At 71.4% G+C, this 104,381-nt stretch carries 90 protein-coding genes (1 of these 90 running past the window's edge); 52 read left to right on the top strand and 38 right to left on the bottom strand.

The annotated features are described in order from the left end of the window. Positions 1-146: 146 nt before the first annotated feature. Positions 147-446 (top strand): hypothetical protein, encoded by a 300-nt coding sequence (locus H537_RS52440; RefSeq protein WP_156901505.1) that lies wholly within the window; start codon positions 147-149, stop codon positions 444-446. Between the two features lie 26 nt (positions 447-472). On the opposite strand, the gene H537_RS0107370 is transcribed toward H537_RS52440, so the two are convergent. The 6 genes from H537_RS0107370 to H537_RS41695 all read right to left on the bottom strand — a co-directional run bounded on the left by H537_RS0107370 (position 473) and on the right by H537_RS41695 (position 6,582). Then, positions 473-1,327 (bottom strand): LytR/AlgR family response regulator transcription factor, encoded by an 855-nt coding sequence (locus H537_RS0107370; RefSeq protein WP_043458352.1) that lies wholly within the window; start codon positions 1,325-1,327, stop codon positions 473-475. After that, positions 1,317-2,468 carry a sensor histidine kinase gene (locus H537_RS41700; protein WP_156901503.1) on the bottom strand — a complete coding sequence of 384 codons (1,152 nt, stop codon included), beginning with the start codon at positions 2,466-2,468 and terminating at the stop codon, positions 1,317-1,319. Before H537_RS41700 ends, H537_RS0107370 begins: the two co-directional genes overlap by 11 nt. A gap of 80 nt (positions 2,469-2,548) precedes the next feature. After that, positions 2,549-3,835: a hypothetical protein gene (locus tag H537_RS0107360; RefSeq protein ID WP_156901501.1), complete on the bottom strand. Its 1,287-nt coding sequence runs from the start codon at positions 3,833-3,835 to the stop codon at positions 2,549-2,551. A 2-nt stretch (positions 3,836-3,837) separates the two neighbouring features. Further along, positions 3,838-4,605 (bottom strand): outer membrane lipoprotein-sorting protein, encoded by a 768-nt coding sequence (locus H537_RS0107355; protein ID WP_211234975.1) that lies wholly within the window; start codon positions 4,603-4,605, stop codon positions 3,838-3,840. Further along, entirely contained in the window at positions 4,598-5,815 is a 1,218-nt protein-coding gene (locus H537_RS0107350) for an ABC transporter permease (RefSeq protein ID WP_051242094.1), read from the bottom strand. Before H537_RS0107350 ends, H537_RS0107355 begins: the two co-directional genes overlap by 8 nt. Beyond that, the gene (locus tag H537_RS41695) at positions 5,812-6,582 is read right to left on the bottom strand and encodes an ABC transporter ATP-binding protein (RefSeq protein ID WP_084150502.1); all 771 of its coding nucleotides are present in this window, start codon (positions 6,580-6,582) and stop codon (positions 5,812-5,814) included. The genes H537_RS0107350 and H537_RS41695 overlap by 4 nt, the downstream gene beginning before the upstream one ends. Positions 6,583-6,953: 371 nt before the next feature. Between H537_RS41695 and H537_RS0107340 the strand changes: the two genes are divergently transcribed. Then, positions 6,954-7,484: a nucleoside 2-deoxyribosyltransferase gene (locus H537_RS0107340; protein WP_028997386.1), complete on the top strand. Its 531-nt coding sequence runs from the start codon at positions 6,954-6,956 to the stop codon at positions 7,482-7,484. 6 nt (positions 7,485-7,490) lie between these two features. Beyond that, positions 7,491-8,369: a CPBP family glutamic-type intramembrane protease gene (locus tag H537_RS41690; RefSeq protein WP_043458349.1), complete on the top strand. Its 879-nt coding sequence runs from the start codon at positions 7,491-7,493 to the stop codon at positions 8,367-8,369. Here H537_RS41690 and H537_RS48975 read toward each other — a convergent pair. From H537_RS48975 to H537_RS0107320, 3 genes are all read right to left on the bottom strand, one after another. After that, positions 8,359-9,027, bottom strand: a complete 669-nt coding sequence (locus tag H537_RS48975) for a hypothetical protein (protein ID WP_051242092.1) — start codon at positions 9,025-9,027, stop codon at positions 8,359-8,361. The two genes, H537_RS41690 and H537_RS48975, sit on opposite strands and share 11 nt — an antisense overlap. A 140-nt stretch (positions 9,028-9,167) precedes the next feature. Next, positions 9,168-10,658 carry a glycerol kinase GlpK gene (gene glpK, locus H537_RS0107325; protein WP_028997385.1) on the bottom strand — a complete coding sequence of 497 codons (1,491 nt, stop codon included), beginning with the start codon at positions 10,656-10,658 and terminating at the stop codon, positions 9,168-9,170. Positions 10,659-10,834: 176 nt separating this feature from the next. Then, on the bottom strand, positions 10,835-11,503 hold the full coding sequence (locus tag H537_RS0107320) for a hypothetical protein (protein WP_028997384.1): 669 nt from the start codon (positions 11,501-11,503) through the stop codon (positions 10,835-10,837). Positions 11,504-11,571: 68 nt separating this feature from the next. On the opposite strand from H537_RS0107320, the gene H537_RS0107315 reads away from it, so the two are divergent. The 3 genes from H537_RS0107315 to H537_RS0107305 all read left to right on the top strand — a co-directional run bounded on the left by H537_RS0107315 (position 11,572) and on the right by H537_RS0107305 (position 13,734). Further along, positions 11,572-12,201, top strand: a complete 630-nt coding sequence (locus tag H537_RS0107315) for a CDP-alcohol phosphatidyltransferase family protein (RefSeq protein ID WP_028997383.1) — start codon at positions 11,572-11,574, stop codon at positions 12,199-12,201. 76 nt (positions 12,202-12,277) lie between these two features. Continuing rightward, positions 12,278-13,231, top strand: coding sequence for a DMT family transporter (locus H537_RS0107310; protein WP_028997382.1), 954 nt, complete (start codon positions 12,278-12,280; stop codon positions 13,229-13,231). An 86-nt stretch (positions 13,232-13,317) separates the two neighbouring features. Further along, entirely contained in the window at positions 13,318-13,734 is a 417-nt protein-coding gene (locus H537_RS0107305; protein ID WP_028997381.1) for a nuclear transport factor 2 family protein, read from the top strand. Positions 13,735-13,782: 48 nt separating this feature from the next. Here the strand turns inward: H537_RS0107305 and glcF are convergent, their stop codons facing one another. The 9 genes from glcF to H537_RS0107260 form a co-directional block, all read right to left on the bottom strand. Beyond that, a complete protein-coding gene (glcF, locus tag H537_RS0107300; protein WP_028997380.1) occupies positions 13,783-15,045 on the bottom strand; it encodes a glycolate oxidase subunit GlcF in 1,263 nt (420 codons plus the stop codon). Between the two features lie 109 nt (positions 15,046-15,154). Continuing rightward, positions 15,155-16,276, bottom strand: a complete 1,122-nt coding sequence (gene glcE, locus H537_RS0107295) for a glycolate oxidase subunit GlcE (protein WP_043458375.1) — start codon at positions 16,274-16,276, stop codon at positions 15,155-15,157. Between the two features lie 10 nt (positions 16,277-16,286). Beyond that, on the bottom strand, positions 16,287-17,783 hold the full coding sequence (locus H537_RS0107290; RefSeq protein WP_028997378.1) for an FAD-linked oxidase C-terminal domain-containing protein: 1,497 nt from the start codon (positions 17,781-17,783) through the stop codon (positions 16,287-16,289). A gap of 86 nt (positions 17,784-17,869) precedes the next feature. Then, complete coding sequence (locus H537_RS0107285) at positions 17,870-19,531, bottom strand: L-lactate permease (protein ID WP_028997377.1); 1,662 nt, start codon at positions 19,529-19,531, stop codon at positions 17,870-17,872. A 190-nt stretch (positions 19,532-19,721) separates the two neighbouring features. After that, positions 19,722-20,609, bottom strand: coding sequence for a LysR substrate-binding domain-containing protein (locus H537_RS0107280; RefSeq protein ID WP_028997376.1), 888 nt, complete (start codon positions 20,607-20,609; stop codon positions 19,722-19,724). A gap of 95 nt (positions 20,610-20,704) precedes the next feature. Continuing rightward, positions 20,705-21,901: an FIST signal transduction protein gene (locus H537_RS0107275; protein WP_028997375.1), complete on the bottom strand. Its 1,197-nt coding sequence runs from the start codon at positions 21,899-21,901 to the stop codon at positions 20,705-20,707. Between the two features lie 160 nt (positions 21,902-22,061). Next, entirely contained in the window at positions 22,062-22,718 is a 657-nt protein-coding gene (locus H537_RS0107270) for a PhaM family polyhydroxyalkanoate granule multifunctional regulatory protein (RefSeq protein ID WP_028997374.1), read from the bottom strand. 94 nt (positions 22,719-22,812) lie between these two features. Continuing rightward, positions 22,813-23,298 carry a retropepsin-like aspartic protease family protein gene (locus H537_RS41680; RefSeq protein ID WP_051242090.1) on the bottom strand — a complete coding sequence of 162 codons (486 nt, stop codon included), beginning with the start codon at positions 23,296-23,298 and terminating at the stop codon, positions 22,813-22,815. Positions 23,299-23,308: 10 nt separating this feature from the next. Continuing rightward, a complete protein-coding gene (locus H537_RS0107260; protein WP_028997373.1) occupies positions 23,309-24,253 on the bottom strand; it encodes a fumarylacetoacetate hydrolase family protein in 945 nt (314 codons plus the stop codon). Positions 24,254-24,282: 29 nt separating this feature from the next. On the opposite strand from H537_RS0107260, the gene H537_RS0107255 reads away from it, so the two are divergent. The 7 genes from H537_RS0107255 to H537_RS56475 all read left to right on the top strand — a co-directional run bounded on the left by H537_RS0107255 (position 24,283) and on the right by H537_RS56475 (position 34,657). Further along, on the top strand, positions 24,283-25,440 hold the full coding sequence (locus H537_RS0107255) for a DUF3108 domain-containing protein (RefSeq protein WP_028997372.1): 1,158 nt from the start codon (positions 24,283-24,285) through the stop codon (positions 25,438-25,440). 75 nt (positions 25,441-25,515) lie between these two features. Continuing rightward, entirely contained in the window at positions 25,516-25,782 is a 267-nt protein-coding gene (locus H537_RS0107250; RefSeq protein ID WP_028997371.1) for a BTH_I0359 family protein, read from the top strand. A gap of 178 nt (positions 25,783-25,960) precedes the next feature. Further along, positions 25,961-28,276 carry an ATP-binding protein gene (locus H537_RS0107245; protein ID WP_028997370.1) on the top strand — a complete coding sequence of 772 codons (2,316 nt, stop codon included), beginning with the start codon at positions 25,961-25,963 and terminating at the stop codon, positions 28,274-28,276. 163 nt (positions 28,277-28,439) lie between these two features. Then, entirely contained in the window at positions 28,440-29,573 is a 1,134-nt protein-coding gene (locus H537_RS52435) for a hypothetical protein (RefSeq protein ID WP_028997369.1), read from the top strand. A gap of 267 nt (positions 29,574-29,840) precedes the next feature. Continuing rightward, positions 29,841-30,893 carry a homocysteine S-methyltransferase family protein gene (locus tag H537_RS0107235; protein ID WP_028997368.1) on the top strand — a complete coding sequence of 351 codons (1,053 nt, stop codon included), beginning with the start codon at positions 29,841-29,843 and terminating at the stop codon, positions 30,891-30,893. A gap of 108 nt (positions 30,894-31,001) precedes the next feature. Continuing rightward, a complete protein-coding gene (gene metH, locus H537_RS0107230; RefSeq protein WP_028997367.1) occupies positions 31,002-33,725 on the top strand; it encodes a methionine synthase in 2,724 nt (907 codons plus the stop codon). A 176-nt stretch (positions 33,726-33,901) separates the two neighbouring features. Further along, positions 33,902-34,657 carry an outer membrane lipoprotein gene (locus tag H537_RS56475; RefSeq protein WP_051242088.1) on the top strand — a complete coding sequence of 252 codons (756 nt, stop codon included), beginning with the start codon at positions 33,902-33,904 and terminating at the stop codon, positions 34,655-34,657. A 77-nt stretch (positions 34,658-34,734) separates the two neighbouring features. On the opposite strand, the gene H537_RS0107220 is transcribed toward H537_RS56475, so the two are convergent. Beyond that, positions 34,735-36,258, bottom strand: a complete 1,524-nt coding sequence (locus H537_RS0107220) for a YifB family Mg chelatase-like AAA ATPase (protein ID WP_028997366.1) — start codon at positions 36,256-36,258, stop codon at positions 34,735-34,737. A gap of 222 nt (positions 36,259-36,480) precedes the next feature. Between H537_RS0107220 and H537_RS0107215 the strand changes: the two genes are divergently transcribed. The 8 genes from H537_RS0107215 (at position 36,481) to H537_RS0107180 (ending at position 46,682) form a co-directional block, all read left to right on the top strand. After that, positions 36,481-37,230, top strand: coding sequence for a TorF family putative porin (locus H537_RS0107215; RefSeq protein ID WP_043458347.1), 750 nt, complete (start codon positions 36,481-36,483; stop codon positions 37,228-37,230). A gap of 12 nt (positions 37,231-37,242) precedes the next feature. Then, entirely contained in the window at positions 37,243-37,581 is a 339-nt protein-coding gene (locus tag H537_RS0107210; protein ID WP_028997364.1) for a P-II family nitrogen regulator, read from the top strand. 34 nt (positions 37,582-37,615) lie between these two features. After that, the gene (locus H537_RS0107205; RefSeq protein ID WP_028997363.1) at positions 37,616-39,082 is read left to right on the top strand and encodes an ammonium transporter; all 1,467 of its coding nucleotides are present in this window, start codon (positions 37,616-37,618) and stop codon (positions 39,080-39,082) included. A 275-nt stretch (positions 39,083-39,357) separates the two neighbouring features. Next, on the top strand, positions 39,358-40,653 hold the full coding sequence (gshA, locus tag H537_RS0107200) for a glutamate--cysteine ligase (RefSeq protein WP_028997362.1): 1,296 nt from the start codon (positions 39,358-39,360) through the stop codon (positions 40,651-40,653). A gap of 88 nt (positions 40,654-40,741) precedes the next feature. Then, positions 40,742-42,622, top strand: a complete 1,881-nt coding sequence (locus H537_RS0107195) for a potassium transporter Kup (protein WP_028997361.1) — start codon at positions 40,742-40,744, stop codon at positions 42,620-42,622. A 10-nt stretch (positions 42,623-42,632) separates the two neighbouring features. Then, on the top strand, positions 42,633-43,799 hold the full coding sequence (locus H537_RS0107190) for a benzoate/H(+) symporter BenE family transporter (RefSeq protein ID WP_028997360.1): 1,167 nt from the start codon (positions 42,633-42,635) through the stop codon (positions 43,797-43,799). A gap of 11 nt (positions 43,800-43,810) precedes the next feature. Further along, positions 43,811-44,764 (top strand): glutathione synthase, encoded by a 954-nt coding sequence (gene gshB, locus H537_RS0107185; RefSeq protein WP_028997359.1) that lies wholly within the window; start codon positions 43,811-43,813, stop codon positions 44,762-44,764. A gap of 37 nt (positions 44,765-44,801) precedes the next feature. Continuing rightward, the gene (locus tag H537_RS0107180; RefSeq protein WP_028997358.1) at positions 44,802-46,682 is read left to right on the top strand and encodes an ATP-binding cassette domain-containing protein; all 1,881 of its coding nucleotides are present in this window, start codon (positions 44,802-44,804) and stop codon (positions 46,680-46,682) included. Between the two features lie 10 nt (positions 46,683-46,692). Here H537_RS0107180 and H537_RS0107175 read toward each other — a convergent pair whose 3' ends face one another. Beyond that, positions 46,693-47,415 carry a hypothetical protein gene (locus H537_RS0107175; RefSeq protein ID WP_043458346.1) on the bottom strand — a complete coding sequence of 241 codons (723 nt, stop codon included), beginning with the start codon at positions 47,413-47,415 and terminating at the stop codon, positions 46,693-46,695. A gap of 73 nt (positions 47,416-47,488) precedes the next feature. Here H537_RS0107175 and H537_RS0107170 point away from each other — a divergent pair, with 73 nt between their 5' ends. From H537_RS0107170 to H537_RS0107150, 5 genes are all read left to right on the top strand, one after another. Then, positions 47,489-47,641, top strand: a complete 153-nt coding sequence (locus tag H537_RS0107170) for a hypothetical protein (RefSeq protein ID WP_156901499.1) — start codon at positions 47,489-47,491, stop codon at positions 47,639-47,641. Positions 47,642-47,659: 18 nt separating this feature from the next. Continuing rightward, positions 47,660-48,151: a GNAT family N-acetyltransferase gene (locus H537_RS0107165; RefSeq protein WP_028997355.1), complete on the top strand. Its 492-nt coding sequence runs from the start codon at positions 47,660-47,662 to the stop codon at positions 48,149-48,151. Between the two features lie 106 nt (positions 48,152-48,257). Continuing rightward, positions 48,258-49,064: an HpcH/HpaI aldolase family protein gene (locus H537_RS0107160; protein ID WP_028997354.1), complete on the top strand. Its 807-nt coding sequence runs from the start codon at positions 48,258-48,260 to the stop codon at positions 49,062-49,064. Between the two features lie 65 nt (positions 49,065-49,129). After that, a complete protein-coding gene (locus H537_RS0107155; RefSeq protein WP_028997353.1) occupies positions 49,130-49,975 on the top strand; it encodes an aldose 1-epimerase in 846 nt (281 codons plus the stop codon). A gap of 61 nt (positions 49,976-50,036) precedes the next feature. Next, positions 50,037-50,936 (top strand): SMP-30/gluconolactonase/LRE family protein, encoded by a 900-nt coding sequence (locus H537_RS0107150; RefSeq protein WP_028997352.1) that lies wholly within the window; start codon positions 50,037-50,039, stop codon positions 50,934-50,936. Positions 50,937-50,990: 54 nt separating this feature from the next. Here the strand turns inward: H537_RS0107150 and H537_RS56470 are convergent, their stop codons facing one another. Further along, positions 50,991-53,138 carry a protein-disulfide reductase DsbD family protein gene (locus H537_RS56470; RefSeq protein WP_028997351.1) on the bottom strand — a complete coding sequence of 716 codons (2,148 nt, stop codon included), beginning with the start codon at positions 53,136-53,138 and terminating at the stop codon, positions 50,991-50,993. Positions 53,139-53,377: 239 nt separating this feature from the next. Here H537_RS56470 and H537_RS0107140 point away from each other — a divergent pair, with 239 nt between their 5' ends. The 11 genes from H537_RS0107140 (at position 53,378) to H537_RS0107090 (ending at position 63,741) form a co-directional block, all read left to right on the top strand. Beyond that, positions 53,378-53,884: an ATP synthase subunit I gene (locus H537_RS0107140; protein ID WP_028997350.1), complete on the top strand. Its 507-nt coding sequence runs from the start codon at positions 53,378-53,380 to the stop codon at positions 53,882-53,884. Between the two features lies 1 nt (position 53,885). Next, entirely contained in the window at positions 53,886-54,770 is an 885-nt protein-coding gene (gene atpB / locus H537_RS0107135; RefSeq protein WP_028997349.1) for a F0F1 ATP synthase subunit A, read from the top strand. 58 nt (positions 54,771-54,828) lie between these two features. Then, a complete protein-coding gene (atpE, locus tag H537_RS0107130; RefSeq protein ID WP_028997348.1) occupies positions 54,829-55,077 on the top strand; it encodes a F0F1 ATP synthase subunit C in 249 nt (82 codons plus the stop codon). A 55-nt stretch (positions 55,078-55,132) separates the two neighbouring features. Then, positions 55,133-55,603: a F0F1 ATP synthase subunit B gene (locus H537_RS0107125; RefSeq protein WP_028997347.1), complete on the top strand. Its 471-nt coding sequence runs from the start codon at positions 55,133-55,135 to the stop codon at positions 55,601-55,603. Positions 55,604-55,605: 2 nt separating this feature from the next. Then, positions 55,606-56,139: a F0F1 ATP synthase subunit delta gene (locus H537_RS0107120; protein WP_028997346.1), complete on the top strand. Its 534-nt coding sequence runs from the start codon at positions 55,606-55,608 to the stop codon at positions 56,137-56,139. A 100-nt stretch (positions 56,140-56,239) separates the two neighbouring features. Further along, complete coding sequence (gene atpA, locus H537_RS0107115) at positions 56,240-57,793, top strand: F0F1 ATP synthase subunit alpha (protein WP_028997345.1); 1,554 nt, start codon at positions 56,240-56,242, stop codon at positions 57,791-57,793. 37 nt (positions 57,794-57,830) lie between these two features. After that, a complete protein-coding gene (gene atpG / locus H537_RS0107110; RefSeq protein ID WP_028997344.1) occupies positions 57,831-58,709 on the top strand; it encodes a F0F1 ATP synthase subunit gamma in 879 nt (292 codons plus the stop codon). A 28-nt stretch (positions 58,710-58,737) separates the two neighbouring features. After that, complete coding sequence (gene atpD, locus H537_RS0107105; protein ID WP_028997343.1) at positions 58,738-60,141, top strand: F0F1 ATP synthase subunit beta; 1,404 nt, start codon at positions 58,738-58,740, stop codon at positions 60,139-60,141. An 83-nt stretch (positions 60,142-60,224) separates the two neighbouring features. After that, positions 60,225-60,641 carry a F0F1 ATP synthase subunit epsilon gene (locus H537_RS0107100; RefSeq protein WP_028997342.1) on the top strand — a complete coding sequence of 139 codons (417 nt, stop codon included), beginning with the start codon at positions 60,225-60,227 and terminating at the stop codon, positions 60,639-60,641. Positions 60,642-61,101: 460 nt separating this feature from the next. Then, positions 61,102-61,668 carry a PEP-CTERM sorting domain-containing protein gene (locus tag H537_RS0107095; protein ID WP_028997341.1) on the top strand — a complete coding sequence of 189 codons (567 nt, stop codon included), beginning with the start codon at positions 61,102-61,104 and terminating at the stop codon, positions 61,666-61,668. 153 nt (positions 61,669-61,821) lie between these two features. After that, on the top strand, positions 61,822-63,741 hold the full coding sequence (locus tag H537_RS0107090) for a B12-binding domain-containing radical SAM protein (protein ID WP_028997340.1): 1,920 nt from the start codon (positions 61,822-61,824) through the stop codon (positions 63,739-63,741). Between the two features lie 20 nt (positions 63,742-63,761). Here H537_RS0107090 and H537_RS0107085 read toward each other — a convergent pair whose 3' ends face one another. The 4 genes from H537_RS0107085 to H537_RS41670 all read right to left on the bottom strand — a co-directional run bounded on the left by H537_RS0107085 (position 63,762) and on the right by H537_RS41670 (position 66,943). Then, positions 63,762-64,565 carry a hypothetical protein gene (locus H537_RS0107085; protein ID WP_028997339.1) on the bottom strand — a complete coding sequence of 268 codons (804 nt, stop codon included), beginning with the start codon at positions 64,563-64,565 and terminating at the stop codon, positions 63,762-63,764. Positions 64,566-64,762: 197 nt separating this feature from the next. Next, positions 64,763-65,269, bottom strand: coding sequence for a TPM domain-containing protein (locus H537_RS0107080; protein WP_043458345.1), 507 nt, complete (start codon positions 65,267-65,269; stop codon positions 64,763-64,765). Continuing rightward, complete coding sequence (locus H537_RS0107075; RefSeq protein WP_084150496.1) at positions 65,269-66,273, bottom strand: TPM domain-containing protein; 1,005 nt, start codon at positions 66,271-66,273, stop codon at positions 65,269-65,271. The genes H537_RS0107080 and H537_RS0107075 overlap by 1 nt, the downstream gene beginning before the upstream one ends. A 7-nt stretch (positions 66,274-66,280) precedes the next feature. Further along, positions 66,281-66,943 carry a LemA family protein gene (locus tag H537_RS41670; RefSeq protein WP_084150503.1) on the bottom strand — a complete coding sequence of 221 codons (663 nt, stop codon included), beginning with the start codon at positions 66,941-66,943 and terminating at the stop codon, positions 66,281-66,283. Between the two features lie 96 nt (positions 66,944-67,039). Between H537_RS41670 and hemE the strand changes: the two genes are divergently transcribed. The 3 genes from hemE to H537_RS41665 all read left to right on the top strand — a co-directional run bounded on the left by hemE (position 67,040) and on the right by H537_RS41665 (position 71,964). Next, positions 67,040-68,137, top strand: a complete 1,098-nt coding sequence (hemE, locus tag H537_RS0107065; RefSeq protein WP_028997336.1) for a uroporphyrinogen decarboxylase — start codon at positions 67,040-67,042, stop codon at positions 68,135-68,137. A gap of 250 nt (positions 68,138-68,387) precedes the next feature. After that, a complete protein-coding gene (locus tag H537_RS0107060; protein ID WP_028997335.1) occupies positions 68,388-70,547 on the top strand; it encodes a primosomal protein N' in 2,160 nt (719 codons plus the stop codon). 220 nt (positions 70,548-70,767) lie between these two features. Further along, positions 70,768-71,964, top strand: coding sequence for an IS4 family transposase (locus tag H537_RS41665; protein WP_051242086.1), 1,197 nt, complete (start codon positions 70,768-70,770; stop codon positions 71,962-71,964). Positions 71,965-72,211: 247 nt separating this feature from the next. Here H537_RS41665 and H537_RS56465 read toward each other — a convergent pair whose 3' ends face one another. From H537_RS56465 to H537_RS0107045, 3 genes are all read right to left on the bottom strand, one after another. Next, on the bottom strand, positions 72,212-74,812 hold the full coding sequence (locus H537_RS56465; RefSeq protein WP_028997334.1) for a tetratricopeptide repeat protein: 2,601 nt from the start codon (positions 74,810-74,812) through the stop codon (positions 72,212-72,214). 1,081 nt (positions 74,813-75,893) lie between these two features. Next, positions 75,894-76,118 (bottom strand): hypothetical protein, encoded by a 225-nt coding sequence (locus tag H537_RS52430; RefSeq protein ID WP_156901495.1) that lies wholly within the window; start codon positions 76,116-76,118, stop codon positions 75,894-75,896. A gap of 302 nt (positions 76,119-76,420) precedes the next feature. Further along, complete coding sequence (locus tag H537_RS0107045) at positions 76,421-77,362, bottom strand: AEC family transporter (RefSeq protein WP_028997333.1); 942 nt, start codon at positions 77,360-77,362, stop codon at positions 76,421-76,423. Positions 77,363-77,595: 233 nt separating this feature from the next. On the opposite strand from H537_RS0107045, the gene H537_RS0107040 reads away from it, so the two are divergent. The 4 genes from H537_RS0107040 to H537_RS41660 all read left to right on the top strand — a co-directional run bounded on the left by H537_RS0107040 (position 77,596) and on the right by H537_RS41660 (position 84,246). Then, on the top strand, positions 77,596-79,644 hold the full coding sequence (locus tag H537_RS0107040) for an ATP-dependent helicase (protein WP_028997332.1): 2,049 nt from the start codon (positions 77,596-77,598) through the stop codon (positions 79,642-79,644). Positions 79,645-79,769: 125 nt separating this feature from the next. After that, positions 79,770-81,737: a TonB-dependent receptor plug domain-containing protein gene (locus tag H537_RS0107035; RefSeq protein WP_169516961.1), complete on the top strand. Its 1,968-nt coding sequence runs from the start codon at positions 79,770-79,772 to the stop codon at positions 81,735-81,737. A gap of 17 nt (positions 81,738-81,754) precedes the next feature. Beyond that, entirely contained in the window at positions 81,755-82,378 is a 624-nt protein-coding gene (locus H537_RS0107030) for a YfiR family protein (RefSeq protein ID WP_028997330.1), read from the top strand. Positions 82,379-82,383: 5 nt separating this feature from the next. Beyond that, the gene (locus H537_RS41660) at positions 82,384-84,246 is read left to right on the top strand and encodes a putative bifunctional diguanylate cyclase/phosphodiesterase (protein WP_238446623.1); all 1,863 of its coding nucleotides are present in this window, start codon (positions 82,384-82,386) and stop codon (positions 84,244-84,246) included. Between the two features lie 442 nt (positions 84,247-84,688). Here the strand turns inward: H537_RS41660 and H537_RS0107020 are convergent, their stop codons facing one another. The 3 genes from H537_RS0107020 to H537_RS0107010 form a co-directional block, all read right to left on the bottom strand. Beyond that, the gene (locus H537_RS0107020; RefSeq protein WP_028997329.1) at positions 84,689-85,264 is read right to left on the bottom strand and encodes a YceI family protein; all 576 of its coding nucleotides are present in this window, start codon (positions 85,262-85,264) and stop codon (positions 84,689-84,691) included. Positions 85,265-85,389: 125 nt separating this feature from the next. Next, positions 85,390-86,016, bottom strand: coding sequence for a YceI family protein (locus H537_RS0107015; protein ID WP_211234974.1), 627 nt, complete (start codon positions 86,014-86,016; stop codon positions 85,390-85,392). Between the two features lie 63 nt (positions 86,017-86,079). After that, the gene (locus tag H537_RS0107010; RefSeq protein ID WP_028997327.1) at positions 86,080-86,622 is read right to left on the bottom strand and encodes a cytochrome b; all 543 of its coding nucleotides are present in this window, start codon (positions 86,620-86,622) and stop codon (positions 86,080-86,082) included. Between the two features lie 305 nt (positions 86,623-86,927). On the opposite strand from H537_RS0107010, the gene H537_RS0107005 reads away from it, so the two are divergent. Continuing rightward, positions 86,928-87,596 carry a lipocalin family protein gene (locus H537_RS0107005; protein ID WP_028997326.1) on the top strand — a complete coding sequence of 223 codons (669 nt, stop codon included), beginning with the start codon at positions 86,928-86,930 and terminating at the stop codon, positions 87,594-87,596. Positions 87,597-87,652: 56 nt separating this feature from the next. Then, complete coding sequence (locus H537_RS41655; protein ID WP_051242082.1) at positions 87,653-88,261, top strand: BON domain-containing protein; 609 nt, start codon at positions 87,653-87,655, stop codon at positions 88,259-88,261. Positions 88,262-88,327: 66 nt separating this feature from the next. Here H537_RS41655 and H537_RS0106995 read toward each other — a convergent pair whose 3' ends face one another. Next, positions 88,328-91,891 carry an indolepyruvate ferredoxin oxidoreductase family protein gene (locus tag H537_RS0106995; protein ID WP_028997325.1) on the bottom strand — a complete coding sequence of 1,188 codons (3,564 nt, stop codon included), beginning with the start codon at positions 91,889-91,891 and terminating at the stop codon, positions 88,328-88,330. 259 nt (positions 91,892-92,150) lie between these two features. Between H537_RS0106995 and H537_RS0106990 the strand changes: the two genes are divergently transcribed. The 5 genes from H537_RS0106990 (at position 92,151) to H537_RS0106975 (ending at position 95,402) form a co-directional block, all read left to right on the top strand. Continuing rightward, positions 92,151-92,666, top strand: a complete 516-nt coding sequence (locus H537_RS0106990; RefSeq protein ID WP_028997324.1) for an Lrp/AsnC family transcriptional regulator — start codon at positions 92,151-92,153, stop codon at positions 92,664-92,666. Between the two features lie 51 nt (positions 92,667-92,717). Then, complete coding sequence (locus tag H537_RS52425) at positions 92,718-92,867, top strand: hypothetical protein (RefSeq protein ID WP_156901491.1); 150 nt, start codon at positions 92,718-92,720, stop codon at positions 92,865-92,867. Beyond that, on the top strand, positions 92,864-93,571 hold the full coding sequence (locus tag H537_RS41650) for a sensor histidine kinase (protein ID WP_051242080.1): 708 nt from the start codon (positions 92,864-92,866) through the stop codon (positions 93,569-93,571). Before H537_RS52425 ends, H537_RS41650 begins: the two co-directional genes overlap by 4 nt. After that, entirely contained in the window at positions 93,568-94,203 is a 636-nt protein-coding gene (locus tag H537_RS0106980) for a response regulator transcription factor (RefSeq protein ID WP_028997323.1), read from the top strand. Before H537_RS41650 ends, H537_RS0106980 begins: the two co-directional genes overlap by 4 nt. Positions 94,204-94,355: 152 nt before the next feature. After that, positions 94,356-95,402, top strand: a complete 1,047-nt coding sequence (locus tag H537_RS0106975) for a Fe(3+) ABC transporter substrate-binding protein (protein ID WP_028997322.1) — start codon at positions 94,356-94,358, stop codon at positions 95,400-95,402. Between the two features lie 42 nt (positions 95,403-95,444). Here H537_RS0106975 and H537_RS41645 read toward each other — a convergent pair whose 3' ends face one another. Beyond that, positions 95,445-97,073: an ABC transporter permease gene (locus H537_RS41645; protein WP_043458344.1), complete on the bottom strand. Its 1,629-nt coding sequence runs from the start codon at positions 97,071-97,073 to the stop codon at positions 95,445-95,447. A gap of 140 nt (positions 97,074-97,213) precedes the next feature. Between H537_RS41645 and H537_RS0106965 the strand changes: the two genes are divergently transcribed. Further along, positions 97,214-98,284, top strand: a complete 1,071-nt coding sequence (locus H537_RS0106965) for an ABC transporter ATP-binding protein (protein ID WP_028997321.1) — start codon at positions 97,214-97,216, stop codon at positions 98,282-98,284. 15 nt (positions 98,285-98,299) lie between these two features. Here the strand turns inward: H537_RS0106965 and H537_RS0106960 are convergent, their stop codons facing one another. The 5 genes from H537_RS0106960 to H537_RS41635 all read right to left on the bottom strand — a co-directional run. After that, entirely contained in the window at positions 98,300-100,297 is a 1,998-nt protein-coding gene (locus H537_RS0106960; protein ID WP_028997320.1) for a sensor histidine kinase, YfiR-like protein-associated, read from the bottom strand. A gap of 3 nt (positions 100,298-100,300) precedes the next feature. Next, complete coding sequence (locus H537_RS0106955; RefSeq protein WP_028997319.1) at positions 100,301-100,912, bottom strand: TOL_0243 family YfiR-like periplasmic protein; 612 nt, start codon at positions 100,910-100,912, stop codon at positions 100,301-100,303. Between the two features lie 3 nt (positions 100,913-100,915). Continuing rightward, on the bottom strand, positions 100,916-102,871 hold the full coding sequence (locus H537_RS41640; protein ID WP_051242079.1) for a TOL_0244 family TonB-dependent receptor: 1,956 nt from the start codon (positions 102,869-102,871) through the stop codon (positions 100,916-100,918). Positions 102,872-103,003: 132 nt separating this feature from the next. Continuing rightward, a complete protein-coding gene (gene mltA, locus H537_RS0106945) occupies positions 103,004-104,194 on the bottom strand; it encodes a murein transglycosylase A (RefSeq protein ID WP_028997318.1) in 1,191 nt (396 codons plus the stop codon). A gap of 37 nt (positions 104,195-104,231) precedes the next feature. Then, a protein-coding gene (locus H537_RS41635; protein WP_051242076.1) for a PEP-CTERM/exosortase system-associated acyltransferase crosses the window boundary here: on the bottom strand, positions 104,232-104,381 show its 3' end. It continues 564 nt past the right edge of the window; the window shows 150 of its 714 coding nt (coding positions 565-714); the start codon falls outside the window, past its right edge; it ends in the stop codon at positions 104,232-104,234.

Below are 104,381 nucleotides of genomic sequence, written 5' to 3'. Positions count from 1 at the left end.
GGTCGGGAAAACACTCTATCAGCTCAAACGCGAGATGCTGTCCAACTATCTAAGAGCCGAGCTGCGCAGCCCGGCGGTGCGGATGGTGCTCGTTGCGTAAGTCCTAAAAAGTTAAGGCGGGAGATATGGAGGTAGAGGGGTTTGATATGGACAGATGGGATGAGTTGTTGGAGGCTATCAATATTGAGCACAATTGTTTTGCAAAAGGCTGGCCTAGAAAAGATGCTGTTATCAAGGTCGGCGAGGAGTTGCCTCTCCTTTATATTACGAAGGCGGATGGTGCTGAAGCATGTCACCTTGAAATGATAAAATTAATGGGTGGGACTGGATTTGAAGTATTCGTAGAATACCATTCGCTCTATGGTGACGTCAGTAGTGTTTTGGAGAGTACAAGGGTTAAATCAAAAACCGTCGAAGAATTGTACAGAGCGCTATCTGGTAAATAAAGTCGCGTGGTTGGTAATTTGAGTTCTCAGAACGCCCTGAACAAATGCGCATACAGACGGCTGGCCGTCAATTTCTCGGGCCGCCCGCGCAGCGTCAGGTGCACCTTTCCTGATTCGTCGCGCACGGCGGTGCGGATGCAGCGCGCCTGCACGATGGTGCCGCGGTGGATCTGCCAGAAGCGATCCGGGTCCAGCTGCGGCAACAGCTCCTTGAGCGGCATGCGGATCAAATGCTCGGCCTCGGCCGTGATCACGCGCACGTACTTGTCCGCCGCCTCGAAATACAGCACGTCCTCCACCGGCACGAAATGCACCGCGCTGCCGGCGCCGGCCTGGATCACCTGCAGCCGCGGCGGTGGCGGGGCGGACGCCGCCGGGCCCCCGGACTGCGCCAGCAGGCCGCGCAGCTGCGCCAGCGTGTCGTCCAGCGCCGGCGCCTGCGCGGCCGGGGCGGCCTGGCGCGCCGCCAGCGTCTGCCGCAAGCGCTGCACGCAGCGCGCCAGCCGCGCCGGCTCCACGGGCTTGAGCAGGTAGTCCACCGCCGCGTGCTCGAAGGCCTGCAGCGCGTAGTGGTCGTGCGCGGTGATGAACACCAGCAGCGGGAACGGCGCCTCCTGCGCCGGCCAGTCCTCGGCCAGCGCCTGCGCCACCTCCAGGCCCGTGAGCCCGGGCATGCGGATGTCCAGGAAGCACAGCGCCGGCCGCAGCGCCAGCGTCTTGCTCAGCGCCTGCACGCCGTCGCCCACGTTGGCCAGCACCTGCAGCTCGGGCCACTCGCGCCGCAGCGCCGCCTGCAGCGCCTGCGCCAGCAGCGGCTCGTCCTCGGCGATCAATGCGGTCGCCGCCGCCGTACTGCCCCTGTTGTTCGCGTCAGCAGCCATGGCTGCGCCTCCCGGTGTCGTCGTTCGCGGTCGCTGCCGGCTGCGGCCAGGGCAGGCGGATCAGCGCCAGCGTGCCGCCTTCTTCGTCACCAGCCGGCTCGACCTTGAGCGACGCGCGCTCGCCGAAGAGCGTCTGCAGCCGCTCGCGCACCTGCTGCAGGCCGAAGCCCGTGCCGGTGCGGGCTTCGGCAGGAGAGGGCGCCCGCAGCCCGATGCCGGTGTCGCGCACGCCCAGCAGCAGCGCTTCGCCCTCGCGGCGCGCCCGCACCTCCAGCCGCCCGGCGCCCACCTGCGGCTCCAGGCCGTGGCGGATGGCGTTCTCCACCAGCGGCTGCAGCAGCAGCGGCGGCACGGGGAGCGCGCGCAGCTCCTCCGGCAGCTCCAGCTCCACCGTCAGGCGCTCGCCCATGCGCATGCCCATGAGCGCCAGGTAGTCCGCCAGGCGCTCGAACTCGGCCGACAGCGGATGCGAAGGCGCGCGCGAGGCCGTGAGCGTGGAGCGCAGGAAGGCGATGAGCCGGTCCAGCATCGCCTGCGCGCGCGGCGGGTCCAGCTCGATGAGCACGCGTAGGTTGGCCAGGGTGTTGAACAGCATGTGCGGCTCCAGCTGCGACTGCAGCATCGCGAGCCGCGCCAGCGTGGCATCGCGCTCCAGCGCGGCCTGCTGCGCGCGGTGGAAGTCCAGCCGCCCGCGGCCGTAGAAGAACAGGCTGCCCAGGGTGCCGAACACCACGCCGATCGCCACGTAGCCCGCCAGCCGCCGCGGGTCGGCCTGCCACAGCGACCAGGTGGACTGGTTCACGATCCAGTCGCCGATGGTGGTGCCCAGCACGTAACCGGCCAGCACGCCGAGCACCGACAGCGCCACGCCGCGGCGCCCGTGCGGCCAGCCGGTGCGCGGATCGGGCCGCAGGAACAGCCGGCCGATGTCGATGAACAGCCAGATCGACAGCCCGATGGCCTGGGCATAGACCATCTGCACCCACAGCGGCTTGCCCGCGGGCAGCGCCAGCACCACCGCGATGGCGCTGTTGAACAGCAGCAGCAGCGCCAGGTGCCGCAGGAACATCGCCGGGGTGATGGTGGCGCGCACGGCGGACGGGCTGGGCGGGGGCGGGCCGAAGTGGTCGAAGACGGGCATGGCGGGGAACGGAAGGGAAAGCCGGTGGGCGGATTGTGTGGAGGCTGGGGGCGGGCTCGTTGGCCGGTTCACACGTCTCGCTAGAACGCCACCGTCGCCGCCAGGAACCCCGTGCGCCGCGCCGGCAGCTGTGCCAGCAGCGCGTCCGACGGGCCGCCGTACTGCCGCAGGCCGCCCTCCAGGCGCCAGCGGTCGCCCTGCCAGGCCAGCGACGCGGCGAGGGCGCGCCCGCGGTCGGCCGGGTTGACCAGCAGCTCCGCCACCGGCTCGCAGCCCTCGTGCTTCCAGGACACGCGCAGCAACGCGGCATCGCGGCGCAGGTTCTGCACGTTCCACGGCGTGGCCTGCCAGGCCAGGTTGCCCGCCAGCGCCGGGTGCAGCGCCGACGGCAGCCCGGGCTGCGTTCCCAGCGCCGACAGCGCCGCGTTGCGCGCGTTCCAGGTGTCCCAGGCCGCGTCCGGCAGCGTGGTGCCGTCGTGCCAGACCTCGGCCAGCACGCTGACTTGGTCCGCGGTGGTCCAGGTCGCGCCCAGCAGCCACTGCGAGGCCGCGCCCAGCGTGGCCTCGCGCCAGGGGTTGGCGCCCGCCACCGGCAGGCCGCCGGCGCCGGGCACGGCGTCCGGCGCGAAGCCGTCGTGGCGCCGCATCCAGCGCGCCGACGCGTGCAGCTCCACCGACTCCGACGCCACCCAGGCCAGCGCCGCGCCCACGCTGCCCTGCGTGCGCTCGCCCCAGCGCAGGAAACCGTGCCAGTCGGCCGCGCCCGCGCGCCGGTAGGCGCGCAGCGCCAGCGCGCTCTCCTCGCCGCGGCGGGCCTCCCCGGCGGGGGTGTTCAGGTGATGCGGATTGGCCCACACCAGCGTCCAGGCGCTGTCGATGTTGAACCCTTCGAGCTGCAGCAGCGGCCGGCCTTCGGGCCGGGGCGCCAGGAGCAGGCGCCGCGGCTCGACCTGCACCACGTCGTTGGGCCGGAAGGCGTAGCCCACGTCCCAGGCCACGACCTTCTTGCCCGCGCTCCACTGCACGCCCTCGCCCGGCAGGGCCGACGGCGCCTCGCCGCTGGCGTAGAGCTCGTTGAAGCGCGCGTCCTGCGCGTGCGTGCCGCCTTCGCGGCGTTCCTGGCGCAGGTAGAGGTCGGCCGAGACGAAGCGCAGCTGGCCCCGCAGCCCGGCCTCCAGCACCGCGGCGTCGCGCGGCGTCGCGGCGGTGCCCGGCGCGATGCGGTTCGCCTCGGCCAGCGGGCCGTGGCCGTTGGCGCGCTGCAGCTCCACGTGCGCGCGCAGCTCGCCGTTCCAGGCGGGGGGCGCCTCGGCGTGGGTGCCGGCGTGCAGGGCCAGCGCCAGGAGGATCGGCAGCAGGGTGCGCACGCTCACTCCAGCGGCGGGTTGCGCGCCAGGAACATCGGGTTCATCCACGCCTCGGGCACGCGCTTCGGCGTTCGCGACAGGTAGCGCACGCGCGTCTCCTTGTGCGTGCCGAGCTCGTCGCGCAGCACCATCTCCGCCACCGTGGTGGGCGCCTCGGGGCGGTCCAGGACGAAGCGCGCCTGCTTGGCCAGCTTGTCGGACTGCACGTACAGCTCCGCGCGCAGCGGCTCGCGCCGGGCCTTGCCCAGCCACAGCTCGATGCGCTGGTAGCTCACGCCCGCGCGCGTGGCGCGCAGCTGCAGGTGCCAGCAGGGCTGGCCCTCGCAGGACTCCTCGCCCACCAGCGTGCCGGCGTAGTCCTCGGCCCAGCTCAGCGTGGCGATGTCGCCGGTGGAGGCATCGCCCAGCAGCTTCTGCAGCGGCGTGATGCGCAGCGGGCGCTGGCTGCCGGGCATCAGCAGCCAGAAGTCGTCGCCCAGCATCAGCACCCGCTGCCCGGCCTCGGCCGGCGAGCGCATCAGCACCAGCGAGCGGTGCCCGGACTGCACGAACACGGTGTACAGGCGCTCCTTCTCCACCGCGCCGTCGCGGCCCAGCACCTGCACCCGGGTCTCGACCTGCAGGCTGTCGTCGCTGACGCGCCAGCGGTCGGCGGCGCGCAGCAGCGCGGCGGGGTCCTCGGCGGCGGTGGCCGGGTGCAGGAACAGGCCGCAGATGGCGACCAGCAGCGTGGCCAGGAAGCACTTCATGGGGTGGTTGCGTTCACACATGGGCCAGCGCCTCCACGATGGGCTTGCGCACCGTGCGCCGCGCCACCAGGGCCGCGGCCAGCGTCGAGAGCTTGAGCATCAGGAAGAGCACGCCCAGGACCATCGCGGGCTCGATGGCGATCAGCAGCGGGTAGCCCTCGCTGCGCCCGGGCGGCGGCGGCATCTGCACCGGGAACACCAGCAGCGCCACCGACACCGCCAGCGCCAGCAGCACGCCCGCCACGGCGCCGGCGCCGCCCAGCAGCAGCCCCTCCAGGGCCAGCGTGCGCAGCAGCTGCCGCGGCAGGGTGCCCAGCGCGCGCAGGGTGCCGATCTCGCGGGTGCGCTCGATCACGGCCATGGCCATGGCGCTGGCGACCACGAACACCACGATCACGCCGATCACCAGCCCCATCACGCCGAAGATGCGGTTGTAGAGGGCGCGCACGCTGCGGTAGAAGACCGCGCGCTCCAGCCAGGTCTGCACCTTGAGCTGCGGATGCATCGCCTGCAGCCGCGCCTGCGCCGGCGCGGTGGCCTCCATGCCGCGCAGGAACACGCCCAGCGTGGAGACGCGCTGCGTGTCCAGCAGCTTCTGCGCGGTGGCGACGTCGGTGAACAGCAGGCGCTGGTCCATCTCCGGGATGCCGGTGGAGAACACGCCCTTGACCTGCACGTCCATGGCGTTGAGTACGCCCTGCGTGGTGGTGGACAGCAGCGTCAGCCCGGTGCCGGGCCCGGCCTTGAGGCTGCGCGCCAGGCCGGCGCCCAGCATCACGGCGCCCTGGTCGCGGTTGGTGAGCACCTGGCCGGCCGTGACCGACAGGAACGGCCCCTTCACGGCGAACTCGCTGTCGGGCTCGATGCCCACGGCCATCATCACGGTGGACTTCTCGCCGTTGCTGACCAGCCCGTTGAACTCCACGCGCGGCAGCACGTGGCGCACGTCGGGGTCGGCCAGCAGCAGCCGGCGCAGTTCCGCCGCGCCTTCGAGGCCGTGCTGCAGCGGCACGTCCTCGTTGCCGTCGAACTGCGCCGGCGTGCCGATCACGAGGTGGCCGCTGTCGCGCGCCGCGGCCTGCTCCAGCGACTGGTAGGTGGCCAGCGCGAAGCCCCCGGCCAGCAGCAGCGCGGCCGTGCCCAGGGCGGTGATGCACACCGTCACCAGCGAGCGGCGGCGGTTGCGCAGCGTGTTGAGCGCCGCGAGGCGCATCCAGGCGAGCAGGCTCATGCGGCGCTCCGTTCCAGGCATTGGCTGTTGCCAGCGGCGCCGGCTTCCGGCTCGATGCGCCCGTCGAGCAGGCGCACGACGCGGTCGCAGCGGCGGGTGAGGCGGTCGTCGTGGGTGGCGATGACGAAGGCGGCACCCTGGGCGTGGCACAGCGCGCGCATGAGCTCCAGCACGGTGTCGGCGCTGTGCGAGTCCAGGCTGGCGGTGGGCTCGTCGGCGATCACCAGGGCCGGGCGCTTCACGAGGGCGCGGGCGATGGCCACGCGCTGGCGCTGGCCGCCGGAGAGCGCGTCGGGCCGGTGCGCGGCGTGCTCGGCCAGGCCCACCTGGGCCAGCACCTCGGCCACGCGCTGCCGGCGCTGGGCGGCGGGCATGCCGGCCAGGAACAGCGGGAAGTCCACGTTCTCCGCCGCCGTCATGACGGGCACGAGGTTGAAGCCCTGGAAGACGAAGCCCAGGGCGTCGCGGCGCAGCAGGGTGGCGCGCGTCTCGTCGAGCGCGTGCACCGGCGTGCCGCGCAGCGCGACGGTGCCGGCGTCGGGGCGGTCGATGAGGCCGCAGAGGTTGAGCAGCGTGCTCTTGCCGCTGCCCGAGGGACCGACGAGGGCCAGCATCTCGCCGGCGAACACGTCCAGGTCCACGCCGCGCAGCGCGTGCACCACGTGCTGGCCCAGGCGGTGGGTCTTGTGGATGCCGCGCAGGGACATCACGGGCGCGGCGGTCGGGGCGGGAGAAGCGCCGGATGGGCGCGGGGGCAGAGGGCTCATGGGGCAGTCCGGGCAGGGTGGCTCACGGACCGCAGGCTAGGGAGGCACTGCGCACAGTGCAGCAGGGGTGCGACGAAGTGCGCGGTGGGGGCGCGAAGTGGAGAAAAGCGCGGGTCGGTGGAGGCCGGTCTTGCGTCCCGGGTGTTCAAGCCGCATCAGCCCGCTCTCACGGGACGCACCCTTCCAGCGCGCCGTCAGCCCCAGCCAAAGGCCCAGTAGGACAATCCCCCGTTGTGCAGGCCTCGCGAGACCTGCCGGGCAAGACGGCTGCTCGATGTGCCGGGCCACGGCCGCGCCGGGCTTCTGCCCGGCTGAAGGCGGCCAGAGCGTCCATGCCGTCTTGCCCCGACGACCAGGACAGGGAGTGACCAATGAAAAAAATCTACCTCGCCGGCCCCGATGTGTTCTTCCGGGACGCCACCGCCCGCTACGACCGGCTGCGCGCGCTGTGTTCGCAATACGGCATGCGCGCCGTCGCGCCCGTGGATGGCAACGAGCCGCCCGCCGGGCTGGACAAGACGGCCCAGGCCGAGTGGATCTACCAGGGCAACATGGCCCACCTGCGCGGCTGCGACGCGGTGCTGGCCAACGTGATGGCCTTCCGCAACCCCGTGGAGCCGGACTCCGGCACGGTGTTCGAGATCGGCGCGGCCGTGGCCCTGGGCAAGCCGGTGGCGGTGTACGACCCCGAGCTGCGCCGCGGCAGCGCCGAGCGCGTGCAGGCCGCCTTCGGCCGCGTGCAGGGGCCGCCGGGCCAGCTTTTCGACGCCGTGCACGGCTTCCTCATCGAGGACTTCGACCAGCCGCTGAACCTCATGCTCGCGCGCTCGTGCTCGATGCACACGCGCGTGGAAGAGGCGGTGTCCACCCTGGCCCAGATGCTGGGCGTGCTCCGGCGCTGAGCCGGCGTGCCGCCGCTTTCCGTTCTTCTGCTGGCCCTGGCCATCGCCGCGGTCTGGCTGCCCACGCTGCGGCTGGGACGCACGCGCGCCCTGCCGCCGGCGCTGCCGCTGGCCGCCGCGGCGGTCGCGGCCGGCTGGTTCACCGGCGTGCTGGATGCGCGCGGCGCGCTGGCCGCCGCGGGGCTGGCGGCGCTGGCCGGCGCCTCCCGGCTTCTCACGGCGCCTGGGCCGCGCCGGCTGCTGGGCGGCGCCGCGCTGGCGCTGGCTTTCGCTCTGGCGATGCACCTCGTGCCCGGCTTCAGCCCCGTGGTGGTGCTGGACGGGTTGCGCCTGGGTGCCGACACGGCGCCGCTGCGCCTGGCCTTCCACTTCGACGCCGGCCTGGCCAGCCTCGTGATCGCGCTGTGCTTCTGCCGCCGCGTGGGCGGCCCGGCCGAGGCCGGCGCGGTGCTGCGCCGCGCGGCGCCGGTGGCGCTGGCCACGGCGGCGCTGGTGCTGGCCTTGGCCTGGGGCGCGGGCCTGGTGCGGCCCGACCTGAAGTGGCCTGCCTTCACCGCGGCCTGGCTGCTGAAGATGCTGCTGTGGACCTGCGTGCTGGAGGAGGCCTTCTTCCGCGGCGTGGTCCAGGAGCGCCTGGCGGCCTGGGGGCCGATCGCCGCGCGCCCGGCGCTGCGCGCGCTGCCGGTGCTGGCGGCGGCGCTGCTGTTCGGCCTGGCGCACCTGCCCGGCGGCGCCGCCTACGCCGCGCTGGCGACGCTGGCCGGCGCGGGCTACGGCTGGGCCTACGCGCGCACGCGGCGCATCGAGGCGGCGATCGCGGCGCACTTCCTGCTGAACACCGCGCACTTCCTGGGCTTCAGCTACCCGCTGCTGCTCAGGAGCTGAGCCCCTGCAGCGCCTGACGCGCCGTGGCGGCCTGCGGCGCGTTGCGCGCCAGCACCGCCTCGAAATGGCGCCGCGCCTCCGCCGGCTTGCCGGCCTTGACCGCCTGGCGCCCGGCGTACATCAGCACCGCGCCCTGGAAGCCGGCTGGCGAGGCGGCCAGCAGCGGGCTGCCCAGCACGTCGGCCAGCAGCTGCTCGCCGCGCGGGCCGCGCTTGAACATCGGGGGCAGGCCCAGGAACACGCTGGCGGCGACGTAGCGCGTCTCCAGGCTGGCCGGCGTACCGCGGTAGAGCGGGCGGTCGTGCGCGGGCTGCAGCAGCGCCAGCGCCTTGTCGATGCGCGCCAGCCCCTCCTCGGTGAGGCTGAGCTTGCGCCAGGGCGCCCAGGCGTCGCGGCCCTTGAGCGCCTGCGCTGCGCCGGCATAGGCCAGCAGCACCGGGTTGGCCGGATCGGCCTGGGACAGCGCCGCGAACTTCTCGGCCGCGGCGTCGGAGGCGGCGCTGTCGCCACCGTCCATGGCGCGGTCCAGCGACTGCCACGCGGCGTCGAAGGCGGCGTCGCCGCTGGGCGGGGCGGCGAGGGCGAAGGCGGCCTGCAGCGCCAGCGCGGCGGCGGCCAGGCCCAGGGCGAAACGGCGGCGGGTGGGGGAGGGGTTCATGTGTCGGTCCGTGGCGAAGTGGAGCAATCGGACCGAAGGCTAGGCAGCGCCGCCCCGCGCCGCAGCCGCGCTGCGACGGCCGGCCGCCGGCGTTCGCGAAATGCCGCTGCCGCGGCGGGAGCCGCGACGGCTCGGCGGCGTTACGCCACCGTCTGCCGCACCGCGCGCTCCCAGCGCGCCATCAGCTCCTGGGCACGCTCGCGCTCCATGCCGGGCGTGAACACGCGCTCGGGCTGCCACTGCGCCGCCAGCTCGTCGAGCACCTGCCACACCCCGGCGGCGAGCCCCGCCAGGTAGGCCGCGCCCAGGGCGGTGGTTTCCGTCACGCGCGGGCGCAGCACCGGGATGCCCAGCAGGTCGGCCTGGAACTGCATCAACAGGTCGTTGACGCTGGCGCCGCCGTCCACGCGCAGCTCGCTCACCGGCGCGCCGCCGCCGTCCTGCGCGTCGCGGCTCATGGCCAGCAGCAGCGCCGCGCTCTGGTAGGCGATGCTCTCCACGGCCGCGCGCGCCACGTGCGCCGCGGTGCTGCCGCGCGTCAGCCCCAGGATCGCCCCGCGCGCGTCGCCGTTCCAGTACGGCGCGCCCAGCCCGGTGAAGGCCGGCACGAAGACCACGCCGCCGCTGTCGGGCACGCTGCGGGCGAGCGCTTCCACCTCGGAGCTGGAGCGGATCGCGTGCAGCCCGTCGCGCAGCCACTGCACCACCGCGCCGGCCACGAACACGCTGCCCTCCAGCGCGTACTGCGCCGCCGCGCCGGGCTGCGCCGCGGCGGTGCTGATGAGCCCGTTGCGCGAGCGCTGCAGCCGGTTGCCGGTGTGCATGAGCAGGAAGCAGCCGGTGCCGTAGGTGTTCTTGGCCATGCCCGGGGTGAAGCAGCCCTGGCCGAAGAGCGCGGCCTGCTGGTCGCCGGCCACGCCGCACACGGAGATGGGCGCGCCGAAGAGGTCGGCCTCGGTGTGGCCGTAGTGGTGGCTGGAAGGCAGCACCTCCGGCAGCACCGCGGCCGGGATGTCGAAGGCCGCCAGCAGTTCCTCGTCCCAGCGCTGGCGCGCGATGTCGTAGAGCATGGTGCGCGACGCGTTGCTCACGTCGGTGGCGTGCAGGCGCGAGCCCGTGAGCTGCCACAGCAGCCAGCTGTCCACGGTGCCGAAGGCCAGCTCGCCGCGCTCGGCGGCCGGCCGCGCGCCGGGCACGTTGTCCAGCAGCCAGCGCAGCTTGGTGGCGCAGAAGTAGCTGTCCACCACCAGCCCGGTGCGCTCGCGCACCAGCGTTTCCAGGGGCGTGCCGCGCAGCTGCGCGCACATCGGCTCGCCGCGCCTGTCCTGCCACACGATGGCGCGGTGCAGCGGCCGGCCCGTGGCGCGTTCCCACAGCAGCGTGGTCTCGCGCTGGTTGGCGATGCCGATGGTCAGCACGTCGCGCGCCGTGATGCCGGCCTGCGCCAGCGCCTGGCGCGCGGTGTCGAGCTGCGTGCGCCAGATCTCCTGCGGGTCGTGCTCGACCCAGCCCGGCTGCGGGTAGTGCTGCTCAAGCTCGCGCTGCGCCAGCGCCACCACGCGGCCCGCGGTGTCGAAAACGATGCTGCGCGAGCTGGTGGTGCCCTGGTCCAGGGCGAGGAGGAAGCTCATGGCGGGTGTCTCCTGCTGTTGTCTTGTCCGCCCAGCTTAGGCCGGCTGCCGGCCCGCGGAAAAACGACCGCCATGCTCCACGCCCGCCCGACCAGGCGTGTAACCAGCCTTCTCCACCGCCCGCCGTCGGTGGTAGCGCGCGGCGCCGGAGCGCCGCGCCGGCCGATTCAGTCAGCTCAGAACACGCCCGCCTTCTCGGCCGCCTCCATCAGCGTGCGCGCCATGGTGCCCATGCCGGCGTTGAAGTCGCTGGTGGTGGTGCTGGTGCGCGCCGACCACAGCAGCCGGCCGCTGCCGGCCTCGGTGAAGCTGCTGTTGGCGGCAAAGCCGGGGTTCGAGGCGTAGCCGCCACCGCCGATGGGCACCGACACGCCCACGCCGGCGCCCACGTGCCCGCCGCCGAAACCGAAACCGCCGATGCCGATGGAGAAGGGCGAGGGCCTGGACACCTGCCCGCTGTCCGGCGTGACCGAGGTCAGCAGCAGCGCCGTGGCACCGGCCGTGCGCGCCGCGCCCACGTAGGCCTCCGCGCCGCGGCCCACGCCGCCAGCCGCGGCCGGCGGCTGCGCCGGGCGCACCGGCGTGAGCCCGCGCGCCGTGGCTTCCTCGCTCATGCGGTCCAGGCACAGCTGCTGCAGCGTGGTTTCGGCCGCCTCGCACACCACCAGTACGCGCGCGCCCTGCAGCGGCTTGGCGCCGAGCTGCGGATCGGACCAGGTGGCCTCGGGCCCGCTGGCGCAGCCGGCCAGGAAGGCGGCGGCCGCGGCGGCCAACAGGGCCGTCAGCGCAGTGGTACGCGGGGCGCCCGTGGGCGCCGGCAGGGCATGTCTCGTGCTCGAACTCATGGCGGTCTCCTGCACCGGAAGCAGGCAAGCGACATGCCCTGCAGCGGGCAGACCCACGGAGGATCCTCATGGCCCTTTCCCCGACCACGCGCCATTTCTCCATGCTCCGCGGCTTCGCGCTGGCGGATTTCTTCACCCTGGGCAACGCCGCCTGCGGCATGGCTGGCGTGCTGCTGGCCATGGGCTTCATGGCCGAGCCGGAGATCCGGCAGTTCCTGCTGGCCGCGGCCATGGCGCCGCTGGCGCTGGCCTTCGACGTGCTCGACGGGCGCGTGGCGCGCTGGCGGCGCCAGTCCTCGCCGCTGGGGCGCGAGCTGGACTCGCTGGCCGACATCGTCTCCTTCGGCGTCGCACCGGCAGTGCTGGCGCATGCCGCGGGCATGGACGGCGGCTGGGACGTGGCGGCGCTGATCTACTTCGTCTGCTGCGGCGTCAGCCGCCTGGCGCGCTACAACGTCACGGCCGAGACGCTGTCCGAGGGCGGCGACAAGGTGAAGTACTTCGAAGGCACGCCCATTCCCAGCAGCGTGCTGCTCACCGCCGTGCTGGCGCTGGCCGCCTGGCAGGGCCGCATCGGCGAGGACCTGTGGCTGGGCGCCTGGGAGCTGGGCCCCTGGGTGCTGCACCCGCTGTCGCTGCTGTTCGTACTCTCGGGCTCGCTGATGATCAGCAAGACGCTGCACATCCCCAAGCTCTGAGCCGCCGCCCGGCACGAGGCAGCGCGCCCGGGCGGGCCGCCCGGGCCGCCCGGGCCGCCCGGGGACAATCCGCTTGATGTGGATTGGAACCTTCTTCGCCCTGGCCGCCGGACTGATGTGGGGCCTGGTATTCGTCTCCCCGCTGCTGCTGCCCGAGTACCCCGCGGCGCTGCAGTCCTTCGGCCGCTACCTGGCGTTCGGGCTGATCGCGCTGCCGCTGGCCTGGCTGGACCGCGCACGGCTGCGCGAGCTCACGCGCGCGGACTGGCGCGAGGCGCTGCGGCTCGCGCTGGTGGGCAACCTGCTCTATTACCTGTGCCTGGCCGCGGCGATCCAGCGCGCGGGCGGGCCGCTGCCGACCATGATCATCGGCACGCTGCCGGTGGTGATCGCGGTGGTCTCCAACCGCCGCAACGCCTGGCGCGACGGCCGGCTGCCCTGGGCGCGGATGCTGCCCTCGCTGGGGCTGATCGCCGCCGGCATCGCGTTGGTGAACCGTGCCGAGTTCGAGCAGATGCGCGCCGACCCGCAGGCCGACCCGGCGCGCTACGCCCTGGGCGCGCTGCTGGCCTTCGTCGCGGTGGCGTGCTGGACCTGGTACCCGATCCGCAATGCCGACTGGCTGCGTGCGCACCCGGACCGCAGCCCGCGCACCTGGGCCACGGCGCAGGGCGTGGCCACGCTGGTGCCGGCGCTGCTGGGCTACGCGGGCTTCTGGCTGTGGTCGGGCGTGGGGGGCGGCGCCTTCGAGTTGCCTTTCGGGCCGAGGCCGCTGCAGTTCGTGGGGCTGATGTTCACGATCGGCCTCTTCGCCTCGTGGCTGGGCACGCTGTGCTGGAACGAGGCCAGCCAGCGCCTGCCCACGACCATCGCGGGGCAGCTGATCGTGTTCGAGACGCTGTCGGCGCTGGCCTACGCCTTCATCCTGCGCGGCACGCCCCCGCCGCCGGCGACGCTGGCGGGTGTTGCGCTGCTGGTGGCGGGCGTGATGTGGGCGTTGAGAGTGCGGCCGGAGCGGGTGGCGGTGTGAGAAACCGAGTCAAAGCGGGTTCATGACCCTGCGGGGCACCCCGCTTGCACGCCCCGGCGATCGTTGTCCCACCGGAGCAGTCCCTCATGAACACCCCTCAGCAAACTCAAGAACTGGCCCAGCGCTTCATCCACGCCCTGAACCACCTGGAGGACCAGGGCGACGCGGCGCTGGACGAGTTGCTGGACCTTTTCGCCAACGACGCGCGGCTGCGCAACCCGATGCTGCAGCGCGAGCAGCGGGAGCTGCAGGGCCGTGAGGACATCGCCGATTTCTGGCGCCAGTACTGCGGCGCCTTTGCCGACATCCACTCCGACTTCTCCGAAATCACAGCCAACGACCATGCCGCGGGGCTGTTCTGGCGCTCGCACGGCACCGACCCCAGCGGAAAGCCCGTGGCCTACGACGGCGTCACGCTGCTGCGCCTGGACGACAGCGGGCGCATCGCGGACTTCCAGGGGTATTTCGACAGCCGCGAGGTGGTGGTGGACACCAGGGGCTGAAGCCCGGGACAAGGCGCGCGGACCTCCCGGCCCGCGCTGGAGGCTTGGTCAGCCTTTGGCCAACGCCTCGTCCACGACCTCCACCCAGTGCCGCACCGGCGTGCCGGTGCCGCTTTGCAGGTGCTGGATGCAGCCCACGTTGGCCGAGACGATGCAGTCGGGCTGCGTGGGCAGCAGCTGCGCCAGCTTGCGGTCGCGCAGCCGGTGCGACAGCTCGGGCTGCAGCACCGAGTACGTGCCCGCCGAGCCGCAGCACAGGTGCGCCTCGCCCACGGCCAGGTTGACCTCGAAGCCCAGCGCCCGCAGCCCCGACTCCACGCCCCCGCGCAGCTGCTGCCCGTGCTGCAGCGTGCACGGCGGGTGGAACGTCAGGCGATGCGGCGCGGCGCCGGCCGGCACGTTCGGCTGCGGCGCCTTCGCCGCCAGCTTCGGCTGCAGCAGCGGCACCAGGTCGGGCAGCAGCTCCGACAAGTCCTTGGTGAGCGCCGAGATGCGCTCGGCGCGGCCGGCATAGGCCGGGTCGTGCTTGAGCGCCTTGCCGTAGTCCTTGACCATCACGCCGCAGCCCGAGGCGTTCATGACGATGGCCTCGACCTGGTCCAGCAGCGGGGTCCAGGCGTCCACGTTGCGGCGCATGTCGTTGAGCCCGCCCTCCACGTCCGACAGGTGCGAGCGGATCGCGCCGCAGCAGCCGGCCTCCGGCGCCACCAGCGCCTGGATGCCTGCGGCGTCCAGCACCCGCGCCGTGGCGGCGTTGATGTTGGGCGCCATCGAGGGCTGCACGCAGCCGGCGAGCATCAGCACCTTGCGCGCGTGCTCGCGCCGGGGCCACTCGTGTGCGCGCGGCGGCGTCTTCTCGGGCACCTTCTCGCGCAGGCTGGCCGGCACCAGCGGCCGCAGCGCCTGGCCCAGCTTGAGCGCCGGGGCGAACAGCGGCGAGGTCAGGCCTTCCTTGAGCAGCCAGCGCTTGGCGCGCTCGCCCGCCGGGCGCTGCACCTTCTTCTCGACGATGTTGCGGCCGATGTCGGCCAGCGCGCCGTAGTTGACGCCCGAGGGGCAGGTGCTCTCGCAGTTGCGGCAGGTCAGGCAGCGGTCCAGGTGCAGCTGCGTGGCGCGCGTGGGCTCGCCGCCCTCGAGCACCTGCTTCATCAGGTAGATGCGCCCGCGCGGACCGTCGAGCTCGTCACCCAGCAGCTGGTAGGTCGGGCAGGTCGCGGTGCAGAAGCCGCAGTGCACGCACTTGCGCAGGATCGCCTCGGCCTCCTGGCCCTCCGGCGTATCGCGGAATTCGGGAGCGAGATTGGTTTGCATCGTTCACTTTCACCGCCCGGGCCGATGCCACGCCACAGCCCGCCGCCCGATGGGCGGCAGGACCTTCGCGGGCTTGGCCCGGACGTCAAAACTTTCGACTCGAAAAGATTCAGAGATCCGGATAGAGCCGCCCGGGGTTGAACACCCGGTCGGGATCGAAAGCCGCCTTGAGCTGGCGATGGATGCGCGCCAGCGGCGGCGACAGCGGGGCGAACACGCCCACGCGCTTGTCCTTGGCGGCATACAGCACGGCATGGCCGCCGGCACGCTGCGCCGCCTGGCGCACCTGCACCGGGTCCCGGTCCGTCAGCACCCAGCGCTGCGCGCCGCCCCACTCGACCAGCTGGTGGCCGCCCAGGTCCGCCAGCGGCGCGGCCGTCTGCGGTACCGACAGCCGCCACAGCGTGCGCTCGCCCTGCGCCACCGACGTGGCCGCGAGCTGGAAGAAGTCGTCGCGCTGGTCGCGCAGGCCCAGCCAGAAGGCTGCGGCGGACTCCTCGTCCACCACCTCGCCGCCCAGCCGCGCGCAGGCCGAGTCCACCGCGGCGCGGGCGCCCGAGAGGCGCAGCACCAGCGTGCCGTTCCACCAGGCGCTGGCGTTGAGCGGCAGCGGCTGCCCGCCCCACATGTTGAGATGGCGCAGCGCCGTCTCCTGGTCGAGCTGGAAGCGCAGCGTGCGCGTGGCCACCGGCACCGGCAGCACCTTCAGGCTCACCTCGCAGATCAGCCCCAGGATGCCCAGCGAGCCCGCGAGCATGCGCGCCACGTCGTAGCCGGCCACGTTCTTCATCACCTGGCCGCCGAAGCTCACCACCTCGGCCTTGCCGCTGAGCAGCGTGGCGCCCAGCACGTAGTCGCGCACGGCGCCCGCGGTGGCGCGCGCCGGGCCCGCCAGGCCCGCGGCCACCATGCCGCCCACGGTGCCGCGGCCGCCGTCGACCTGGAAGCGAGGCGGCTCGAAGGGCAGGTACTGGCCCTTCTCGGCCAGCGCCGCCTCCAGCTCTTCCAGCGGCGTGCCGGCGCGCACCGTCACCACCAGCTCGGTGGGCTCGTAGCTGCTGATGCCCGCAAGCACGCGCGTGTCCAGCGCCTCGCCGCGCGGCGCCTCGCCATAGAAGCGCTTGCTGCCGTGGCCGCGGATCTCGAAGGTGCCCTTGGCGGCGCGGGCGGTCTGCACCTGGTCGATCAGGCGCGCCAGCACGGGGTCCTGCGCCCCGGGCGTGTCGGTCATGGTGCTCATGTCAGAAGCGCTCCAGCTCGGGGAAGGGCAGCAGGCCCTTCTTCACATGCATCTTTCCGTACTCGGCACAGCGGTGCTTGCTGGGCACGACCTTGCCCGGGTTGAGCGTGCCGGCCGGGTCGAAGGCGGCCTTGAGCGCCAGCATCTGCTCGCGCTCGGCGGGGCTGAACTGCACGCACATCGAGTTGAGCTTCTCGATGCCCACGCCGTGCTCGCCCGTCACCGTGCCGCCCATGGCGACGCTGGTTTCCAGGATGTCGGCGCCGAACAGCTCGCAGCGGTGCAGCTGGTCGGGGTCGTTGGCATCGAACAGGATCAGCGGGTGCAGGTTGCCATCGCCGGCGTGGAACACGTTGGCGCAGCGCAGCTGGTACTTCTTCTCCATCTCCTGGATCGCCAGCAGGATGTCCGCCAGGCGCTTGCGCGGGATGGTCGAGTCCATGCACATGTAGTCGGGGCTGATGCGACCCGAGGCCGGGAAGGCGTTCTTGCGCCCGCTCCAGAAGCGCAGCCGCTGGCCCTCGTCGCGGCTCACGGTGATGCCGATGGCGCCGCTGGCTTCGAGCACCGCCACCATGCGGCCGATTTCCTCCTCGACCTCCTCCGGCGTGCCGTCGCTCTCGCACAGCAGGATCGCCTCGGCGGTCAGGTCATAGCCGGCATGGACGAAGTCCTCGACCGCCGCCGTCATGGGCTTGTCCATCATCTCCAGCCCGGCCGGGATGATGCCCGCGGCGATGATGTTGGCCACCGCGTCGCCGGCCTTTCGCACGTCGTCGAAGCTGGCCATGATGCAGCGCGCCAGCTGGGGCTTCGGGACCAGCTTCACGGTCACCTCGGTGACCACGGCCAGCATGCCCTCGCTGCCCACCATCACCGTGAGCAGGTCCAAGCCGGCGGCGTCCAGCGCCTCCGAGCCGAACTCCACGGCCTCGCCCTCGACGGTGAAGCCGCGCACCTTGAGCACGTTGTGCACGGTCAGGCCGTACTTCAGGCAGTGCACGCCGCCGGAGTTCTCCGCAACGTTGCCGCCGATGGTGCAGGCGATCTGGCTGCTCGGGTCGGGCGCGTAGTAGAGGTTGTGCGGCGCGGCGGCCTCGCTGATGGCGAGGTTGCGCACGCCGCACTGCACGACCGCGGTGCGGCTGACCGGGTCGACCTTCAGGATCTTGTTGAACTTGGCCAGCGACAGCGTCACGCCCAGCGCGTGCGGCATGGCGCCGCCCGACAGGCCCGTGCCGGCGCCGCGCGCCACCACCGGCACGCCGAGCTGGTGACAGGCGCGCAGCACCGCGGCCACCTGGGCCTCGGTCTCGGGCAGCGCCACCACCAGCGGCGACTGCCGGTAGGCCGTGAGGCCGTCGCACTCGTAGGGCGTGGTCTCCTCGTCGCGCCACAGCAGCGCGTGCGCGGGCAGCGCGGCCTGCAGCGCCGCGACCACCTGCGACCGGCGCTGGGAGCGCTCGGCGGCGGAGGGCAGGTCTTGGGAAGCGTTCATGGACGGCCTCCTGTTGTGTGAAGAGTTGAAAGCGAGGGGCTGAAACGAAAACCGGCCCCTCGGGGCCGGTCTGAAGCGTCAGGCGATCAGTGGATCACCATCAGCGTGAAGGGCCAGACGTAGGCCTGCATCGTCACGAAGATGCCCACCAGGCAGGCCAGGGCCACCGAGTGGAAGAAGACGTAGCGCAGGATGTCGCCCTCGTGGTTGAACCAGCGCGTGGCGGTGGAGGCAACGACGATGGATTGTGCGTCGATCATCTTGCCCATGACGCCGCCCGAGGAGTTGGCCGCGCCCATGAGGTTGGCCGACAGCCCCAGCTGCTCCGCCGCCACCTTCTGCATGCCGCCGAAGAGCACGTTGGACGCCGTGTCCGAGCCCGTGAGCGCCACGCCCAGCCAGCCCATGAGCGTGCCGAAGAAGGGGTACATCCAGCCGGTGTTGGCGAAGGCCAGGCCCAGCGTGGTGTCGGTGCCGGAGAAGCGCGTGAGCGTGCCCAGCGCCAGCATCAGCACGATGGTCAGCAGCGAGTAGCGCACCAGCCACAGCGTGCGGAAGAAGGTCTTCACCAGCGCCACCGGGTTGTACTTCATCGCCAGGCCGCCCACGATGGCCGCCAGCAGGATGCCCGTGCCCGTGGCGGACAGCAGGTTGAAGGTGTAGATCGCGGCTTCCTTGTGCGGCGTCGGCACCACCGGCGGCACCTTCTCGATCAGGTTGTGCAGGCCGGCGATCGGGAACTTGGGCGCGTAGATGCCGTTCCAGAACTTCTTGACCTCGGGCAGGCCCCAGATGAAGACGAACAGCGTCAGGATGGCCCAGGGCAGCCAGGCGCGGATCACGTCGGCCGTCGGGTGCTTGACCACCGGGGCCGGCGCCTTGGCCTCGCCGCCGTCCTTGTCATGCCCCTTGAGCGAGACCGAGGTCCAGATCGTCTTGGGCTTCCACACGCGCAGGAAGCTCACCAGCGACACCATCGAGACGATGGCGGCGATCACGTCCACCAGCTCCGGGCCGATGTAGTTGGAGACGAAGAACTGCGACAAGGCGAAGCTCGCGCCCGTCACCAGGATCGCGGGCCAGATCTCCATCATGGCCTTGCGGCCGGCGAAGGCCCAGATCAGCCAGAAGGGCACCAGCAGCGAGAAGAAGGGCAGCTGGCGGCCGATCATGGCCGAGACTTCCTGCAGGTCGTAGCCGTGCACCTGCGCCAGCGTGATCACCGGCGTGCCCAGCGCGCCGTAGGCCACCGGGGCGGTGTTGGCGATCAGCGACAGGCCCGAGGCGGCCAGCGGCGAGAAGCCCAGGCCGATCAGGATCGCCGCCGTCACCGCCACCGGCGTGCCGAAGCCCGCCGCGCCCTCGAAGAAGGCGCCGAAGGCGAAGGCGATCAGCAGCAGCTGCAGCCGGCGGTCCTGCGTGATGCCGGCGATCGAGTCCTGCAGGATCTTGAAGCTGCCGTTCTGCTCGGTGAGCTGGTGCAGGAAGATGATGTTGAGAACGATCCAGCCGATGGGCAGCAGGCCGGTGAGGCCGCCCAGGAAGGCGGCGTTGCCGGCCATCGAGGCCGGCATGCCGTAGGCGAACACCGCGATGAGGAAGGCCGCCAGCAGGCCCAGGCCTGCGGCGATGTGCGCCTTGATGTGAAGGAAGCCCAGCGCCACCAGCATCACCACCACCGGGATCGCGCCCAGCAAGGTGGAGATGAACATGTTGCCGAAGGGGTCGTAGACCTGTTGCCAAACCATGGCTTGTCTCCCGAGATTCTTGAACCGCTTGATGGGCGACAACCACGGCACCCACTGGGGGCGCGACTGTAGAGATCAAGGCCCGGCCTGAAATGAAGATTCTTCATACCGGGCATGAGCCTTTTTCAAGCGCAGTCAGGAAACCGTCAGCTTTGCCACCTTTGTCACGCCCGGCTCGGCAGGGTCAGGGTCAAGCCAGGATCAGCTTGAGCCACTCGGCGAAGGCGGCGCACTCCCAGCGCTCCAGCGTGCCGGGCTTCCAGCACAGGAAATGGTGGTGCGGCGAGGACACGGTGCGGGCGGACAGGCGCACCAGGCGGCCGTTGTCGAGCCAGGTCTGCGCCAGGCGCAGCCGCGCCAGCGCCACGCCGAAGCCCGCGGCGGCGGCATCGAGCATCAGCCCCACGTCGTTGAACTGCGCGCCGCCGCTGCGCGGCTCGGGCAGGGCGATGCCGCAGGCGCGGAACCACGTGCCCCAGGGCTCCAGCGGGCTGCGGATGAGCCGCGCGCGCGACACCACCTCGGCGGTGTCAAAGCCGTCGAAGGGGCCGGCCTCGTTGAGGTACTCGGGGCTGCACACGGGGCAGGCCACGTCGCGCAGCACGCACACCTGCTCCACGTCGGCCCAGGGGCCGGTGCCGTAGCGGATCTCGAAGTCCGCCTCCTCGGCCTTCACGTTCAGCAGCGGGATGGCCACCTGCATGATCAGCTCCACCTCGGGGTAGGCATGGCGGAACAGCGCCAGCTTGGGCAGCAGGATCTCGCGCGAGAAGGTGGGCGTGACCGCCAGGCGCAGCCGCACCGGCGCGCCGGTGCGCGCGGCGCTGCCGGGCAGCTGCTGCAGCGCCAGCAGCCCCTGGCGCACGTGCGCGAGGTAGGCCGCACCGTCGGCGCTGAGGGTGAAGTCGTTGCGGGCGAAGAGCTTCACGCCCAGCTGCGATTCGAGCTGGCGCATGCGGTGGCTCACCGCGCTGGGCGTGACGCTGAGCTCCTCGGCCGCCAGCGTCACGCTGCGCAGCCGCGCCAGCGCCTCGAAGCTCAGCAGGCAGTGGATGGGCGGGATGCGCGGGGGCGTCATGGGTCGTTATCTCCGTTCGTCCTGAGCGGGTCGAAGCGCCTGCAGCCCGGTCGCACGACCGGGCTTCGACAGGCTCGGACCGAACGGCAAACCCATCAGGGTTCTGCCGTGAACACGGTCAGCACCCCCGTGTAGCCGTAGAGGTGGTGGTGGCCGATCTCGCCGCTGGCGAAGAAGCCCGCCAGGGGCACGTCGCCCAGGGCGTGCTGCACGATCTGCAGCTCGGCCGAGGGCGCGCCGAAGTGCGCCCCGCCGCGCCCGGCGCAGCTGATGTAGATGGCCCCGGCGATGCGCGAGGCGGCGGCCAGCTCCGCGCCGCCGGCGCCCGGCGCCGCGGGCGCCTCGATGCCGGCCTCGATCTCCTCGCGGATCTCGGCGCAGATGCGCACCAGGTCGCGCCGCGCGGCCACGGCGTCGCGGTGGCAGAAGGCGATCTGCTGCCCCACCTCCACCGCCTCGGCCAGCGCCACGCCGCGGCGCCCGGGCTCCAGGCCGATGAGGTGGCGCACGCGCGTGTTCTCGCCGAACTGGCCGCCGCGGGTGAGCGTGTCCTCGCGCGCGTCGCTCACGCCCGCGAGCGTGGAGCGCAGCCGCGGCAGCGCCACCGTGGGCTGCGACAGGTCCACGCCGGTGTCGGCCAGCAGTGCGTCCAGCGCCGGCTCGCCGTCGAGCTCCAGCACCAGGTGCTCGTTGGCCGCGGTCACGCGCCGCACCGGGCCCACCGGCGTGCAGCCCTGCGTCACGCGCGAGATCAGCCCCACCTGCTGCGTGAAGGCCACGCCCGAGAGCCCGCCGCGGAACACGCCCTCGGCCACCTGCAGCGCCTGCGAGCGCGCCGAGGCCAGGCCGCCGAAGAGGTAGCCCGAGTCCGTGCGCTCGCTCATCTCGGCCACGAGCTCGGGCAGCTCCGGCGTGGCGGGGTCGGCGTGTACCAGCGCGGTGTGCGCGGCCAGGGACAGCGGGTTCGTGCCGGAGAAGACCTGGAAGCTGCCCGCGGGCAGCCGCGCCAGCATCAGCACCAGCGCGGGCTCGTCGAAGTACTCCACGCCGTTGCCGCAGATGCCCACGCCCGTGCCGCCGACCCAGGCCACGCCGGGCCAGTCGTGGTGCAAGGCCTGCAGCAGTTCCTCCGCCTGCGCGGCGTAGAGGTCGCTGAAGTAGACGAAGCCGAGGTCGGCGCCCCCGCTGCGCTGGCGCTGCGAGGCCCGCTGCGCGCGCAGCTGCGCGTTGGCGAGCTCCAGGGCGTAGCGCCAGTCGGGATGCGTGGCGTGGGCGTGCAGGAAAGTGTCCATGGTTCAGTGTGTGGGCGCGTGCCCAGCGCTGTCATGCGGCGACACGGCCGCCGCGCTGCCACGGCGGCCATGCATGCCCGCCGCGCGGGCAAACCGGGCGCCAGGGGCGCGGCGCCATGCCGTACTCGCGGGCCGTGCAAGCCGCGGGCCGCGCCGGCGCTTACTTGGTGCTGCGCTTGCGCGCCGCGGTCTTGGCCGCGGGCGCCTCGGAGGTTTCGGGGGTGTCGGCGGGCGCTTCGGCGCCCTGGCCTTCGGGCGCCTTCTTGGCGGCGGTGGCCTGCGCCATCGAGCTCGCCAGCGTGGCGCGCGCGGCCTCGGCGGCGGCGGCGCCGTCCTGCATCGCCTGCGCGGCGAGCTGGCCGAACTGCTGCGTCAGCGCGCTCCACCACTGCATCGGGTCCACGGCACCGGCGGCCGGCTTGTCACCGGACGCGCTGGGCGCCGGGGCCGCTGCCGGCGGCTTGGCTGCGGCGGCGGGGGCCGGCGCGGGAGCGGGCGCCGCCGCGGGCGGGTCGGGCAGGCGGATCTTGAGCGCGTCGCGCAGGTCGCCCATCTTCACGTTCATGGTCTTGAGCGTGGTCAGCGTCATGCGCTGCACCTCCAGCGCCTGGATGGTGGCGCCGAGCATGCGGGCGTTCTGCTCCAGCCAGAACTGCACCGTGCGCAGCTCGTTGATGCGCTTCTCCAGCTCCTCCGGGTTGAGCGTGGGCGCCACCCACTGCCCCATGGGCGGCATGGCGGCGTTGGCGCCGCCCATGAGCTTTTGCAGGAAGTCGAATCCGGGAACGAGCTTGGCGAAATCGGGCTGGTCGGCCATTTGTCTGTCTCCAACGACGTGCGGCCGATTGTGCCTGCGGCCCATGCGGCGCCCGGGCGGATCAGGTTGCCGCTGCAACCGGCGCGCCGGCCGCTCAGCGCCCGTCCAGCTCGATGCGCAGCACGCCCTGGCGCTGCTGCCAGTGCAGCCGGCCCAGCACGTCCATGCCCAGCAGCGGGCGGTCGCCCAGGCCGGGCAGCGCGGCCACGCGCAGGCGCTGCACGCGCACGCCGCCGTCCAGCGTCACGTCGGCCAGCACCAGCGTGCCCATGACCTCGCCGCCGGCGGTCTGGGTGCGGATCTGCCCGACCTCGGGCAGGCCCAGCCGGCGCGCCAGTGCCAGCGGCATCGCGCTGCCGGTGGCGCCGGTGTCCACCAGGAAGTCCACCGCCTCGCCGTCGATGCGCCCGGGCCAGTGGTAGTGGCCGTCCGCCCCGCGCTGCAGCTCCACCACGCCGGACTGCACGCTGAAGCGCGTGCGCCGCTCCTGCGACTGCCACCACTGCACGCCCAGGAACAGCGCGGCGCCGATCAGCAACCAGACGGTGGCGAACTTCAGCGTGCGGGGAAAGTCGTTCATGCGTTGCCCATCATCCTCGCCCAATGGCCACCGACTGTTCGATGGCGCCCAAGGGCAAGAGTCCGCGCTCGTCCAGCAGTTCCAGCCGCAGCTGGTCGCCGTGGCGCAGGAAGCCCTCGCGCAGGGCCTGGACGCCTTCACTCGCCTCGTGCGCGCGCAGCGCCTGCAGGCTGAAGGCCACTTCGGGCAGGGCCGACTGCGCCGCGCAGCCCACGACGCTGCCGGCCTGCAGCATGCGCGTGTGCGCCAGCCGCGCCAGGGGCTGGCCGAAGTGCCAGGGCAGCGCCGCGGCGGCGTCGCAGCGCGCCAGGCGGCGCTGGTTCCAGGTCCACTGCAGCTCGGCGCGCACGCGGCCGCCCTCCCAGGCCAGGTTCAGCTCGTCGGGCGTGACCGCCACCGGGCCGAAGGCAGGCGCGGGGCTGAAGCCGGCGTCGGCGCCGTCCAGGGCGCGCAGCCGCCAGCGGCACATCAGTGTCAGCAGCCGCACGCCTTCGAGCGCCTGGGGCGCAGGCGTGCCCGCGGCGATGTCGCCGCTGATGACAGCCAGGCCCGGTTCGGCGTCGATGTCCCAGCCGTCGCTGGCGAACTCGGCCACGTCGCGCGAACCCAGCAGCGCGTCGCCGGCGGCCACTTCCAGGCGCAGCGGCAGCGGCGCGTCCGGATCGTCCGCGGCGTCGCCGGCCTCGTGGCGCGCCGCCGTGGCCCAGGCCACCTGGAAGGCGCGCGGCAGGGGCGCGGCGCACAGGCGCGGGTCGAAGTCGAAGGCGTGGCGCACCTGGCCACGGTTGAGGGCCTCGTAGAGCTGCTGCAGCTGCGGCGCGAGGAAATTCCAGTCATCGAGCACCTGCTGCAGGCGCGTGGCGATGCCGGTCGCAAAATGGGCGCGCGCGAGGTCGCGCGAGACCACGACGAGCTGGCCGTCGCGCGAACCGTCCTTGTAGGTCGCCAGTTTCATAACCCTTGTCACCGTTGCAGAACTCGCCATTGTCGGGGCCGCGCCGTCGGCGCCTGCGCCGCCGGGTGGCCGGTCTGCTCACGGTGGCAGCGGTCACGGCGCTGCATGCCTGGCTGCTGCTGGGCCGCGGCGAAGACGCCGAACCCCCGCCCGATCCCGCCGCCAGCGTGGCGGTGCAGCTGCAGGCGCTGCCGCCGCGGCCGGCCGCACCCCCGCCGGCGCCCGCGCCGGTGAAGCCCGTCGCGCGGCCCGCGCCCAAGGCGGCGCGCGAGGCCGCGGCCGAGAAGCCGGCCGCGCCGGTTGTTGCCGAGGCGGCGTCGGCCGTGGCCCAGGCCGAGGCGTCTTCGGCGCCCGACGTGGCGGCCTCGGAGCCTCACGAAGTGGCCCTGGCGCTGCCGGCCGCTGCGTCGGAGGCGCAGAGTGCCGCCGCGGCTTCCGAGCCGCTGCCCGGTGCGACGGCCGAGGCGGCGCCGGAAGCGGCTTCCGCCGTCGCGGGCGCGGCCTCGGCGGTGCAGGGCGCGCTGCCGCCGCTGCCGGTGTACGCCACGGCGCTGCCGCCGCCGCTGCTGCGCCGCTACCGGTTGGAGCGCGGCTTGCTGTGGGGCACCGGCGAGCTGCGTTGGCGGCCCGGGGCCGGGCAGTACGAGGCCTCGCTCACCGGCGAGGTGGCGGGCATCAACGTGCTGGACTGGCGCAGCACCGGCGCGCTGGACGGCGCGGGCATCGCGCCCGAGCGCTACCTGGTGCGCCGGCGCGGTCGCGAGGCGCAGGCGGCGAACTTCCAGCGCGAGGACGGCAAGATCACCTATTCCGGCCCGACCACCGAGTTCCCGCTGCCCGCGGGCGCACAGGACCGGCTGAGCGTGCTGCTGCAGATCCCGGCCATCGTCGCGGCCGATCCGCAGCGCTTCGGCGCCGGTGAGCGCATCCAGCTCTTCGTCACCGGCGCGCGCGGCGATGCCGACGCGTGGACCTTCGTCGTCGAGGGCGAGCAGACGGTGGCCGGCCCGGCGGGCGAGGTGCGCTCGCTCAAGCTCTCGCGCCAGCCGCGCAAGAAGTACGACACCCGGGTCGAAATCTGGCTCGATCCGGCCCGGCACCACCTGCCGGTACGGGCCCGGCTGTCGGCCGCGGGCGGGGGCGATGCGTTGGAAATGGTGCTGGAGTCCGAGGAGCGAGAGCCCTGAGCGCGAGAGAAACACGCATCGACGGGCTTGAAACTTGCCGGATACCTCCCAACTGCCGCCTCAGGAGGATTGAAGATGCTCATGCTCTACAACTCGGACAGCTTCGCGGTGCTGCAGTTCGACCTGCCGGCCGCTGAAGACAGTGCTCCGGCGGTGCACCGCGGCGGCTACGAGATCGTCGACAAGTTCGCCCGCAAGGAGATTTTCCTGGAGGGTGCGCTGGCCCAGCGCTTTCGCGAGGGCGTGGACCACCTGGTGGAGACCGAACCCACCGAGGAAGCGCTCGACGAGTTCATTGCCGGCTACACGCAGCTGGCGCAGCAGCCGGTGTCGCTGCATTGAGATTGCGGGCGGTTCCTTTTCCCGCCACGTCCTCCGGGCCCGCCGCGTGCGGGCCCGGTTCTTTTTCATGGGCCGCGCGGCGCGTGGCTTTGGCCTTCAAGTCCGCAGGGCTTGCTGGTGTGCAGGGGCTGCGACAAGATCGCGCGCACTTTGGACCACAACAGCACGAGGATCGCCGGTGAGAAGTCGAACCGATGCGCGCCTGCTGCCCTCGCCGGGGCTGACCGAGGCCCCGGTGCTCGATCTGATGTGCTCGCAATTCGTGCTGGCCTTGACGATGAAGCAGGCCGGGCGCTTCAACCTGCGGCGCGACTGGAGCAGCCTGCTGTCGCTCGTGGGCCGCCACCTGGTGTGGCCGGTGCCGGTGCTGGGGCGCTTGCGCCAGTTCCTGGAGCGGCGCTGCCGCGACAACGAACTCTGGCGCGGGCACGAGGCGCTGGCCGATGTCGCGTTCCTGCAACGCCACGGCTGCTGGCGCGGCCCGTACGAGGAAGGCACGCTCTTCTTCTACATCGACGAGTACATCAAGGACGCCCCGAAGGACCTGCTGGCCGTGATCGGCGCCACCGCCGAGTGGCTGGAGCGCAGCCTGAAGAAGCAGCAGACGCGGGTGCAGCAGAACATCGACGCCCTGGCCGGGCTGCTGCAGCTCAACCCCGCCGAGCGCGCGCTGCTGCTGTACGGGACGCTCGCGCGCTACCAGCGCGACCTGCGCGGGCTGCTGGTGGAGTTCAAGGTCTCCAGCGCCCAGGAGGCGCACGCGGCCATCGCGGCGGTGGCCGGCGTCAACGAGCAGGAGGTGGCCGAGGCACTGCGCGCGGGCTCGCGCCTGGAGCGCATCGGCATGGTCGAGAACCTCATCTCCGAGCACAACATCACCGACCTGGCCGACCTCATGAAGGTCAGCGAGCAGCTGCCGCCGGTGCTCATGCGCGAGTACCGCGAGCCCAGCGAGCTGATGGCCGTGTTCACGCGCCCGGCGCGGCGCACCGAGCTCACGGCCGCGGACTTCGCCTTCGTGGGCGACGACGTGGCCATGCTCACCGCGCTGCTGAAGAACGCGGTGGCGCAGCGCGAGCCCGGCGTGAACGTGCTGATGTACGGGCCGCCGGGCACCGGCAAGACCGAGCTGGCCAAGGTGGTGGCGCAGGCCGCGGGGCTGGAGCTCTACGAGGTCGAGTACGCCGACCGCGACGGCAACTCGCTCTCGGGCCGTGACCGCTACCGCTCGCTGCAGATCAGCCAGGTCTTCCTCAAGGGCAGCGGCCACGTGGCGCTGCTCTTCGACGAGGTGGAGGACGTCTTCCCGCCCATCTCCACCGACACCGCGCAGCTCATGGCGCGGCTGGACAGCGGCGACGCGCCGCTGTCGGGCAGCGTCAGCGGCAAGGCCTGGGTCAACCAGATCCTGGAGACCAACCCGGTGCCGGTGCTGTGGGTGACGAACCGCATCGAGCAGATCGACCCGGCCTTCCGCCGCCGCTTCCAGTACCACCTGGAGCTGAAGTCGCCGCCGCCCGGAGCGCGCGAAGGGCTGGTGGCGCGGGCGCTGGAAGGGGCCACCGTCAGCCCCGGCTTCGTGGCGCGGCTGGCCGAGCGGCGCAGCCTGACACCGGCGCAGATCCGCACTGCGGTGCGCTTCGCGCGGCTGGCCGCCAGCGAGGCGGCGGGCATCGAGGCGCTGATCGAGCGCCAGCTGGTCAACGCCGACCGGGCGCTGGGCCAGAGCGCGGGCAGCCGCGCGCGCGTGAGCGTCACGCGCTACGCGCTGGAGCTGCTGAACGTGGAGTGCCGCTTCGAGCTGCCGCGCATCGTGGAGGCGCTGCGCCGGCGCGGCCACGGCACGCTGTGCCTGCACGGCGTGCCCGGCAGCGGCAAGACCGCGCTGGCCGAGCACCTGGCGCAGGAGCTGGGCCGCCCGCTGATGATCCGCCAGGCCAGCGACCTCATGAGCAAGTTCGTGGGCGAGACCGAGGCCAACATGGCGCGCATGTTCGAGGAAGCGCAGTCCGAGGGCGCGGTGCTGCTGCTGGACGAGGCCGACAGCTTCCTGCGCAGCCGCCGCATGGCCGAGCGCACCTACGAGGTCAGCGAGGTCAACCAGATGCTGCAGGGCATGGAGCGCTTCGCCGGCATCTTCATCTGCACCACGAACCTGTTCGACGACCTCGACGAGGCGGCCCTGCGGCGCTTCACCTTCAAGATCCGCTTCCACCCGCTGCGCCCCGAGCAGCGCGTGCGCATGTTCGTGAACGAGGCGCTGGACGGTGACGCCGAGCGCCTGACCGGGGAGCAGCGCCAGCGCCTGGCGCAGCTGGACCTGCTCACGCCGGGCGACTTCGCGGCGGTGCGGCGCCAGGTGGAGCTGCTGGGCCAGGCCTTCGAGCCCGACGAGTTCCTGAGCCAGCTCGAAAGCGAGCACCGCGTGAAGCCCGAGGCGCGCCAGCGCCGGGGCATCGGCTTCACGCCCACCGGCTTGCCGGGCAAGCACTAGCGCCAGCCGGCGTTGCTTTTGTCACGACTGGCGGCCCGGCCCGCAGGCCGGGCCGGGCCTGGGCTCGCCTAGCATCGCGGCCCAGCGCACGTATCAAAATGAAACAAGGTGGCCGGTGCGCGCCTTGGGCCGCCTTCCCATTCCAAGAAAAACGGGAGGACGAATGAAGCTCTTCGTGCAGCGAAGCGGCTGGGTGGCCGGCGCCGTGGCCTGGATGCTGGCGTGCATGGGTGCCGGCGGGAGCTTGCCGGAGCCGGCGGCGCAGGGCACGGCAGGTGCCGCGGCCCAGCCCGCTCACGCCGGCTGTCCCGGCCTGCGCTCGGGCCGCTACCGCGTGGTGGATCCGAACGTGGACGACGCGGGCAGCACGGTGCTGCAGGTGGACGCCGCTGCGCTGCGCGCCACGTTGCCGGGCGGCACGGAGCCGCTGCCACTGACCGACACCGGCGCCTGCAGCTTCAGCTTCCCGCACGCCCAAGGCAGCAGCCGGATGCTGGTGTCGTCGGCGGGCCTGGGCCTGTTGCTGCGCCACCGCGCCGGCAGTGCGGCGAAGCCCCACGCCGACATCAGCATGCTGGTGCCCGAGCAGGCGCTGCCCTTGTCCGAGCTGGCCGGCACCTGGAACCGGCTGTCGTACGCGCGCGAGGGAAAGAACGCGCCGCTGCAGGCCGCGCTGGACAGCTTCAGCGTGGGCAGCGACGGCGCGGTGAGCATCACCCGGGAGTGCAAGGGCCTGGTCTGCGCGGTGCCCTCCGCCGCGGCGCCGCTCAGGTTCGCCAGCCACCCCGACGGGGGCTTCACGCTTGGCGGCGGCGGCGGCGGCGGCGGCGGCGGCGGCGGCGGCGGCGTGCCGGCCCGGGTCTTCGCCTTCAAGACGGCGAGCGGCCAGGTGCTGATGGTGGAACGCCTGCCGGGCCACCGGGGCCTGGCGGTGGCGGCGCGGCAGCAGGCGCTGGCGATCCCGAAGGTCGGTGCCGGCAGCCGGTTCTGGGAGCTGTTCGTGAATCCCCAGGGCGTTTCCAGCGAGATCGAAAGCCCCGAGATCACCGTCACGGCCACCGACCCGGCCGCCGGCACCGTCACCCGGCGCCGCACGGCCGACGGCCGCCTGGACACCCAGGTCTACAACCAGCCGCTGCCCGGCATGCGTTACCGGACGGCCGACAACTGCAGCGTCAACGGCGCACCGAGTCCCTGCGACGGCAGCCTGAGCATGACGCTGCCCGGCGCCGGGATGACGGTCTACGTCGGGCTGGAGTCGAAGCCGTTCCTGGCGGTGGCGATCGTCCAGCCCTGAGGGCGGGCGTGGCCGGGCGTGCCGTTTTGTGGTGGCCGGTTGCGGTGGCGAGGAGGCCGCCAAGGGGAGCGCGGTGGTGCGCGAAACCGGGATGGCCCTGGAGGCCGAAGGAGCGGCCGCGGGCCTGACGATCCCCGGCACGGCGTGTCCATCGCCAAGCCCTGAAGCCGAGTGAAGCCCTGAGTCAGCGCAGGACTTGACAGCCGCCCCCGGCCGGCGCATGCCGCCGCGCCTGGGATGCCATCGCTCGCTTCCTACAATGCCAGGATGAACGCACCGAAATACACCCGGGGCGCCGCGCTGGCGGCGCTTCTGCCGCAGCGCATCGTCATCATCGACGGCGCCATGGGCACGATGATCCAGCGCTTCAAGCTCACGGAAGCCGATTACCGGGGCGAGCGCTTCAAGGACCATCCCAAGGACCTCAAGGGCAACAACGAGCTGCTGCAGTTCACGCGGCCCGACGTCATTCGCAACATCCACGAGCAGTATCTGGCCGCAGGCGCGGACATCATCGAGACCAACACCTTCGGGGCCACCTCGATCGCCCAGGAGGACTACGACCTGGCCCCGCTGGCGCGCGAGATGAACGTGGCCGCCGCGCGCATCGCCCGCGAAGCCGCCGACAAGTTCTCCACGCCGGAGAAGCCGCGCTTCGTGGCCGGCGCCGTCGGCCCCACGCCGCGCACGGCCAGCATCAGCCCCGACGTCAACGACCCCGGCGCACGCAACGTCAGCTTCGACCAGCTGCGCGCCGCGTACCGCGAGCAGGCCGAGGGGCTGCTCGAAGGCGGCGCGGACCTGTTCCTGGTCGAGACCATCTTCGACACGCTCAACGCCAAGGCGGCGCTGTTCGCGCTGGACGAGCTGATGGAGGACACGGGCGAGCGGCTGCCGGTGGTGATCTCCGGCACCGTCACCGACGCCTCAGGGCGCATCCTCTCCGGCCAGACCGTGGAGGCCTTCTGGCACTCGGTGCGGCATGCCAAGCCCATCGCCATCGGGCTGAACTGCGCGCTGGGCGCCACGCTGATGCGGCCCTACATCGAGGAGCTGGCCAAGATCGCGGGCGACACGGCCATCAGCTGCTATCCCAACGCCGGGCTGCCCAACCCGATGAGCGACACCGGCTTCGACGAGACGCCCGAGGTCACGGCCGGGCTGATGGAGGACTTCGCCAAGAGCGGCTTCCTCAACATCGTGGGCGGCTGCTGCGGCACCACGCCCGACCACATCGCCGCCATCGCGCGCAAGGTCAGCGCCTACCGCCCGCGCAGCAAGGCCGACCCGCTGTTCACCTCCCTGGTCGAAACCGCCTGATTCATTCCCCGTTCGGGCTGGGCTTGTCGAAGCCCTCTGTGGCACAGCCGGGCTGCAGACCGCATCGACCAAGCTCAGGGCGAACGGGCAACTTGTGAGCACCTCGCCATGAGCGAAACCAACTTCAACGTGCCGCCGATGCGGCTGTCGGGCCTGGAGCCCGTGACCATCGGCCAGGGGCACCTCTTCGTCAACATCGGCGAGCGCACCAACGTCACCGGCTCCAAGGCCTTCGCCCGCATGATCTTGGCCGGCCAGTTCGAGCAGGCGCTGGCCGTGGCGCGCCAGCAGGTGGAGAACGGGGCGCAGATCATCGACGTGAACATGGACGAGGCGATGCTGGACAGCCAGGCCGCCATGGTCCGCTTCCTCAACCTCATCGCCTCCGACCCCGAGATCGCGCGCGTGCCGATCATGATCGACAGCTCCAAGTGGAGCGTGATCGAGGCGGGGCTGCAGTGCATCCAGGGCAAGGGCATCGTCAACTCGATCTCGATGAAAGAGGGCGAGGCCGAGTTCAAGCGCCAGGCGCGGCTGATCAAGCGCTACGGCGCCGCCGCGGTGGTGATGGCCTTCGACGAGAAGGGCCAGGCCGATACCTACCAGCGCAAGATCGAGATCTGCGAGCGGGCCTACCGCGTCCTGGTCGATGAAGTTGGGTTCCCGCCCGAGGACATCGTCTTCGACCCCAACATCTTCGCCATCGCCACGGGCATCGAGGAACACGACAACTACGCCGTGGACTTCATCGAGGCCACGCGCTGGATCAAGCGCAACCTGCCCGGCGCCAAGGTCTCGGGCGGCGTCTCCAACGTCTCCTTCAGCTTCCGCGGCAACGAGCCGGTGCGCGAGGCGATCCACACCGTGTTCCTCTACCACGCCATCCAGGCGGGCATGGACATGGGCATCGTCAACGCCGGCATGGTCGGCGTGTACGACCAGCTTGACGCCGAGCTGCGCGAGCGCGTGGAGGACGTGGTGCTCAACCGCCGCCCGGACGCGACAGAGCGGCTGCTGGCCATCGCCGACCAGGTGCGCGGCCTGGCCAAGGACGATAGCGCCCGCCTGGCCTGGCGCGCGCTGCCGGTGCGCGAGCGCCTGGCGCACGCGCTGGTACAGGGCATCAACGAGTTCATCGACGCCGACACCGAGGAGGTCTGGCAGCTCATCCGCGCCGAGGGCGGGCGCCCGCTGCACGTGATCGAAGGCCCGCTGATGGCCGGCATGAACGTGGTGGGCGACCTGTTCGGGCAGGGCAAGATGTTCCTGCCGCAGGTGGTGAAGTCCGCCCGCGTCATGAAGCAGGCCGTGGCGCACCTGCTGCCCTACATCGAGGCGGAGAAGCAGGCGCTGATCGACGCCGGCGGCGAGGTGAAGTCCAAGGGCCGCATCGTTATCGCCACCGTCAAGGGCGACGTGCACGACATCGGCAAGAACATCGTCAGCGTCGTGCTGCAGTGCAACAACTTCGAGGTCGTGAACATGGGCGTGATGGTCCCGTGCCAGGACATCCTCGCCAAGGCGAAGGAAGAGGGCGCGGACATCATCGGCCTGTCGGGGCTGATCACGCCCAGCCTGGAGGAGATGCAGCACGTGGCCGCCGAGATGCAGCGCGACGCGCATTTCCGCGACAAGAAGACGCCGCTGCTCATCGGCGGCGCCACCACCAGCCGCGTGCACACGGCGGTGAAGATCTCGCCGCACTACGAGGGCCCGGTGGTGTACGTGCCCGATGCCTCGCGCAGCGTGGGCGTGTGCTCGGAGCTGCTGAGCGACGAGCGCGCGGCGAAGTACATCGCCGAGCTGGAGGCCGACTACGTCAAGGTGCGCGAGCAGCACGCCAACAAGAAGGCCACGCCGCTGGTGAGCCTGGAGGCGGCGCGCGCCAACCCCACGCCCATCGACTGGGCCGCCTACGAGCCGGCGGTGCCGAAGTTCATCGGCAAGCGCGTGTTCCGCAACCAGGACCTGTCGGAGCTGGTGGCCTGCATCGACTGGACGCCCTTCTTCCAGACCTGGGACCTGGCCGGGCGCTATCCGGCGATCCTGCAGGACCCGGTGGTGGGCGAGGCCGCCACGCGCGTGTTCGAGGACGCGCAGCGCATGCTGCAGCGCCTGGTGGAAGGGCGCTGGCTGCAGGCGCACGGCGTCATCGGCCTGTACCCGGCCAACGCCGTGGGCGACGACATCGCCTTCTATGCCGACGAGGGGCGCGGCGAGCCGGTGATGACTTGGCACGGGCTGCGCATGCAGTCGGAGCGGCCGGTGATCGACGGCGTGAAGCGCCCGAACCGCTGCCTGTCGGACTTCGTGGCGCCGCGCGGCGCGAAGGCCGACTACGCCGGCATGTTCGCCGTGAGCGTGCAGGGCGTGGAGAAGAAGGAGGCGGAGTTCCTGGCCGCACACGACGACTACTCCGCAATCATGCTCAAGGCCCTGGCGGACCGGCTGGCCGAGGCCTTCGCCGAGCGGCTGCACCAGCGCGTGCGCACCGAGCTCTGGGGCTACGCCTCGGACGAGGCGCTCTCCAACGAAGATCTGATCGCCGAGAAGTACCGCGGCATCCGCCCGGCGCCGGGCTACCCGGCCTGCCCGGACCACCTCCCGAAGCGCGACCTGTTCCGCGTGCTGGACGCGCCGGCCATCGGCATGGGGCTTACCGAGAGCCTGGCCATGACGCCGGCTTCCAGCGTCAGCGGCTTCTACATTGGCCACCCGCAGGCGGCGTACTTCAACGTCGGCAAGATCGGGGACGATCAGCTCGCCGACTGGGCCGCGCGCAACGGCCTGGACGAGACCGCCGCGCGCCGCGCGCTGGCACCGCTGCTCTGATCCCGGGGCGCGGCCTGCGAGCCGCCCTCCGGTCCTGACACGACGCCCGGCACCGCCCGGGCGTTTGTATTTGGTTGCAGTTCCGCCGCTGCCGCTGTCTGCCGAGGGGCGTTCCCGATCGTTGCCTAGGCAGGGATCGCCCTTCGGCGGTCTGGATTCCAAGAGCAATGCAAGGCATGAACGACATGACGACGGCGCGCCCGGCTTCGGCGCTGCGCTCCCCCGTGGCCCTGGTGGGTGGTGCCGCGCTGGTGGCGGCGCTGGGCCTGGGCGGCGGCTGGATGCTGCGCGGCCAGGCCTCCGCGCCGGCCGCGGCGCCCGTGGCCGCGGCGACGCAGGCCCCGGCGGGCGGCGAGTCGTCAGCCGGCGCTCCGGTGCTGGCCGCGCAGGCTCCGGCCGCGAACGTGAATCGCCTGGCGCCCCCCGACACGCCGGCCGACGAGGTACAGAGCCCGCCCCCCCGGCCGGCGCCCGTGCAGCACGCACCGGCCCCGGCGCCGCAGCCCGCGCACCGCAGCGTCGCGCGCGCGCCGGCGCCCGCTCCCGCTCCAGCACCCGTGGCGCAGCCGCAACCGGTGGCCCAGCCGGTGGCGCAGGCGCCGGTGTGCCGCAGCTGCGGCGTGGTGGAGTCGGTGCAGACCATCCGCCAGGAAGGGCCGGCGCAGGGCATCGGCGCGGTGGCGGGCGGCGTGCTCGGCGGCGTGCTGGGCAACCAGGTGGGCGGCGGCAACGGCCGCAAGGTGGCGACGGTGCTGGGCGCGGTAGGTGGCGGCTTCGCCGGCCACGAGATCGAGAAGCGCGTGCGCTCGGAGACGGTGTACGAGGTGCGCGTGCGCATGGACGACGGCAGCGTGCGCCGGGTCACGCAATCCCACCCTGTCGCCGCGGGCACGCGCGTGGTGGAGGAGGGCGGCACGCTGCGCGCGCAGTGAGGCTTCTGCGGGCCCGGTGATGGGCTCCTGAACGGCCGGCGCTCCAGGACCTGGAGCGGCCGGCCGTTTTCGTTGGCTCAGCCGGGCAGGGCGCGGCGGTACTGCAGCGCCTCGGCCACGTGGGCCACGCCGGGCTGGTCCTCGCCGGCGAGGTCGGCGATGGTGCGCGCCACCTTCAGCGCCCGGTGCAGGCTGCGGCCGGACCAGCCCAGCCGCGTGGCGGCCTGCTCGATGAGGCGCAGCGCGGCGGCCTCCGGGCGCACGTGCTGGTCCAGCCCGGCGGCGTCGAGGTTGGCGTTGGGCTGGCCCTGGCGCGCCAGGGCGCGCTCGCGTGCCGCGGCCACGCGCTGCGCCACCACGGCGCTGGGCTCGCCCTCGGCCGCGGCCAGCATCTCGGCGGGCTTGACGGCGGGCACTTCGAGCTGGAGGTCGATGCGGTCCAGCAGCGGGCCGGAGAGCCGTCCCTGGTAGCGCTGGATGGCCTGCGCCGTGCAGCGGCAGGGCCGGCCGGTGGCGGCGAAGGCGCCCAGCCAGCCGCAGGGGCAGGGGTTCATGGCGGCCACGAGCTGGAAGCGCGCCGGGTAGCTGGCCTGGCGCCCAGCGCGCGAGAGCGTGATGCGCCCGCTCTCCAGCGGCTCGCGCAGCGCCTCCAGCGCCATGCGCGGGAACTCCGGCAACTCGTCGAGGAACAGCACGCCGCCATGGGCGAGCGAGATCTCGCCCGGCTTGGGCGGCGAGCCCCCGCCCACCAGCGCCACCGCGCTGGCCGAGTGGTGCGGCGTGCGCACCGGTCGCAGTCCCCAGTGCGCGACGTTGAAGCCGCTGCTGGAGAGTCCCTGCAGCGCGGCGCTGGCCAGCGCCTCGTCCTCGGCCATGGGCGGCAGCAGCGCCGCGAGCCGGTGTGCCAGCATCGACTTGCCGCTGCCCGGGCTGCCCACCATCAGCAGCGAATGGCCGCCGGCGGCCGTGATCTCCAACACGCGCTTGGCGGCGCTTTGGCCGCGCACCTCGCGCAGGTCGGGCAGCGCGGCCGGGGCCGGCTGCGGCAGGGCCTGCGCGCGCGGCAGCGGCACAGCGGCGTCGCCCGGCCGCAGCGCGGCCACCACCTGCAGCAGGTGCGTGGCGCGGCGCACGTCCACGCCCTGCACCAGCGCGGCCTGCTCGGCGCTCTCGGCGGGCAGCACCAGCGTGCGCGTGCTGCCCGCGCGGCGCAGCGCCAGGGCCAGCGCGACGGCGCCGCGCACCGGGCGCAGCTCGCCGGCCAACGACAGCTCGCCCGCGAACTCGAAGCGGCCGAGCGCCGCCATGTCGAGCTCGCCCGCGGCGGCCAGGATGCCCAGCGCGATGGGCAGGTCGAAGCGCCCGGACTCCTTGGGCAGGTCCGCCGGTGCCAAGTTCACCGTGATGCGCTTGTTGTGCGGAAAGGGCAGGCCGCTGTGTCCCAGCGCCGCGCGCACCCGCTCGCGCGCCTCCTTGACCTCGGTGTCGGCCAGGCCCACCAGCGTGAAGCTGGGCAGCCCGTTGGCCAGATGCACTTCCACGCGCACTTCAGGCGCTTCCAGGGCGTCCAGCGCCCGACTGCACAGCACGGCCAGCGACATCCGCGTCCTCCCGTGGGGTCCCGTCGTCAGGCCATTGTGGAGAACTGTGACTTACTTGTAACGCCCCGTGTGAAGGCGCACCAAAGCAGGGATTGGACGCCGTTTTCACCAGCCTGGTGCACCGCAGCTTGATGCCGCGGAGGAATGCACCCGGGAAAGTCCAGATTCGTGCTGGCACGGAAGGTGCAGTTTTAGGTAGGCACCTATCAATCCGGAGCGTTCATGATCAAAAAAGCCTTCCTTGCCGTCGCGACCCTTGCTTCGCTGAGCAGCCTGCCGGCCCAAGCCGACGTGAGCTTCAACGTGGGCGCAGTGACCGACTACCGCTATCGCGGCATCTCGCAGAGCCGCCTGGATCCGGCGCTGCAGGGCGGGGCGGATTGGGTGCAGAGCGCCGATGGCGGCTTCTATGTCGGTACCTGGGCCTCGACCATCAAGTGGATTAAGGACGCCGGTGCGGAGAAGGGCAGCGTCGAGGTCGACGTCTACGGCGGCTACAAAGGCTCGATCATGGAAGGCCTGGGCTACGACGTGGGCCTGCTGCAGTACTGGTATCCGCGCAACAAGCTGGGCAACGTCACCGGCCTCAAGAACGCCAACACGACCGAGCTCTACGGCGCGATGACCTACGGTCCCGTGACGGCCAAGTACTCGCACGCGCTGACGAACACCTTCGGCAACCCGGACAGCAAGAACAGCTTCTATTTCGACCTGTCGGGCAGCTTCGAGATCACCGACGGCTACATGCTGGTGCCGCACGTGGGCTACCAGAAGATCAAGGGTCCCAATGACGACCTGGGCTCCTACACCGACTACTCGCTGGGCGTTTCCAAGGACTTCAGCGGCTTCGTGGTGAGCGCCACTTTCGTGGGTACGAATGCCGATAAGGCCTTCTACGTCACCCCGGCGTCCGACGGCTCCAAGTTCACGGGTAAGAATGCGCTCGTGGTCGGAGTCAAGTACACCTTTTGAAAGGAATCAGCCATGAAGATGGTCACAGCAATCGTCAAGCCCTTCAAGCTCGACGAGGTGCGTGAAGCGCTGAGCGCCATTGGCGTGCAGGGCATCACGGTTACAGAAGTCAAGGGCTTCGGCCGCCAGAAGGGCCACACCGAGCTCTACCGCGGCGCGGAGTACGTGGTGGACTTCCTGCCCAAGGTCAAGATCGAAGCCGCGGTGGACGACGAGGTCGTCGAGCGCGTGATCGAAGCCATCGAAGGCTCGGCCCGGACCGGAAAGATCGGCGACGGGAAGATCTTCGTGTGTCCGCTGGAGCAGGTGGTGCGCATCCGCACCGGCGAAACCGGCCCCGACGCGCTCTGACGCGGCAGTCCGACCACACCACACAGACAAAATCATGAGAAAGCTTCTTCTCCCCCTGGCGGCCGGTCTGGCCGGCCTGGGTGTGGCCAGCGGCGTGCTGGCGCAGGACGCCGTGGCGGTCGCCGCCAGCGGCGTAGCGCAAGCCGCCAGCGCCGTGGCCGACGTGGCCTCGGCCGCTGCGGCCGCGCCGGTGCCCAACAAGGGCGACACGGCCTTCCTGATGATCTCCACCGCGCTGGTCATCCTGATGATCGTCCCGGGCCTGGCGCTCTTCTACGGCGGCCTGGTGCGCAGCAAGAACATGCTGTCGGTGCTGATGCAGGTCTTCGTGGTCTTCGCGTTGATCTCGGTGCTGTGGGTGGTCTACGGCTACTCGGCAGCCTTCACGGCCGGCAACCCGTTCATCGGCACGCTGGACAAGCTGTTCCTCAAGGGCGTCACGCCCGAATCCGTGGCCGCGACCTTCAGCAAGGGCGTGGTGCTGCCGGAGCTCAGCTTCATGAGCTTCCAGGGCGCCTTCGCCGCCATCACCGTGGCGCTGATCGTGGGGGCCTTCGCCGAGCGCATCAAGTTCTCGGCGGTGCTGGCCTTCTCGGTGCTGTGGTTCACCTTCAGCTACCTGCCCGTGGCGCACATGGTCTGGTACTGGGACGGCCCGGACGCCATCACCAGCGAGGAGACCCTGGCTGCCGTCACCGCCAACGCGGGCTGGCTGTGGGCCAAGGGCGCGCTGGACTTCGCCGGCGGCACCGTGGTGCACATCAACGCCGCCGTGGCGGGCCTGGTGGGCGCCTTCATGGTGGGCAAGCGCGTGGGCTACGGCCGCGAGTCCATGGCTCCGCACAGCCTGACGCTGACCATGGTCGGTGCCTCGCTGCTGTGGGTGGGCTGGTTCGGCTTCAACGCCGGCTCCAACCTGGAAGCCAACGGCACGGCCGCGCTGGCCTTCGCCAACACCGTGGTGGCCACGGCTGCGGCGACGCTGAGCTGGATCGCCGGTGAAGCGCTGATGAAGGGCAAGGCCTCGATGCTGGGCGCTGCCTCCGGTGCGGTGGCCGGCCTAGTGGCCATCACCCCGGCCTGCGGCTTCGTGGGCGTGGGCGGCGCGCTGGTGATCGGCCTGCTGGCGGGCTTCATCTGCCTGTGGGGCGTCAACGGCCTCAAGCGCATGCTCGGTGCCGACGATTCGCTGGACGTCTTCGGCGTGCACGGCGTGGGCGGCATCCTGGGCGCGCTGCTGACCGGCGTGTTCGCCTCGCCCGACCTGGGCGGCACGGGCATCTGCAACTACGTCACCGACAAGTGCGGCGAGTGGGGTGGCATCGGTGCCCAGGTGTGGGTGCAGGCGCAAGGCGTGATCACCACCATCGTGTGGTCGGCCGTGGTTGCCGTGGTCGCCTACAAGCTGGTGGACATGGTGATCGGCCTGCGCGTGTCCGAAGAGGAAGAGCGCGAGGGCCTGGACATCAGCTCGCACGGCGAGACGGCGTACAACCGCTGATCCCCCCGGCGCCCGCCCCGGTGGGCGCCTCCGGAACCCGCGGGTGGCGCCGCCCCAAGCAGGCGCCCCCGCTCCAGAGCAGTCTCTTCGCTGCGGTTGCGGTAGCGAACTTCGGCCACCCCTCGGGGTGGCCTTTTTTCTTCTGAAACCGCGAGGCGCCGTCCTCGGCGCCGGGCCAGTTGTGGCGGGCGTGCCGGTTTCCTGGGCAAGACTCGCACCGACAGGTATGCCACCTGCCTAGAATCCCTCAGTCGAAGTCCAAGAAATCCCGAACCATGGTCCCGCATCTCATCACCGCGTTGAACGGCCCGATCAACGAGCTGGAGCAGCGCATCCTGGAGTCGATGCCGGCCATCGAACGCTGGTTCCGCCTGGAGTGGATGGAGCACACGCCGCCCTTCTACAGCTCGGTGGACGTGCGCAACGCCGGCTTCAAGCTCGCGCCGGTGGACACCAACCTCTACCCCGGCGGCTGGAACAACCTCACCGACCAGATGCTGCCGCTGGCGGTGCAGGCCGCGATGGCTGCCATCGAGAAGATCTGTCCCGAGGCCAAGAACCTGCTGCTCATCCCCGAGAAGCACACGCGCAACAGCTTCTACCTCAGCAATGTCCAGCGCCTGACGCAGATCTTCAACCAGGCCGGCTTGAACGTGCGCCTGGGCACGCTGGACGAAACCATCACCAAGCCCACCACGCTGACGCTGCCCGACGGCGGCTCGCTGACGCTGGAGCCGCTGGTGCGCACGCCGCGCCGGCTCGGCCTCAAGGATTTCGATCCCTGCACCATCCTGCTCAACAACGACCTCTCCGGCGGCATCCCGGCGGTGCTGGAGAACCTGCACGAGCAGTACCTGCTGCCGCCGCTGCACGCGGGCTGGGCGGTGCGGCGCAAGAGCAACCACTTCCAGAGCTACGAGGAGGTGGCCAAGAAGTTCGCCAAGCTGCTGGGCATGGACCCGTGGCTGATCAACCCGATGTACTCCCAGTGCGGGCAGGTCAACTTCGCCGACGGCACGGGCCTGGAGTGCGTGCAGTCCAACGCCGAGGCCCTGCTGGCCAAGGTGCGGCGCAAGTACAAGGAGTACGGCATCAACGAGAAGCCCTTCGTGGTCGTGAAGGCCGACGCCGGCACCTACGGCATGGGCATCATGACCGTGCGCGATCCGAAGGACCTGGAGGACCTCAACCGCCGCACGCGCAACAAGATGAGCGTGATCAAGGAGGGGCAGGAGGTCAGCGAGGTGATCATCCAGGAGGGCGTGCCCACCTACGAGCGCATGAACGACGCGGTGGCCGAGCCGGTGGTGTACATGCTCGACCGCTACGTGGTGGGCGGCTTCTACCGCGTGCACGCCGAGCGCGGCATCGACGAAAACCTCAACGCCCCCGGCGCGGCCTTCGTGCCGCTGGCCTTCGCCGAGGCCAGCCACATGCCGCGCCCCGGCGAGAAGCCCGGCGTCAGCGCGCCCAACCGCTTCTACATGTACGGCGTGATCGGCCGCCTGGCGATGCTGGCGGCCAGCTACGAGCTTGAGGCCACCGACCCCGACGCCGAGATCTACGAGTGACCCGGCGTTCCCGCGCGTTGTGCGGTGCACAACGCGCGGGAGCCACAATAGAAGCTTTGCGTAACGGGCCCCGGGTGGGTCCAGCCCTGTGAGTTCCTCCTCTTCCCAATCGCCGTCCGCCCTGGCGGCCCTCACGCTGGCCGCCCTGGGCGTGGTCTATGGCGACATCGGCACCAGCCCGCTGTACGCCCTCAAGGAAGTCTTCCACGCGGGCCACGTCGAGCCCACGCCCGACAACGTGCTGGGCGTGCTGTCGCTGATCTTCTGGACGATGACGGTCATCGTCTCGCTGAAGTACGTGCTGCTGATCCTGCGTGCGGACAACAACGGCGAAGGCGGCCTGATCGCGATGCTGGCGCTGGCCACGCACGCGGTGCGCGAGCGCCCGCGGCTGCGCCAGGCGCTGCTGGCCGTGGGCATGTTCGGCACGGCCATCTTCTACGGCGACGGCGTGATCACGCCGGCGATCTCGGTGCTGTCGGCGGTGGAGGGCCTGGAGGTGGCCTCCGAGCACCTGCATCCCTTCGTGGTGCCGATCACGCTGGTGGTGCTCACGGGGCTGTTCGCGGTGCAGCGCTTCGGCACCGCCGACATCGGCCGCTTCTTCGGCCCGGTGACGCTGGTGTGGTTCATCACGCTGGTGGCGCTGGGGCTGCCGCACGTGGTCGGCAACCCCGGGGTGCTGGTCGCGCTCAACCCGGCCTATGCCGTCGACTTCTGGCTGCACCACAAGCTGGTGGCCTTCCTGGCGCTGGGCGCGGTGGTGCTGTGCGTCACCGGCGGCGAGGCGCTCTATGCCGACCTGGGGCACTTCGGCAAGCGGCCCATCCGCATCGCCTGGTACGGGCTGGTGATGCCGTCGCTGGTGGTCAACTACTTCGGCCAGGGCGCGCTGCTGCTGGCCGACCCGGCGGCGGTCGAGAACCCCTTCTACCTGCTGGCGCCGCAGTGGGCGCGGCTGCCGCTGGTGTTCCTGGCCACCGCCGCCACCGTGATCGCCTCGCAGGCGCTGATCACGGCGGCCTTCTCGGTGACCAAGCAGGCGATCCAGATGGGCCTGCTGCCGCGCATGCACATCAAGCACACCTCGGTGAAGGACACGGGCCAGATCTACGTGCCCTTCGTGAACTGGGGGCTGTACGTGTTCATCGTGCTGGCGGTGGCGCTGTTCGGCACGTCCTCGCGCCTGGCCTCGGCCTACGGCATCGCCGTGACGCTGGACATGACCATCACCACGGTCATGACCTTCTTCGTCATCCGCTACGGCTGGCGCTACCCGCTGTGGCTGTGCCTGGCGGCCACGGGCTTCTTCTTCGTCATCGACGTGGCCTTCTTCGCATCCAACATGCTCAAGCTCGTGGCCGGGGGCTGGTTCCCGCTGGCCATCGGCTTCGGCATGTTCACGCTCATGACCACCTGGCGGCGCGGGCGCGCGCTGGTGGCCGAGCGGCTGCGCGACGACGCCATCGACCTCGAAGGATTCCTGGAGGCGGTGTTCATGAGCCCGCCCAAGCGCGTGCCGGGCACGGCGGTGTTCCTCGCGGCCGAGCAGGGCCTCACGCCCAGCGCGCTGATGCACAACCTCAAGCACAACAAGGTGCTGCACGAATACAACCTGTTCGTCACGGTGCAGCACCACGACGTGCCCTGGATCGGCTTCGACAAGCGCGTGAGCGTGCACTCGCTGGGCCACGACTGCTGGCAGGTGGTGCTGCACTTCGGCTTCAAGAACGACCCGGACGTGCCCGAGGCGCTGCAGGCGCTCAAGGGCCGCGGCGTGCCGCTGGACGACATGGACACCAGCTACTTCCTGAGTCGAGACGTGGTGATCCCGACCATCGGCGAGGGCATGGTGATGTGGCGCGAGAAGCTCTTCGCCAGCATGCACCGCAACGCCTCGGCGGCGGCAGACTTCCTGAACCTGCCGGCCAACCGCATCGTGGAGCTGGGCTCCAAGGTCGAGATCTGAGTCGGCTGCCGTGCGGTTGAAGGATCTGTCGCTGTCCGCCGTGGTGGCGGGCTTCGTGGCCGTGCTGGTGGGCTTCACCAGCTCGGTCGTCATCGTTTTCCACGCCGCCGAGGCGCTGGGCGCCACGCCGGCGCAGACCACCTCTTGGATGTGGGCGCTGGGCCTGGGCATGGGGCTGACCAGCGCGGGCCTGAGCCTGTGGTATCGCCAGCCCGTGCTCACGGCCTGGAGCACGCCCGGTGCGGCGCTGATCGCGGGCACCAGCGGCCTCAGCATGGCCGAGGGCATCGGTGCCTTCGTGGTGTGCGCGCTGCTGATCACCGTGGCCGGCGCCAGCGGCTTCTTCGCCCGGGTGATGGACCGCATCCCGCGCGCGCTGGCCGCGGCGCTGCTGGCCGGCGTGCTGGCGCGCTTCGGCTTCGACGCCTGCCTGGCGCTCAAGGCCAGCCCGGCGCTGGTGCTGGCGATGCTGGCGGCCTACCTGCTGGGCAAGCGGCTGTGGCCGCGCTATGCGGTGCCGGGCGTGCTGCTGGCGGGCATCGCGGTGGCGGCGGCGCAGGGCACGCTGAACCTGGGCGCGGTGCAGTGGCAGCTGGCGCGGCCGGTGTGGACCATGCCGGCGTTCTCGCTGCAGGCGCTGGTCGGGCTGGCGCTGCCGCTGTTCGTGGTCACCATGGCCTCGCAGAACCTGCCCGGCGTGGCCGCGCAGCGCGCCGCGGGCTACGACACCCCGGTGTCGCCGCCGGTGACCGTCACCGGGCTGGCCTCGCTGCTGCTGGCGCCCTTCGGCGGCTACGCGCTGAACCTGGCAGCCATCACGGCAGCAATCTGCATGGGGCGCGAGGCCCACGCCGATCCGGCGCGGCGCTACATGGCGGCGGTGATGGCGGGGCTCTTCTACGTCACGCTGGGCCTGGCCGGCGGCGCGGTGGTGGGGCTCATCGGCGCGTTCCCGAAGGCGCTGGTGCTGGCGGTGGCGGGGCTGGCGCTGCTGTCCACCATCGGCGGCGCGCTGGCGATGGGGCTGCACGAGGAGAAGACGCGCGAGGCGGCGCTGCTGACCTTCCTCGTTACCGCCAGCGGGCTGTCGCTGTTCGGTATCGCCTCCGCCTTCTGGGGCCTCGTCGCCGGGGTGCTGGCGCTGGCTGTGCAACACTGGCGCCCCTCTTTCCGCTGAGCCCGCGCGCCATGGACCTGCTGTTCGTCGCCGACCCGCTGGTGACCTTCAAGACCTACAAGGACACCACCTTTTCCATGATGCGCGAGGCCCTCGCGCGCGGCCACAAGGTCTGGGCCTGCGAGCAGTCCGCGCTGGTGTGGCGCCGCGGCTCGCGCGTGGTGGCGCGCAGCGCGCAGGCCATCACGCTGACGGGCAGCAGCGGCAAGGACTGGTTCGAGGTCGTGGCCGAACAGGAGCTGGCGCTGGCCGACGCGGACGCGGTGCTCATGCGCAAGGACCCGCCTTTCGACAGCGAGTACTTCTACGCCACGCACCTGCTGCAGCAGGCCGAGCGCGAGGGCGCGCGGGTGTTCAACAAGCCCGCCTCGCTGCGCGACCACCCGGAAAAGCTCTCCATCCTGGAGTTTCCCGAGCTGATCGGCCCGACCCTGGTGACGCGCGACGCGCAGGCCGTGCGCGCCTTCCACGACGAGCACCGCGACGTCATCCTGAAGCCGCTGGACGGCATGGGCGGGATGGGCATCTTCCGCGTCGGCGCCGACGGGCTGAACCTGGGCTCGATCATCGAGACGCTCAACGCGCACGGCACGCGCACGGTGATGGTCCAGCGCTACCTGCCCGAGATCGTCAAGGGCGACAAGCGCATCCTGCTCATCGGCGGCAAGCCGGTGCCGTACTGCCTGGCGCGCATTCCGCAGGGCAGCGAGATCCGCGGCAACTTGGCCGCCGGCGGCAAGGGCGTGGCGCAGGAGCTTTCCGCGCGCGACCGCGAGATCGCCGAGACCCTGGCGCCGGTGCTGGCCGCGCGCGGGCTGCTGCTGGTGGGGCTGGACGTGATCGGCGACTGCCTCACCGAGATCAACGTCACCAGCCCCACGGGCTTCCAGGAAATCACGAACCAGACCGGCTGCAACGTGCCGGCGCTGTTCATCGACGCGCTAGAGGCGGCCGCCGGCGCTTGAGGCGGGAGGGCCTTCGGGGCAGGGGACAATCCGCCCCATGGCCCTGCTCACCCTCACCAACGCCCATCTCGCCTTCGGCCACGTGCCGCTGCTCGACGGCGCCTCCTTCGCGCTGGAAGCCGGCGAGCGCGTGGCGCTCATCGGCCGCAACGGCGCCGGCAAATCCTCGCTCCTGAAAATCCTGGCCGGGCTGGACAAGCCCGACGACGGCCTGCTGCAGCTGCAGCAGGGGCTGCGCCGCTTCTACGTGGCGCAGGAACCCGTCTTCGAGCCCGGCGCCACGGTCTTCGACGCCGTGAGCGTGGGCGTGGCCGAGGCACGCAGCCTGCGCGAGCGCTACGAGCGCCACGAGAGCGGCGACGACCTGGACGCGCTGCAGACGCGCATCGAGCAGCTCGGCGGCTGGACCTGGGAACAGCGCGTGGAGCAGACGCTGCAGCACCTGAACCTGGACGCCGAGGCCCAGGTGGCCGCGCTCTCCGGCGGCACCAAGAAGCGCGTGGCGCTGGCGCAGGCGCTGGTGGCCGCGCCCGACGTGCTGCTGCTGGACGAGCCCACGAACCACCTGGACCTGGACGCCATCGAGTGGCTGCAGGAGCTGCTCAACGCCTGGAAGGGCGCGCTGGTGCTGATCTCGCACGACCGCGCCTTCATCGACGCCGTGGCTACGCGCATCGTCGAACTCGACCGCGGCGTGCTGCGCAGCTATCCCGGCAACTTCTCCGCCTTCGAAAGCACCAAGGCCCGCGAGCTGGAGTCCGAGGCCCTGGCCAACGCGCGCGCCGACAAGCTGCTGGCGCAGGAGGAGGTGTGGATCCGCAAGGGCGTGGAGGCGCGGCGCACCCGCAGCGTCAGCCGCGTCAACCGGCTGCACGTGCTGCGCGAGCAGCGCGTGCAGCGGCGCGAGTCGCTGGGCCAGGTGCGGCTGGAGCTGGACGCCGGCGTGCCCACGGGCAAGATCGTCGCGGAGCTGCAGCACGTGGGCATGCGCTTCGGCGACAAGGAGCTGATCAAGGACTTCTCGGCCACCATCCTGCGCGGCGACAAGGTGGGCCTCATCGGCCCCAACGGCGTGGGCAAGACGACGCTGCTGAAGCTGATCCTGGGCGAGCTGGAGCCCTCGTCCGGCAGCATCCGCCGCGGCAGCAACCTGCAGGTGGCGTACTTCGACCAGATGCGCGGCGTGCTGAACCTGGACGCGACGCTGGCCGACACCATCAGCCCGGGCAGCGAGTGGGTGGAGATCGGCGGGCAGCGCAAGCACGTGATGAGCTACCTGGGCGACTTCCTGTTCGCTCCGGCGCGCGCCAACTCGCCCGTGCGCACGCTCTCCGGCGGCGAGCGCAACCGGCTGCTGCTGGCGCGGCTGTTCGCGCTGCCGGCCAACGTGCTGGTGCTGGACGAGCCCACCAACGACCTCGACATCGACACGCTGGAGCTGCTGGAGGATCTGCTGCAGTCCTACCCCGGCACGGTGTTCCTGGTCAGCCACGACCGGCGCTTCCTGGACAACGTGGTCACCAGCACCATCGCCTGGGAGGGCGACGTGTCCCCGGGCCGCTGGCGCGAGTACGAGGGCGGCTACGAGGACTGGAAGATCCAGAAGGCCCGCTCGCTGGCGGCCGTCGAGGCCGCTGCGCCCAAGCCGGCCGCCGCACCGGCGCCAGCCCCGGCACCCGCGGCGGCTCCCAAGCCGGCCCGCAAGCTGGGCTACAAGGAGCAGCGCGAGCTCGACGCGCTGCCGGCGCGCATCGACGCGCTGGAGGCGGAGCAGAAGACGCTGGCCGAGCAGCTCAGCGACCCCGACCTCTACGTGCGCGATCCCCAGAGCGCGACGCAGATGCACGAGCGCGTGGCGCAGATCGAGGAGGCGCTGATGGAGGCGCTGGAGCGCTGGGAAGCGCTGAGCTCGCGCTGAAGCCGGCTGCTCAGAACCAGCGGTCGGTGTCGGCCGCCGGGTGCGAGCGGCTGACGATCAGGCCGGCCTGCAGGTACAGCGCGTTGAGCAGCCGCGAGGCCAGGGCGCGGTCCATGCCCGGCCACTCGGCCAGGTCGCGCAGGCTGGTGGTCTCGCGCTGCAGGCGGCGCACGCAGTGGCGCAGGGTCTGCGGCACAGGCAGCGGGCGCAGGTCCAGCACGGCCGAGGCGCGGTAGGCGGCGTAGCCTGCGATCTCGGGCAGCAATTGCTCGCGCGCGCCGCGCAGCGCGAATTCCCAGCTCAGCACGGGCAGCGGGTGGTACAGGTGCAGCGCCTTGACCAGCCCGCGCTGCGGATCGCCGGGCGGGCGCAGCACCGCGGGCTCCACGTGCAGCACCTGCAGCGACTGCAGCGGCAGCCGCAGCAGCTCGGGCAGCGGCAGCGGGCAGTGCGCTAGGCGCTGGCGCGGGAAGAGGGTGAGCGGCAGCACGCGCTGGCTCTCCTGCAGGTGCACCACCACGTTGCACAGGTGGCGCACCGAGGCGGCCAGCACTTCCAGCGGTTCGGTCTGGCGCCCATGCTCCGCAAAGCGGCGCAGGTCCTGCGCCAGCGAGGGCGGCAACTGCTGCGGGTCGGACTCCTCGATCGGCGTCAGTTCGTCCAGGTAGCGCTTGAACACGCTGACACGCATCAGCTCCGGCGCACCCAGTGGAAGGGTCGATTCGAAGCTCACCGGTTCTGCTCCAGATCACTGGAAAGTTTGACGCAGGATGTTACGGCAGAAGTGTCCGCTCACGGTTGGCGCCATGGTGACGGCGGCCCGGGAGCTGCCCGCAGTACGCAGCGAACTGCTGCGGCTTTGCTGGAAGCGCAGCGCCAAGCGCGCTATCTTTGCACCCCTTGCATGGATGCCGACCGACTTCGATGAGATGCTGTATTCCGGTGCCGCCCGGTCGTGACGCATGAACGCCCGCACCATGGCACCGCCGCAGATCGAGCTGCTGGCGCCCGACTCCCCGGAGCTGCTGCAGGCCACCCGCGAGATCTTCCTTGAGTACGCCCAGGGCCTGGGCATCGACCTCGCCTTCCAGAACTTCGAGCAGGAGCTCGCCGAGCTGCCCGGCGAGTACGCCCCGCCGCAAGGCGTGCTGCTGCTGGCCTTCGTCGATGGCGCGCTGGCCGGCTGCGGGGCGTTGCGACCGCTGCCCGAGGCCGACGCGCCCAATGCCTGCGAGATGAAGCGGCTGTACGTGCGCCGGCCCTTCCGCCGCTTCGGGCTGGGCCGGCTGCTCGCGCAGGCGCTGATGGACCGCGCCACCGAGGCCGGCTACTCCAGCATGCTGCTGGACACGCTCGACGAGATGGAGGCCGCGCGCGGCCTCTACGCCAGCCTCGGCTTCGAGGACGTGCCGCCGTACTACTACAACCCCATCCCCGGCGCGCACTACCTTTGCGCATCGCTGGGCTGACGGCAGGGATGCGGGCGCGTCCGGATCGGACATCGCTCTGCGGCCGGCGCACACTGGACTGCCCTTCGTTTACAACGCCGCCCGTCACGGGCACAAGGAGCCGTCGATGAACACCTTCCGCCATCTGCTCAAGGCCGCCGGCAGCCATCCGCCGATCGGTACCTGGATCACCTCCGCCAGCCCGATCGTGGCCGAGGCCGTGGGCCATGCCGGTTTCGACTGGGGACTGGTGGACATGGAGCATGCGCCGCTGGACTACATGGACTTGGTGCACCTGCTGCAGGCCATCGGCAACACCAAGATGACGCCCGTGGTGCGCGTGCCCGCCAACGAGACCGTGGCCGTCAAGCGCGTGCTCGATGCCGGCGCGCCGACGCTGATGTTCCCGCTGGTGGAGTCCGCCGAGGACGCCCGGCGCGCCGTCGCTTCCACGCGCCATGCGCCGCACGGCGTGCGCAGCATGGCCACGCTCAGCCGCGCCACGCGCTACGGCGCCACTTCCAGTGCGCCGGCGGTGGGCGTGATCGTGGAGCTGGAGACGCCGCAGGCGCTGGCGCAGCTGGAGGACATCGCGCAGGTGCAGGGCGTGGACGCCGTCTTCGTCGGCCCGGCCGACCTCTCCGCGCAGCTCGGCCACGCCGGCCAGCCCATGCACCCGGAGGTGATGCGGCTCATGGGCGATGCGGCGCAGCGCTGCCGGCGGCTGGGCATCCCGGTGGGCACGGTGGGCGCCTCGCCGGATGTGGTGACGCAGTTCCGCGCCATGGGATTCAACTTCATCGCCGTGGCCTCCGACCTGGGCCTGCTCATGCGTGGCGCCCAGGCCGTGGTGCAATCGCTGCGCACGCCCGACGGCGAGCTGCACGTGCACTCGCTGAGCTCGGGCACCCGCACCGAAGCGACGGCGGCCTGATCCCGGCCGCTCCCGCGGCACCCGGCCGCGGCGTCTTCGACGGCGACAACGCGAGGCACCAGTTGATGAATCCCGTGACCGAACTCCAGGCCGGCGCGCTGCGCCTGGCCCTGCGCCCCGACCTGGGTGGCTGCATTGCCGGGCTGTGGCTCGGCGATCGGCCGGTGCTCCACAGCTTCGACCCGGCACAGCTGGCCGGCCCGCGCCCCTCGGCCTGCTTCCCGCTGGTGCCGTACTCCAACCGCATCGGCCGGCGGCGCTTCCGCTGGCAGGGGCAGGAGATCGAGCTCGCCGCCAACGTGGACGAGCCCAACACGCTGCACGGCGTGGGCTGGCAGCGGCCGTGGGAAGTGGTGTCGGCCGAGGCCACGCGCGCCGAGCTGCGCTACGCGCACCGGGCCGATGCCTTCTGGCCCTTCGACTTCGAGGCGCGCCAGCACTTCGAGCTGGAGCCGCAGGCGCTGCGGCTGCGCATGTCGGTGCGCAACACCGACACCCGCGTGCAGCCCCTGGGCTTCGGCTGGCATCCCTACTTCAGCAAGCGGCCGGGCTGCTGGCTGCGGGCGAAGGTGTCGCAGCGCTGGGAGCCCGACGAGACGCTGCTGCCCGTGCGGCGCGTGGCGCAGGACGGCATCGACGGCGACGTCCTGCAGATGGACTACGACAACGTCTTCGAGGGCTGGGACGGCGAGGCGCTCACGGGCGACGGGCACTTCAGCGTGCGCATCAGCTCCGACCAGCCCTACCTCGTGGTCTTCGCCAAGGCGGTGCGCGACCACTACTGCGTCGAGCCGGTGAGCCACCTCAACAACGCCATCCAGCAGGCGGACCCCGAGGCGCACGGGCTGCGCGCCGTGGCGCCGGGGCAAAGCCTCGAAGGCTGGATGAACCTCGACATCACGACCCCATGACCCTCGTGCCGCTGCCGCGTGCCGCCTGCGCACGGCAGCGCGGCCCGGCCCTGGAGTTTTCATGAGCACTGAGCGCCTGTTCGACCCCCGTCCGCTGCCGCTGCCGCCTTCGCGGCTGGGCGAGTCGCCCTTCTGGCATCCGCACGAGGGCGCGCTGTGGTGGGTGGACATTCCCGGGCGGCGCCTCAACCGCTGGGAGCCCGGGCGAGGCCGCCACGACCACTGGAGCTTCGAGGCCGAGCCCGGCTGCGCCGCGCCGGCGCAGGGCGGGCGCGTGCTGCTGGCCATGCGCGACGGCCTGTGGTGCTTCGACCCCCGCCACGGCCAGCGCCAGCGCGTGTGCCAGCCGCCCTACGACCCGGCGCAGCAGCGCTTCAACGACGGCAAGGCCGACCCGCAGGGGCGGCTGTGGGCCGGGACCATCGACGAGCAGCGCCAGCCGCGCGCGGCGCTCTACCGTTTCCACGACGGCGAGCTCGAACGCATGGCCGACGGCATCACTACCAGCAACGGCCTGGCCTGGAGCCCGGACGGCCACACGATGTACTGGAGCGACACGCGCGCGCACGAGATCCGGGCGCTGGATTTCGATCTCGACCTCGGGACGCTCTCGCGCCAGCGCGTGTTCGCGCGCTTCGCGCCGCGGCAGGAAGGCGTGCGCTACGGCGGCCGTCCCGATGGCGCCGCCGTGGACAGCGAGGGCGCGTACTGGGTGGCGATGTACGAGGGCTGCCGGCTGCTGCGCCTGTCGCCCCAGGGGCAGCTGCTGCAGGAGGTGGCGCTGCCGGTGCACTGCCCGACCATGCCCTGCTTCGGCGGGCCGGACCTGCGCACCCTCTACCTCACCACCGCACGCGACCACCGCCCCGCCGACGAGCTCGCGCGCGAGCCCTGGGCCGGCTGCGTGCTGGAGATGCGCGTGGCGGTGCCGGGGCTGCCGGTCAACTTCGCGAAGCTGTAGGGACGGCACCGCCGCCTCGCCCGGGGCGGGAGCGGCGATCCGGAGGGCGTCGCGTCAGGGCTTGGCCGGCAGCGCCGCCAGCGCGCCGCGCACCTCGGCCACCGACAGCACTTCCGTCAGCAGCTGCGGCGCGCCGCCGCCGGCCGGGTACAGCGCATAGACCGGCACGCCGCTGCGCCCCAGGCGCGCCAGCTCGGTGCCGATGGCCGCGTCGCGCCGCGTCCAGTCCGCGCGCAGCAGCGCCACGTCGTGCAGCTCGAAATCGGCACGCACCGTGGCGTCGGCGAGCGTGCCGCGCTTGTTGATCTGGCAGGTCACGCACCAGGCGGCCGTGAAGTCCACGAACACCGGCCGGCCCTGAGACTGCAGCGTGCGCACGCGATCGGCGCTCCAGGCTTCCCAGCCGCCGGCCGCAGCGGCGGCGCTCCCGCTCTCGGCCGGCGCCTCGCGCCAGGACGGCAGGGCCCAGTGCAGCGTCGCGCCCAGCACTGCCACGGCCAGCACCGCCACGCCCGCGCGCGCGCCGCGGCGCGTGGCCTGGAAGGCCGGGCTGGCCAGCGCCCACAGCGCAAAGGCCAGCGCCACCAGCAGGCCCAGCAGCGCCACGGCGCCATCGAGCCCGGTCTGCTGGCCCAGCACCCACAGCAGCCACACCACGGTGGCGAAGATGGGGAAGGACAGCAGCGTGCGCAGTTGCGCCATCCACGGTCCCGGCCGCGGCAGCGCGCGCGCCACGCCCGGCCAGGCCGCCGCGGCCAGGTAGGGCAGGGCCATGCCCAGCCCCAGTGCCGCGAACACCGACAGCGCCTGCGCCGTCGGCAGCGTGGCCGCCGCGCCCAGCGAGGCGCCCATGAAGGGCGCGGTGCAGGGCGAAGCCACCGCCACGGCCAGCACGCCGGTGAGCGCGTGGTCCAGCAGCGGGTGGCGCAGCTGCAGCCCGGCCAGGCTGGAGGGCAGCACGCTGCGGAACTCGAACTGCCCGCTCAGGTTGAGTCCGATCACCGTGAACAGCGCCGCAAGCGCCGCCACGAAGGCCGGCGACTGCAATTGAAACCCCCAGCCCAGCTGCTGGCCGCCGGCGCGCAGCGCCAGCATCAGCGCCGCCAGTGCCACGAAGGACACCAGCACGCCTGCGGTGTAGGCCAGCGCCGCGGCCACGCGCTCGCGCCGGTGGTGGTGCGTCACGAAGCTCAGCAGCTTCAGCGACAGCACCGGGAACACGCAGGGCATCAGGTTCAGCAGCATCCCGCCGCCCAGCGCCAGCAGCAGCGCCAGCCCGAAGGCAGGTGAGGACGCGCCCGTTGCCGCGGCGGCCGGCGCCGCGGGCGATTCAGCCTCGGCCACGGGCTCGCGCCGCGGCGTGGTGCCCGGCGCGGGCCAGGGGCCGGCGACGTCGAAGCCCAGCTGCACGCCGCCGCCCTGCGCGTCGCCCAGCACCGCGTCCAGGCGCGGCGGGCTCTGGTCGCGCTCGGGCGACAGTGGTGCCCGCAGCTGCCAGGCGGTACCGTCCCAGCGCGCTTGCATCGGCGCGGCGTTGTCCAGGATGCCGGGCTGTTCGGGGAAGAAAGCCAGCGGCTGGCCCTGCAGCGCCGCCGGCAGGCCCTGGACGTCGAGCACCAGCTCATGGCCCTCGATGCGCGCCGCCGTCTGCACTGCAGCCATGGCCTTGGGCTGCCGCCGCTGGGCCTCGTCGAACAGCGCCGCGTTCACGGACGTGGCTGCCTGGCTGGGCAGCTGCAGGCTGAAGCGGCCGGTCTGGGGCAGGCAGACCTCCTTGCACACCAGCCAGTCCGCCTGAAGTTGCACGCTCAACGACGGGGCGTCGAAGCCCGCGGGCACCTGCACCTTCACCGGCAGCAGCACGCGGCCCTCGTAGCCGAAGTTCATCAGCGGGCCCACGGGCAGCCGCTGCGGCACGGGCCATTCGATCTCGCCCAGGTCCACGCCCGGGGGAACACTCCATTGCAGCTTGGTGGGCAGCCCGGAGTCCCCCGGGTTCTTCCAGTAGGTGTGCCAGTGCGGCGCGTGCTCCAGCAGCAGGCCCAGCCACAGCGGCTTGCCCGGCACCACGCCCTCGGGAGCGTGGGCCAGTAGTTCGGCGCGCAACTGTTCGGTGCGGACCTCGGTCTGGGCCACGGCGCCCAGCAGCGGCGCCAGCAGCAACGAAAAAGCCACGAAGCGGCGGGGGAAAAGGCGGGACACGGTCGGCTCGGGAGCGGATGGTGGGGCGATTGTGGTGCGCGGCGGCGGCATCGCGTGACATCGTGGACACTGCGCCGCCGCGGCGGGTCGCCACAGGCTCACGGATTGAGCTGGCTCAATGTGCGCGCCATTGCAAGCCATGCCGGAGCGTGTCGACAGGGCATGAGTTGTAAGTGGAGGCTAAGGGTTTTCCACCTATAATCCGCCGGTTTTGCGCATAGAGACAGTCTGAAGCCCACATGCAAGAGCGGTCCCGGCGTCCCGAGTTCCGCGACAGCTGGGCTGAGGACGAAAACGACAAGGAACTGGACGAGCGAGCGCCGTTGACGCGTGAGCAAGTGCAGGCCCTGCGCGAAGAATACCCGCTGCTGTCGCCGTGGCGGGTGGTCGCGGTTCAAGCCGCGGTAGGTCTGGTGGTGGCTGCCTTGGCGGCAGTCGTCACGGGGCGGGGGGCGATCGGCTGGTCGGCGCTGTATGGCGCGGCTGCCGTGGTGGTGCCGGGGGCGTTGATGGTCCGCGGCCTCGCCAAGACCAGGGACAAGCAGCCCGGCACCCAGGTGTTCGGCTTCCTGCTCTGGGAGTTCATCAAGATCGGTGTCGCGGCCGCCATGCTGGTGGCGGCGGCGGTGGTCGTGCGCGACCTGAGTTGGCCGGCGTTGCTGGTGACGATGGTGCTGTGCATGAAGGTCAACTGGCTGGCGCTGCTGTGGCAGGGCCGGGCGCGAGCAAGGAAAAAGAGAAGCTGACATGGCTGCCGAAGGACACGGACCTACCGCGGGTGAATACATCCAGCACCACCTGGAGCACTTCACCACTCGCACGCAAACCGGCATTGCCGACTTCTCGCTGTCGGACCCGGTGCTCAAGCTCGACTCGCTGTTCTGGTCGATCCTGCTGGGCGTGATCGGCTGCTTCGTGCTGTGGCGCGTGGCCAAGAGCGTGACCTCGGGCGTGCCCGGGCGCATGCAGGCCGCCGTCGAGTTCCTGGTGGAGATGGTGGACACGCAGGCCCGCGGCATCGTGCACAACGAGCAGTCGCGCAAGGCGGTGGCCCCGCTGGCCCTGACGGCCTTCGTGTGGATCTTCCTGATGAACGCGATGGACCTGCTGCCGCTGGACCTGGTTCCCAACATCTGGGCCGCGATCTACGGCGGCATGGGCCATGACCCGCACCATGCCTACATGCGCGTGGTGCCCACGGCGGACCTGTCCACGACGCTGGCGCTGTCGGTGACGGTGCTGGGTTCGTGCCTGTACTACAACATCAAGATGAAAGGCCTGGGCGGCTGGGTGAAGGAGCTGTTCTCCGCACCGTTCCACGCCCATGGCTTCATGGCCGTCGTGCTGGCCCCGGTCAACTTCCTCATGCAGATGATCGAGTTCGTCGCCAAGACGGTCTCTCATGGCATGCGACTGTTCGGCAACATGTTTGCCGGCGAACTGGTGTTCATGCTGATCGCGCTGATGGGCGCGGTGGGCTTCGGCTCTCTGGGCGGTATTGCTCTGTGGATCGGCCACGTGCTGGCCGGTTCCGCGTGGGCCATCTTCCACATCCTGATCATCACGCTGCAGGCCTTCATTTTCATGATGCTGACGCTGGTGTACGTGGGCCAGGCGCACGACGCGCACTGACCGGCGGCTTTCCCCCCCGTTCCCTTTCCCAACTCAATCAACTCATCTAGGAGTAGTCATGGAAAACATCCTCGGTCTGGTCGCTCTGGCTTGCGGCGTCATCATCGGTCTGGGCGCCATCGGTGCTTGTATCGGCATCGGCCTGATGGGCGGCAAGTACCTGGAAGCCTCGGCCCGTCAGCCTGAGCTGATGAACGAGCTGCAAACCAAGATGTTCCTGCTGGCCGGTCTGATCGACGCCGCCTTCCTGATCGGCGTGGGTATCGCGATGCTGTTCGCGTTCGCCAACCCCTTCGTGCTGCGCTGATCCGGATCTTTCTCGTCCGTCCACGAAGTAGTTTTTTACGAGAGAGGTCCGAGCCGTGAATCTGAACGCAACGTTGTTGGCGCAGATCGTCGTCTTCGTGATCTTGTGGTGGTTCACGATGAAGTTCGTGTGGCCGCCGATCACCAAGGCGCTCGATGAGCGCGCCCGGAAAGTCGCCGACGGTCTGGCTGCGGCTGACAAGGCCAAGGCCGAGCTGGCCACGGCCAACAAGCGAGTGGAGGCCCAGCTGGCCGAAGCCCGCGATGACGCCGCCCGCCGCCTGGCTGACGCCGAGCGCATGGCGCAGTCCATGGTCGAAGATGCCAAGGGCCGTGCCAACGAAGAGGCCGCCAAGATCGTCGCCGCGGCCCGGGCCGAGGCCGAGCAGGCCAGCATCCGTGCCCGTGAAGCGCTGCGCGACGAAGTCGCCGCGCTGGCTGTCAAGGGTGCCGAAGCGATCCTGCGCCGCGAAGTGAATCCCGCGGTGCACGGCGAGCTGCTGTCGCGCCTGAAGAGCGAGCTCTGACCATGGCTGAGCTTGCAACCATTGCCCGCCCCTACGCGGAGGCGCTGTTCAAGGTGATCATGCCCGCCGAGCAGCGCGGTGCCATCGAGCAGCTCGACCTGCTCGCGGCGCTGACCGCAGAGCCGCAGGTGCGCCAGTTCGCCGACAACCCGCGCGTGAGCACCGAGCAGGTGTTCAACGTCATCACCGGGGCGTTGCCCGCGCCGTTGTGGCCCGCGCTGCAGAACCTGCTGCGCACGATGCTGGAGAACGGTCGCCTGGTGGCGCTGCCCGAAGTGGCAACGCAGTACCGCGCGCTGGTCAACGCTGGCAGCGGGGTCTCCGACGCGCTGGTCTACAGCGCCTTCCCGATCGACGAGGCGCAGGGCGTCGAGGTGCTGGCCGCGCTGGAAAAGCGCTTCGGTCGCAAGCTCAACGCCACGGTGCAGATCGATCCTTCGCTCATCGGCGGCATCCGCGTGGTGGTCGGCGACGAGGTCTATGACGGCTCTGTCAAGGCCCGTCTGGAACAGATGAAGGTGGCGCTCACGGCCTAAGCGCACAGCAGGGGGCTGTCGCCGCCCCCCGCGCACGGCCCGCAGCCAGTCACCGCCCGCCACGCTGTCCGCCCACCGGGTGGCAGTCTGGGAGAACACGATGCAACTGAATCCCGCAGAAATTTCCGAACTGATCAAGAGCCGCATCGAGGGCCTGCAGCCCTCGACGGACATCCGCAACCAGGGCACCGTGGTCTCGGTGACGGACGGCATCGTGCGCGTGCACGGCCTGTCGGACGTGATGCAGGGCGAAATGCTCGAATTCCCCGCCACCGCCTCGGGCGCGCAGACCTTCGGCCTGGCGCTGAACCTCGAGCGCGACTCGGTCGGCGCCGTGATCCTGGGCGAGTACGAGCACATCTCCGAGGGCGACACCGTCAAGTGCACGGGCCGCATCCTGGAAGTGCCCGTGGGCCCCGAGCTGATCGGCCGCGTGGTCAACGCGCTGGGCCAGCCCATCGACGGCAAGGGTCCGCTCAACGCCAAGATGACGGACGTCATCGAGAAGGTCGCCCCGGGCGTGATCGCGCGCCAGTCGGTGAGCCAGCCGGTGCAGACGGGCATCAAGTCGATCGACTCGATGGTGCCCGTGGGCCGCGGCCAGCGCGAGCTGATCATCGGTGACCGCCAGACCGGCAAGACCGCCGTCGCCCTGGACGCGATCATCGCCCAGAAGGGCCAGAACATGGTCTGCGTCTACGTCGCCATCGGCCAGAAGGCGTCGTCGATCAAGAACGTGGTGCGCGCCCTGGAGCAGCACGGCGCGATGGAGTACACCATCGTCGTGGCCGCCTCGGCTTCCGAGTCCGCCGCCATGCAGTACGTGTCGGCCTACTCCGGCTGCACGATGGGCGAGTACTTCCGCGACCGCGGCGAAGACGCGCTGATCGTCTATGACGACCTGTCCAAGCAGGCCGTGGCCTACCGTCAAGTGTCGCTGCTGCTGCGCCGTCCCCCGGGCCGCGAAGCCTTCCCCGGCGACGTGTTCTATCTCCACAGCCGCCTGCTGGAGCGTGCCGCCCGCGTGAACGCCGACTACGTCGAGAAGTTCACCAACGGCGCCGTGAAGGGCAAGACCGGCTCGCTGACCGCGCTGCCCGTGATCGAAACGCAGGCCGGCGACGTGTCCGCCTTCGTGCCGACGAACGTGATCTCGATCACCGACGGCCAGATCTTCCTGGAAACCAGCCTGTTCAACGCCGGTATCCGCCCCGCCATCAACGCCGGTATCTCGGTGTCGCGCGTCGGTGGTGCTGCCCAGACCAAGCTGATCAAGGGCCTGTCCGGCGGTATCCGTACCGACCTGGCGCAGTACCGTGAGCTGGCCGCGTTCGCGCAGTTCGCCTCGGACCTGGACGAAGCCACCCGCAAGCAGCTCGACCGCGGTGCCCGCGTGACCGAACTGCTCAAGCAGGCCCAGTACCAGCCGCTGCCCATCAGCCTGATGGGTGCCACGCTGTTCGCGGTCAACAAGGGCTTCATGGACGACGTGGACGTCAAGAAGATCCTGGCCTTCGAGAGCGGTCTGCACCAGTTCCTGAAGACCAGCCACGGCCCGCTGCTGGCCAAACTCGAGAGCGACAAGGCGATGGACAAGGACGCGGAAGCCCAGCTGACTGCTGCCGTGACCGCGTTCAAGAAGTCGTTCGCCTGAGTCCCGCCATAGCACAAGTCCGAGAAGGAGCCCGTCCATGGCGGTAGGCAAGGAAATACGCGGCAAGATCAAATCGGTGGAGAACACCAAGAAGATCACCAAGGCCATGGAAATGGTCGCCGCCTCCAAAATGCGCAAGGCGCAGGAACGGATGCGCGCTGCGCGTCCGTACGCCGACAAGATTCGCAACATCACGGCGAACCTGTCCCAGGCCAACCCGGAGTACCGCTCGCCCTACATGCGCGCGGAAGGCTCCGCGAAGGCTGCGGGCTTCGTGGTCGTGACGACCGACAAGGGCTTGTGCGGCGGCCTCAACACCAACGTGCTGCGTGCGATCACGAACAAGATGCGTGATCTGCAGGCTGAGAACGTGAAGGTGCAGGCGGTTGCGATCGGCAACAAGGGCTTCGGCTTCCTGAACCGAGTCGGCGTCCCGGTCGTTTCGCACGCGACGCAGCTCGGCGACACGCCGCAGCTGGAGAAGCTCATCGGTCCGGTCAAGGTGATGCTCGACGCCTTCATCGCGGGCCAGGTGGACTCGGTGTACCTCTGCTACACCAGGTTCATCAACACGATGAAGCAGGAGCCGGTGGTCGAGCAGCTGCTGCCGCTGTCGGCAGCGCGCCTGGAGCAGACCGCCGCCGAGCGCCAAGCCGGCGGCTGGGACTACATCTACGAGCCCGATGCGGCCACCGTCATCGACGAGCTGCTCACGCGCTACATCGAGGCGCTGGTGTACCAGGCCGTGGCCGAGAACATGGCCTCGGAGCAGTCCGCCCGCATGGTGGCCATGAAGTCCGCCACCGACAACGCCGGCAACCTGATCGGTGAGCTCAAGCTGGTCTACAACAAGACCCGCCAGGCCGCGATCACCAAGGAGCTGAGCGAGATCGTCAGCGGCGCCGCCGCGGTTTGACCGATTCGTTGAATTCAAGGAAATACAAATGGCACAAGGCAAGATTGTTCAGTGCATCGGCGCCGTGGTGGACGTGGAGTTCCCGCGCGATCAGATGCCCAAGGTGTACGACGCCCTCAAGATGGAAGGCTCGGCCCTGACGCTGGAAGTGCAGCAGCAGCTCGGCGACGGCGTGGTGCGTACCATCGCCCTGGGTTCCTCCGACGGCCTGCGTCGCGGCATGGTGGTGACCAACACCGCCAACCCGATCATGGTGCCGGTGGGCCAGGCCACCCTGGGCCGCATCATGGACGTGCTGGGCACGCCCATCGACGAGCGCGGTCCCGTGAGCCACGAGCTCACCGCCTCCATCCACCGCAAGGCCCCGGCCTACGACGAGCTGTCTCCCTCGCAGGAGCTGCTGGAAACCGGCATCAAGGTGATCGACCTGATCTGCCCGTTCGCCAAGGGCGGCAAGGTGGGTCTGTTCGGTGGCGCCGGCGTGGGCAAGACCGTGAACATGATGGAGCTCATCAACAACATCGCCAAGGCGCACTCGGGTCTGTCCGTGTTCGCCGGCGTGGGTGAGCGTACCCGTGAGGGCAACGACTTCTATCACGAGATGATGGAGTCGGGCGTGGTGGTGGACGAGGACCTGTCCAAGTCCAAGGTGGCCATGGTGTACGGCCAGATGAACGAGCCGCCGGGCAACCGTCTGCGCGTGGCCCTGACCGGCCTGACCATCGCCGAGTCGTTCCGCGACGAAGGCCGTGACGTGCTGTTCTTCGTGGACAACATCTACCGCTACACGCTGGCCGGTACCGAAGTGTCCGCACTGCTGGGCCGTATGCCTTCCGCCGTGGGCTACCAGCCGACGCTGGCCGAGGAAATGGGCCGCCTGCAGGAGCGCATCACCTCCACCAAGGTGGGCTCGATCACCTCGATCCAGGCCGTGTACGTCCCTGCGGATGACTTGACCGACCCGTCGCCCGCCACGACCTTCGCCCACTTGGACGCCACCGTGGTGCTGTCGCGCGACATCGCCTCGCTGGGTATCTACCCGGCCGTGGACCCGCTGGACTCGACCTCGCGCCAGATCGACCCGAACGTCATCGGCGAAGAGCACTACACGACGACGCGTTCGGTGCAGGGCATCCTGCAGCGCTACAAGGAACTGCGCGACATCATCGCCATTCTGGGCATGGACGAGCTGGCCCCCGAGGACAAGCTGACCGTGGCCCGCGCCCGCAAGATCCAGCGCTTCCTGTCGCAGCCCTTCCACGTGGCCGAAATCTTCACCGGCTCGCCGGGCAAGTACGTGCCGCTGAAGGAAACCATCCGCGGCTTCAAGATGATCGTGGCCGGCGAGTGCGACCACCTGCCCGAGCAGGCCTTCTACATGGTCGGCACCATCGACGAGGCCTTCGAGAAGGCCAAGAAGCTGGCGTCGTAATGGTCGTCGCGGCCGCAACCTCCCGGTAGCGGCTGCTGCTTCCCCGACGCAGCCTCTTCCTTTTCGCATCAAGGACCCCGCACATGGCAACCATTCACGTCGACGTCGTCTCCGCCGAAGAGCTGATCTTCTCCGGCGAGGCGAAGTTCGTCGCGCTGCCGGGCGAGAACGGCGAGCTGGGCATCCTGCCCCGCCACACGCCGCTGATCACCCGCATCAAGCCCGGCGCGGTGCGCATCGAGCGCGCCGACAACGGTGAGGAGGAGTTCGTGTTCGTCGCCGGCGGCATCCTGGAGGTGCAGCCCAGTGGCGTCACGGTGCTTGCCGACACCGCCATCCGTGGCCATGACCTCGACGAGGCCAAGGCCAACGAGGCCAAGCGCCTGGCCGAAGAGGCGATGCGCAACGCCAAGAGCGACATCGACTTCGCCGCCGCCCAGAGCGAGTTCGCCGCCATGGCGGCCCAGCTCGTCGCGCTGCGCAAGTTCCGCCGCAAGTAAGCCTTCCGGCACGCCGGCCTTCGCGGCCGGTTTCCGCCCCATCGAAAAGCCCGCCCGGTGCACGCCCGGCGGGCTTTCTGTTTTGAATCTTTCTTCCGTGGCGACGCCATGCCCGTGGCTTTGAGATTCCGTGTCGACACAATTTGACCGGCGGCGCGCCAGTGCAAATCTGTAATAGACCTTTCCTTCCTGCCTTTGAGCCCTGCACGTGCATGGAATTCATTGTTGCGGGCGTGCCTGGGCTTATATATTGGCCTTGATATCTTCAGTGTGGCAGCCGGTGCAGGGGGCAAGTTATTCATGCCCGCAGGAATTTGTGTTCCATGGGTTTTGATCGACCCATCAGAGCCTGAATTCCGGATGGGCGCTGCCTCGGCCAATTTCAATGAATTCCGGCCCGCGTCCCGGCAGCGGGCCGGCTGATCGGAAAAGGCGGCGTATGGGCATGCGATCTTCTCTCGTGAGCGTGGCGGTGAGCTGCCTTGGCGCGCTGGCGTCCATCGCGCCGGTCCAGGCGGAATCGCTGTTCAGGTTCAGCTTCGACAACACGCCGGACGATCTCATCGTGTTTCCAGTGGTCGGGCGCGGCGAATTCAGCTTTGCTGTCGACCCCGGCAACGGCACGCACAGCCTGGGCACGCTGGGTGATTTCGACATGTCGTTCCGCGTCAGCGGCAAATCCTTCACCGAGCAGGACATCACCACGCCGCTGGACGAGGTGCGGGTCGTCATTTCCCAGTTCGGTTCGACGCGCCGGCTGCAATTCAGCAATATCTCGGCAACGGGTTCAGGAGGCGCCGGCGGGTCGCTGGACCTTTTCAATGCCGCCGGACAATTCCTGTCCTTCGAAGCACCCGGTGGCGGCAGTGGCCTGAGGCTGTACCGCACCTCCGATTCGAGCCCGCGGTTTGGCGGCGACTATTTCGCCGTGCAGGCGATTCCGGAGCCCGCGTCCCTGCTGCTGATGGGCGCCGGCCTGGCGGGCGTGGCCGGCTTCGTGCGCCGGCGTCGGAACGGGGCGAGCTGAGACCTCGGAGCCGCAGGGCTCCGTCCCGGGTCTGGCAGGCGCGGTCCCTGTGGGCGGCTTCGGGCCCCGGGGCAGGGTCTTGCGGGCGTGGCGGGCAGGTGCCTGCACCCCGGCTGGCAGAATGCGCGCCCCCGCTTGCCTCCGCTTCCCGCCATGTCCGCCCCGACGCTGCCCGAGTCGCCGCGCGTGCTGTCGCTCATCCCGCCGATGACGCAGCTCAACACGCCGTACCCCTCCACCGCCTACCTCACCGGCTTCCTGCGCGGACGCGGTATCGCGGCGGCGCAGGACGACCTGGCCCTGAAGCTCGTGCTGCGGCTGCTGTCGGGCGCCGGGCTGCGGCGGCTGCGCGCGGCCATCGAGGCGCTGCCGCCCAAGCGGCGCACGCCGCGCGTGCAGGCCTTCCTGGAACGCTTCGACGACTACGCCGGCACCGCGGACCGCACGCTCGCATTCCTGCAGGGTCGCGACCCGACGCTGGCGCACCGCATCGCATCGCGCGGCTTCCTGCCCGAAGGGCCGCGCTTCCAGGCGCTGGAGGTGTACGGGGACGAGGAGGGCGATCCCCTGGGTTGGGCCTTCGGCGCGCTGGGGCTGCAGGACCGCGCCAAGCACCTGGCCACGCTGTACCTGGACGACCTGGCGGACGTGCTGCGCGAGGCCATCGACCCGCGCTTCGAGTTCGTGCGCTACGCCGAGTCGCTGGCGGCGGCACAGGCCAGCTTCGACGGGCTGGCCGACGCGCTGGCGGCGCCCCCGAACCTGATCGACGACACCCTGCGCGAGCTGACGCTGGAGGCGCTGGAGCAGCACCAGCCCGACGTGGTGCTGCTGTCCGTGCCCTTCCCGGGCTCGGTGTACGGCGCGCTGCGCATCGCGCAGGCGCTGAAGGCGGCGAAGCCGGGCATCGCCGTCGTGCTGGGCGGCGGCTTCGTCAACACCGAGCTGCGTGAGCTGAAGGAGCCGCGCCTGTTCGACCACGTGGACTTCGTGACCCTGGACGCCGGCGAGCGCCCGCTGCTGGCCCTGCTGGAGCACCTGCAAGGCAAGCGCTCGCGCCAGCGCCTGGTGCGCACCTACGTGCGCGACGACGGCGTGGTGCGTCACGTGAACTTCCCCGAGCCGGACGTGCCCTTCGCCGAGGTCGGCACGCCCACCTGGGACGGCTTGCCGGTGCGCGACTACCTGTCGCTGCTGGACATGCTCAACCCCATGCACCGGCTCTGGAGCGACGGGCGCTGGAACAAGCTCACCGTGGCGCACGGCTGCTACTGGAAGAAGTGCAGCTTCTGCGACGTGAGCCTGGACTACATCGCGCGCTACGAGGGCGCGGAGGCCACGGTGCTGGCCGACCGCATCGAGGCCATCGTCAACGAGACCGGGCAGACCGGCTTCCACTTCGTGGACGAGGCCGCGCCGCCCAAGGCGCTCAAGGCGCTGGCCACGGAGCTGCTTCGCCGCGACCTGCGCATCTCCTGGTGGGGCAACGTGCGCTTCGAGAAGACCTTCACCCCGGAGCTGGCCGAGCTGCTGGCCGAGAGCGGCTGCATCGCGATTTCCGGCGGGCTGGAGGTGGCTTCGGACCGGCTGCTCAAGCTGATGAACAAGGGCGTGTCGGTGGCGCAGGTGGCGCGCGTGACGCGCGCCTTCGCCGACGCCGGCGTGATGGTGCACGCCTACCTGATGTACGGCTTCCCCACGCAGACGGCGCAGGACACGGTGGACGCGCTGGAGTACGTGCGCCAGCTGTTCGAGAACGGCTGCATCCACTCCGGCTTCTTCCACCGCTTCGCCTGCACGGTGCATTCGCCGGTGGGTCAGAACCCGGACGCTTTCGGCATCAAGCTCAAGCCGCTGCCTGAAGGCGGCTTCGCCCGCAACGACGTGGGCTTCATCGACCCCACGGGCACCGACCACGACGCGTTGGGCCGGGCGCTGAAGAAGGCCATCTACAACTTCATGCACGGCAACCTGGTGGAGGCCGACGTGCGCAGCTGGTTCGACGTGCGTGTCCCGAAGCCCACGGTGCCCAAGCAGTTCATCCTGCGGGCGCTGGAGCAGCCGGGCGGCTGAGCGGGCGCCGCCCGGCCGCCTCAGGGCGCCGCGGCCACCGGGGCGGCGTCGTAGAAGTCCTCGAAAGGCTCGCCGGCGTTGAGCCCGCCGATCAGCGCCAGCAGCCCGACGGTGCCGTGCGTCTTCAGCCAGGGGCGCACTTCGTGCCCCGCGGCGGTGTAGAGCGGCCGGATCTCCCATTCGCCGCGGGCACGGCGCCCGGCGTTGCCGCCGTCGCCCCACGCCTGGATGGCCGTCTCCCAGCGCCACAGCGAGTCGATGCGGCGCAGCTGTACCGGCGAGGGCACCGGCACGCCGGCCGCCCGCAGTGCCTGCCAGTGCGCTTCCGAAGTCTCGGGCGCCTCGCTCACCGCCACCGCCAGCCCCTCGTCGAACCAGCGTGGCAGGGCCCAGAAGCCGCGCCAGCGCAGGCGCTGGAACAGCTCCGCGTGCGACCACTCGTGGGCGAGGTAATGCCAGCTCAGCCCGCGCGGCGACAGCAGGATGCGGTCGCCATAGACCTTGGCCATGGTGCCGCCGCCGCCGAAGGCCCTGTGGCAGCCCTCGGTGACGCAGGCGTGGACGGCTGGGCGGGACAGCACGCTGCCGAAGACGCCGCGCACGGCAGCCTCGGCCTGCGGCACGGCCTGCATCAGCCGGGCACGGGCCGAGGCATCGGCGCCCGCTTCGACGTACAGGTCCGGCGCGATGCGCTCGAAGCCGAAGCTCTGGGGCGCGAACAGCTTGCCGCCCTGCAGGACGGAGCAGCCCTGGAGCAGGGCCAGCAGGAGGAGGGCGGCGAGGGGGCGAAGGAAAGCGAGATTGGGGAAAGGGCGGGTGTTCACGGAGCCTGGATGACGAAGCCGCACGGCGTTGCGGGCTTGTACCGGTGGGTCAACGGTAGGTTGCGGGTTTTCTTGCCCCAGGCATCTCGCAAGCCGAGCCGGCTTGCACCCAACTTCGTCACTCCCGCCTTCGCGGGAATGACGAGTCAATCAGGACGCCGCCCGTGCTTCGTCCTGCGACGTGGAGTCGTGTCTCTTCACACCCTCCACGGCGCGTCCGGCAGCTCGTTCGGATTCGCCTGCCCCGGCTGCAGCGCGAAGTGCCGCACCAGCAGCGCGTCCACCGCCTCCACCGCCGCCAGCAGCCCGGCCTCGAAGTGCCCGGCGCGGAACTGCGCGCGCATGCCGTCGAGGATGTGGTGCCAGCCCTGCGCGCCCACGTGCCGGTCGATGCCGCGGTCGGCCACGATCTCGATCGCGTGCTCGGCCAGCAGCAGGTAGATCAGCACCCCGTTGTTGGCCTCCGTGTCCCACACGCGCAGCTTGCCGAACATCGCCACCGCGCGCTCCCGCGCACTGGCGCCGCGCCACAGGTAGGACAGCGGCAGCCCCGCTTCCACGCACACGCGGATCTCGCCGCTGTGCCGCGTCTCGCTCTCGCGCACGCGCGCTCCGACGCGCTCCAGCGCCGCGTCACCCAGCGCCTTGTGCGCGTCGGCCTCGTCGAAGAGGCGGTGCTTCAACAACCGCGTCAATCGGCTCATCACCAGTTCCCCGAGGCGCCGCCGCCGCCGAAATCCCCACCGCCGCCGGAGCTGAAGCCGCCTCCACCTCCGCCGCCCCAGCTCCCGCCGCCGCCACCACCCCAGCCGCCGCCGGGGAAGATGATCGGCGGCCCGCCCCAGCCTCCCCGGCCGCCGCGTCCGCGGCGCCCCGAGGAGCCGATGCCCAGCACGCCCACCAGCACCAGCGCCACCACGGCCGCGGCCAGGGCCAGCACCATGCTGCCGCCGAAGAGCCAGGCCAATCCGCCCGTGGCGCCGCCGGTGGCCAGCGCGCCCAGCTTGCGGCCCAGCATGCCGGTCAGGAGCGCCCCGATCACCGGCACGCCGATGAAGAAGAACAGCCCCAGGTCCTGCAGCTGCAGCCCGCGCTCGGCGTCGCGCGGCGAGCCCGAATGCGCGCCGCTCCAGCCGTCGGGCGAGGAGGCCGGCGCCGGCAGCTTCTCCGCGCGCACCAGCCCGGCCAGCTCGTCCACCGCCGCCTGCAGCCCGCCCGCGAAATCGCCGGCGCGGAAGGCGGGCGTGATGGCGCGGTCGATCACGCGCTTGGCCGCCAGGTCGGGGATCGCGCCCTCCAGCGCCTTGGCCACCTCGATGCGCACGCGCCGGTCGTTCTTGGCCACCACCAGCAGCAGCCCGTCGCCCACGGTGCGGCGGCCGATCTTCCACTCGTCGCCCACGCGCTGCGCGTAGGCGGCGATGTCCTCCGGCGCCGTGCTCGGCACCATCAGGATCACCAGCTGCGTGCCGGTCTCGCGCTCCAGCTCGGCCAGCCGCGTCTCCAGCGACTGGCGCTGCCCGGCGCCCAGGGTGCCGGTCTGGTCGATGACGCGGGCGCTGAGGGCGGGCACCGGCAGCACGTCCTGCGCCACGGCCGGCCGCGGCAGCAGCAGCGCGCACAGCAGGGCCAGCAGCGTGATGAACAGCGTCAGCGCCGCCCGCCCCGGGCCCGGCAGGACGGCGGCAGCGTGCGGACGAGGCGCCATGGCCGCCTCAGCGCGAGGCCGGGCTGGCCGGCAGCGAGGGCGCCATCGGCGCCGTGGGCGTGGTCGTCGCGGGCGGCGTGCTGCGCGACGGAGTGCCGAAGTCCACGCTGGGCGGGCGGGAGATCTCGGCCTCGTTCTGCACCGTGAAACTGGCCTTGGGCTTGTAGCCGAACACCATGGCGGTGAGGTTGGTGGGGAAGCTGCGCGCCAGCACGTTGTAGTCGGTCACCGTCTTGATGTAGCGGTTGCGCGCCACGGTGATGCGGTTCTCCGTGCCTTCGAGCTGCACGCGCAGGTCCTGGAAGCCCCGGTTGGCCTTGAGGTCCGGGTAACGCTCGCTCACCACCAGCAGCCGCGACAGCGCGCTGGAGAGCTCGCCCTGCGCCTGCTGGAAGCGCTGCAGCGCTTGCGGGTCGTTCAGCGTCTCGGGCGTGACCTGCACGCTCGTGGCCTTGGCGCGGGCCTCGACGACGCGCGTGAGCGTCTCCTGCTCGAAGTTGGCTTCGCCCTTGACCGTGTTGACGATGTTCGGAATCAGGTCCGCGCGCCGCTGGTACTGGTTGAGCACTTCGGCCCAGGCCGCCTTGGTCTGCTCGTCGAGCTGTTGGAACTGGTTGTAGCCGCAGCCCGAGAGCAGCAGGGCGGCCAGACAGGCCAGGAGCCAGCGCATGCGCATATCCGTTCCTCCGTGATGGGTTTGCCCGGGGATGCTATCCCAGCATGTGGCGCACCCGGACGCAGGATGGCGCGGCGGGATAATCGCGGGATGACCGCACCGCTTGCCAACGACAGCTTCCTGCGCGCCTGCCTGCGCCAGCCCACCGAACACACGCCCGTGTGGCTGATGCGCCAGGCCGGGCGCTACCTGCCGGAGTACTGCGCCACGCGCGCACAGGCGGGCAGCTTCATGGGACTGGCAACGAACCCGGCATTCGCCACCGAAGTGACGCTGCAGCCGCTGGAGCGCTACGCGCTCGACGCCGCGATCCTGTTCTCCGACATCCTCACCGTGCCGGACGCCATGGGCCTCGGCCTGAGCTTCGCCGCCGGCGAGGGCCCGCGCTTCGCGCACCCGGTGCGCGACGAGGCAGCGGTGGCCAAGCTGGAGATTCCGGACATGGCCAAGCTGCAGTACGTCTTCGACGCGGTCAGCTCCATCCGCAAGGCGCTCAACGGCCGCGTGCCGCTGATCGGCTTCTCCGGCAGCCCCTGGACGCTGGCCTGCTACATGGTCGAAGGCGCGGGCAGCGACGACTACCGGCTGGTCAAGTCCATGCTGTATTCGCGCCCGGACCTGATGCACCGCATCCTGTCCCTCAACGCCGACACCGTGGCGGCGTACTTGAACGCGCAGATCGAGGCCGGCGCCCAGGCGGTGATGGTGTTCGACAGCTGGGGCGGCGTGCTCGCCGACGGCGCCTTCCAGCAGTTCAGCCTGGCCTACACCCAGCGCGTGCTGAAGCAGCTCAAGCGCGAGCACGAAGGCCAGCGCATTCCGCACATCGTCTTCACCAAGGGCGGTGGCCTGTGGCTGGAAGACATGCTCGGCGGCGAGGCGGTGCCCGACGTGCTGGGCGTGGACTGGACCGTGAACCTGGCGCAGGCCCGCCGCCGCGTGGACGACCGCGTCGCGCTGCAGGGCAACCTGGACCCGAACATCCTGTTCGCCCCGCCCGAGGCCATCGCGACCGAGGCCAAGCGCGTGCTGGACAGCTTCGGCAACCCTAAGCGAGCCGACGGCGGCTTCGGCGGCCACGTGTTCAACCTGGGCCACGGTATCAGCCAGTACACGCCGCCGGAGCACGTGAAGGTGCTGGTGGACACGGTGCACGAGCACTCGCGCCGCCTGCGCGCGGCAGCCTGAACGCGCGCTGTAGCCGTTTTTTGATTCGCGGGGCTTGACTTGTCCACCAAATCAGCTCTGCGATCTGGGCTCTCCAAAAGCATCATTTCAGATCGGTCGGATAGCACGGAATAGCGTTAAGACGTTGATCTGATTGATGAATTTCCCCGTGTTGCAGATCGCGGCACGGTGAGCCTCCCGGCTGCGCACAGCCTGTGAACCTGCGGCGCGCAGCTTTCCCACAAAGTTATCCACAGCCTGTCTGGAACGCATGACTGAACGGCTGGCCGTGGCCGTCGAGGCGCCGCAGTACAGCGGCCTGGGCGGCCTGCTGGACTACCTGGGCGAACCGCTGCCGCCCGGCAGCCTGGTGCGCGTGCCCTTGGGCCGGCGCGAGGTGCCGGGCCTGGTCTGGGACGCGCCGCCGCCCGACCCCGCAGCGCCCGCGCTGGACGAGTCCGCGCTGCGCCCCGTGGCGCAGGTGCTGCACGCGCTGCCACCGCTGTCCGCCGCTTGGCGGCGGCTGGTGGGCTTCACGGCCGCCTACTACCAGCGCGGTCTGGGCGAGGTCGCGCTGTCGGTGCTGCCGCCGGAGCTGCGCAAGCTCGACGACACCAAGCTGGCGCGGCGCATCGCGCGGCTGCGCAAGGCGGTGGAGCAGGGCGCCGCGGCGGTGGACGACGAGGCCGAGGACGAGGGCGAATCGGCAGAGCCGGCAAATCCGGCAGAGGCGGCGCCTGCTGCGGCGCAAGCAGAAACGGTGAAAACGGCAGTGCCGCCCGGCCACGCCGGCGAGGCGCCGGCGCTGACCGAGGCGCAGCGCGCGGCGGTTGATGCCGTCACCGGCGCGGCCGAAGGCACGTACTTGCTGCATGGCGTCACCGGCAGCGGCAAGACCGAGGTGTACCTGCAGGCCGCTGCGCACACGCTGGCGGCCGGGCGGCAGGCGCTGGTGCTGGTGCCGGAGATCAACCTCACGCCGCAGCTGGAGGCGCGCTTCGCCGAGCGCTTCAAGGGGCGGCGGCTGGTGTCGCTGCACAGCGGCCTCACGCCCGCGCAACGCCTGAAGAACTGGCTGCTGGCGCACCTGGGGCTGGCGGACCTGGTGCTGGGCACGCGGCTGGCGGTGTTCGCCTCGCTGCCGCGGCTGGGCCTGATCGTCGTGGACGAGGAGCACGACCCCTCCTACAAGCAGCAGGAAGGCGCGCGCTACTCCGCGCGCGACCTGGCCGTCTACCGCGCCCGGCTGGAGCACGTGCCGGTGCTGCTGGGCTCGGCCACGCCCTCGCTGGAGAGCTGGCAGCACGCGCTGCAGGGCAAGTACCGGCGGCTGGACTTGGCGCAGCGCATAGGCGGCGGCGCGCTGCCCGAGGTCCGGCTGGTGGACATGAACCTGCTGCCGCGCGCGCACGGCGTGACGGTAGCGCTGTCGCCGCAGCTGGTGGACGCGCTGCGCGAGCGGCTGGCGTTGGGCGAGCAGAGCCTGCTGTTCCTGAACCGCCGGGGCTACGCGCCGGTGCTGCACTGCACCGAGTGCGGCTGGAAGAGCGGTTGCCCGCACTGCAGCGCCTGGCGCGTGTTCCACCGCAGCGACCGCACGCTGCGCTGCCACCACTGCGGCTTCACCGAGCGCGTGCCGCGCGCCTGCCCTCAGTGCGGCAACCAGGACCTGCAGCCGCTGGGCCGGGGCACCGAGCGACTGGAGGAGCAGATCGCGCAGGCGCTGCCCGGGGCGCGGGTGGCGCGCATCGACGCCGACACCACCCGCGCCGCCGGCTCGCTGCAGGCGCGGCTGGCGGAGGTGCATGCCGGCGAGGTGGACGTGCTGGTGGGCACGCAGATGATCGCCAAGGGCCACGACTTCAGGCGCATCACGCTGGTGGCGGCGGTGAACCCGGACAGCGCGCTCTTCGCCAGCGACTTTCGCGCGCCTGAGCGGCTGTTCGCGCTGCTGATGCAGGCGGCGGGCCGCGCCGGCCGCGACGCGCGCCAGGCCGCGCGCAGCCAGATGTGGCTGCAGACCTGGCATCCCACGCATGCCCTCTACGCCGCGCTGCGCCGGCACGATTTCGAGAGCTTCGCCGCCTCGCAGCTGCAGGAGCGCGAGATGGCGGGGCTCCCGCCCTTCACGCACCTGGCGCTGCTGCGCGCGGAGGCGCGCACGCCGGAAGCGGCGGCGGCCTTCCTGGAGGACGCGGCGGCGCACGCCAACGATTTCCCGGAGGCAGCCGAGGTGCTGGTCTACCCAGCGGTGCCGCCGCCGGTGGCGCGCGTGGCGGACATGGAGCGCATGCAGATGCTGCTGGAGTCCCCCTCGCGCGCGGCGCTGCAGCGGCTGCTGGCGCAGTGGCTGCCGGTGCTTCACGGGCTGCGCTCGGTGCACAAGGGAGTGCTGCGCTGGGCGGTGGACGTGGATCCGTTGGGGATTTGAGGCGGCAGGGCGGCTGTCGCGCAACTGCGCTGTGGTCAGGGAAGCGATTCCAGGCAGGACGAAGCACGGGTGGCGGCTCTTCTACTCCGTCATTCCCGCGAAGGCGCACTGCTGTCCGGGGAATTTGTAACGGCTGCTGCCAAGTGGTTGTGGGTATTGGCTGACGGGGACGATGAGTCCCGGAAGCGCGATTCCTGTTGGCACCAGCCAACCCCACAACATGGCCAGCATATGCCTGCTGCAGCGGCTGCTGCAGCCAATCCCGCGTCAGCAGTTCGAAGACTTGGTCAAGCGCTTGGGGGCGCAGCGCTATATCAAGACCTTCACGTGCTGGCGCCATCTGGTGGCGCTGGTATTTGCACAGCTCTCGGGCACGGACGGGTTGCGCCAGCTCGTGGCTGGGTTCCAGGCGCTGAGCCCGACGCAGCGACGCCGCCTGGATGTCAGGGCGCTATGCCGCAGCACGCTGGACGATGCCAACGCGCGACGCCCCGTGCAGTGGCTGGCCGACGTGGCCGCCAGCCTCATGAGCCGTGTGCAGCACAGCCAGCGCCGCACCGCTCAGGACGCGGTCAGGCTGGTGAAGGTGCTGGACTCCAGCCCCTTTTTGCTCAAGGGCCGCTGGTTCGACGTCTGGAGTGCGCGCACGCGCACGGCCCGCACGCAGGGGCTCAAGCTGCACCTGATGCTGCAACTGCACGGCCACAGCCCGTGCTGGCTGAGCTTCACGCACAGCAACGTCAACGACCTCACCGAGGCGGTGCTGCACGTGCGCATCCAGCGCGGGGCCACCTACGTCTTCGACAAGGGCTACTGCGACTACAACTGGTGGCACTGCATCGACACGCAGGGCGCGCGCTTCGTCACGCGCTTTCGCTCCAATGCCGCACTCGTGGTGGAGCACGAGATGGCGGTACCCCAGGACGCCGCGCTTGCAGGCGTGCTGCACGACCAAGCCGTGCGCTTCAAGCACAAGAGCCCTCGCGGCGGGCACCTCAATCTCTACCGAGGCGTGCTGCGGCGCATCTACGTACATCGCCCAGGGCACACGCGCGCCTTGGTGCTGGCCACCAACGACATGCACGCCCCGGCGCAGGAGATCGCGCAGCTCTACAAGGACCGCTGGCAGATCGAGCTGTTCTTCAAGTGGATCAAGCAGCACCTGCGCATCCGCCACTTCCTGGGCTGCAGCGAAAACGCCGTCAAGACGCAAATCCTGGCCGCGCTCGTCACGTACCTGCTGCTGTTGCTGCATCAAGCCGCCCACGGCTTGCAGGAGTCCACGAGCCTGTGGACCCTGCTGGGGCAGCTGCGCGTAAAGCTGCTGGCTCCTGTGCCGGCCCCGGGCAGGCCTCGGCGCAAGCCACCCAAACCTCTTCAAACCCTGCACAGCCATGAGCAGCTCTCGCTGTTTTGACCGTAACGAATTACTCCGGACAGCAGTGCGCGAAGGCGGGAATCCAGGCGGCCCCACGTCAGCGCGAAGCCTGGACACAACGAAGGAAGAGCCAGTCCTCGGCGTTCCGCTCGATCGGCTTGCGGCCGGCTTGGGGGCCGCCTGGACTCCCGCCTGTGCGGGAGTGAAGAAGCAGAGGGCAAACGCCTGAGCGGACGCGCTGCCGCAGGCCACGATTTCCCGGCCCGCCCTGCGCTACCGGCTCGGCTTACCTACCCGCTTCCAGCTCCGCCAGCACCCCCTCGATCTCCTCTTCCGCCCGGCCCAGTTCCCGAAGCAGCCCCGTGTAGTGGCGCCGCACGGTGTCCGCGTGCGGATGCCCGGCGCCCAGCCCGGCGCTGAGCTGGCCCAGCGCGCGGCGCATCAGCGGCTCGGCCTCGTCCAGGCGGCGGACGTGCTGCAGCAGCAGCGCCAGGCTGCCCAGCGGGAGCGCGGCCTCCACCGACGCCGGGCCGGCACCCGTCTCGGCCAGGGCCACGGCCCGCTGCAGCAGGGGCTCGGCCTCGTCCGGGCGCTTCGTGGCCTTCAGCAGCGCGGCCAGGTTGCCCAGGTCGCGCGCCACGGCGGGGTGCTCGGGGCCCAGGCGGGCCTCGTCGATGGCCAGCGCGCGGCGCAGCAGCGGCTCGGCCTCGGCCGCGCGGCCCGCGGCCTTCAGCAACAGCGCCAGGTTGCTCAGGCGCAGCGCGACGCCGGGGTGCTCCTTGCCCAGGCGGCCTTCGTCGATGGCCAGGGCGCGGCGCATGCAAGTTTCGGCCTCGTCCAGGCGCTGCGTGTCCTGCAGCAGCTGCGCCAGGTTGTTGAGGGCGTTCGCCACCCGCAGGTGCTGCCGCCCGAAACCCGCCTCGGCCACGGCCACGGCACGGCGCATCAGCAACTCGGCCTCGGCGTGGCGCGCCTGGGCGTAGAAAAGCATCCCCACCTGGCCCAGCAGCCCGGACGTGGCGCCCGCCATGCCGGCTTCGTCGGCCCAGTGCATGGCGGCCAGCACGTGCGGCGCCAGCAGGTCCAGCAGCGGCCAGCCGCGCGCGTCCATCGGGTCGCCCAGGAAGAAGGCGTCCTCGATCCAGCCCAGCGCCTGCGGCAGGGCGCTGGCGGCCGGCACGCCGCGCCAGCGGCGGTGCCCGGCCGTGCGCGGGAAACGCCGTGCCAGCCAGCGCCACATCCGCGTGACCGCGACGCCCGCCCGCCGCGGCCCCTGCCGCCGCCGCGTCAGCTCCTGCACCAGCCGGTGCACCGTGAAGACGGGCCGGTCACCGTCGTCCACCGCCAGCGAGTACGCCGCCAGCTCCGCCAGCGCGTCCGCGGGATCGCCCTCATCGTCCGCCTTTCCCGGCGGCGCCACGTCCAGCAGCGCCTGCGGCACCGGCGCCGGCGCCAGCCAGGCCAGCCGCTGCAGCAGCCGCCGCGCGGGCGGGCTCAGCAGCTCGAAGGCGGCGTGCCACGCGATCGCCACGGCGGCGGGGCAGTGCGAGCGCCGCGCATCGATCCACGCCTTCGCCTCCTCGCGGTGCCACGCCCATTGCACCAGGTACTGCGCCAGGCTCGACTGCTGCCGCGCGATGCAGGCCCCGGCCAGTTCCAGCGCCAGGGGCAGCTGCTCCAGCTCGGCGGCCAGCGCCGACGCGCTCTCCGCGTCGTCCGGCTGCGCCGGCCGGCCGGCCTGCGTGCGCTGCAGCAGGAATTCCGCCGCCGCCGCCGGGGACAGCCCGTCCACGGGCTGCGCCTGCACTGCCTCGCTCCAGCCCGACGCGTGGCCCGTGACCAGCACGTGCCCGCCGGACAGCCGCGGCAGCAGCGCCTCGACGGCTTCGGCTGCTTCCACCGTGTCCACGCCGTCCAGGATCAGCAGCCACCCGGGCTGGCGCCGCAGCCAGGCCAGCACCGCGGCCAGCCGCCGCTCCTGTGCCGGCTCGTGCCGCTCGGCCAGGTTCAGCGCCGCGGGGCCGCACAGCGCCGCGAGCTGCTGCCACAGCGCCTGCGGGCTGCCGGCGTCCACCAGCAGGAGCACCGGGTGCTCGTCCTGGCGGCTCCAGGCGTACTCCAGCGCCAGCCGCGTCTTGCCCACGCCCACCGGGCCCGACAGCGCCAGCACGGTGGCCGGCACGTCCATGCGCCGGGGCACCGCGCCGAAGCGCCGCGCCAGCGTCTCCATCAGCGTGTCGCGTCCCTTGAACAGCGAGCCCAGGCTGCGGCCGGGCAGCGCGTGCACGCGCCGCAGCCGTCCGGCCTCGACCAGCAGGTCCAGCAGCCCGGCTTTCCACACTTGCCCCGCCAGCCGCTGCGGCGACGCGAAATAGACCTGCGGATGCCGCCCCAGCGCCGCCAGCCGCGCCAGGTGCGCCCGCTGCAGCGCCTGCTGCCGCGGGTGGGCCGCGTCGAGCGAGTCCCGGGGCGCCCCGGACTCCGGCACCGCGACCAGCAGCCGCTTGCCGTGGTAGAGCGCCAGCCAGGCCTCCCACTGCGCGTAGGGCAGCGCCGGGCCGTCCACCGCCAGGAAGGGCTGCAGCGCAGGGAAGCGCTGGTCGAAGTCCGGGTAGCGCACGTGCAGCAGCGCCCCCGAGAACAGCCCCGCCGTGTCCCCGGTCATGTCGCCCACCAGGTGCACCACCAGCGCGCACTGGCGGATGTGATCGTCCAGCAGGTCCAGCAGGTCCAGGAGGTCCAGCGTCCCGGCGTCGCCGGTGCCGACGTCCTGCTGCACTGTCAGGCCAAGGTCGGGGCACGCCAAGCCGTCGCGCAGCGCATCGCGGTAACTCTGGAATTCCGCCGGCACGGCGGACAGGAAGACTCGTAGGTGGGGGCTGGACATGGTTCTCTTCGCAAGCCGCTGATCCAAAGGCTCGCGGTTCGCCGCCCGGTCTTGCCCTGCTCGTTGACGGGGGCGGGAGGGTTCAAGGAATTGGGGAAACGGGAGGAGAGCGTCTGCCCTCAGCCGCCCGTCTTCTCGATTAGACAACGCCCGCGCGACTGCCTTCGGACACGCACCGCAGCAATACGGACCGGATGCGCAAATAGAACGGAGAGCCGGGGCGCCATGAAGCGCGTCGCCATTGCAAGCCCAATTCCACGCCCCGCGCACGCTGTTGCCCGATGCCGGGGCGAGACAGGCCCTCCGCCGCCAGAAAGTTTGGCAACCGGCTGTAGCGGCGTCCGAGGGCCGGTCCACTCGACGGCGAGCCGGTCAGGGCGCTGCCTCATCCCTGTGCATCACCCGCGCCGCCGTGGCGGATCAAGCACTTGGGCCACTGCCCAGCAGCTTGATCACAGAGTTATCCACAGATTTGGTGGAAGAGTGGGAAAAGCGGCGCCGAATCAGCCGCTTGCACGCTTTCCTTCAGGCGGCGCATGAGGCTGGTGTCACAGAACGGCCGCGGCGGCAACGGCTTGACACCAAAACCGCGGCGTGCTGGGCGTTCTCACAGGGCTTGACAAACAGTTTTGTCCCCACTCCGAAATCCGCGAACGGGCCTGCCGCGGGCTGCGCGCAGCGCACCTTCGTGGGGCGGCCAGGTCGTTGTAAACCCTTGATCCACAACATTTATTGAGTTTGAGCACAGGGTGCTTGCGAGTGTTCACCCTCCTGTGATGACAAGCACTTGCAGCACTCTTCTGCAGCTTGCGCACAAAGTTGTCCACAGGTGCCGGACCGCGAAGGCGAATACAAGTGGAGTGGGCGCTCGTTACAGCCGAAGGCGTCATTGGGATGTCGTGAATTCCGGTACCGGACAGAACCACTCGCCGCTGGGAAATATAGGCCTGCCAGCTTGTCCACTGCCTAGATTGCGCTAAGTGCTTGATTCGTCTGCAAAAGGTCTTAACTGATTAAAAAATGGGCAGACTGCTCTGGGGCCATGCCCATCAAGCACTTAAGTCCCTCATCGGAAGCTTGCTCACTGAGTTGTCCACAGTTTCAGTGCACAGCCGCGCGCCTTTGAATAACTGGCCGCGTCGATCGCACCGCCGGCCCGAAAAAGCAGGCCGGACCGGCCCTCCAGCCCATATTCCGAATCTTTCCCGGCATGGCGGCCGATATTCCCGGCACAGGCCTTCTCGGGGTCGCCAGATTTATCCCCAGCGCGGCCCGAAGCGCAATGGGCCTGGATGTCGTGGATCAAGCGCGCGTGCAGCGTCTTGCTGTTGAGCTAAGTGCTTGATTCATATGGGGCGCACAGGTGTGTCCCAGGACCGGTCAAGGGGCGGCTAAGCCCATGGAATCAAGCACTTGGCGCCGCCATCGGCAGCTTGCCCACAAAGTTGTCCACAGATGCGGTGGACAGGTGGGGAAAAGCGCCGTGACTCAAGCACTTGGCGCTTGAAGCTCACGCGCCGGGCACGCCGCGCGGCACGCAGCCCAAAGCCCTTGGGTGGCAAGCGCGCGGGCTCATGCCGGCGGCGGTGGCGCCGGGTTATGTCGGATTTATTTCAGTCCGCTCGTGGCGGCGCCGAAATTCCAGGCCAGGACGGTGAAGCTGAGGAATGCGAGCACCGTGGAAATCATCACGATGCGCGCCACGCGGCCGGCATCGGCGCCGTAGCGGTCCGCCAGCAGCGTGACGTTGCTGGCGCTGGGCAGCGCAGCGGCCAGGGTCAGCGCCACCAGGGCGTGGCGATCAAGGGAAATCCCCAGGGCAATGGCCGCGTTGCCCACGAGCCACAGCAGTGCCGGGTGCAGCAGCAGCTTCAGCGCCACGCTGGGCAGCACGCCCTGCGTGCCGGCATGCGCGGGCGGGGACAGCGCCAGCAGCGCACCGACGGTGAACAGCGCCACGGGGCTGGCGGCGTCGCCCAGCATGCGCACCAGCGTGTCCACCGGGCCGGGCAGCCGCCACTGCAGCGCCGACAGCGCCGCACCCACGGCGATGGCCCAGGGCAGCGGGTTGGTCAGCGGGCGCAGCAGCAGCCGGCGCCAGTCGCTTTTGTCCTGCTGCGCCAGCGCGATGCACAGCGAGGAGGTCAGCGTCAGGTCCACCAGCAGCGAGACGATCACCGGTCCCGCCGCCGCGTCGCCCAGCAGCGCCGCCAGCAGCGGCACGCCGATGAAGCCGGAGTTGGGAAAGCCCGCCACCAGCGCGCCGAAGGCGGCGTCCGGCGCCGGCAGCCGGGCGCCGGCCCAGCGCAGCGCCACCAGCACCACCGCCAGCGTGCAGGCCGCGTACAGCAGCAGCACGGCCGGGTCGAGCAGGTCGCGCACCGGGATGCGCATGCCAAAGCGCAGCAGCATGCAGGGCAGGGCGAAATACAGCACGAAGACGTTGAGCCCCGGCACCGCCGCCGGCGGCAGCCAGCGCCGGTGCGCCGCCACGCCGCCGCACAGGATCAGCGCGAAGAAGGGCAGCGTGATGCCCAGGATCGTTTGCATGGGCGGCGAGTATGGCGGCCGGGTCCGGGCCGGCCGGCCCGGGGCGGGCGCCGCGAACCACGCGGCGGGACGGCGGCGCGCCGCGCCCTACACCATGCCGGCCGATGGCGTGACGCCTGCCTCGGCCGCCGCCGCGGCGGTGTCGGACTTGGGTTCGGCGGCGGCGGGGCGTGGCTATCATGCGCGCCCGCTTTTCCGGTCCCCCGCCGCCGCAGCAGCAGCGCACCTGCCCCATGGCCGACACCCTCAATCCCGCCCAGCTCGAAGCCGTCCACCACCTCACGGGCCCCTGCCTGGTGCTGGCCGGGGCGGGCTCGGGCAAGACGCGGGTGATCACGCACAAGATCGCCCGGCTGCTGCAGCACGGGCTGGAACCCAGGCAGATCGCCGCCATCACCTTCACCAACAAGGCGGCCCAGGAAATGCGCGAGCGCGCCAAGGGCCTGGTGGGCCCGCGCGCGGCCAAGGACCTGGTGGTCAGCACCTTCCACTCCCTGGGCGTGCGCATGCTGCGCGAGGACGGGCAGCGGCTGGGGCTCAAGGCGCAGTTCTCCATCCTGGACGCCGACGACGTGCTGGGCGTGCTGCGCGACGTGGGCGGCAGCACCGACAACAAGACCGCGCGCCAGTGGCAGTGGACCATCAGCCTCTGGAAGAACCAGGGCCTCAACAGCGACCAGGCCGTGGCCGCCGCCACCAATGCCGACGAGCAGCTCGTGGCGCGCGTGATGAAGCTGTACGAGGAGCGGCTGGCGGCCTACCAGGCGGTGGACTTCGACGACCTCATCGGGCTGCCGCTGAAGCTGCTGCTCAAGGACGAGGAAGCGCGGCTGAAGTGGCAGCAGACCTTCCGCCACGTGCTGGTGGACGAGTACCAGGACACCAACTCGGTGCAGTACGAGCTGCTCAAGGCGCTGGTGGACCACCCGGACGACCGGTTGCGCGGCCACTTCACCGCCGTGGGCGACGACGACCAGAGCATCTACGGCTGGCGCGGCGCCACCATCGAGAACCTGCGCCGGCTGCCCGAGGACTTCCAGCAGCTCAAGATCATCCCGCTGGAGCAGAACTACCGCTCCACCGGCGCCATCCTGCGCGCGGCCAACAACGTCATCGCCGCCAACCCCAAGCTGTTCGAGAAGAAGCTCTGGAGCGAGCTGGGCGACGGCGAGCCGGTGCGGCTGCTGGAGTGCGACGGCGAGGAGCACGAGGCCGAGCGCGCCGTGGCCTTCATCCAGAGCACCCGCGCCCAGGGCGGGCCGGAGCTGAAGTTCGCGGACTTCGCCATCCTCTACCGCGCCAACCACCAGGCGCGCGTGTTCGAGCAGAAGCTGCGCGCGGCGCAGATTCCCTACAAGGTCTCCGGCGGCCAGAGCTTCTTCGACCGCGCCGAGATCAAGGACCTGTGCGCCTGGCTGCGGCTGCTGGTCAACCAGGACGACGACCCGGCCTTCCTGCGCGCGGTGACCACGCCCAAGCGCGGCATCGGCCACCAGACGCTGGCCAACCTGGGCGAGTTCGCCGGCAAGTGGAAGCTCTCGATGTTCGAGGCGCTGTTCGCCGAGAGCCTGCCCACGGCGCTCAACCGCAAGGCCATCGACGGGCTGCACGAGTTCGGCCGCTACGTGAACGAGTTCGAGTACCGCGCCCGCCACACCAGCGGCAACGAGGACGCGCGCAAGCTGCTGCTCGAATGGCTGACCGACATCGGCTACGAGAAGCACCTGCACGACGGCGAGGACAGCGAGAAGCTGGCCGCGGCGCGCTGGAACAACGTGATGGACTTCGTGGACTGGGTGGCGCGGCGCTGCGGCGGCGAGATCACGCAGGAGGGCGGCACCTTCGAGAGCGAGAAGAAGACGGTGCTGGAGGTGGCGCAGAGCATCAGCGTGATCATCAGCCTGGCCGAGCGCGGCACCGAGCAGGACGTGGTGACGCTTTCCACGCTGCACGCCTCCAAGGGCCTGGAGTGGCCGCACGTGGTGCTGGCCGGCGTCAACGAGGGCTTGCTGCCCTTCCGCAGCGAGGACGAGGACATGACTCCGGAGCGGCTGCAGGAGGAGCGGCGGCTGATGTACGTGGGCATCACGCGCGCGCGCCGCGTGCTGGCGGTGAGCGTGCTGCGCCGGCGCAAGCGCGGGCGCGAGACGGTGCAGGCGCTGCCCAGCCGCTTCATCGCCGAGATGAAGCTGGGCGAGTCCGTCACCAAGGAAGACCCGCGCGAGCGGCTGAAGAAGCTGCGCGCGCAGCTCGCGGCGAAGACGGCGCAGACGCCGGTGTGAAGCGGCGGCGCCCGCCGCCACGGTGGAATCCCCAGGCGCTCGGGCTCAAGCCGGCCGCCGCGCAGCCGATGAACGAAGGTCCGTTTCATTGCCCGCGGGCGGCACCGTGCGCCGCCGACGACTTCATGCCTCCCCCGTTTCCCCGATCCGCCGCCTGGCTGCTGGCCCTGGCCGCCGCTGCAGCCGGTGCGCAGACCGCGCCGGCCCAGCCGCCCGAGGCGCTGCGCGACCTGGAGGTGCTGCTGGGGACCGAGGTGGAGGGCGCCTCGCGCCACCTGGAGTCGGCGCTGGATGCTGCGGCGGTGGTCAGCACCATCACCCGCGCCGAATCCGCGGCTCTGGGCCACCGCACGCTGGCGGAGATGCTGGACCGGCTGCCCGGCATCTACGTCGGCTCCAACCGCGGCTACGGCAGCGTGGGGCTGCGCGGCTTCAGCCGTCCGGGCGACTACAACGCGCGGGTGCTCATGAGCATCGACGGCTACCGCGTCAACGACGCCGTCTACGACCAGGCGCTGCCGGGCTGGGAGTTCCCCATCGTCGCCGACTGGGTCAAGCGGCTGGAGCTGGTCAACGGACCGGCCTCTTCCGTCTACGGCGGCAACGCGTTGCTGGGCGTAGTCAACGCCGTCACGCTCGACGGGCGCGACGCGCCGGGGACGAGGCTGCGCGCCGGGCTGGGCTCCTGGAACACGCGCGACGCGGTGCTGAGCCACGGCTGGCACGAGGGCGCAGCGGACCTGTTCATCGGGCTGGCGCTGCACCGCAGCGACGGCGAGACGCTGCAGGACCCGGCCCTGGCCGGCCCCGCCGCGCCCGACGGCCGCGTGGCCGGGCTCGACGGCACGCGCTACCGCAGCCTGTTCGTGAAGGGGCAGCTCGAAGGCTGGCGCCTGACCCTGGGCAGCCAGGAGCGTGTCAAGGACATGGCCACCGCGCCCTACGGCACGCAGCCGGGCGTGGCCGGCACACGCTACACCGACCGCTACGACTTCGCCGAGCTGGGCTGGGACGGCGCCGTGGCGGACGACTGGCGCGCCGCGGTGCGCATGAACGTCTCGCGCAGCGGCTACGACGGGCGCTACGTGTACGGCACCCCGGCGTCGCCGCTGATCAACCGCGACGCCGTCAGCGGCGACTGGGCCGGCCTGGATGCGCGGCTCCATTGGCGCGGCTGGATCAACCACGAGCTCACGCTGGGGGCCGAGGCGCGGCGCATCTACAACGCGCGCCAGCACAACTTCGACGAAATCCCGCCGGCCACCTACCTGGACCGGCACGACACGCAGATGCAGGGCGCGGTGTACGCGCAGGACCACTGGCGGCTGTCCGAGCGCTGGTCGCTGACCGCGGGCGGGCGCGTGGACCGGGTGCAGGGCTTCGACCCGGCCTTCTCGCCGCGCCTGGCGCTGGTGATGCGGCCCAGCGAGCACGAGGCGCTGAAGCTGCTGTTCGGGCGCGGCTTCCGCGTGCCCAACTTGGCCGAGCGCTTCTACGACGACGGGGGCGCGTCGCAGCTCGCCAACCCGGCGCTGCGGCCCGAGCGCGTGCGCTCGGTGGCGCTGGCCTGGGAGCGCGCCGTGGGCGCGCACAGCCGCGTGGCGCTGCACCTCTACCGCGACCGGCTCAGCGAGCTCATCGACTTCGTGCCCGTGAGCGCGCAGGTGTCGCAGTACCGGAACCTGTCGCACGTGCACAGCAGCGGCCTGGACGTGGAGGCGCAGGGGCTGCTCGACGCGGGCGTGCAGTGGCGCACGTCGGTGTCGCTGCAGGACGCGGAGTTGGCGCAGGGCGCGCTGGGCAACTCGCCGCGCTGGATCTTCAAGGGCCACGTGCTGGTGCCGCTGCCGCGGCCGGCCTGGTCCGCCGCGCTGCAGTGGCAGGCGCTGGGCCGGCGCGCGTCCAACGTGCCCGCGCAGGCCACACTGGACGCGGTGCTGCGCTGGCAGCCATTGCCGGCCAGCACGCTGGCACTGCGCGCGCTCAACCTCTTCGATGTCCGGACCTGGGACCCGGCCGCGCCGGATGCGGCGCTGGCGCGCTTCCCGCGCGAGCGGCGGCGCATCGAAATCGACTGGCAGCAGGCCTTCTGAGGGTGCGCCATACCGCCATGCCCTCGTTCCCCCACCGCTTTCCGGGCCTGGCCCTGCTGCTGCTGCCGCTGCTGCTGCTTCTGGCGGCAGTGGCGGCGCGGGCGCAGCCGCTGCCGGAGGTGGAACTCAAGGCGCAGATCCTGTGGCGCGCGCTGCAGTTCGTCGACTGGCCGGCCGAGGCCGGTCCCGCGCAGGTGCTGCAGCTGTGCCTGCTGTCGCCGGGGCCGCTGGCCGAGGCGCTGCGCGAGTGGCAGCAGCGCGAGCTCAACGGGCGGCGCGTGGAACTGCGCCGTGTGGTGGTCACGACCAGCACCGGTGCCGTCGGCAGTGCGGGCGGCACGGTGGCGAGCACGAGCGCCGGGCCGAAGCCCGCCGCCGCGCTGCCGGCCGCGGCCGTGGCGGGCTGCCACGTCGCCTACGTCGGCACCGATGCGCTGCTGCCCGTGCCGGCGCCGCGCGGGCTGCTGTGGGTGGGCGACAGCCACGGCCTGACCGAGCGCGGCGTCACGCTGAACCTGCAGCCGCACCAGGGGCGCATCGTCTTCGACGTGGATCTGCAGGCGGCCCGCCGTGCGGGACTGGAGATCAACGCGCGGCTGCTGCGGCTGGCGCGCTTCGTGCACATGGAGGGCTCGCCTTGAAGGCCGTGATGAAAGGGCCGGGGCTGCTGCTGCGCCGCGGCAGCGACACGCTGCTGGCCTGCGCCGCGATGCTGATCGTGGCGCTGCTGCTGGGGCTGTTCGAGTACCTGCAGCTCGACCGCCGCCAGCAGGAGGCGCTGCGCACGCAGGCCGAGCTGGTGGGGCGCACCACGGCGGCGGCGCTGCTGTTCGACGACGCGGCCGAGGCGCGCGTGCTGCTGGCGGCCTTCGAGGCCGCGCCGGCGGTGGCCTCGGCGCAGCTGCTGCGCAGCGACGGGCACGCGCTGGCGGAGTTCCGCCGCGACGCGGCACCCGACTGGCTGGAGCGCCACGGCGGCTCCCTCGTTACCGAGGTGACGGTGTCGGGCGGCAACGGCCCGGCGGTGGGGCGGCTGCGGGTGTGGGCCTACCGGGCGCCGACGTGGCGCGGCCTGGCCTCGGTGATGCTGGCGGCGGTGCTGATCATGGCCCTGGCGCTGGGCGTGGTGGCGCTGGCCTCGCGCCGCCAGCGCGCGCGGGTGCGCGCGGCCGACGCGCGCACGCACTACCTCGCGCACCACGACGTGCTCACCGGCCTGGCCAACCGCGAGCGCTTCACGGCCGAACTGGCGCAGGCGGCGGCCTCGGGCGCGCCGGCGGCGCTGATGTGCCTGGACGTGGACGACTTCAAGCTCATCAACGACACCCGCGGCCATGCCGCGGGCGACGCGGTGCTGCGCGCGGTGGCGCAGCGGCTGCAGTCGCTGGTGCGCTCGCACGACGAGGTCGGGCGCCTGGGCGGGGACGAGTTCGCGCTGCTGCTGCGCGCGCCGGTGGACGAACGCATCGCCAGCAGCGTGGCGCAGCGCATCGTCGAGGTGCTGCCGCGGCGCATCGAGCACGAGGGCGTGTCGCTGAAGGTGGGCGTGTCGCTGGGCCTGGCGCTGCTGCCCGCGGATGCCGCCACGGCCGAGGGCGCCCTGGCCTGCGCGGACATGGCGATGTACCAGGCCAAGCATGCCGGCAAGGGTGCGTGGAGCCGCTACACCCCGGCGCTGGGGGAGGTGCAGCGCGAGCGCCGCGAGCTGACGCAGGCGCTGCGCGTGGCGCTGGCGCGCGAGGAGTTCACGCTGGCCTACCAGCCGCTGTTCGACGGCCACGGCCGGCTGCAGGGCGTGGAGGGGCTGGCGCGCTGGCAGGACCCGCAGCGCGGCCCGGTGCCGCCGGGGCTGTTCATCCCGGTGCTGGAGGAGGCCGGGCTGGTGGGCGAGCTGGGGCTGGTGCTGCTCAAGCGGCTGCGGCTCGACCTGGACGCCTGGGCCGAAGAGGGGCTGCACTGCCCGCCGGTGGCGCTGAACCTCAGCTCGCACCAGTGCCGCCAGGAGGTGCAGCGCGAGCGCTTCCTGCAGCAGCTGCACACGCTGCGGCTGACGCCGCGGGAGGTGGAGTTTGAGCTCACCGAGTCCACGGTGTTCGAGGACCTGGACAACCCGGTTTCCGTGGTGCGTGCGCTGCAGTCGCGCGGCTACGCGCTGGCGATCGACGACTTCGGCACCGGCTACAGCTCGCTGGCCTACCTGCTGCGGCTGCGCTGCGACAAGCTCAAGATCGACCGCATCTTCGTGGACGGCGTGGCCGACCGCGCCGATGCCGCGCTGCTGGTGGAGACCATGGTGCGCGTGGCCCATGCCATGGGCATGCGCGTGGTGGCCGAGGGTGTGGAGCGCGAGGTGGACCGCTGCCGGCTGCTGGCGCTGGGCTGCGACCTGTTCCAGGGCTTCTGCCTGTCGCATCCGCTGCCGCCGCGGCGCCTGGCCGCGCTGCTGCGCGACGGCGGGGTGGCGGTGCCGACACCGGCGCCGGTGCCCGAGGCGCAGGGTCAGTCTTAGTTGGCGAGCTGAGCCTCGGGCGGGACGACAAGGCGCCCCGCAAACACCGAGGGGCCCGGCCATGAAGCCGGGCCCCTCGGGCCGTGCCTGAACCGGTGTCAGCTCGTGAGGGTCTGCACCAGCAGCAGTCCCAGGGCCGCCAACGCGACGGCAAATTGCACCCAACCTTGTTCACTCATCGTTCTGTCCTCCGGTCCGTTCCAAGCTCAAAGAAACCTGTGCGAGGAAGCTTATGCGCTGAACGCAGACCCCGCGGCCGGCCGGACCCCGAGTGGGTGGCGAAGTCCGGAGTAAGGAACGCGGTTTGCCTCAATCCCCGATTCGGCTCTGGGCACCAACTTGGGGTGGCCGGGTTGCCCATGAAAAAGCCCCGCGGCCTCGGGGGCGGCGGGGCTGCGGGAGGGCCGGGCGAGCGCGTCGCCGGCCCTGGGCCCGGCAGTTCTTACTGCTTGATCGCCTCGACCTGGATCACCAGCTTCACGTTGTCCGGCGCGCCCATGTTCAGGCCCCAGTTCACACCCCAGAGGCTGCGCTGCAGCGTGGTCTCGAAGTCGCCGCCGCAGACCTCGCGCTTGAGCATCGGGTTGGTGTAGCAGTTGAAGCGGGTGGCCTTGAGCACCACCGGGTTGGTCTTGCCGCGCAGCGTCAGCTGGCCGGCCACCTCGGTGACCTTGTCGCCGTCGAAGCTGAACTTGTCGGCCACGAACTTGGCGGTGGGGAACTGCTCGGCGGCGAAGAAGTCGTCGCTGCGCAGGTGCTTGTCGAAGGGCGCCGTGCCGGTGCTGATGGAGCCCGTCTCCAGCGTCAGTTCCACGCGGCCGGTGCGCGCGGCGCGGTCGAACTCGACGGTGCCTTCCTTCTTGTCGAAGCGGCCGCGGTTCATCGACGTGCCGAAGTGCGGGAACTCGAAGGTGACGAAGGTGTGCGACGGGTCGATGGCGTAGGTGGCGGCCTGCGCGGGCAGCACGGCGGCCGCGGCGGTGGCGGCCAGCGCGGCCAGGGCGAAGATCTTCTTCATGGGGCTTCCTTGCGGGTTCTGGTTGGGTTTGCAGGGATCTGCGGGGACTGCAGGCACGCGCACGGGCGGCGCCCGGCGCGGGACAACTCGCGTGGGGCCCGCGGCGGCGCGGGCCCGGCCGGGGGTCAGAGCGGGGCGATGCCGCTGAGGGTGAGCTTGAACTTCACCGCCACGTCGTTGGCGACCATGGAGGTGTCGGCCCATTCGCCTTCGCCGATGCGGTGCTCCAGCCGCTTGAGCGTGAAGCCGCCGGTGGCGACGGTGTTGGCGCCGGCCGCGGCCAGCGTCACCGGCACCACGACGTCGCGCGTGACGCCCTTGAGCGCGAACTGGCCCGCGACCTCGTAGCGGTTGCCGCCCAGCGCCTTGACGGCGGTGGAGGTAAAGGTGGCCTGCGGGAACTTGGCGGTGTTGAACCACTCGGGCTTGACCACCTCGGCCTCGCTCTCGGGCGCGCCCATGGTGATGCTGGCCAGGTCTACCTTCAGCGCGATGCGCGCGGTTTCGGGCTTCTTGGGGTCGAACTGCACCTGCGCCTCGAAGCGGCGGAATCGCCCGTCCACGGGCACGCCCATCTGGCGGCTGGTGAAGGCGACCTCGCTCTGCGCGGCCACCAGTTGCGCCGGCGCGGGTGCGGCGGACGTGGCGGCGGCGGGCTTCGCGCCGGCGGCCGGCTTGGGCGCCGTCTGGGACCAGGCCGGGGTGCTCAGCGCCGCGGCCAGCGCCAGCAGGGACAGGGAACGCAAGGACATGTAGAGGCTTTCTGGGGAATTCGGGCGATCGGGGATCGGGGATCGAGGATTGGCGGCCTGCGCTCAGGCGCGGCCGAAGCCCATGCGGGCGAGCAGGCCGTCGCGGTCGATGAGCTGGTGCTTGAACACCGCCGCCAGGTGCAGCAGCACGAGCGCGCCCAGCGTCAGCGCGAAGCCCTTGTGCAGACCCTTGAGGGTCGCGGCGAGTTCCTTGTCCACCGGCACGAAGTCCGGCAGCGGCAGCACGCCGAACAGCACCACCGGGAAGCCGGCAGCCGAGCTGTAGGCCCAGCCCACCAGCGGCACGGCGAAGAACAGCAGGTACAGCGCGTGGTGCGTGGCGTGCGCCGCGCTGCGCTGCCAGCCGGACATGGCCAGCTCGCGCGGACGCGGCGAGCGCAGCCGCACCATCAGCCGCAGCGCCGACAGCGCCAGGATCACCACGCCGGCCCACTTGTGCCAGCTGTAGAGCTTGAGCCGCTGCGGCGACACCGGCAGCTCGTGCATGTACAGGCCCAGCGCGAAGGTGCCGGTGATCAGCACGGCCAGCAGCCAGTGCAAGGCCACAGCGGGCGTGCTGTAGCGGGAAACGGCGGATTCGGGCATGGGCGGTGGCGGAACGCAGCGGGTGGCGATGGCCGCAGTATCCGAACTGGCGCAGCCCCCCGGCTTCAGTGGGCTTGAGGCTGTATTTCAGAAAAGCTGAATGCTGCGCCTTGATGGCGCGCAAGGAATGTGCATGCCGGGCACGACCGGCCCGCCGTCGGGCCGGTGGACTGCCGACGTTGTGGGCGCTGTCCGACAAGCGGCGGCGAGCCCCGACTACAGCCGGCTTTTGGGCGCCGTCCTAGAGTGGGTTCCATGCTGCAGGGCAACAGCGCCCGCAGCGCACAGGTCTTCAGGAGCACGCCATGCAGCGCTTCGCCCTCCCTTCCTCCTCGTCGCCGCGGCGCGTGCCTCGGGCTGTGCAGCTGATGCTGTTGCTGGCGGCGCTGCTGATGGCGCTGGCAGGCGTGTGGCTGCATCCGGCCACGGCCGCCGCGGGGCCCATCGACACCGTGCCGGTGCTCGACCTGAGCCGCTACAGCGGCGTCTGGTACGAGCTCGCGCATGCCGGCGACCCCGGGCGCCGCGGCTGCGCCGCCGACGTGGTGACCGACGTGCGCCCCGAGCCGGGCCAGCGCCTGCTGCTGACGCAGCACTGCCGCCGCAGCGACGGCAGCCCCACGCAGGTGCGCGGGCTGGCGCTGCCCCAGGGGCCGGCGCGCTTCGAGGTGAGCTGGCTGCCGGCCGGGCTGCGCTGGCTGCCCGCGGGGCGGCAGGACCACTGGGTGGTGGCGCTGGACCCCAACTACCGCGTCGCCGTGCTCAGCGACCGCCAGGGCACGCTGCAGCGCGTGCTCTCGCGCCAGCCGCAGGTCGATCCCGAGGCCTGGGCGGCGCTGATGGCCGAGCTGCGCCAGCGCGGCTTCGAGGTCGGGCGGCTGGTGCCCACGCTGCAGATCGGCACCCGCCAGCCCGGCGCCGCCAGCCGTCCCGCGGTCTGGGCCGCAGCCCCGGCGCACGGCCCACAGGCCTGAGCAGGCGCACCGCTTGCCTGAATCGTTCATCTGTCACTTCGATCAGGAGTCCCGAGATGCTCGATCTGCGCTTGCGTCCCGTTGTTTTCGCCGCTGCGGCCCTGGTGGGCGTGCTCGCCGGCTGCAGCCCGCAGTCCGACGCCAACAAGCCCGCCGAGGCGGTGGTTCGGAATGAACCCGCGCCGGACGCGGTGACCGCGGCCTCCGGTGCCGCAGCGACGGCCTCGGCGGCGATGGGCAACGCGGCCGACAACATCAAGGAAGCGGCGGGCGAAGCCAAGGACAAGGCAGCTGCCGCGGCCGACACCGCCGGCGACAAGACCGCCACGGCGGCCGACAAGGCCGGTGACAAGGTGGCTGCCGCAGCGGATGCCGCGGGCGACAAGGTGGCCGCCGCGGCTGCCGCCACCAGGGACAAGGCGGTGGAACTGGCCGGCGACGCCAAGGAGCTGGCTGGCGATGCCGCAGTCACCGCCCGCGTCAAGACCACGCTGGCCGCCGATGCCAAGCTCAGCGCGCTGGACATCAACGTGGACACCAAGGACGGCGTGGTCAAGCTCACCGGCACTGCCCCCGACAACGCCGCCCGCAGCCACGCCACCAACCTGGTCAAGGGCGTCAAGGGCGTGAGCAAGGTGGACAACCAGCTCAAGACCTCGTCCTGAGGCCGCACAGCGAAAAGGCCCGGAGCGCATGAGCGGCTCCGGGCCTTTTTCATGGGGTGGCGTCGATCAGGCTGCCTTCCTCGCCCCTTCCGAGCGCCACTGCGCCATCAGCGTGTCCCACTCGCGCCGCGCCACGGCGAGGTGGCGTGCCTTCACGTGGCCGAAGCCGCGGATCTGCTGCGGGATGCGCGCGATCTGCAGCGCCAGCGGCAGCTTCTGCGCCGTCAGCCCGCCCAGCAGCTCCTCGATGCAGGCGCGGTACTGCTCGATCAGCGCACGCTCCTCGCGCCGCTCCGCCGTGCGGCCGAACAGGTCCAGCGCCGTGCCGCGCAGCCCCTTCATGCGCGCCAGCAGCTTCAGGGCGCCGCGCATCCACGGCCCGTAGGACTGCTTCACCGGCTCGCCGCGCGCGTTCGTCTTCGCCAGCAGCGGCGGCGCCATATGGTGCACCACCTTGAAGTCGCCTTCGAACATGGCGCCGAGCTGCTGCTCGAACACCGGGTCGGTGTGCAGCCGCGCCACTTCGTACTCGTCCTTGTAGGCCATGAGCTTGAACAGGCCCTGCGCCACGGCCTCGCTCAGCTTCGTGGTGGCCAGCGACTGCTCGGCGTCGCGCACGCGCTGCACGAAATCGCGATAGCGCTGCGCGTAAGCGGCGTCCTGGTAGCCGGTGAGGAAGTCCACGCGGCGCTGGATCAATTCCTCCAGCGCCGGCCGGCGCACGATGCTGATCACCTGCGCCGCCTGGAACAACGCCTGCACGGCGGCCAGGTCGTGCGCGCAGCGCCGTCCCCACTCGAAGGCGCGCAGGTTCTTCTCCACCTGCACGCCGTTGAGCTCGATGGCCCGGCGCAGCGAGGCGCGCTGCAGCGGGATGCGCCCCATCTGCCAAGCCACGCCCAGCAGCAGCGGGTTGGTGTAGATCGAGTCGCCCAGCAGCTTCGCCGCCACTTGTTCCGCGTCGAAGGCGAACAGCCGCTCGCGCCCGACCTGCTGCGCGATCGTGTCCTGGCACGGGCCCAGCGGGAACTGCCAGTCGGGCTGGTGCACGAAGGCCGCCGTGGGCGCGCCGTGGCTGTTGAGCGCCACGCCGGTGCGGCCCGGGTGCATCACGGCCAGCGTCGCCGGCAGCGCCGCGACGATGGCGTCGCAGGCGATCACGAGGTCGGCCTTGGCCGTGTCCACCTTGGTGGTGTGGATGGCCGCGGCCGAGTCGGCAATCTGCACGTGGCTCCAGGTGGCACCGCCCTTCTGCGCCAGGCCGGCGGAGTCCTGCGTGACGATGCCCTTGCCCTCCAGGTGCGCCGCCATGCCCAGCAGCTGGCCGATGGTGATCACGCCCGTGCCGCCGATGCCCGCCACCACGATGCCCCAGGCCTGCGCGGCGGGCGGCAGCGCCGGCTCGGGGATTGGCGGCAGCGCCTCGGGGTCCTGCGCCTTGTCGGGCTTGGGCTTCTTCAGCGTACCGCCTTCCACCGTCACGAAGCTCGGGCAGAAGCCCTGCGTGCACGAGTAGTCGAGGTTGCAGCTGTTCTGGTTGATGCGGCGCTTGCGGCCGAACTCGGTTTCCACCGGCTCCACCGACAGGCAGTTGCTCTTGTCGCCGCAGTCGCCGCAGCCCTCGCACACGGCCTCGTTGATTACCACGCGCTTGGCCGGCTCCTGCATCGTCCCGCGCTTGCGGCGGCGCCGTTTTTCAGTCGCGCAGGTCTGGGCGTAGATCAGCACCGTGCAGCCGGCGATCTCGCGCAGCTCGCGCTGCACGTCGTCGAGCTCGGTGCGCTCGCGCACGGTGACGCCGTCGGCCATGCCGGGCATGGCGCGGTAGGCCTCGACCGTGTCGGTGACGATGACGATGCGCTTCACGCCCTCGGCGCGCAGCTCCTGCGTCATCTCCGGCACGCGCATGCCACCTTCCACCGGCTGCCCGCCGGTCATGGCCACGGCGTCGTTGAACAGGATCTTGTAGGTGATGTTCACGCCGGCGGCGATGGCCTGCCGGATCGCCAGCAGCCCGCTGTGCTGGTAGGTGCCGTCGCCCAGGTTGGCGAACACGTGCGGCTCGGTGGTGAAGGGCGCCTGGCCCACCCAGGGCACGCCTTCGCCGCCCATCTGCGTGAAGGTGCTGGTGGAGCGGTCCATCCACGTGACCATGTAGTGGCAGCCGATGCCCGCCACCGCGCGCGAGCCTTCGGGCACGCGGGTGCTGGTGTTGTGCGGGCAGCCGCTGCAGAACCAGGGCTTGCGCTCGGCCGGCGCCGCTGCGCCGGGGGCGGCCAGCGCCGTCAGGCTGCGCTCCTTGGCTTCGAGCACCGCGAGCCGCGCGTCCATGCGCGCGGCGGTGTCGGCGTCCACGCCCAGCTTCTTCAGCCGCCGGGCGATGGCCTTGGCGATGAGCGCCGGCGTGAGGTCGGCCTGCGCGCGCAGCAGCCAGTTGCCGCTGGGGTTGGGCCGGCTCCACTCGCCGCCGCTCACGTCGCCCTCGGGCTCGTCGAACTTGCCCAGCACGTTGGGGCGCACGTCGGGGCGCCAGTTGTAGAGCTCCTCCTTGAGCTGGTACTCGATGACCTGGCGCTTCTCCTCCACCACCAGGATCTCCTGCAGCCCCTGCGCGAAGGCGCGGGTGATGTTGGCCTCCAGCGGCCACACCACGTTGACCTTGTGCAGCCGGATGCCCAGACGCCCGCAGGCGGCCTCGTCCAGCCCCAGGTCGGCCAGCGCCTGGCAGGTGTCGTTGAAGGCCTTGCCGCTGGCGATGATCCCGAAGCGGTCGTTCGGGCCCGAGATCACGTCGTGGTTGAGGCGGTTGGCGCGCACGTAGGCCAGGGCCGCGTACCACTTGAAGTCCATCAGCCGCGCCTCCTGCACCAGCGGCGGGTCGGGCCAGCGGATGTGCAGGCCGCCGGGCGGCATCTCGAAGTCCTCGGGCAGCACGATGCGCACGCGCTCGGGGGCGATGTCCACCGTGGTGCTGGACTCCACCACCTCCTGGATCGTCTTCATCCCCACCCACAGCCCCGAGAAGCGGCTCATCGCCCAGGCGTGCAGGCCCATGTCCAGGATGTCCTGCACGCTGGAGGGGAAGAACACCGGCAGCCCGCAGGCCTTGAACACGTGGTCGCTCTGGTGCGGCGCGGTGGAGCTCTTGGCCACATGGTCGTCGCCGGCCACCGCGATCACGCCGCCGTGGCGCGCCGTGCCGGCCAGGTTGGCGTGCTTGAGCACGTCCACGCTGCGGTCCACGCCCGGGCCCTTGCCGTACCAGAGGCCGAACACGCCGTCGTGCTTGCGCTTGTCGGGGTAGAGGTCCAGCTGCTGCGTGCCCCACACCGCCGTCGCCGCCAGCTCCTCGTTCACCCCCGGCTGGAACACCACCTGGTGCGCCGCCAGGTGCTTCTTGGCGGACCACATTGCCTGGTCCACGCCGCCCAGCGGGCTGCCGCGGTAGCCGCTGACGAAGCCGGCCGTGTTGAGCCCGGCCATGGCGTCGCGCTGCTGCTGCAGCATCGGCAGCCGCACCAGCGCCTGCACGCCGCTCATGAAGGCGCGTCCGCGCTCCAGCGCGTACTTGTCTTCCAGCGTGACTTTCTCCAGGGCCAGTCGCACGGATTCGGGCAGGGGGGCGTTCATCGTGGCGGCTCCTTCCAAAGGGGGTGGTCGAATCGCGGCAGTCTAGGTTTCAACGCGCGGCAAGGGCTTTCGTTGTTTGCCGGGATGCCGGGGGTCTGCGCAAGAATCTTTCTCTGAAGCGTTGATTGGAGAAAAGATGGCCTCGAAACTTGGCAGTTCAGGGAAAACCCGCAGCACTGACGGCCCGTCCGCCGCGGGTGCCGGGCTCCCCCTTTCGGGGGCATCGGCCGTGCCGGCCGGGGAGGGCGCGGCGGCGCCGGTGACGGCCGCCGGCGTGGCGGGGCTGGACCGCTACGACGTGGCGATCCTCGATGAGCTGCAGCGCGACGCGCGGCTGTCCAACGCCGAGCTGGCAGAGCGCATCGGGCTGTCGGCCGCGCCCACTTGGCGTCGCGTCAAGGCGCTGGAGCAGCGCGGCGTGATCACGGGCTACCGCGCCGAGATCGACCGCCGCCGCATCGGCCTGGGCGTGCTGGCCTTCGTGCGCGTGGACGCCGACCGCAACACCGGCACCGCCACGCGCGAGCTGGAAGAGGCACTGCGCCGGCTGCCCGAGGTCACCTCGTGCCACTACATCAGCGGCGCGGGCACCTTCGAGCTGCAGGTCATGGCCACCGACCTCGACGCCTTCGCGCGCTTCGCCACCCACACGCTGCTGAACCTGCCCCACGTGAAGGACATCCACACCAGCTTCTCGCTGGGCGAGGTCAAGGCCGGCGCGGCGCTGCCGCTGTCGCACCTGGGGGCGCGGGCCTCGGGCGCGCGCCCGGGTTGACAAATTTGCTTAAGCATTTCCCCTGGCATGGGGCTTGCGCTGAAGAAGCACATGTTTCCCCTTGCTGCCAATTCCCCGCATCCCGAGCGCGCACCGCGCTGTAGTCACTGCACCGGGCTGGACCGCCAGCCCGCACGTTCACAGGGCGAGGGCACCGTGGCGGTGCCGATGGCGGGGCTGGTGGCCGGAGCCCAGGCATGAATGCCCTGTACCACCCCGACGGAGACACCCTGGCGCGGCTGCGCGGGCTGCTGCAGCACACCGAGGCGCAGCACGCGCGCACGCAGGCGCAGCTGGCGCAGCAGCTCCACGGCGAGCTGGGCGCGCTGCTGGTGGCGGTGAAGCTGGAGCTGGGCTGGGTCGAGCGCCGCCTGGAGGAGCAGCCCGACCTGGCGACCAAGTGCGCCAGCCTGGGCGGCCTGCTCGATGCGGCGGTGGAGAACCTCAACCGCGTGGCGACCTCGCTGCGCCCGCGGCTGCTGGAGTGGCCGGGCCTGTGGGCGGCGCTGGAGTGGCAGGCGCAGGACTTCGCGCAGCGCCACGGCCTGCAGGCCGACGTGCGCATGCACGTGCAGGCCGGGGCGGAGCTGCCCCCTTCGGCGCAGGACTGGGCCGACGCGGTCTATCGCAGCGCCGACGCGCTGCTGGACAACGTGGCGCGCCACGCGCAGGCGAGCACGCTGCGCGTGCGGTTGTACGTGGAGGCCCCGCCCGCGGGGCTGGTGATGCTGGAGATCGGCGACGACGGCGTGGGCTTCGAGCCCGCGGCGCTGGCGCGTGGCTGGGGCCTGCTGGCGCTGCGCGAGCGCGTGGCGCATTGGGGCGGGCGGCTCACGCTGGCAAGCGTGCCCGGCGGCGGCACCACGGTGCGCCTGCAGCTGCCGCTGCCGCAGGGGGTGTCATGACCCGCATCCTGTTGTGTGACGAGCACCCGCTGCTGCGCCAGGCACTGCGCCAGGTGCTGACCGAGGCCGGCGCGGAAGTGGCGGCCGAGGCCGCCAGCGGCGCCGAGGTGCTGCGCCTGGTGGGCGCGGCCGGTGGGCCGCCTTTCGACGTGGTGCTCATGGACATCGAGATGCCCTACCGCGACGGGCTGGACCTGCTGCGGCGGCTGCGCAGCGACCGTCCGCGCCTGCCGGTGCTGATGCTCTCGGCCTTCGCCGACAAGCAGTACGCCGTGCGCAGCCTGAAGCTGGGCGCCGCGGGCTGCCTGGGCAAGGGCAGCGACGGGGCGCAGTTCCGGGAGGCCATCCGCACCGTGATCGCCGGCGGGCTGCACATCCCGCCCGACGTGGGCGCGCAGCTCGACGGCGCGCTGGCGCGCGGCGGCCGCGCCCCGCTGCGCGAGCGGCTGTCGGCGCGCGAGTACGAGGTGTTCCGCCTGCTGGCCTCGGGCCGCAGCGTGGGCGAGATCGGCGCCGCGCTGGAGATGGCGCCGCACGAGGTCGCGCAGTGCCGCGCGCAGCTCATGGAAGCCACCGGCGTGCGCAACGACGTGGAGCTCACGCTGTACGCGGTGCGGGAGGCGATGGTCTGAGGCGCGCGGAGGCGGGCCCTCCGCCCCTTGCGACCGCTGCCGTCCGCAGGGAGCGGTCAAGCCACGGCCCGTGGGTACACTCCGGTAGAGAACAGGAATCGTTCTCGTTTGCGCGTTCGCGCTCCGATGTCCGCAACCACCGGAACTGCACCATGAACTTCAAGAAACTGGCCCGTCCCGCCCTGCTCGCGATCGCCCTGGCCGCGGGCCTTGGCGCTGCCCAGGCCGAAGAGAAGGTCCTCAACCTCTACAGCGCCCGCCACTACCAGACGGACGAGGCGCTGTACGCCAACTTCACCAAGGCCACCGGCATCCGCATCAACCGCATCGACAGCGACGACGCCGGTGTGCTGACGCGGCTGAAGAACGAGGGCAGCGCCAGCCCGGCCGACGTGGTGCTGCTGGTGGACGCGGCGCGGCTGGTGAAGGCGGAGCAGGACGGTCTGTTCGCGCCGGTGAAGTCGACGCTGCTGGAGTCGCGCGTCCCCGCCGCGCTGCGCGGCGCCGACGCCGGCAAGGGCTCGGCGTGGTTCGGCTTCTCCACCCGCGCGCGGGTGGTGGTCTACAACAAGGCCGGCGTGAAGCGGGAGGACGTGGACACCTATGCCGAACTGGGCGAGGCCAAGAACAAGGGCCGCGTGTGCACGCGCTCGGGCGCGCATCCCTACAACCTGTCGCTGTTCGGCTCGATGCTGGAGCGCATGGGCCCGGAGAAGACCGAGGCCTGGCTCAAGGGCATGGTGGACAACATGGCGCGCGCGCCCAAGGGCGGCGACACCGACCAGATCAAGGCCGTGGCCAGCGGCGAGTGCCAGGTGGCACTGACCAACAGCTACTACCTCGCGCGCCTGATGCGCTCGGACAAGGCCGAGGACCGCGCCGTGGTGGAGAAGGTGGGCATCGTGTTCCCGGACCAGCAGGGCGCGGGCACGCACGTCAACGTGGCCGGCGGCGCCGTCGCGGCGCATGCCAAGAACCGCGACGCGGCAGTGAAGTTCCTGGAGTACCTGGCTGGCGACGAGGCCCAGGCGTATTTCGCCAACGGCAACAACGAGTGGCCCGTGGCGCGCGGCCTGAAGCTGGGCAACCCGGCGCTGGAGGCGTTGGGCGACTTCAAGCAGGAGTCGGTGCCCATCGCCGCCATCGGCGCCAACCAGGCCAAGGTCCAGCAGATGCTGGACCGCGTGGGCTACAAGTGACCCGCTGACCGGCTGCGCGCCCGGCGCGCGCGGCCGGCCTTCTCAGTGCGCGCCCGCCGGCCGGCCGATGGTGCGCGCCAGCAGCATCACCGGCAGCAGCCCCACCGCCACGATCGCCAGCGAGGGCAGCGAGGCCTCGGCCAGCCGCTCGTCGCGCGCCAGGTTGTAGGCCACCACCGCCAGCGTGTCGCTGCCGAAGGGGCGCAGCACCAGCGTCGCGGGCAGCTCCTTCATGCCGTCCACGAACACCAGCAGCGCCGCCGCCCAGGTCGAGCGCGACAGCAGCGGCAGGTGCACGCGCAGGAACAGCCGCAGCCGTCCCGCGCCCAGCATGCGCGAGGTCTCGTCGATGGCCATCGGCACGCGCGTGTAACCCGCCTCCACGCTCTGCAGCGCCACGGCGGAGAAGCGCACCATGTACGCGAACAGCAGCCCCGCCGCCGTGCCGGTGAACAGCGCCGCCGCGCCCAGCTCGGGCCAGCGCGACTGCACCCAGGCCACGGGCAGCATGATCCCGATCGCCACCACCGCGCCGGGCACGGCGTAGCCCAGCGACAGCACGCGCACGCCCATGGGCAGCAGGTCCGGGCCGCGCCCGCCGCCGCGCTGGCGCAGTGCGAAGCCCAGCGCCAGTGCCAGCGCCGTGGCCGCTACGGCCGCCATCGCCGCCAGCCGGAAGCTGGCCCAGGCCCATTCGGCGAAGCGCTCCAGCGGCAGCCCGAACTCGCTGCCGGTGGCCTCGCGCCACAGCATCACGCCCAGCCACGCCGCGGGCAGCACGAAGCCCAGCAGCACCGGCAGCGCGCACACCGTCATGGCTGCCAGCGCCGCCGAGCCGCGCAGCGTGCGCGAGCGCGCCTGCCCGGCCTGCGGCGCGGCGCCGCGCGAGTTGGCGAAACGCAGCCGCGACTGCGCCCGCCGCTCCAGCGCCAGCAGCACCGCCACCACGACCAGCAGCATCGACGCCAGCTGCGCCGCGGCCGTGGCGTCGTTCATGGACAGCCAAGCGCGGTAGATCCCGGTGGTGAAGGTGGACAGCCCGAAATACGCGCCCACGCCGTAGTCGGCCAGCGTCTCCATCAACGCCAGCGCCGCGCCGGCGATGACCGCCGGCCGCGCCAGCGGCAGCGCCACCGTCACGATGCGCCGCCCAAGGCCTGCGCCCAGCAGCTGGGCCGCGTCCATCATGTGCTCGGCCCGCTCGCCTAGCGCGGCGCGCGTGAGCAGGTACACGTAGGGGTAGAGCGCCAGCACGAACAGCAGCACCGCACCCCACAGGCTGCGCACGTCGGGCCACAGCGCGCCCTGCCAGCCGAAGGCCTCGCGCAGCGTGGTCTGCATGGGCCCGCTGAACTGCAGCGCGTCGGTGTAGGCGTAGGCCAGCACGTAGGCCGGCATGGCCAGCGGCAGCAGCAGCGCCCACTCGAACACCCGGCGCCCCGGGAAGCGGAACAGCGCCACCGCCACCGCCGTGCCCAGGCCCACCACCGTCACGCCCACGGCCACGCCCAGCACCAGCCACAGCGACTCCAGCGCGTAGCCGCCCAGCACCGTGCGGGCCTGGTGCTCCAGCACGGCCAGCGCCTGGCGGTCGAAGCTGAACCATGCGCCCAGCACCGAGGCCACCGGCAGCGCCAGCAGCAGGCACAGCAGGCTCAGCAGCGCCCGCATCGCCGCGCCCTCCGGTCATCCGCACCGGCGCCCCTGGTTTGGGTGCCGCCATCCAGCGGCCAGCCCGTTCTGACCGGGGAGACTTTTCTGAGAAGAATGAGAACCATTTTCGATTGATGTGGCGACCCTATGATAGGGAGATGTTTCTGCAAGCCCAGGACGTGAGCGTCCGTTATCAACGCGGCGACGCCGCGCGGCCCGCCGTCGATGGCGTGTCGCTGGCGCTGGAGGCGGGCCAGATCGGCGTGCTGCTGGGCCCCTCGGGCTGCGGCAAGACCTCGCTGCTGCGGGCCGTCGCCGGGCTGGAGCGCATGGCGGCGGGGCGCATCGGCATGGACGGCCAGCTGCTGGCCGACGGCGCCACCGGGCGCAGCGTGCCGCCGGAGGAGCGGCGCATCGGCATGGTGTTCCAGGACTTCGCGCTGTTTCCGCACATGAGCGTGGCGCAGAACGTCGCCTACGGGCTGCACGGCCGCCCGCGCGCGCAGCGGCGCGAGCGCGTGCAGGAGATGCTGGAGCTGGTGGGCCTGGCGCATGCCGCCGAGCGCGCGCCGCACGAGCTCTCGGGCGGGCAGCAGCAGCGCGTGGCGCTGGCGCGCGCCCTGGCGCCCGCGCCGCGGCTGCTGCTGCTGGACGAGCCCTTCTCCAGCCTGGACGTGGAGCTGCGCGAGCGGCTGGCGCACGACGTGCGGCAGATCCTGCGCCAGAACGGCACCACGGCCCTGGTGGTCACGCACGACCAGCTGGAGGCCTTCGCGCTGGGCGACGTCATCGGCGTGATGAACCAGGGCCGGCTGGAGCAGTGGGGCGACGCCTACAGCCTCTACCACCGCCCGGCCAGCCGCTTCGTGGCGCAGTTCATCGGCCAGGGTGTGCTGGCGCCGGCGCGGGTGGTGGTCGACGCGCAGGGCCACCGGGTGGAGACCCCGCTGGGCGCCTTCGGCGCCGCCGCGGGCGTGCCGGGGCCGGGCGAGTGCGAGGTGCTGCTGCGCGCCGACGACGTGGTGCACGACGACGCGTCGCCCGTGAAGGCGCGCATCGAGCGCAAGGCCTTCCGCGGCTCGGAGTTCCTCTACACGCTGCGGCTGGACAGCGGCGAGCTGGTGCTGGCGCACGTGCCCTCGCACCACGACCACCAGGTCGGCGAGCGGATCGGCATCCGCCCCGCGCTGGAGCACGTGGTGCTGTTCGAGCGGCTGTCGGTGGCTTGAGGAGCGGCGCGCGGCTCAGGCCGCCTGGTGGCGCGAGCGCACGTACGCCAGCGCCTCGTCCACGGCCTTGAGCAGCTCCGCCGGCGCGATGGGCTTGGTGAGGTAGCGGAAGTAGCCCGCTGCCAGCCCCTGCTGCACCGCGTCGGGCATGGCGTCGGCGGTGAGGGCGATCACGGGAATGTGGGTCGTGGCCGGGTCCCGGTACAGCAGCGCCTGCGCCTCGCGTCCGCTCATGCCGGGCATGTGGTTGTCCATCAGGATCACCTGCGGCCGGTGCGCGCGCGCCAGGGCCACGCCCGTCTCGCCGTCGCGCGCCGTCAGCAGCCGCAGGCCCGGGCGCCCCATCAGGATCGCCTCCACCAGCTGCAGGTTGGTGGGGTTGTCCTCCACGCACAGCACGGTGGCGAGTTCCGAGGGCGCGGGTGCGTGGCCGGCGTCGGCCAGTGGCCCCGGCACCACCGGGTGCTGCAGCGACGCCAGCGGCAGCTCGATCCAGAACTCGCTGCCCTGGCCGGGCTCGCTGCTCACGCCGATGCGCCCGCCCATGAGCTCCACCAGCCGCTTCGTCACCACCAGTCCGATGCCGGTGCCCTCCTGCGCGCCGCGCTCCTGGCCCAGGCGGTTGAAGGGCTGGAACAGCGCGGCGAGCTGCTCCGGCCGCAGCCCGGCGCCGGTGTCGCGCACGGCCACGCGCAGCATCGGGCCCGCGGGCAGGCAGCGCACCCACACCGTGCCGGCGTCGCGGTTGTACTTGACGGCGTTGGACAGCAGGTTGAGCAGCACCTGCTTGAGCCGCGTGCGGTCGGCCACCACCGCCTCGGCGGCCTGCGTGGGGAACTCCAGCCCGATGCCGCGGCGCGAGGCCAGCGACTCGACCATGGTGCGGCACTCGGCCAGCACCTCGTCCATGCGCACTGGCTCCAGCGACAGCGACACCCGCCCGGACTCGATCTGCGCCAGGTTCAGGATCTCGTTGATGAGCGTGAGCAGGTGCCGCCCCGCGCCCACGATGTGCTCGGTGAAGAGCTTCACCCGCTCCGGCGGCGCGGCGGTGTCGGCCGCCAGCAGCTGGCCGAAGCCGATGATGGCGTTGAGCGGCGTGCGCAGCTCGTGGCTCATGCTGGAGAGGAACTCGCTCTTGGCGCGGTTGGCGCGTTGCGCCTCCTCGCTGGCCGCGGCCAGCTCGCGGTTGGAGGCCTCCAGCTGCGCCGTGCGCTCCTGCACGCGCTGCTCCAGCTCCTGGTTCAGCCGCATCACCTCCTGCTGCGCCAGGCGCCGGTCCTCGACCTCGCGCGCCTTGTCGCGGTTGGAGGCCTCCAGCGCGTGCGTGCGCTGCTCGATCTCGGCCAGCATCTCGTTGAAGGCCTGCGCCAGCTCGCCGGTTTCGTCGTTGCTGATCTGCCGGGCGCGGCGCGCGTAGTTGCGGCTGCGCACCACGTCCTGCGCCACCCCGGCGATCTCCAGCACCGGCTGCGTCACCAGGTGCTGCAGCCACGACGACAGCACCAGCGCCACCAGCATCGCCACCGCCGTCACGGCCAGCGCGATGGCGCCGTACTTGATCAGCCGGTCGTGCAGCTCGTAGCGCGTGCGCAGGAACACCGTGCCCACGAGCTGGCCGTCGTCGCGCACGGGCTTGAACACCAGCAGCTCGCCGTCCTCCACGCGCGCGCTCTCGGCTTCGGGCGCCGCGGGCACGCGCGGGGCGCCCTCGCCGGTGCCATAGCTGGCGAAGAGCCGGCCGCGCGCGGTGTACAGCGCCGCGGCGCGCACCCGGGGCTGCACGCGCAGCAGGTCCAGGTTTTCCTGGGCCACGCGCGGGTCATCGAAGCTCAGCGCCGGGGCGCTGGTGCTGCCCAGCAGCTCGGCCTGGGCGGTGGCGTCCTCCACCCAGCCCTGGTGGTAGGCCTGCAGGTCGTACAGCACCATCGCGCCCAGCGCCACCACCACCGACACCAGCGTGGTCAGCAGCATGACCGCCAGCGACTTCAAGCGCAGGGAGGCTCGCCACATGGCTCAGCCTTTCAGCACGCGGCGCGCCACCGACAGCAGCCGCGCGCTGATCTTGAGCTGGCCGGCCTCCGCCGGCGCCAGCGCGATGTCGAAACGGACCTTGTTCTCCACGATCACGAAGTTGATCATCCCGCCTTGCGCGAGCGCCTGCTCCGACTCCGTCACCGTCAGCAGCGGACGTCCGCGCGCCAGGGCCAGCGTATCGGCGAGCTGGCCGCTGCGCGAGCGGTCGATGAACACCATGTGCGCGCCGGTGGTGCCCGCCTCGGACTGGTCCAGGCGCCGCACCTGCACTGGGCGTCCTTCCACCATCGCCGCCATGGCCGCGCGCTCCACCTCCTCGGCCACCGCGTCGGCGGCCAGCACGCCGATGACGAAGGGGCTGTCGCGCTGCTCGAAGGCCTGCGGCGGCCATTCCACGTAGCTGCCAAACTTGAGCAGGTACGCCGCCTTGACCTGGTATTCGGTCGCGCTCACGGGCTGCGCGCGCGGCGCGCGCAGCGCCGGCAGGCCCAGCACGGCCAGCAGCAGCGCCAGCCCCGACAGCCGCCACAGCCCGCGCCGCCGCGGCATCGGGACCGGGTCGTGCGCGTGGCCGCCGTACCGCCGGGCCATCGCCTACAGCGCCTCGTGCCGCAGCACCAGCTGCAAGTAGGCGGCGCGGCCCACCTCGGTGCGGGTGCGCACGTTGCCGAACTCGCCGTGGCCGCGATCGAGCGCGTTCTGCAGCAGCAGCGACCACTCCACGCGCGGGCTCGGCCGCCAGCCCAGCCGCAGGTCCAGCGCCACGTAGGCCGGCACCGCCGGGTCGGCCAGCGCCGAGACGCCGCGCAGCATGAGGTCGAACTCGGCGCGGCGCGGCAGGTCCAGCTGCGAGCGCAGGATCCACTGCCGCGCCGGGTTGGCACCCTCGGTGCGTGCGACGCTGCCCACGTCCAGGCTGCCGGGACTCACGCGCAGGTTCTGCCACAGCCGCGAGAAGCCGCCGTGCAGCCGCCAGCCGGGCCGCGCCTGCCAGCTGCCCCACAGCTCCAGCCCGGAGACGCTGCCCTCCAGCCCGTTGCCGAACACCAGCTCCGAGCCGCGCAGCTCCAGCGAGCGCAGCCGCTCGTAGTCGGCATGGAAGACGGTGGCTGAGGCGCTGGTGCCGCCCCAGGGCTGGCCGCGCCAGCCCAGCTCGGCCACGCGCGCGACCTCGCTGCGGAAGTCCGTGCTGCCGCTCACCGTGGGAATGCCGCCGGGCGCCTCGGCCGAGGGCGGCAGGCCGGGATTGAGCAGCCCGCGGTCCAGCCGCGTGGGTGAGCGCACGGTGCGCGACAGCGCGCCCCACACCAGCTGCCCCGGCGCCGCGAGCCAGGCCAGCCGCGCGCTGGGCAGCAGCTCCATGCCGGTGTAGCCGTTGTGCTCGGCGCGCGCGCCCAGCGTCAGGCGCAGGCCCTCGCGCAGCGTCAGCTCGTCCTGCGCGAACAGGCTGTAGCTGAAGCGGCGCTCGCGCTCGGGCAGCACCACCGCGCGGCCGTCCACCATGCGGTCGCGGTCCTGGCGCAGTTGCAGGCCCCACACCACCGCTTGGCGCGCGCCGGGGCGCAGCGCGTGCTGCAGCTGCAGGTCCAGGGTGTCCAGGGTCTCGCGGAAGCCCAGGTGGCGCTCGGTGTGGTCCCAGTAGCCCTGGGCCGAGACCGTGCTGCCGTCGCCGAGCTGGCGCTCCCAGCGCGCGAGCAGGTGGCCGCCGTCGTAGAGGGTGCGTCCGACCACGATGGGCGCACCGGGAATCTCCACCGCGCCGGGAATGGGCGGCTCGCGCCGGCCGCGGTAGAGCTGCGCCTGCACCATGGCGCGGTCGCGCCCGCTCTCCCAATCGCTGCGGGCTCCGAGCTGCGCGAGGGTTCCGGCATCGCCCGCGGCCTCGCCGGTGGCGGTGCGGGTGCCCTCATAGCGCACCTGGCGCGCCCACAGCTGCAGCGGGCTCCCGCCCAGCGTCACGCCCTGGCGCAGCATGAGGTTGCGCTCGCGGTTGCCCGCGCCCAGCGCCAGCTCGGTGCCCTGCGGCGCCTGCGCGGCCGAGCGGGTGATGACGTTGATGACGCCGTTGACGGCGTTGACGCCCCACAGCGTGCCGGCCGGGCCGCTGATGACCTCGATGCGCTCCACTTCCTGCATCGGCAGCTGCTGCGCGTCCCAGAACACGCCGCCGAACAGCGGCGTGTACACCGAGCGCCCGTCGATGAGCACCAGCAGCTTGTTGGCGGTGTTGCTGTTGAAGCCGCGGCTGCCCACGGCGTGGTAAGAGGCGCTCAGCCGCGCCACGTGCAGGCTGGGCGCCAGACGCAGCGCCTCGGGCAGCGAGGTGGCGCCGCTGCGGCGGATGTCCTCCGCCGTGATCACGAACACCGAGGCGGGCGCCTCCGACAGCCGCTCCGCGCGGCGCGACACCGAGGTCACCTCGATGTCGCCCAGCTCCTCCAGGCTCAGCGCCGTGAGCGGCTGCGGCGGCGTCTGGGCTTGGGCCGTGCTCACGGCCAGTGCCAGCGCCAGCGCGGCGCAGCAACCATTGCAGTGTCCTGGAACAGCCATGAGCTCCCTTCTGCAACCGTGGAGCTCGGCACCGTCAAGCGGGCGGCTCACGCCGGGCGGCAGGGACTTGGCCTGCCGCGCCGCCGGATCATAAGCGCGGCCCGGCGAAGGCCGGTTGGCGCAACTCGGGCATCAACTCCGCGGGCCGCGCGGCCACAGCACCCACAGGCGCAGGGGCTGCTTCATGCGTCCGGCCTGCTGCTCGGCCTGGTCGCCCCAGCCCCAGAAGAAGTCCGCGCGCACCGCGCCGACGATGGCGCTGCCCGTGTCCTGCGCCACCACCAGGCGCTGCAGCGCCTGCGTGCTCAGCGGTTCGGTGCTGGCCAGCCACACCGGCGTGCCGTAGGGAATGCTCTGCGGATCGACGGCGATGGAGCGCCCCGGCGTGAGCGCCACGCCCTGCGCGCCGCGCGGGCCCAGCTGCGGATCGGGCAGCGGCTCCTCGCGGAAGAACACCACGCGCGGGTTGCTCCACAGCAGCTCCTGCACGCGCTGCGGGTTGGCGCGCGCCCAGGCCTTGATGCCGGGCCAGGAGGCCTGCTCGGCGCGGATCTCGCCGCGCTCGATCAGCCAGCGCCCGACGGACTTGTAGGGCTGGTCGTTGTGGCCGGCGAAGGCCAGGCGCACGGTGCGCAGGCTGCCGTCGGGCTCGGTGAGACGCAGCCGGCCCGAGCCCTGGATCTGCAGCACCAGCGCGTCCAGCGGGTCGGCGACGAAGGCGATCTCGCGCCCGCGCAACGCCGCCTGCGCCGCGGGCAGCGTGTCGAGCTGCTGGCGCGTCCAGTAGGGCTTGCGCACGCCCAGGTCGGCGGGCGGGCGGTGCAGCGGCACGGCGTAGCTGCCGCGCGGCACGCGGCTGGCGTCGATCAGCGGCTCGTAGTAGCCCGTGACCAGGCCTTCGGCGGCGCCTTCAGGGCTTTCCACGCGGTAGGGCTGCAGCCGCGACTGCAGCCACGCGCGCGCGGACGCCTCGTCGGAGGGCGCGTTGAGCAGCGCGTCGGCGCAGGTGGCGGCCCAGCCGGTGCTGGGCCGCTCGCAGCTGCGGTTGAGCGCGCTCCAGGCCTCCAGCACGCGGTCGCCGTCCCAGCCCGGGAGCTCGGACCAGTCCACCGGCTGCCAGCGCGCGCGCGGACGCAGCAGCGCCGCGCCGGGCGCCGAGGGCACGGCGACGATGTCGGGCCCGCCGGCCGGGGCCGGGGGAGTGGCAGGAGCGGGCGGATGCAGCGGCACGCCGGCGCAGCCCGCCAGCAGGGCCGCCACGGCCAGCGCGAGGGAGGCGGCGCTGCCGCGCCGCCCGGAGCGAAGGGCAAGGGAGAAAGCCATGGCGCGATTTTGGCGGCCCGCGCCGGCCGCGGTGGCGTCAGCGCAGCGTCTGCAGCAGGAAGTCCTGCAGCGCGCGCCCTTCGGGGCGCAGGTCCTGCTGCAGCTCCGGGCGCAGGATGCGGTAGGGCGCGCGCTGGCCATGGTGCTCGACCAGGTCGCCCACGCGCGTGAAGTGCAGTCCGCAGCC

This window comes from Azohydromonas australica DSM 1124 (assembly GCF_000430725.1).
Lineage (GTDB): Bacteria > Pseudomonadota > Gammaproteobacteria > Burkholderiales > Burkholderiaceae_C > Azohydromonas > Azohydromonas australica.
Note: the sequence above shows the minus strand (reverse complement) of the source record. Positions and strands in the feature narration are given on the sequence as shown.

Bases quoted from the DNA above. Each gene is read 5' to 3' on its own strand.
- H537_RS52440 (WP_156901505.1), top strand. From the start codon at position 147: ATGGACAGATGGGATGAGTTGTTGGAGGCTATCAATATTGAGCACAAT.
- H537_RS0107370 (WP_043458352.1), bottom strand. From the start codon at position 1,327: ATGGCTGCTGACGCGAACAACAGGGGCAGTACGGCGGCGGCGACCGCA.
- H537_RS41700 (WP_156901503.1), bottom strand. From the start codon at position 2,468: ATGCCCGTCTTCGACCACTTCGGCCCGCCCCCGCCCAGCCCGTCCGCC.
- H537_RS0107355 (WP_211234975.1), bottom strand. From the start codon at position 4,605: ATGTGTGAACGCAACCACCCCATGAAGTGCTTCCTGGCCACGCTGCTG.
- H537_RS0107350 (WP_051242094.1), bottom strand. From the start codon at position 5,815: ATGAGCCTGCTCGCCTGGATGCGCCTCGCGGCGCTCAACACGCTGCGC.
- H537_RS41695 (WP_084150502.1), bottom strand. From the start codon at position 6,582: ATGAGCCCTCTGCCCCCGCGCCCATCCGGCGCTTCTCCCGCCCCGACC.
- H537_RS0107340 (WP_028997386.1), top strand. From the start codon at position 6,954: ATGAAAAAAATCTACCTCGCCGGCCCCGATGTGTTCTTCCGGGACGCC.
- H537_RS48975 (WP_051242092.1), bottom strand. From the start codon at position 9,027: ATGAACCCCTCCCCCACCCGCCGCCGTTTCGCCCTGGGCCTGGCCGCC.
- glpK (WP_028997385.1), bottom strand. From the start codon at position 10,658: ATGAGCTTCCTCCTCGCCCTGGACCAGGGCACCACCAGCTCGCGCAGC.
- H537_RS0107320 (WP_028997384.1), bottom strand. From the start codon at position 11,503: ATGAGTTCGAGCACGAGACATGCCCTGCCGGCGCCCACGGGCGCCCCG.
- H537_RS0107315 (WP_028997383.1), top strand. From the start codon at position 11,572: ATGGCCCTTTCCCCGACCACGCGCCATTTCTCCATGCTCCGCGGCTTC.
- H537_RS0107310 (WP_028997382.1), top strand. From the start codon at position 12,278: ATGTGGATTGGAACCTTCTTCGCCCTGGCCGCCGGACTGATGTGGGGC.
- H537_RS0107305 (WP_028997381.1), top strand. From the start codon at position 13,318: ATGAACACCCCTCAGCAAACTCAAGAACTGGCCCAGCGCTTCATCCAC.
- glcF (WP_028997380.1), bottom strand. From the start codon at position 15,045: ATGCAAACCAATCTCGCTCCCGAATTCCGCGATACGCCGGAGGGCCAG.
- glcE (WP_043458375.1), bottom strand. From the start codon at position 16,276: ATGACCGACACGCCCGGGGCGCAGGACCCCGTGCTGGCGCGCCTGATC.
- H537_RS0107290 (WP_028997378.1), bottom strand. From the start codon at position 17,783: ATGAACGCTTCCCAAGACCTGCCCTCCGCCGCCGAGCGCTCCCAGCGC.
- H537_RS0107285 (WP_028997377.1), bottom strand. From the start codon at position 19,531: ATGGTTTGGCAACAGGTCTACGACCCCTTCGGCAACATGTTCATCTCC.
- H537_RS0107280 (WP_028997376.1), bottom strand. From the start codon at position 20,609: ATGACGCCCCCGCGCATCCCGCCCATCCACTGCCTGCTGAGCTTCGAG.
- H537_RS0107275 (WP_028997375.1), bottom strand. From the start codon at position 21,901: ATGGACACTTTCCTGCACGCCCACGCCACGCATCCCGACTGGCGCTAC.
- H537_RS0107270 (WP_028997374.1), bottom strand. From the start codon at position 22,718: ATGGCCGACCAGCCCGATTTCGCCAAGCTCGTTCCCGGATTCGACTTC.
- H537_RS41680 (WP_051242090.1), bottom strand. From the start codon at position 23,298: ATGAACGACTTTCCCCGCACGCTGAAGTTCGCCACCGTCTGGTTGCTG.
- H537_RS0107260 (WP_028997373.1), bottom strand. From the start codon at position 24,253: ATGAAACTGGCGACCTACAAGGACGGTTCGCGCGACGGCCAGCTCGTC.
- H537_RS0107250 (WP_028997371.1), top strand. From the start codon at position 25,516: ATGCTCATGCTCTACAACTCGGACAGCTTCGCGGTGCTGCAGTTCGAC.
- H537_RS52435 (WP_028997369.1), top strand. From the start codon at position 28,440: ATGAAGCTCTTCGTGCAGCGAAGCGGCTGGGTGGCCGGCGCCGTGGCC.
- H537_RS0107235 (WP_028997368.1), top strand. From the start codon at position 29,841: ATGAACGCACCGAAATACACCCGGGGCGCCGCGCTGGCGGCGCTTCTG.
- metH (WP_028997367.1), top strand. From the start codon at position 31,002: ATGAGCGAAACCAACTTCAACGTGCCGCCGATGCGGCTGTCGGGCCTG.
- H537_RS56475 (WP_051242088.1), top strand. From the start codon at position 33,902: ATGAACGACATGACGACGGCGCGCCCGGCTTCGGCGCTGCGCTCCCCC.
- H537_RS0107220 (WP_028997366.1), bottom strand. From the start codon at position 36,258: ATGTCGCTGGCCGTGCTGTGCAGTCGGGCGCTGGACGCCCTGGAAGCG.
- H537_RS0107215 (WP_043458347.1), top strand. From the start codon at position 36,481: ATGATCAAAAAAGCCTTCCTTGCCGTCGCGACCCTTGCTTCGCTGAGC.
- H537_RS0107210 (WP_028997364.1), top strand. From the start codon at position 37,243: ATGAAGATGGTCACAGCAATCGTCAAGCCCTTCAAGCTCGACGAGGTG.
- H537_RS0107205 (WP_028997363.1), top strand. From the start codon at position 37,616: ATGAGAAAGCTTCTTCTCCCCCTGGCGGCCGGTCTGGCCGGCCTGGGT.
- gshA (WP_028997362.1), top strand. From the start codon at position 39,358: ATGGTCCCGCATCTCATCACCGCGTTGAACGGCCCGATCAACGAGCTG.
- gshB (WP_028997359.1), top strand. From the start codon at position 43,811: ATGGACCTGCTGTTCGTCGCCGACCCGCTGGTGACCTTCAAGACCTAC.
- H537_RS0107180 (WP_028997358.1), top strand. From the start codon at position 44,802: ATGGCCCTGCTCACCCTCACCAACGCCCATCTCGCCTTCGGCCACGTG.
- H537_RS0107170 (WP_156901499.1), top strand. From the start codon at position 47,489: ATGGTGACGGCGGCCCGGGAGCTGCCCGCAGTACGCAGCGAACTGCTG.
- H537_RS0107165 (WP_028997355.1), top strand. From the start codon at position 47,660: ATGGCACCGCCGCAGATCGAGCTGCTGGCGCCCGACTCCCCGGAGCTG.
- H537_RS0107160 (WP_028997354.1), top strand. From the start codon at position 48,258: ATGAACACCTTCCGCCATCTGCTCAAGGCCGCCGGCAGCCATCCGCCG.
- H537_RS0107155 (WP_028997353.1), top strand. From the start codon at position 49,130: ATGAATCCCGTGACCGAACTCCAGGCCGGCGCGCTGCGCCTGGCCCTG.
- H537_RS0107150 (WP_028997352.1), top strand. From the start codon at position 50,037: ATGAGCACTGAGCGCCTGTTCGACCCCCGTCCGCTGCCGCTGCCGCCT.
- H537_RS0107140 (WP_028997350.1), top strand. From the start codon at position 53,378: ATGCAAGAGCGGTCCCGGCGTCCCGAGTTCCGCGACAGCTGGGCTGAG.
- atpB (WP_028997349.1), top strand. From the start codon at position 53,886: ATGGCTGCCGAAGGACACGGACCTACCGCGGGTGAATACATCCAGCAC.
- atpE (WP_028997348.1), top strand. From the start codon at position 54,829: ATGGAAAACATCCTCGGTCTGGTCGCTCTGGCTTGCGGCGTCATCATC.
- H537_RS0107120 (WP_028997346.1), top strand. From the start codon at position 55,606: ATGGCTGAGCTTGCAACCATTGCCCGCCCCTACGCGGAGGCGCTGTTC.
- atpA (WP_028997345.1), top strand. From the start codon at position 56,240: ATGCAACTGAATCCCGCAGAAATTTCCGAACTGATCAAGAGCCGCATC.
- atpG (WP_028997344.1), top strand. From the start codon at position 57,831: ATGGCGGTAGGCAAGGAAATACGCGGCAAGATCAAATCGGTGGAGAAC.
- atpD (WP_028997343.1), top strand. From the start codon at position 58,738: ATGGCACAAGGCAAGATTGTTCAGTGCATCGGCGCCGTGGTGGACGTG.
- H537_RS0107100 (WP_028997342.1), top strand. From the start codon at position 60,225: ATGGCAACCATTCACGTCGACGTCGTCTCCGCCGAAGAGCTGATCTTC.
- H537_RS0107090 (WP_028997340.1), top strand. From the start codon at position 61,822: ATGTCCGCCCCGACGCTGCCCGAGTCGCCGCGCGTGCTGTCGCTCATC.
- H537_RS0107080 (WP_043458345.1), bottom strand. From the start codon at position 65,269: ATGAGCCGATTGACGCGGTTGTTGAAGCACCGCCTCTTCGACGAGGCC.
- H537_RS0107075 (WP_084150496.1), bottom strand. From the start codon at position 66,273: ATGGCGCCTCGTCCGCACGCTGCCGCCGTCCTGCCGGGCCCGGGGCGG.
- H537_RS41670 (WP_084150503.1), bottom strand. From the start codon at position 66,943: ATGCGCTGGCTCCTGGCCTGTCTGGCCGCCCTGCTGCTCTCGGGCTGC.
- hemE (WP_028997336.1), top strand. From the start codon at position 67,040: ATGACCGCACCGCTTGCCAACGACAGCTTCCTGCGCGCCTGCCTGCGC.
- H537_RS0107060 (WP_028997335.1), top strand. From the start codon at position 68,388: ATGACTGAACGGCTGGCCGTGGCCGTCGAGGCGCCGCAGTACAGCGGC.
- H537_RS41665 (WP_051242086.1), top strand. From the start codon at position 70,768: ATGGCCAGCATATGCCTGCTGCAGCGGCTGCTGCAGCCAATCCCGCGT.
- H537_RS56465 (WP_028997334.1), bottom strand. From the start codon at position 74,812: ATGTCCAGCCCCCACCTACGAGTCTTCCTGTCCGCCGTGCCGGCGGAA.
- H537_RS0107045 (WP_028997333.1), bottom strand. From the start codon at position 77,362: ATGCAAACGATCCTGGGCATCACGCTGCCCTTCTTCGCGCTGATCCTG.
- H537_RS0107040 (WP_028997332.1), top strand. From the start codon at position 77,596: ATGGCCGACACCCTCAATCCCGCCCAGCTCGAAGCCGTCCACCACCTC.
- H537_RS0107035 (WP_169516961.1), top strand. From the start codon at position 79,770: ATGCCTCCCCCGTTTCCCCGATCCGCCGCCTGGCTGCTGGCCCTGGCC.
- H537_RS0107030 (WP_028997330.1), top strand. From the start codon at position 81,755: ATGCCCTCGTTCCCCCACCGCTTTCCGGGCCTGGCCCTGCTGCTGCTG.
- H537_RS0107020 (WP_028997329.1), bottom strand. From the start codon at position 85,264: ATGAAGAAGATCTTCGCCCTGGCCGCGCTGGCCGCCACCGCCGCGGCC.
- H537_RS0107015 (WP_211234974.1), bottom strand. From the start codon at position 86,016: ATGTCCTTGCGTTCCCTGTCCCTGCTGGCGCTGGCCGCGGCGCTGAGC.
- H537_RS0107010 (WP_028997327.1), bottom strand. From the start codon at position 86,622: ATGCCCGAATCCGCCGTTTCCCGCTACAGCACGCCCGCTGTGGCCTTG.
- H537_RS0107005 (WP_028997326.1), top strand. From the start codon at position 86,928: ATGCAGCGCTTCGCCCTCCCTTCCTCCTCGTCGCCGCGGCGCGTGCCT.
- H537_RS41655 (WP_051242082.1), top strand. From the start codon at position 87,653: ATGCTCGATCTGCGCTTGCGTCCCGTTGTTTTCGCCGCTGCGGCCCTG.
- H537_RS0106995 (WP_028997325.1), bottom strand. From the start codon at position 91,891: ATGAACGCCCCCCTGCCCGAATCCGTGCGACTGGCCCTGGAGAAAGTC.
- H537_RS52425 (WP_156901491.1), top strand. From the start codon at position 92,718: ATGTTTCCCCTTGCTGCCAATTCCCCGCATCCCGAGCGCGCACCGCGC.
- H537_RS41650 (WP_051242080.1), top strand. From the start codon at position 92,864: ATGAATGCCCTGTACCACCCCGACGGAGACACCCTGGCGCGGCTGCGC.
- H537_RS0106980 (WP_028997323.1), top strand. From the start codon at position 93,568: ATGACCCGCATCCTGTTGTGTGACGAGCACCCGCTGCTGCGCCAGGCA.
- H537_RS0106975 (WP_028997322.1), top strand. From the start codon at position 94,356: ATGAACTTCAAGAAACTGGCCCGTCCCGCCCTGCTCGCGATCGCCCTG.
- H537_RS41645 (WP_043458344.1), bottom strand. From the start codon at position 97,073: ATGCGGGCGCTGCTGAGCCTGCTGTGCCTGCTGCTGGCGCTGCCGGTG.
- H537_RS0106965 (WP_028997321.1), top strand. From the start codon at position 97,214: ATGTTTCTGCAAGCCCAGGACGTGAGCGTCCGTTATCAACGCGGCGAC.
- H537_RS0106960 (WP_028997320.1), bottom strand. From the start codon at position 100,297: ATGTGGCGAGCCTCCCTGCGCTTGAAGTCGCTGGCGGTCATGCTGCTG.
- H537_RS0106955 (WP_028997319.1), bottom strand. From the start codon at position 100,912: ATGGCCCGGCGGTACGGCGGCCACGCGCACGACCCGGTCCCGATGCCG.
- H537_RS41640 (WP_051242079.1), bottom strand. From the start codon at position 102,871: ATGGCTGTTCCAGGACACTGCAATGGTTGCTGCGCCGCGCTGGCGCTG.
- mltA (WP_028997318.1), bottom strand. From the start codon at position 104,194: ATGGCTTTCTCCCTTGCCCTTCGCTCCGGGCGGCGCGGCAGCGCCGCC.